The sequence below is a fragment of the Phycisphaeraceae bacterium genome (assembly GCA_020851465.1).
GTDB lineage: Bacteria > Planctomycetota > Phycisphaerae > Phycisphaerales > Phycisphaeraceae > JADZCR01.
Genome location: JADZCR010000003.1, coordinates 1 through 114,124, shown reverse-complemented (window position 1 = coordinate 114,124; position 114,124 = coordinate 1). Strand labels below are relative to the sequence as shown.

Genomic DNA, 114,124 nt, shown 5'->3' with positions numbered 1-114,124 from the left:
AGAAGTTTGCGGACACGCTTGGGCTCGTGGCCGTTGGCACCGGCAGCCTGTGCGTAGTTTGCGATGTCCACGTCGTAGAGATAAAGGCCCATGTCCCGCGGTTCGACACGGGCAAAGCCTTCCGCCAGCGAGACTTTGCCGTTGCGGATGCTCTTGACCTCACTGCCCTGAAGGATGATGCCCACCTCCAGCTTTTCGTGGATGTGGTAGTCGTGGAACGCCTTGCGATTGGCAATCCGCGGACTGAGTGCCTCGGCTTTATCCTCCTTCTTCGACATGGCGGAGATTGTAGGCGAGTTGGGGATGCGTGCGACTGGGTACACTCTGTATCCATGCAACTGGGAAAAAAACCTCTCCACCCTCATTTGACCATTCGTCCCAACCTTTTTCGCTGGTTGGAAGAATCTCCTCCGCATCATGCGTTTCGTGCGCGCACCCGGCGTGACGCGAAGTTATGGCAACCCGGTGCCCGCAAGGCTTTTCTCAAATGTCTCGGTGACGCTCCGCCGCCGTCGGCCTCGCCGCTTCAGGTTCACGTGCTTGAGACGAAAAAACTTCGCGGGTACACGCGAACGCTCTTGACGCTTGATACCGCCCGTCATCTCAAAGCCGTCTGCTGGCTCTGTGTGCCCGATGGGATTTCCGCCAGCCGGGGAAGACACGCCGCAATGATTGCGACTCCGGGTCATGGCATCGGTGCCAAGGATCTCGTAGCACTCGATGCAACCGGCAAAGCGCGACAGGAGGGCGTCGGTTATCAGAAAGACTACGCGCTCCAGGCGGTGCGGCTGGGGTATCCGACGCTGGTTATTGAACCGATGGGTTTTGGTGAACGGCGTGACGCGGACCACATGTCGGGCAAAACGTCAGAGTCGCCATGCCAGGCCGCGTCTGTGGTGGCGATGATGCTCGGCACGACGCTGGCGCGGATTCGCATCAACGATCTTCAGCGGGGCGTGGACTATCTCGAAACATTGCCGTTCATCGATCCCAAACGCATAGGCCTCATGGGTATCAGCGGCGGGGGGCAGATGACGCTCTGGACTTCAGCCATCGAGACACGGATTCGCGTTGCCATCGTCAGCGGATACCTCAACACGTTCCGTGATTCGGTGATGGCCATGTTTCACTGCATCTGTAATTTCGTCCCTGGTCTGGCGCGAGAGTTAGACATGGCTGATCTGGCGGCTCTGATCGCGCCGCGGCCTATACTCGTGGAGTCGGGATCGACGGACCCGATTTTCCCGATCGCCGCGACCCGGTCCGCCGTTCGTCGAGTACGCGAGATTTACAGCGTTTTTAATGCTGAGGATCACGTGGAAGCGGATTTGTTCGAGGGCGACCATCAGTGGTCGGGAGTAAAGGTAGAAGCGTTTTTGAAGAAGTGGCTTTAGAAATGATCACCGAGTGTCGATGGCCGGCGGATGAGGGCCTGATCGTCCGCGACTTTCCATCGGCCATCGGTTAGTGGAAGTTCGATTAAACATGAGTTCAAGCTCGACCAACGGCATCCCGCGCGATACTTCGCGCTGGCCCAACGGCATTCGTGCGCTGTCCTACCGTGATTACCGCCTGATGTGGATCGGTTCAGTTGTCAGCAACATCGGCACGTGGATGCAGATCATGGCCCAGCAATGGGTCGTGTATGAGCTTTCCAACAAAAATCCTTTCTGGCTAGGAGCTGATGCGTTTGCGGCCGGCTTGCCGGTGCTGCTGACTCCGTTGGCGGGTGTTCTGGCCGATCGTGTCAATCGGCGGCGACTCATGGGGATCGTGACGATTCTTCAAGCCGTCGTGTCGGTCTGGCTCTCGGTGCGCTACGGAATGAGGCGTCTGACTGTCGGCGAGATCATCGCCTGTTCTTTCGTCAGCGGCACGCTCTCCGCTCTGCTGATTCCCGCTTTTGTCTCACTCATGCCTGATCTGGTGGCCCGCAAAGATTTACCCAATGCGGTCGCCCTTAACTCGATGGGTTTTAACTGCGCACGTGTCGTGGGACCGATGATCGGCGGCATCGTCCTGCACCAATTCGGGGCGACGTGGAGTTTTGCGCTTAATGCCGTGAGTTTTATCGCCGTTATCGCGGCTTTGATCACCATTCGTAACAGCTCGGATCAGAGTCAGGCCAAACACGCTCACCCGTGGCAGAGCCTGCTGGATGGATTGCGTTATCTCCGAGGCCGACCGGATATCCGTGCGATCCTGGCGATCGTTTTTAGTGCGGGGATTTGCATCGCGCCCATCGTGACGATGTTGCCGGCTTACGCGAGGGATGCGCTGGGTCGCGGCGAGGAAAAGGACTTTGCGCTGCTGCTCAGCGCGTTTGGCACTGGCGCGGTGATAGGTTCGCTGCTGCTGGCGCTTTCGAGTCAACGCATCCCCTCGCCGTGGCGGGGAATTCCGTTGCTGATCACGCTGGGGATGGTCGAAATCGCAGCCGGTAGCGTTGCGCATTTTCAGATCGCCGTGGTGCTCATCGGTATCGCTGGATCATTACAGATCGGCACGCTCGCGCGGTTAAACACCGCGATGATCGCATCGATTCCCAATTCGGTGCGCGGACGGCTCACGAGCTTTTTCTTTCTCGCCATCGCGGGTGGAATACCGATCGGCGGACTGCTGGCGGGCACCATCGCCAAATGGGCTGATGTGCGGTCCGCTTATTGGATTTTCGGGGCGATTCTGATCTCCGCCATCGCCACGATCGGCATGGTGGTCAAACGTAAAGGCATCCAATTTCAGGTGGACGAGTCGGTCCGAGCCGAGATGACAGCGGAAGAAAAACTCGCCGATTCAATGGTCTAGCAACCGATCACAAACAATCGAGTCGAGATGAGTCTAAAGAGACTTGCACAGCGCAGCGAAGATTTCTTCCGGCTCGGCCATGCGACCGCTTCCGGATGTTCGACAGGCTTGCCAACCTGTACCGGGTCCGATAAATCGGTAGCCGAGTAAATCGTTGATCGTGGAGATGTTTCGCTGGGTGACGGGATTTTCCCACATCTGCGTATTCATCGATGGCGCGATGAATACTGGTGTGGGCTGTGGATGGCGAGGCAGGGCGGAAACCGTCAGGCTCACGAGGTCATCCGTCAGACCGCAGGCGATCTTTGCGAGGATGTCAGCGGTGGCGGGGGCGATCACCATCAGATCGCACCATCTCGCCAGACCGATGTGCTGCGAGTCGGGGCGATCATCCGCCTGCCAGATACTGGTGAGCACGCTTTGGCCGGATAGAGCCTGGAAGGTGAGCGGTGCGACGAACTGCGTGGCTGATTCGGTCATGATGACGCGCACCGTGGCACCAGACTGGACGAGCCGGCTGACCAGTGTTGCCGCCTTGTAGCAGGCGATTCCGCCAGTGACCGCCACAATGATTTTTCGATTCGCCAGGAAAGCTCCGCTGGTGGATTCCACCGACGGGGACCGGCTGGAGTTGGCGCGAGGGCGTTTACTCATGGCGAATGGTGCGATGAGATGAACAAGCTGAGCATCCGATCAATTGCAAATCCGGACTCGACCGACACCCGTCAGTTGCAATCGACGCGATCATCAAATCAGTCGTTATCCGCGTCTTCGTTGTCTTTGCGAAGCTCGAAAATGATCTTGCCTTCAACGATTTCCTCAACGGCAATTTCAAAATCGCTGCGGCCTTTACGCTCGACGAGCGGGCGCGCGCCATCCATCAGTTCGCGGACGCGGTGCTGAACCAGAGCGGTGAACTTGAAGCGGCCGCCGAGCTTGTTGATAACCGAGTCGTCCTTGAGGGCTTCGAGCATGGGATTATTCGCTCCGTTTACGCGGGGAACCGCAGGTGAGTGTGAGGAGTTTTGAGCCAAGTATCTTACCAGACTCGTGCAGCAAATGCCAAGCAGGTCACGATTTATTATGCGTTTCGAGTTCAGGAATTCGATACCGCACAGTTGCCTGGTAATCAAATAGCAGTTGATGTAACTCTTTTAACCCCGGTACCTTGTCGTCGGTTGCGTGGATTGCGTGAGACAACATTCGGCCGTCGTTGAGCGTCAGATCGTAGGTGGCGGTTTCTCCCTTACCCAAGAAAGAACCCTTTGCGTTCATCAAATCATAGCGGTCGATGATCGCCCAGATCGCGTCGAGTTGTTCGGTGGATAGCTGTAAAACCGGGGCTGCCTCCATCTGTGCTCCGTCGCGCCCCCCGCCGTACTTGAGCGTGCCTCGCTTAATCTCAAAATAGGTGTACCGATGGTCAGTCATCTGAGTTTTAAATTCAAGATCGAGGCGGCGTCCTTTGGAATCGGCAGGACCTGCGCTTTGCGAGGCGCAGCCGACGAGCATCTGCAAGAGCAGCACGAATAACGTCGCAGGAAGAAAGACGGTTTTCAGCTTGTGATGCCCTGTTATCGCCGTCCTGGAGAGCAACTGGCGATAAGGTTGAAGCGTGATGATTGGTGTCGTGCTCATTATTTTTCCTCATTCGATGTCTGGGTTTCCGCCGGGCGCGAGGTGGGGGGACGAATGGAACCTGGTCCGACGGCTAACTCCGCGAGGCGGGCGTGCAGTTGTATCGTTGGTGGTGACTCCACTGGAGTAGTCGCGTAATGGTGAGCCTTACCTTTGGCGTGGATACGTACTTGATAAAGAGTCGGTGAATCCGCTGGCTTGCCGGCTTTGAGTAGCTCCGCACCGGGACTCGTCGGTTCGACGAATAGATGCGCCTCATCGATCAGATGGTAGATCGCCTCGTAGTCGGCTGGGGTCAGCATCCGCACGATCCGTGGGAAGGACCGCGTTTCCGCAAGCTCTCCCACCAGTGCCCGCAACCGACGGTTGGGTTCGAGCACATACCGCGCAGGCTGAAGCATGGGGTCCGCAGTATCTAGCTTGCCATGTACGGTCAGCTCAAGACCGAAGTCGGCGGGCATCTCGATCTTCGCCAGTGCCGGATCACGATGCGGCTCGACACAACCGGATACGAGCGCGAGTAATCCAAAAAGGCAGTACGTCAATAGCACCTTGCTCATGGCAAGAGTTTAACCTGTTCGCATCGATCTCAAATTTCCTGCTAATCTCTACAGCCTATGAAGGTCAGTCTCGCATGGCTTAACGAGTATCTCGATCCGCACGTCTCGGCTGATGAGGTCGAGCGACGCTTAACCGCGCAGGGTTTACCCATTGAGACACGCGAGAAGCGATCCGATGGTGATGAGATGCTCGATGTGGAGGTGACGAGCAATCGCGCGGATTGCCTGTCACACGTCGGTGTAGCTCGTGAAGTCGCGGCTGGTTCTGGTCGCGCACTGAAACTTCCGGATATTGCACTGCTGGAGAAGTCTGTTGCCGCGGTCGAATCCATAACCAGCGTGGCCAATGATCGCTTCGACCTCTGTCCGCTTTACACCGCCCGTGTGATTCGCGGCATCAAGATTGGGCCAAGCCCTGCCTGGTTGGTCAAACGACTCGAGACAATTGGCCAACGCAGCGTAAATAATGTCGTTGATATCACGAACTACGTGCTTTTTGCGTCCGGGCAGCCGCTGCATGCTTTCGATTTGTCCCGGCTGGCGGGCAGAAAAATTGTGATTCGTACAGCTCGAAATGCTGAGCAGTTCGATGCGATAGACGGCACGAAGCATAAGCTCACCGATCAGATGCTTGTCATCGCAGACGCAGATAAACCTGTCGCACTGGCGGGTGTCATGGGAGGAGTCAACAGCGAAGTAACATCGAGCACGACCGAGATCCTGCTCGAATCAGCGATCTTCGATCCGTTGGCTGTGCGTCGTGCAAGTCGTGCGCTGAAGCTGGCGAGTGATTCGAGTTATCGCTTTGAGCGCGGCATCGATCCGCATGGCGTGGAGGAAGCGAGCAGGTGGGCGGCTGCTCTGATCCTTGAGCTTGCAGGCGGAGAAGCAGCACGAGGAATCATTCGCGTCGGTTCAGACTTGCCGCCTGCTCGGACTGTATCGATGCGTGTTTCCAGAGCACGTGAAATTACCGGGCTAAACCTCGATGCCAGCCAGATGGTTGATCTGCTGGCTACACTCGGCCTGGCTCCTCGTCTGGACGCTGCTCAGCAGACGATTGCGTGCGTTGTGCCGAGTTTTCGTCTCGATCTTGCCCGTGAAATTGATCTCATCGAAGAACTCGCAAGGCTGCACGGGCTGGATGATGTTCCGGTGCGACAGAAGATTGAGATTGTCGCACGGCCGGTGCAACCCGCTATCCGAGCAAGACGGGTGCTTGGTGATGTTCTCGTCGCGCACGGCTACCACGAGACGATTAATTTCAGCTTCATTGCGCCCAGGTTGGGTGAGTCGTTCGCAGCCAGTGGTGAACAGCCGCTGTTGATCGAAGACGAGCGGCGAAAGAACGATCCCATGCTCCGTCCGTCACTGTTACCCAGTCTCTTGTCCTGCCGAAAGTCGAATCAGGACGTGGGTAACACACACGTGCGGATCTTTGAGACCGCCAGTGTCTGGTCAAAGAGCGGCCGGAAAACCATTGAGCGTCGTCGGCTGGGGCTGCTTGCCGACGCAGCGGATGCGCAGCAGGCGGTTCGTGATTTACGCGGCACGATCGAAGAGCTGGTTTCATCGCTTGGCGGGTCGATGGGTATGACCTGCAAACCAACTACAAGTACGGTGTTTACTTCGGCGGCTGAAGTGTGCGTGGGGGATCAGGTCATCGGTGTCATGGGAGCGATCTCCTCTGCGACGCAGAAACTTTTTGACCTGCAGACGCCGCTCGTTGCTGCAGAATTAGAACTCGACCTGCTCCTGGCGTCGTATCCGCCCAAACATCAGGTGTCATCGCTGACGCGATTTCCCGGTATCGAGCGGGATATATCGATCGTCCTAGACGAAGCGGTTACATGGGAACAAGTCAGCAGGGAAGTCATCGCAGCGCAGCCGGCCTTGTTGGAGGATTTGCGGTTCCTCGTGACATATCGCGGCAAGCCAATACCGGCGGGCAAAAAAAGCGTGAGTCTGCGAATGTTTTTCCGCGATCCGACCGCGACGCTTCGTCATGAGCAGGTGGATCCGCAGGTCGGCGCAGTGGTGGAAAGATTGAAAGCCACGCTTGGTGCGGAGTTGCGTGCCTGAGGTGATGGCGACTCGAAATACATGGAGAATGGGCAGCTTTCGCCCGCTCGAAAATCATGCCTACTCAGGAAATCAAAGCGGTTCTCGTTGGTTGCGGCGGAATGGCTCAGACCTGGATGGAATCCGCCGCGAAAACTCCGGGCTTGAAAATCGTCGGCCTGACGGACTTGAATCGCAGTGCGGCTGAAAAGTATGCGGAAAAATATCATCTGGAACCTTCAGTCGTCTTCAATTCACTTGCGGATGCGCTGAAGGCTGCAAAACCTGATGTTGTGTTTGATGTCACGATTCCTGCTGCGCACGAGTCAGTCACAATCGAGGCGTTGCATGCCGGCGTCCATGTGCTGGGGGAAAAGCCGCTATCCGATTCGTTGGAAAAGGCTTGCAGAATGGTCGCCACCGCTCGTGCGTCTGGTCGGATATATGCGGTCATCCAGAATCGCCGCTACGAGCCGAATATTCAGCGTGTCGCACGAACGCTGCGCAGCGATGCGATCGGTGCGGTTGAGGAAGTTCATGCGGATTTTTTCATCGGCGCGCACTTCGGCGGATTCCGTGATGCGATGGATGACCCGCTGATCGTTGACATGGCGATCCATACTTTTGATGCGGCACGTTACATCGCCGAAGCCGATCCGGTGTCTGTCTATTGCCACTCATTCAATGCATCGCGCTCGTGGTACCGGGGTGACGCCTCGGCTGTGGTAATTTTCGAGATGAAAGGGCCGCGTGGTGAACCGATCGTTTTTTCATACCGCGGCTCGTGGTGCTCGGAAGGCCAGCCGACGAGTTGGAACAGTTCCTGGCGCGTCGTTGGTCGGCGAGGCACGCTGCTCTGGGATGGTGAGGCAGGGATCAAGGCATCAGCGATTAAAGAGGGCGGCAAACACGGATTTCACAGCGAGATGAGTGATGTGGAAATTCCGAATGTCACGGTCGAGCACTTAGGACATACCGGATTGATCCGTGAGTTTGTCGAGTGTGTCCGAACGGGTTCCAGGCCGCAGACCCACTGCGAGGACAATATTAAAAGTCTGGCCATGGTTCTCGCCGCGGTTGAAAGCCGTAAATGCGGCAAAAAAGTCAAGGTGGAGTGGTAAAGCGTGTCTGCGCAGTGGGCAATTGATTGCTCATTGGTGAAGGGCGTCACCGCTGCCTTTTCGCAGTATAAGCCGGGGATTTTTATTTCCGTTGAAAGTCGGTGCCTTTGGGGTCACCTACCGCCATGACCGCGAGACTGACGCTCCGGGCACCAGCCTTTTTTAGAAGTCGGGTACAGATCCGCGCGGTGGCACCTGATGTCTTGACATCATCCACAAGCCAGAGATTCCAGCCGGACAGGTCGATGTTGCGCACGGTGAAAGACCCACGGATATTGTCAGCACGCGATGAGGGAGCAACTCTGGTTTGTGGTTTGGTGTGTTTCACTCGGCGCAAAAGCGAGGCCATCGGCCAGCCGCGAGCCTTTGCCAGCGTGCCTGCGATGATTTCCGACTGGTTATAGCCACGATGCATCCGTCGATAGAGGTGCATGGGCACGGGAACGACTGCGGTGCGGGTCGAATGGACTTCGCCAATGGCCTCAGCCAGGGAGAGACCAGCCCAGTCAGCCCACGTCCATTCCTGGCTGAACTTCATAAGACGAATCCACCTGTCCATCGGCTCTACGTATGCACTGAGCCTGACGACGCGATCCCATGCGATCGGTTTGTTCACACAAAACGGGCAACCTCGCTCCGTGACAGCCTGCGGCGAGCAGGTCGCGCCACAACGTGAGCAATAGGCATCTGGGCAATCCGGCTGCCAACCCTTGGCAGCAGCGAGTTGCAGTTCGACATCGCGATGCTGCGGAAAAAGTTCAGCCAGCCCAGCGAATAGAACGCGAAAGGGCAGTGCGGTGGCGCGCAGAACCGTGGTTGTGATTCGAGGCGGTGATAGGGGTGAGGAGCAGTTCATGGGTCGCTGAGGAAGGCCCGTTCGTTGTGTGTCCTTTGAGGTGAGTTCGGGTGACGATCCAGCCAGTGACTCCGTTATACTTCCACCGATGTTAGCGAGCCAGACTATTTCACCGCAACCATTCCCAGTGCCCGGCAGCCGTGGCCGATTTGATGCTGTCGTCGAGTTCAATCAGCCGGTTTGCCGCGAGCATTTCCGCTTGAGGCTTCGGATTTCCAAAACTGGCGGCAATGTGGCGTTTCCACCCACACGCCCCGGCCAGTTTATCCAGCTGGGTTGCCGTCCTCCTCGGTTGGAGCAGTTACCCGATTTAACTGGCGGTGAGGTCGAATGGTCAGCAGAACGTCCCCCCAGACTGTGCCAGCCTGAGCTTTGTGGACCGACGGCGCTGCTCCGGCGGCCGTTCAGCTTGGCTGGACGTGGCGATGATGCGCAAGGTTCATGGGTTGAGGTGGTTCATCGAGTCGTCGGTGTCGGGACTTCCTGGCTTGCTGCGTTGAAATCCGGTGATCCGGTCGATTTTATCGGCCCGCTGGGTAACTACTTCGTGTTACCAGAAGGCAAGACCAACGGTTTGTTGGTCGGCGGCGGTGTCGGTCTGCCGCCTATGTTTTATCTGGCGGAAAAATTACAGACTGAGGGCTGGAGCGCAACAGCCTTTGTCGGGGCACTTTCCCACGACCTGTTGGCGGTTTCATTCCGCGAGGGCAGCGAGCCTTGCGATACGACCGGCAATCCGACACTCTCAGCTTACGAGTTTTCACGGGTCGGTTACCGCACGGTGATCACGACTGATGATGGATCAATTGGGTTGAAAGGTCGTATTACCCTCGGCCTTGAGCGCACACTTTCTCGCCTCTCTCCCGCGGAGATCCGGGCTACGGTCATCTTCGTCTGCGGTCCCGAACCGATGATGCACGCAGTGGCGAAGCTGGCTGCGAAGGTCGGCGTCGATTGCCAGGTTTGTCTGGAGCAGGCGATGGCTTGCGGGATGAGCACCTGTCAATCCTGCGTTGTGAAAATCGAAGATTCCAAACACCCACAGGCGTTTACACCTTCGCCTGAAAACCGCCCCTGGCGCTTTAAACTCGCCTGCACCGACGGGCCGGTATTCGATTCACGGAAGGTCGTCTGGTAACCGCATCAAAATCCGTGTGCATGACTCGATACTGCTCAAGTGTTCCTGTTGTTACAGGAATTTCTGGGCACACCCACTCAAAAATTGATCGACGCACAGCGGTATCCGCACTGCGACCGATTTAGTCGTATATTGGTTACTGATGAAGCTGTCGATGAAATCCGACTATGCGTTTCGCGTGCTTTTCTCGCTCGTTGAGCACTATGGTCGAGGCCCGGTTTCCATCCGGGCACTGGCTGAACGTAATTCGATTCCCAAGGCTTTTCTCGAACACATCATGCTGGAGCTAAAGGGCAAGGGTTGGGTTAAAAGTATCGCGGGTAAACATGGCGGGTATGAGCTGGCGCGGAATCCGGAAAAAATCATGATGGGTGAAATCGTTCGTTACTTCGAGGGTACCGCCAGCCATGAAGAAGAACCCAAGTCACGCGGGCGGAAAAAAAAGACCAAGAGCACTAAGGCACCGGAAGCCTCGACACGGTTTCGCCGTGTTATGCGTGAGGTGCGCGAGCATGCTGCGGGAATGATGGATAAGGCATCACTGGCTGCGGTCTTTGCCGGCCGGCCGGTCGGGAAAGATGACGTTCTCGCTCAGGAGTTCGGCGGGGGAGCGGGGATTTAAACCCGTCGAAGCGTCCTGCCCTTGATAGCACAGTCACCAAATTGCGCAACGAAGCGCAGGTCCTCATTTACGAAGAATAATGGCGTCAGCCTGGTCCACGTCGAGTGTGAAAACTCTGGTACTGGCACCTGAACGCTCATCCGCGATGACGCTGCTTTCAACCTTTCTGCCGGAAGCGAGTGTTGCATGTGTGCCGGTAACGTTTTTGGTCAAGAAGACGCGCAAGCCATTGACTGGCATGTTGGACCAGTTAACGATGACGATTGCCGTGCCTTCGGGTGATTCGATCATGATCGCTTCAGCGGTAGGACTCGAAGTTTTCACCACGGGTGCAATTTTCGCTACCGCAGTGTGTATGACGGCGTTAGCTCCTGCATCGAACTGCGTCGGCAGCAGATGTGCCATCGCTTCGTCCGTGGCTCCACGGTCCACCGGGCGTTTGGGAATGCCTGGCTTGAGATAGCTCAGACCCGGCAGAAATGCACAATAATTCGCCTCCCCTTTGCCTACTGAAACGCGGGTCAGAGCGGGAGTGCCATCGGGAAAAACAGCGATTATTGCAACGTCTCCGCGGATTGGCGAGATTCGGCTTACCGCGCCAAATGCGGGAATAACCGCGCTTTGATCTGTTGATCCCAGCTTCACCGAATCCATCGGTACCGCGAAAGGCAGGTCCTGTTTTTCCAGTCGGATCACCGGCTCCGGAGCGAGTTTCAGATCCTGCTGCTTGATTCCCAGCAACTGCTGCATCGCGGAATTAGGCTCGTTGAACTCATCCAACATTGCACCTCCAGCCGTCACGAAAAGATGTCCGCCGTCTTTGACCCAATCAACGATGGCGTTTGTTGCGGTCCGGCTGACATTCTGGTCCGTGATGTAGAGGGCTTTATAGTTTTTCAGAGTTCCGCGCAGCGCATCATCTTCGTCAACTATGTCGAGGCCGACCTGCTGGTGACGGATGGCGAGATAGAGCGATCGTTTCTCCGCGCCGAACGGCGAGCGGTGGTTGTCCCATGCATCACCTGCTTCGGAATACCAGAGTGCGGCCTCACCCGGTCCCGTAACGACGTGGCCATCCTGCACGATATCTTCAAAACGCGCCAATTCAGCAAGGCTCTTGCGTACCTCCTGATACATCTCGGGCAGCGAAGTGTGATTCTCCGTGTACGCCGCCTGCACAGGTCGGAACTCAAAGAGATTGAGGATCGTCGCACCGTGACCGACTGCGCCGTAAAAGTTACGTCTCCAGCTATTGGGCGTATTCCCCGGCCAGTGAGGCATCACATAGAAAAGAATTTCTCGCTCCGGGTGATAGCGGTTGCCAGCCCGTGCCAGGTCGAGCAGATTCATCGTCACCTGCGGACTGCCGATAGGCACCTGCCAGGTGTAGTCCTCTGACCAGGGCAGCACCATACCGCCTTGACGGAAGAGTGTGATCCACTGGTATGTTTCACCCAGGTACGGTGCGCCGGCATGAGGCGTGAAGTTCGCGCCTGGCTGCGCGAAGGGGAGGTAACGCTGGACTAGTTCTGTGTGTCGTTTGAGCTGGTCGATTCCGTATTGATGCAGAAAGAGCCGCGAGTAGTAATAGGTATGCGGATTTTTCTGCGCTGATGTCTTCGCGGGATCGTACTTTACGTTGGCCCAATCCGTTCCCGCGGTTGGATTGATGTCTGCGGGCTGAAGTTTTTTCGATTTCGCCCAGGCGCGAAATAAATCATCCGCGCCTTCTTTGGGGCTTGCCAGACCGATCTCGTCACCAAAGCTGACGACACGATAGTTGTCCGCATTTCCTTCCGCCACGATTTTTTTGAGCGCTTCTTCCAGTTTGGCGTCATCGAGTGATCGAACGTCGATGTACCCAGCGGGCAGGTTGTTCCACTTTTTCCCGCCATCCAACCTCACCTGCAGGCTGTACATCTTGATGAACTCATCGAGGGCTGCGTTGTATTTAGGGTTGTCAGCTTGAGGTGAGAACGTGTAGCCGTAGAGGAGCGTCCGCTGGAGCGGCGGGCCGGGATTGAGCTGCGTTTTGAGGTAATGAAGCAGGTCGTACAGTACGCTGTCGAAGTCACGAATACGCTGTGAATAGCGGGTATTGGCATCGTAAGCGAGGTGAAGTTTATCTCCGGTAACCTCGAAACTGGCGATCGTATGGAGATTCCCCGCGGCATTCTTGACCGCAAACTCTGCGGTCCACGGTTGGTTTTTGGCGTTCGACTTTACGACCCAGTCGCCGTCATTCAGTGAATCAAGCAGGCCGCCTACATCCATCCAGTCTGTAGTCGCAGCTGGGGCGACATTGGCTGAGATGGGCTTCCAATTCCGTTTATGGACCCAGTAGGGGGAATGCTCGGTGCCATTCGCAGCACTGATTGTGATCGCTTCGGTTCCTTTGTTGGTGACACGCATGAACACGTCGCCCGCCTGCGTGAGCAGGCCGTCCAGAGGCAGATAGTTTTCTTTGGCGATGCGTTCTTTTACGTCAGCCTCGTCGGTAGTCAGAAGGACGAGATCAACGTTACGCTTGGCGGCGGGATCAGGTTGCTTGTCCGCAATCAGCGTAATGGTGGCGGGGCCAGGCGCAAGATCGACGCCGGCATTGTGGCCTTCCCACACCATGTTTTCAACAGCACCCCAACCCCAGGCAATTTCTTTCTGAAGATTGCCCTGGTTGGGAACGGCACCGATTCCGCCGCCACGAAATGCCCAGATTTTGGTGTTATCACGAGCACCGTAGAGGCGATCGAGTTTTACCGAGCCATGTTGTTCGACCTTTACTTTGAATTGTGTTTCAAAGCGATAGGCCGCTTCATAACGGACGAGTACGAGATATCGGCCGGCTTTGGGAATCTCGACGTTGATCGAAGCAGATACGGGGGAGTTGAGATGTGCGGGTGCGCTGAGAAACGCTTTACGGCTCAGAAAGGTATTGGCAAAGGTTGCGGCGTAATAGTTCTCCCCCCAGTTACCGGCTTTCCACGCCGGGGTATTTGCATCGGTTGCGGGAAGGGGCTGAAACTCCTCAGCCTCCGCGACGAGTTGGCCGTTCGGCTCAGCCTTTACAGGTTGCACACCCCGGTAGTCGTGTGCTTTTTGTGCGAGTTGTTCAAATTCACCGCCAAAGACGGTTGCGGTGATGAGTCCTGCCAGTGCCAGCGATATGAGTTTGCAGGGCATGAGAAGGTTTCCGTTGTGTTGCCCTTGAAGGGTGGATGTTCGATGGTCCATCCTGTCATAATAGCGGTAAATGATGTGTGATCGTACTGCGAATAAAAAACCCTCGCTCGTTGGTGCGAGGGTTTTTGGGATTGTTATGAAGTTGTCTGGATTCAGCCGAGGAAATCACCTTCCAGAGAGAGGCGGATTTTTTCAAGAGCCTTATTCTGGATCTGGCGAACCCGCTCTTTCGTGACGCCGATGATTTTTCCGACCTGTTCAAGTGTTAACGGCGACGCATCGCTGGTGACGGGTTTGCGACCCAGCGCGAAGCGATGGACGATCACTTCCTGCTCGATGTCGGATAACTCAGCTCGGTTGTCCTTGATGATCTGGCGGATTTCGTCCACGCAATCGTCCTCGTGGCCTTCCCGCTTCTTTTCCATGTAATCACTCTTTTCGAGCTTGGGATCGAAGTCGGTCGGGAAGATCGAACGGTACTTGCTGTGCTTCACACCTGCACGGCTGAAGGCCTTGAGGATCGCTCGGCAGGCGTAGGTCGAAAACTTAAACCCACGGGCTGCATCGAACTTGTCCACTGCGCGAAGCAGAGCCATGTTGCCTTCACTCACAAGGTCGCTGAAGTCCACCTCACTCATCCGGGTGCGCTTGGCCATGGCCAGCACCAAGGCGAGATTGGTTTGTGCGATCTGATCGCGATAGGCTTCCGCCTTTGCGTACCAGTCGAGAATCTGTCGCGCCAGATCGGTAGTAGCAGGACCGTCCCCGATCTGTTTGCGAAGCTCGGCAACTTTGAAACGGCAATAGTTGAACTGGAGAAAGAGAGCGCGCTCTTCGGCTGCGGTCAGCAACACGTTCCCCGAATGATTAACGGAACGAGAGTCAACCGCATTCTCCATGACCGGGTGATACCAGCTCGTATCAGGACGGCGAATAGCCGGAGCCTCGTCAAAAATGGCACGTTGAGCCTTGGGCTTGGTGAACAAGGGATTCGGCACAAAGTCGCACTTGTTCGTCAGGATCCGCTTGAGCGTCATTTGATCACGATCGCTCAGTTGTCGCTGGGTATCGTCGATGGCGACGACGTGTTGACGTCGCGACTGAGCCAGCGGAGAGAGTGGATGATTGAGAGAAGCGGGCATGGAAGACCTCCTTTTCTCGGTTGTTCAGCGTTCCTGGCTGGCGTGCGTGAGAATCCGATTCATCGCACGACTTTTGAAAACTTGTTCCCCCTCTTACTTGGTGGGTTTGACTCGCAGGCATCAGCCTGCCACATAATCCTCTTATACGACTCTACTCATCAACGCCCTGTTTGGTTCCAATATTTTTAGAACAATTCCAAAAAGACTAAAAATCTCAATAACTAACCGATGTCATTCCATGTAAATACACATAAGTGTATTATTTATCAATGGTTGAGTGTAAAAATCCTCTGTAATTCATATCGGTTTCTACCTGAGTTTTGCTACACAGAAATCAAAACCGAGTCTCATCTGCACTATAGAACGTACCTCGCCAATCGTTTCTTGCAAGGTATTTACCCGACAAAGTGCATAAAAAGTCCATTTTCTCAGAAATTGATTTTCAACGGATGAATTGGCGTATTGGGCCGCGTGTGAGGCGATCGTGCGTGTGTGAAGTTTTATGTAGAGAGTTTGACCCTGTGTTGAGAGACCCATAGCATGCAATGTTCTGGCTGTAAATGTCAGCCAGAAGGGGACTCTGGGGAACCAGTCACGCGCGGTCGTGTGGTCGATGGGCTTCGGTCCTCGCGGTATGTCACTTTCATTTTTTTAGGAGACTTTTATGTCCTTTGCACTTCCGAATCTCCCGTATGCTTTTGAGGCACTTGAGCCGGTGATCGACACTCAGACGATGCAGATTCACCACGGCAAGCATCACAATGCCTATGTCACCAACTTGAACAACGCCATCGCCGGAAAGGGCAACCTGGAAAGCAAGAGCATTGAGGATCTGATTGGTAACCTGACAGCTGTGCCGGACGATATCCGCGGAGCAGTGCGGAATAACGGTGGCGGCCACTACAACCACTCTCTTTTCTGGCAACTCATGGCTCCGAAGGGCAAAGGTGGCGGCGGTGAGCCGAGCGGACCACTGGCCGATGCTATCAAGAACGAGCTTGGCGGGTTCGCCAAGTTCAAGGAAGATTTTCAAAAGGCTGGCGCGACTCGTTTCGGATCAGGTTGGGCTTGGCTTTATGTCAAGAACGGCAAGCTGGCGGTGGGTTCGACAGCCAATCAGGACAATCCCATCATGGGTGAAGGCGTGGCGGGGATTTCCGGCAAGCCGGTGCTTGGCGTCGATGTGTGGGAGCACGCGTACTACTTGAAATATCAGAATCGCCGCCCTGACTATCTGGCTGCGTGGTGGGATGTTGTGAATTGGACGAAGGCAGGCGAACTCTACGCGGCCGCAAAGAAGTAACGAGCCAATTTAATTTCAAACTCGATGCCGCTGGTTGGTGCTCTCACTGACCAGCGGTTTTTTATTGCGCTACCAGCTTTGTTTTGTATCGGTGTGGCGGGTTGTCGGTAAGAAGTCGCACCGTCGCGATGATCGACTACTTTTGTTTATCCGATTTTTGTTTCAGGTACGCTTCCAGCTCGTTGGCCCGCCATCGCCAAACCACGATGAACATATAGACATCGAGAACCGGGTGCAGAGTTTTTTCATTTCGACACAAGTAATCCAGGGCTTTGTTCAGATGCTGTCTCGTATCGGAGCGCCCGTGGAGATAGGCCTCCAGCATCGGCAGGAGGAGGTCGAGTAATTTCAGGTAATGATTCAGATACTTCCATGACCAGAGTCGTGCCCCGGACGTCTGCACGCGATTTCGTCGGACAAGTTGACGCAGGTCGGCGACGACTGACTCAATTTTCGGAAGATTGGCTTTACCTTTAGCGATACGTTTTTCATCCGCAGCAGGAATGTAAACCGCTTCATAGAAGGGCTTCCAGTAATCTGCGATTTTTGTGAGTGCTGCGGCAATTTTTGCTCCGTCTCTGCCGAAAGCATCGTTGAAGGATTCCGTGACGATATCGCTGAACTTTCGCTTTTTATTCCAAAGGGTCTGAGCCATCACATCCATGAGTAAGTTATGCGGGAACGACATACGCTGGTTCTGCACGCTGTTTAACCCGTGCAGGCCGATACTGCCGAGCCCCTGGATATCTTTATGCAGCACCTTGGAAATGGTGATCATGCTTGGGTCGTAGTAGCAGGCCCAGATGGCGTGATAGTCGAAGTCAAACCCGTCACCTCTGAACATCTCCTGCCATTGCCTCAGGTAGTGGAGATTGACTGATGGACTCTTGGGCATTTCCAATTTGTTTCGGACGTAGGGTTGCGGCATTTCGTCGGTTTCAACCGCATCCATGAATGATGTGAGATACGATCGCGTAATCGGTGCGAACATCAGAACAAACCGCCCCTGATGTTCGATCTTCGCCCGTTCGGGCGGCCAGAGCAGATCGACATAAACCAGAAAGACAATGCGCGTCGTCAGACCCGCAGCAGTGAGCTTGCGATCCAATTCATTGAGCATGTCCACGAAAAAGTCAGATGGACGGGCAGCTTGGCTTTCCGGCCGCTCATCGTGATTATTCATCCCGTCCGCCAGCCAGAAGTGCAGAAGGTTTACCTCCGCGTGTTTCCCGGCATAGTCCACAATCGCATCGGTCATGGCTGCGCGGACCGCGGGGTTGCCGTAGTTGAGGTTAGTGTTCAGCGCGATACCGCCCCAGAGTTCTCGTTTTTCGTTGACCTCTGCAAGCCAGTCAACCTTGTCTTGAGGAATCGGTTCCTGCTCATTTTTATCCCAGCCGCCTTCGCCGGAGATCCCTAGTGCAGCGCAGGTCCATCCATGCCCCATTCGCTCAAAGCTCATACCGCGTTTCTGAATCTCATCCACCAGCTGCGTTACTCGTGTATCAACTATGCGATCGTCGAGCGGTTCAGGCTTGAGGTACTTGTTTTCGCGGTGTTCATACCATCGCCGGAAGAAATACATGCCGTAGTGGAACTGGATGAAGTAACCATTCATTCCATGCTTGGCCATCCAGTCGATCAAATCCCGAACGTGTTCAAACGAGCAAGCTCCCTCGATGCAGATGGTGCGATAGCGGTAAGACGGTGCTTCGGAGACGCGGATTCCCTTTTTAAGAGGCGAGCGCAAACGGGGGATCATCTCGCCGCGTGAACCGGGTCTGATCCAGCGGATACCCATCTCACGCAGGTAACGATAAACCGCGAAAAGCACGCTGCGTGGATTGGAGCCGGCCAGCACATAGCCGGTAGCGGTGGGGCGGATCGTTATCCAGTCATCACCCGGAGGAGAACTTAGTTTGGGAGTCTTGATACCAAGATCCGCTGCAAGCCCGATTGTGAAGGTCGCCTTGTCATCGCTGTGTGATCTCCGTAGCGATTTCCCTGTGGCTTTTTTGAGGTATCGCGCTAGTTCACTGGCAGCGAATTTAAGGGTGCGATCGTTTCCGTGAATCCGAATTAAAGCCATGCCAAGACCTCCCGCTGGTATCGCGGGATCGTAGCAGAAGTTGATTGGCGTACCATAGAAATCAGCGCGCCAGGCGGAGTCGAGATGAGTTGCCGCAGTCAGTGTTGCGAGCGGTCCATGAAATCGCTGACATGCGCCCAAATCCACCGGCTGGGCAGAAGACAAACAACAGGAAGGATGACAGCCAGTGCGATGGCGACCCCTAGATGAACGGTACTGCTGACATCCAGCAACGGTCCAATTACGATCGCCCACAACATGACCAGAGGCATACAGATCATCATGTTGATCGTGATGGCTCCGGTCATTTCGCCATGACGATCTTCCTGGCCGGGCTTAGCGCGATATTCAGCCATGCGGAAAGGTTACTTTGTTTCGAGCAACTCAGCAGCGAGCGTGATGAGTCGTTCGAGGCGTACGGGTTTGAGAAGATAGCCATCGACGCCGAGTGTTTCAGCGTACTGCTGGTGTCGTTTGCCTTCGTTGGCGGTGACCATGATGACGCGAGGTGCCTGCGGCAGTCTCTTGATGCGTTCCAAGACGAGGAAGCCGCTCCGTTTGGGTAGCATCATGTCCAGCACGACCAGTTCAGGCGGATCGACTTCACAGATGCGGACAGCCGTATTGCCGTCAGAGCATGTCTGCGTCAATGCTCCCTCGACCTGTAGAGCCTGATTGATGCTCTCCAGCACTTCCGGGTCATCATCAACAATCAGAACTTTTTTTTCCTTCAGACGGGCTTCGGCTGCTTGATCAATCACGGCTGGCTCCTGTTTCATGCCTGCATTGTTCAGGTCTAAACTGGACAGGTCAAGCGTCAATTTTGAGGAAAAATGAACATCTGCGTCCAGCGATTTGGAATGGTGGGGTAATCTGACGGGGGAACCGTCGAGTCGGATTGATGTTACACACGATCCTTGAGCGTGTAAGGCCGTAAAACCTTAAAAGCACGGTTCCCTTTGAATTGGCCGATGTGGCCGATGTGCTTCTTTTTTCCCTCGATCATCATGACTAATGGGGCTGATGCCGACTTTTCCGTGACGATCAGATCACCCACCGACAGGCTCATTAAGTCGCTGAGTTTAATCGTGGTATTTGCCAGGATGCCGGTTACGGTAAGCCGAGCATCGTCAAGCTGGGTGGCGATCCGATTACGCAGTTGATTATCACGGCGGCTGCGTTTGTACGCTGCCCAACTTTGATTGCTCAACTTCTCTATGACCGGCTCGATGACGTTATAAGGGATGCAAAGACTCATCGTGCCTGCGCGGCCACCCATTTTTAATTCGAATCCGACAACGACCACGACTTCATTAGGCGGCACGATTTGTACGAGTTGCGGATTGCTCTCCGACTCCTGAGCCTTGAACTTCAGCGGAAGGATATTCGACCATGATTCCTCCAGTGCCCGCAAAGCACGGTCGAGAATCTTTTGCACGAGTCGTAATTCAATGGCGGTGAGAGGTCGCTGCGGGATGAACAGGTCCGCGTTGGACCCGCCCAGCAAGCGGTCAATAACGGGGTAGATAATCAACGGGCTGATTTCGAGGCACATATTGCCTTCGAGCGGTTCCGCTGACAGCAGATTAAAGCAGGTCGGATTAGGTAACGAATGGGTGAACTCGCTGAAGGTCATCTGTTCGATGTTGGCGACCTTGACCTCCATGATCGTGCGGAGAAATCCTGAAAGGGCTGCGCCGAAATTTCGGCTGAACCCTTCGTGGAGATTTTCCAATGCCCGCATCTGATCTTTGCTGACACGTTCGGGACGTTTGAAGTCGTATGGCCGGATTTCAATTTCACGAACCGGAGTAGTCCCGGTACCAGTCGCACGCTTCTTGTTGGAGAAAACCTTGGTTGCATCCGCAGTTGATGCGATATCGCCGTTATCCACTGCGGCCAGCAGAGCATCGACTTCAGATTGGTTGAGGACTTCAGCCATGGATCAGTTATTCGCCGGGAAAGCGAGCAGAGCAATGCGTCTGTTATCGGGCGAGTCATGGATTAGGCTTCAATACAGGGGTTACATCCGCGTTGAGATGAGGATTTACGGGAAAGCGAGGAGGACGGGTCGAGCATTCATACGATCTTCTATCCGGCTTCTGCGTAGGATGATGAGCAATGATCGCTATCCGTCATATCCTGATTCTCGGCGCGTGTCTGATGGCCTTTTGCGGCACGTTGCCCGCGCGAGGTCAGCTTGAAGATTTCGCCACACCACAAAAAAAAGAAGTGGTTCAGGTCAAGACCTATGTGACCAGCAACGGGAAAGTGCGCCCCGGCGACGACGCCGTGATAGCCGTAGTGCTTGATATTGACCCGCCGTTCCACATAAACCCAGCCGGAGAACCACCTGAGCCTAATCTCATCCCCACCACGCTGTCGGTGCTGGAGGTCCCTTCTGGCTTGACACTGGGTACGTCGCAGTTCCCCGAAGCGCAATCAGTTGAGGTGCGGTTTGGTGGTACTCCGAGGAATATTCAGGCACTGGCCGGCCACGTCAAGATTTATGTGCCGGTCAAAGTTTCTCCGGACATCACGCTGGGCGTGCATCGGGTGAAGTTAAAGCTCAATTACCAGGCCTGTAACGAAACGAATTGTCTCTTTCCCGTCAAACAGGAAATTTCAGTAGCTATTGACGTGACACGAGAAGCCAGCACCGCCTCAGCCGACGAGGTGGAGATATTCCGCGATTTTCATCAAGCTACCGGAACTCAGCCACAGGAGGTGAAGCTCGACTTTTTCGGCTGGGAAGTTCGTGTAAGCGCGTCAACCGGTTGGGGATTCGCCGCATTACTCGGATTGGCTGGCTTGGGTGGGCTGCTGCTTAATTTTACTCCCTGTGTATTGCCGGTGATTCCAATCAAAATCATGGGGTTGAGTAAGGCCGCCGAGAGCCGTTCGCGGACATTGCTTCTTGGCGCAGTGATGTCGTTTGGCGTGGTTCTTTTCTGGCTGGTACTCGCGGGGATCGTAGCCGGCACATCCAAGGCGATTGAGCAATGGGGCACCAAGCCGACGTGGGGGCTTTCATCTTCTAACGAACTCTTTCAACATCCATGGTTCACCATCACCATCGGTCTGATCATCACGCTCATGTCGATTGGTATGTGCGGTCTCTTCTCGATTCGCCTGCCTCAGTTCGTCTATTTGATTACGCCGAAGCGTGAAAGTCTTACCGGATCGCTGCTGTTTGGGGTGATGACAGCCATCCTCTCAACCCCGTGCACGGCACCGTTCATGGGAGGAGCTGCTGCGTGGTCGATAAAACAGCCACCAAGCGTCGTATTGTTAATCTTCGCAACGATCGGCGTAGGCATGGCTTTGCCCTACATGATCCTCTCCGCTTTCCCCTCGCTTGTGGACCGCATGCCGCGTACCGGGCCGGCCAGTGAACTCATCAAACAGATCATGGGGCTGCTCATGCTGGCTGCCGGAGTGTATTTCGTCGGCAGCGGCATCAGCGGGCTGCTCGCATCACCTGTTGATCCGCCGTCGCGGTTGTTCTGGTGGGCGGTTGGGGTCGTCGTCGCCGCTGCGGGTCTTTGGCTTGCGTATCGCACGGTTTGCTTATCGCGTCGTCCGATCTTCCGGGCGGTGTTCGTATCTCTTGGCTTAGTGATGTGTGCAGCCGGATTGGTTGGCGCAAAACGTCTCGCTGATCAGGGGCCGATCAATTGGATCTACTACACCCCCGAGCGTCTGGCGCAAGCACAGGCCGAAGGCAACGCGGTTTTACTCGACTTTACCGCCGAATGGTGTGCTAACTGCAAGTTTCTCGAACACACTGTGCTGTACCGCGACGAAGTCGTGGCAGCACTTCAACAGCCGGGTATTGTGCCTATGAAGGTCGATCTGACTGCGCCGAATCGAGCTGGGAATGAAAAGCTTAATGCGGTCGGTCGGGTGATGATTCCAGCATTAGTAGTCGTGACTCCGGACGGCCGCGAGATTCTCAACAGCGATGCCTACACGGTCGATCAGGTACTCGAAGCCATAAAAAAAGCCCGTCGGCAATGACTTGGTTATCTCCGGCGCGTCCCGCTTTTACAGGCAGTACTCCACGGGGGAAGCGCCGCTTGACGAAACCATCGCGCCAGACGAAACTTCTGATCGTAGGCGACACGCCCTTAAGGAGCTACGCATGGCCCGAAAGCGAGCTGGAGGCACGACGGGTTACGCCGTTGCGCTGATTATCTTCGTCATTCTCTTTGTTTTCAGCCTCATCCTGAGCATCATCTTCTATACACAGGTGAGCAAGGCTCAGAATGATGTCTCCGTGGCAAGGAACACGCTCGACAAGCTTGCGAAGCGCGATCAGATCGCCCGGCTTGAGCAGGAAATGGCCAACCGCGAGGGTGACACACTCGTCGGCCTGCTCCAGAAAGATGTTTCAGATCTCAAGAATCTGATTATCAATGATCCAAGCGTCACTTCGGATACGCTGCGTGGTCGAGTGCTTGAGCTTAAGCCCAAGACGGGGTTGATTCAGGAAATTGAGAGTCTCCGCGCCACGGTGCAGGACAACGACAAGCGTGTGAAGTCAATGGAGAAGGCAGTCGCCGACGCCCGCGCGGATGCAACACGATCCGAGCAGGAAAAATCCACGAATGCCAAAAACTTCAAGGAAACGCTTGATTCGATCCAGGATCGTCTGGCCACGATGAAGAACGAGTTCACCGGCTATCAGGCCACCATCGATCAGCAGCGTAAAGCACTCGAAGAGGCGCTCAGCCAGGCACGAACCAGCAGCGAAGGCCGCGTGAAGAAACTGGAAAACGAGCTTTCTGCCAAGAACAAAGAAATCAGCGACAAGGATGCCCGGATCAAGGACCTCGAAATCAGTCTCGGCAAGAATCCTGACGCTCCCGCGGTGGATAACTCGACCAATCCAGACGGGTCGATCGTCTCGGTTCGTTCTGAGCAGGGTGTGGTTTACATCAATCTTGGTATGGCCCAACATGTGACGCCCGGGCTGACATTTGAAGTATTCGACAAGGGAGCCGCAATCACCAAGGACGGTGCTGGCGTTACACGAGGTAAAGCCACAATCGAAGTAACAAATGTCTCCAACGACTCATCCACAGCTCGAATCGTCCGTCTTTCCCGCAATAAGTCGGTGATCGAGGGCGATACGATCATCAATGCGGTTTACGATCCCAACACGCGATTCAAGTTTGTCGTGTTTGGTGAGTTTGATATTGACAACACCGGACAGCCATCGGTAGCGGATCGTCGCCGAATCGAAACCCTGATCACGCAGTTCAACGGCATCCTCGCCGAAGAAATGACATACGACACGGACTTTCTCGTTCTTGGTCAGGAGCCCAAGGTTCCTGAGGCTCTGCCTCGTGATGAAATGGATCCCGCCAAGATCGCCCGTGCTGAGGCACAGGCGCGACGGTACAAGCAATACCAGGATTTGATCGTCGCTGCTAAGACGCTCTCGATTCCGGTGTTGAACCAGAATCGGTTTCTGAATCTGGTCGGCTACTATCGTCGGTGATAGTCGCTCATAGTGTATGCCGCATAACCAGTTCCTCCGTATGAATCAGATCGGTGAGCTGGTTCTCGTGGTATATGCTTGAGTACACGACTCCGAATTACCCCTCAAAGGCCTCAGAGTTCTGATAGCACATGGCTCGTGACGCATCACCAGCCGTTCATTGGGGGCAATACCTCGCGACTCGTGTTGCCGCGATGGCACTCCAGGCATTTGACGTGTCTTCAAATCTGCGCACAGCCGGTGCCATCGGCAGAGGGATTTACCGTTTCGATCGTCGCCATCGCGAGAGGGCGCTCCAGCATTTGCGCGTAGCCTTTCCGGAAAAGTCCGAATTACAGCTTGAGACCATTGCCCGTGATTCGTTTGAGCACTTCGTCAAACTTGTGATCGAAGTTTGCCATACACCGCAACTCCTCCACCGTGATAGCTGGTCGCATCGCGTTAAGCTCGCCGATCTGGGGCCATGTATTGAACTGCTCAATGCGGGTAAACCGGTCATCATGCTCACAGGTCATGTTGGTAATTGGGAAGTTCTGGGATTTCTGATGGCCGTGCTGGGCTATCGTGTGGATGCCATCGCTCGGCCGATTGACAATCCTTACATCAGCGATTGGCTGTTCGGTATTCGTCAACGACGAGGATTGGGGATTATCACCAAATGGGATGCCACCGACCGCATGGTCGAAGTGCTGCGGAATGGCGGGGCGTTAGGGTTTATCGCCGACCAGAACGCAGGTGACAAAGGATTGTTTGTTCCCTTTTTCGGAAAACTTGCGAGCACGTACAAATCAATCGGCCTGCTGGCGATCAGCCAGAATGTCCCGATTCTCTGCGGCTATGCTCGACGAATCGGTCCAGGTTATCGCTACGAGATGAGAAATATCGACGTCATTCGTCCGGAAGATTGGGCCTCTCGCCGCGATCCGCTTTATTACATCACCGCCCGTTACATGAGAGCAATCGAGACGATGGTCCGGTTGGCGCCGGAGCAATATCTTTGGATGCACCGTCGATGGAAAAGTCGGCCGCGTTTTGAGCGAGACGGTAAACCGATGCCTGATAGTTTGCGACAGAACCTCCAAGAGCTGCCCTGGATGGACGATGAGACGATGAAGCAGTTGACGCAGCAGAGGTAGGGCTACAAAGCTCGCTAACTCTTTCGACCGCCTGCGGGCAAGCGGAGTTCGCAGCCGACATCATCACTACACGGTAAAGCCGAGCCTATCCCGAATGAGTTGGCGAGCCAGACGGATCCACTGAAAGAGCAGCGGTCGTTTGTCCTGAAGAGTAAAGCGGACGTAAACACGTTCCCCAGGCTCGCCGGATCGGACCTGTTTACCATCCACGTTGACCGTGGTCGGGAAATTGAGCCACGCGGTGAATTGAGGTCGGAGGGCAGTCTGTCCTTGCCGATCTTCTGGCTTGGTGGCGATCTTACCGCCTCCTTGAAACCCCATCGAGGGATGAGGCAGCTCTGTTTGGCCCGCGTCGATGATAAGGGCGATCTTGCTGGGGATTACCGTCCTGATACGACCTGCGGTCCGTAGTTCGACATAAGGCTTCTTGTCGCTGGAGACCATGTCGTTCTGCGCTTGGTCGATCAGCGAGGTGACACGAAGGTTTTCCGTATTTTCGATGGATGCGATAGCTTCGCCGCGTTGCAGGTACCTGCCTTCCCATTGTTTGAGGATACCGCCGACCAATACCCCAGCCTGCGGCGCGCGGAGCGTGAGGTCGTTGATACGACGTTTGACGTCTGCGAGTTGATCTTCAACCGTCTTGATCTTGGCGTTGGCGATTTGGATTTCGAGCGGGTCCTTGGTGAGGGCCATCCGCGTTTCAACTTGCAACCCTTTGAGTTTGGCTTCCAGTTCACGTTTGCTGGCTTCGAGGTCACGGTTTTCCATGACCAGAATGATCTGATTCTGCGACACGCGGTCGCCGCTTTCGACGAAGACTTTTTTAACGAACCCATCAGCCTGGACCGAGACACGTGTGCGTTCTTGACTTTCCACCACGCCGTCCACCATGCGATCTTCCGTGACGGGGATCATGCCGATAGGGACCACTATCAATAAGAAGATTGCGACAGTCACGGTGATAGCCCGTGTGCGATTGTCGTGAAGGCTGGGTGAAGTGACGAGCCAATGCAGGAACTTCCCGGTAGGAATGGCTGCCCAGGAAATAATCGACCACGCGGCAATCGCCAGGCCGAGTGTCGGTATCGCCTGCGCGATGAAAAGTGCAATACTAATCATGACCAGCACGCGATAAATCTGACTCAGGACACCATAAAGCCCCAGAAAAAATCGTTCACCGGACAGGCTGCTGACCGGCTGCACGTTATTCATGCCGAAGCCATAGCACTGAAAGAGCCATCGAAGCTGTCTGCCTGAACGCTCATAAAGATTAGGAATCTCGAGCAGATCGCTGAGCATGTAGTAGCCGTCGAAACGCAGCAGCGGGTTGGCGTTGAAGAGCAAGGTAGTGACGGATGCGAGAAAAACGACGTTGTAAGACAACTGCTGGGTAAGTGAACCGGGGTTGATTTCTTTTTCATGCAACCACACCAGCGCAGCAATGCCTGCGACGACAAGCTCGAACATCATTCCAGCTGCGCCGACGAGGAGCCGCTTCCATTTGTCGGGAAAGTTCCACGAACTAGTCGCATCCACATAGGGCGCAGGGAAAAGCACGAGAAGCATGATGCCGACTTCCGGCACCGCACCTCCGAAACGTCTGCACACCAGGCCGTGCCCCAGTTCGTGCCAGCTTTTAACGAGGATGAAGACGACGATCATCCACGCCCAGTTTGACGGAGCAAGAACGCTACTGGAGTCACCAGCGAAAGTTCGGACTTCCGGGAGAAATCGGTACAGGACATAGATGATCCAACCGAACCACGCGATAAGCCCCCATTTGGAAAGAAAGGGTCGTGCGATCGGTGAGAGCCATTTGAGCATGCGGTCGGGATTAAAAAGCGGAAACCGCAGCGAGAAAATGCTCATGAGCTGCCCGCTCCACTGCTGAAATACGCGGCGTCGCTGTCGTTCAAGCAGTGGGGCGGCATCGGCGGGTAAATCAACGCGAAGCAGGTTGGACTGGTTGAGTTGTCCGAGCAGGCCGATCACTTCATTTTGCGTCGGTGCTGCATCCCCATATCGTTCGAGGGTGAGCTTCCAGGCGTCCTCGACGCTCCTGCGTCCGTCGAGCAAGCCGACAAAGTGATAAGCGACGGGATTGAGCCGGAAAAAATTGTTGCTTACCGCATCGTGAACCACATGCCACGGCTCGCCCCGATAAAGCTGGCGGTGAATCTGCACCTGTGGGCGGAGCCCCGGTGTAAGCCGGCTCACACGGGACCAGGATTGACTGAAAGTAGGGCGATCCATAACTCGTTATTTGTCTTACTGTATTCAAATCACCGCAATGAAATTCACTTCACGCAAAATGGCGACTTCATTTCCAATGGATGATTAATTGATCCATCCCCAGGTCCACAGACGAACCGTATCACTGATGCGGTGGAAGAGAACCCAGTAAAGCGGTCGGCGGCCGGCATCAATTTTGGCAAGCCCCTTCATACCCGGTCGCAGCAGATGGAGATCATTCCTTTCCTCATCATTCAGAGGGTTGAGTTTGGCGCGGACCTCGAAGGAGTTGACACCATCAATGGGGCCAGCAGCGGGGACCACACGCTGGGTAACGAACTCAAAGACGGTGCCCGGCTTACTTTGGGTCGTTAGCCGCCCAGTCTGGCCGGCATTGGACATGATCTGGGTAATATCCGTGTCGGGTACATGGATCAGCGCGATCAACTCATCCTTGGGCGCGATATCAAAAAGCTCCTCGCCCTGTTTGATACGGCCGCCGACTTTGTCGTGCCAACCGCTCTTGATCACCGCGCCGTCCACAGGTGCGATCACCGTTGCATTTTGAATCTGGTAATCGAGCAGTTCCATGCGAGCGCGGGCGGCCTGTTCTTTTGATTCCGCCTGTAAAGCTTCCGCTTCCTTGTACTCGCTCTTTTTTTGACTTCGTTCCAAGGCGGCGAGCGTTGCTTCCTTTTGCGCTTCGAGATAGCGGAGCTTCAGTTCATTCGTGTCGAGTCGTGCCAACTCCTGCCCCTTGGTCACATGATCCCCATCGCGAACAAACACCGCCTCGACACGACCTTCAAAAGGTGCTGGTACGGTTCGCCGTGTGGGAGCTTCAAATACAAACGGGGCAGTGACCTTGTAATCCCACTTGGCGAACACGATCACAGCGATGACGGCGATCGCAGCTAACGCGCCGAGTTTCCACGCGACATGCTTGGGGCCGACGAGGTAGCCAGCGGTCTTCTCGACGGACCGCCAGACATGTCCAACCAGCCAGCGGTCGCTTTCACGGCGATCGTCAAGATGCGGAGCGATTACATCGGCAATGAGTTGGAGAAACTGCACGAGGCTGGGATCGAAAAATACATCCGACCGTTCGAGCGTCAGCACGCCGATCCACTCGTCACGACGACGGAGCGGTAAGGAGAGAACGTGCCGACCGGGCTGGGCATTGGTGACCTGTTTATGAGCGTGAACAACAGCCTGTTGGAGCAGCGGCTCCGCGGTATCGGGGATCGGGAAAACGATCGGCTGTTGCTGGTCGAGACACTCCGCCATCGCCAGCTCAATGGCTGAGACATCCTGGCTGTGGCGTTTAAGGTGTTCGGTATCGCTCATGGCGATGAGGCGGATATCCCGACCTTTGATCCAGCCGAGACTCACCCGTGAGCATTTGAGCTGACGGGCTAATTCGTTGACTAGATTCAAAGCTGAACCATCGAAGCCTTCGGCCTCCTGGCTCACCGCAAGCAGTGCCAGTGCCTGACGAATCCGCTGGGTGTCGATCTCTTTCTGGATTGCTTCCTGTCGTGCGGCGAATCCCTCATATAGACCAGCTGCCAACTCACGCAGCGGTGCGGTCGATTGCAGCACGCCGGCATCTCTCAACTCGGCTGCGACGGTTGTAAGTCCGACGACCTTATTCTTAACTCGCAGCACGGTGACAAAAACATGCGCTCCGACTTCCGTGCCGCCGTCAACACCCTCGGCTTCAAGTTTCAACACATGGCTGACGTTTTTTTCAAAACCCTGTTTTGCAGCCTGCCGGAGCACACCCATGAGCGGGCTGTCCGGTGGAGCTTTGGCGAACTGGTCCGGCCATGCTTCAACCGCTCTTGGTTCACCGCCCTGGTCGAGCATCCACAGCGCGCCATATTCCGCAGCAACGATCTTGCACTGAAGATCAAGCATTCCGCGGTGGAATTCGCCGATGTCTGACACCGCATTGAGCTGTGTCACCAGGCGGTCCCAGCCGCGCGGGCCGCGGTTGGTTGTTGTGGTCTGCTGCGACATCAGCGAGCTCCTCCGCTGTTATCCGCAGTGGATTGATCGGGCTGGCTGAACGTGACAACAACCGGTTCCCCGGCAGGGAGCCCCTGCTTGTTGGGCACTTCAATCTGCACCGTTCGCGTGCCGCTGGCGGCTTCGGCGACATCAGCGATAAAAATGATTTCGCCCTTGAGGTACTGATTACCACCCGCCAATTTCGTCTGGATCCATGCGGGGTCGCCGGTCTTCATCTTGTTCTTGACGGTATCTTCGATGGGGACGGGGGCGTCGATCCAAAGCGGATCAGTGGCGACCAGCCGAAGGACGGGTTTTCCGGTTTCGACGGCTTCGCCTTCGGCTACGAGGATTGCCTCCACACGACCATCAATCGGCGCACGCATGGTGAATCGCTCATGTCGAGCTTCAGCCTGTTCAAGCTGGAGTCTGGTTTCCGTATGCTGCTGACGGGCCAGGTCCCATTCGAGCTTGGCAACCAATGCGCTGACACGAGCTTTCTCCGCTTCGTAAGAAGTTGCAGAACCCTTCTGAAGTAAATCCTTCACACGCTTTTCTTCGACCTGTGACAACTCGTATTTAGCGGCGGCGGATTGGACTTCTACATCGCTTTCAGCGCGGAGCTTGTAGAGTGCGACGAGCGATTCTCCTTCGCGATCCTCCAGTTGAATAAGGATGTCGCCTTTTTTAACGACAGAGCCTCGTTTTACAGGTAAGGAAAATACGGTGCCGCTCTCCTTGAACGCCAGCTTGCGATCGTAGCGAGCGGTGGTGACTGCGGTGACAGCACTGACCTCTGCCAGTGATTGACCAGCGAGTGTCAAAATACAAGTGACGATAATGACCCAGCAGACGGAACTTCTGATGGATTGCACGGTTATCTCCGGGAGACGCCGGGAATCATTCCCGCGACACCGATAACTGAAAAGTGGATTGAGAACCCCCACCCGTGATCTTTATCGGGGATTGACGGGGTAGCGCTAACCTATCAATTTTAATCGGACTATCGGACCTCTTCTATGTAGGAAACGACGAATCTACGTGATAAATACCCCAATCAAAGCCTTGAGAGAAGCCGGGAGCCGCTATACTTTTGACCCTTCAGAAAGGACGGGTTTTCTATGTCTGATGCTGCCCGTGAAACAGGGTTGAAGCTCGATATCAAGTTTAACGAACAAGGGCTTGTCCCGGCCATTGTGCAGGATCTGCATACCAGGCAGATACTCATGATGGGCTGGATGAATGACGCTGCCCTGCGACAGACTCTGGCAACTCGTAAGGCCACCTTCTATTCCCGCAGCCGGAACAAGATGTGGGTAAAAGGCGAGGAGTCCGGCCACATCCAGGAGGTTGTCGAAGCTCGTGTCGATTGCGATCAGGATGTGATCCTGCTCCTCTGCAAGTCGCATGGGCCGGCTTGTCACGTCGGCTACCACACCTGTTTCTATCGTGTCAGCGAAGGCGGCGACACATTGAAGGTTGTTGAGAGCCGCGTATTTGATCCAAAGAGCGTTTACAAAAAGTAGGTAGGTATCATTGCCAGCATCAACCGATTGATTCCCGCGATGTTTTGGGAATCGGGTTTACTCAGATCATGCAAATAGACTTCACGCTCCGAGCTTCTGACCTGCGCCACGCCATTAACAGGTTGTTCAACCTCGCTGCTGCGAAAGTAATCTCGCTCAATCGGAGTTGGGATACATCCAGAGGAACCCCGGTATTTACGATTGAAGGCAAATACACCAGTCGCGGCTGGACAGAATGGACGCAGGGGTTTCAGTACGGTTGCGCAATTCTGATTTTTGATGCCACGGACGACAGAAAGTTTTTCAATCTGGGGCGACAGCGCACGATCGATCACATGCTGAAGCACGTGACGCACACGGGGGTGCATGATCATGGCTTCAACAACCTCTCAACATATGGCAACCTTCTGCGATTGCTGAAGGAAAAGCGCAGTCCTGAAAAAAACAACGAATGGGAAGAGCTGGTTTACGCCAATGCGATTCGGGCCAGCGGAGCTGTACAGGCAGCAAGGTGGGCTGGCACACCTCCAAAACCCGAAAGCAAACACTCCGCGTACTCCAACTCACTGGGGTACATCTACTCGTTCAACGGTCCTCACTCACTGTTCGTGGACACGATGCGCACGATACGTATCCTCGGTCGGGCGTGGCAGCTTGGTCATATGCTCATGCATGAAAACGATCGTGCAGCCAATCTGCTCAAACGCGCCGTGCTGCACGGCTTGACCACGAGTCAGTACATCGTGTTCCATGGCGATACGGATCACACTTATGACGTGGCAGGTCGCACATCTCACGAGGCAGTGTTTAACCGTAACGACGGGGCATTCCGTTGCCGTGGTACCCAGCAGGGTTATTCGCCTTTCTCAACATGGACGCGCGGTCTGGCGTGGGCGATGCTCGGCTACGCTGAAGAACTCGAGTTTTTCAAAACGATCCCGACTGCGAAGTTCCACGCTGCGGTTGGTCTCACAAAGTCGGCAGTTATGAAAGTATTTGAACGCTGCGCGGTTGAAACCTGTGACCACTATCTCAACGGATGCTCAGCTTCTGACGGCATTGCCTACTGGGACGACGGTGCCCCCGGTCTGGCAAAGTTAGGCGACTGGCTGGGCAAGCCGGCTGACCCGTTCAATGACTACGAACCCGTTGATTCTTCGGCCTCCGCAATCGCGGCTCAAGGCCTGATCCGACTCGGCAACTACCTCGGCGGAACACGCGGTAAGCGTTATCTGCAAGCGGGTCTCACGGTTGCCCAAACGCTGATGAGCGAGCCGTACCTTTCCACCAGCACGAAGCATCAGGGGCTGCTCCTGCATTCGGTGTACCATCGTCCGAACGGCTGGGATCATATTCCTCGCGGCCGAAAGGTGCCGTGCAGCGAAGCGAGCATGTGGGGTGATTATCACCTGCTGGAGTTGGCAATTTTGATTAAGCGGATGGCGGGTGGTGATACATACCCTACATTTTTTGACCGGAATTAACTCATGCCAACACGCAAGCCCACCGCCATTGTCACCGGTGCATCACGCGGAATCGGTCGCGCGATTGCAGTGGGGCTTGGTACGGCTGGGTATCGCGTAGCGATCAACTACAACTCTAACGCCGATGCAGCGCGAGAATGCGCGGAGTTAGTGAAAAAAAGCGGCGGAGAAGCGATTGTCATTCAGGCCGATATCGCCAAACCTGATGATCATCGTCGGCTGGTCGAAACGACCGTCGAGAAGTTTGGTGACATCGACTTGCTCGTTAATAACGCCGGGATCGCCCCGAAGGTACGTGCTGATCTGCTTGAGATGCACGATACGAAAAGTTTCGATGAACTGATCCACACCAATCTGCGCGGGCCGTACCTTCTCACTGTGTTGGTTGCAAATCGGATGGTGGCGCAGGTCAAGAAGGCTGTGAGTGCGGAAACGCCGAAGCCGAAGATCGTCAACATCACCTCGATCAGCGCGTACACCGCCAGCGTGAATCGCGGCGACTACTGCATCTCGAAGGCCGGCCTTGCGATGATGACGCAGCTTTTCGCCGCACGGCTCGCCGAATTTGGCATCAATGTTTACGAAATCCGCCCCGGCGTTATCGCCACCGACATGACAGGCCCGGTGAAGGCGAAATACGACAAGCTCATCCTCGAAGACTCTCCCGGACTGCTGCCAATCCGCCGCTGGGGCCAGCCGGACGACGTCGCCCGTGCGGTTGTCGCCATTGCGCAAAATTATTTGCCCTATTCCACCGGCGAAGTCATCAATGTGGACGGCGGATTTCATCTACGGCTGCTGTGACGTCGTATGTTGACCACCTCGGTTATAAATACGTAGATGAAGTCAAGACGCCAAAAATCTTCTCGATCTGCGCCAGCGCACCTCGTATCGCGCGTGGCTGCGCTCCAAAGTCGCATCAGGAAACATCATGCTGACGCTTTGCTGATCACAAACCCAAAGGACATTCGCTACCTCACGGGCTTCGTGGGTGACGATAGCTGGGCTGTTGTACCTGCGAAGGGGGCAGGCGTACGAGTCATCAGTGATTTCCGCTTTGAGGAGCAGATTCAACGTGAAGCCCCGCATGTCAGCGTAACGATGCGAGCAGGGCCTATCAGTGATGCAACGGCAAAACTCTGCGCTGATCTGGGGTTCAAGCATCTTGCGGTACAGAACGATTACTTGACGCTTGCCCAATTCCACCAGCTCGGAAAAAAACTCGGTAGAAAAAAACTCGACCCGATGGATGACGGCCTGCTGAAGCAGCGTGCCATCAAAGATAAAAAGGAAATCAAGGCGATCCGTGAGGCTCTGGTCATTCAGCAGGATGCGTTTAAGGCGACACTCAAACTGCTCACGGGATCGAAGCCGGTGACGGAATCCTACGTTGCTGCCCATCTTGAAATGACTATGCGGGTTGCTGGAGCGGATGGGCCGAGCTTTCCGACGATCATTGCCGCCGACGCCAATGCAAGTCTGCCTCATGCCATCCCCGGCCAGTCGAAAATTAAAAAGGGAGGCATTGTGCTCGTGGACTGGGGAGCGCGGTCGGGTGGTTATTGCTCTGATCTGACCCGTGTCGTGGCGATCGGCAAAATGCCTGCCAAGATCAGGGAGATCTACAAGATCACGCTAGACGCCCAGATGGCTGCCATCGACGCGATCAGGCCGGGCAGGACGTTTAAGGAAATCGACGCCATCGCCCGTGATCTCATCACTAGTGCTGGGTATGGCAGCCGCTTTGGCCACTCGCTTGGACACGGTATCGGTCTGGATATTCACGAACAACCGACCTTATCGTCACGCTCCGAGGGTGTTTTGGAGCCGGGGCACATCGTTACGGTTGAGCCTGGTATTTATCTTCCGGGAGTCGGCGGGGTGCGCATTGAAGACGATGTACTGGTGACCGCAACGGGTCACGAAGTACTCAGCAATTTGCCGAAAGACCTTGAATCAGCAATCATTTAATCGTTCGGTAGGCAGTGGCCGGAAGTCGGAAGCTACGTGCTAAAGAGTCTGAGACACGTTTTTCCGCCCGGCACTGATATTCGCCTGCTGGCTTCTTCGAGGAACTCGCATGACCGACCTGAAAACGCTCAAAGAGCTTATCAAGCTCATGGCTGCAAACGACCTGACGGAACTCGACCTCCAGGATCCCAAAGGAGAGCGGGTCACACTAAAGCGAGGCAGTGGTTCGGGACCGATTCAGTACGTGAATGTTCCTGCTCCGGCAGTTGTCGCGCCGCCGGCGTCAACGTCCGTTGCCGCTTCCGGAGGTTCAGGAACGAGTGACGCCAGTGACGCTGGCCTGACACCGATTCCCAGTCCGATGGTAGGTACGTTCTATGCTGCATCCGCACCGGATGCGAAGCCATTCGCCTCGGCTGGTGACCGTATTACTCCCGACAAAGTCGTGTGCATTATTGAAGCGATGAAGGTATTCAACGAGATTAAAGCTGAGATCAGCGGCACCATCGTCAAAGTGATGGTATCAAACGGTGAAGCTGTCGAGTTTGGCCAAACGCTATTCCTGGTAAAACCTAACTGAAAGGGCTGTGGACCAAGGGTCTGAACCAACGGGTAAGCCGCGGCAATTATTGCCACTCGCTTAACCCCGAGCGCACTTCCCTTGGCCTGTCTTCCCATGTTTTCTCGAATCCTCATTGCCAACCGTGGAGAAATCGCCGTGCGGATCATCCGTGCGGCTCGTGAACTGGGTATTGAGACCGTAGCGGTCTATTCCACAGCCGACAAAGACTCCAAGCACGTCGCAATCGCCGATCACGCGATCTGCATCGGTAATCCGCCATCGAGTGAAAGCTATCTCAACATTCCGCGGATCATCAGTGCTGCGGAGGTCGCCAATGTTGACGCCATCCATCCCGGCTATGGCTTCCTTGCGGAAAATTCACACTTCGCGGATGTCTGCCGATCCTGCAAGATCGAGTTCATCGGCCCCAGCGTCGAATCCATGGCGATGCTTGGTGGCAAAGTCTCCTGTAAACAGATCGCCATTAAAAATAAGGTACCTGTTGCACCGGGAAGCAAGGGCAAGATCGAAAACGAAGAGGATGCGATCAAGATCGCACGAGATATCGGCTACCCCGTGATCGTCAAGGCATCTGCGGGTGGCGGTGGTCGCGGCATGCGCGTCGCGCACAATGACATCGCGCTGAGATCCGGCCTGAAAAGCGCGATGGCAGAGGCTCAGGGCGCGTTTGGTGACGCGACGGTGTACATCGAAAAGTTCATCGAAAAAGCCCGCCATGTCGAAGTGCAGGTCCTCGGCGATCAGCACGGAAATCTGGTTCATCTCTTTGAGCGTGACTGCACGATGCAGCGCCGCCACCAGAAACTCATTGAGGAAGCTCCTTGCCCGATTCTGAAGGAAAAAGAACGCGAAGCCGTGTGCAATGCTGCTGTGCGGCTATGTAAAGCTGCGAAGTATTACTCCGCGGGAACGGTTGAGTTCCTGATGGACGCCCACTCACGGCAGTTTTATCTCATGGAGGTCAACACCCGTGTTCAGGTGGAGCATCCGGTCACCGAGTTGATCACCGGTATTGATATCGTCAAGACTCAGATTCGCGTGGCGGCAGGAGAAAAGCTGGGTTTTTCTCAAAAGGACATCACCCGCAATGGTCACGCAATCGAGGTGCGGATCAATGCGGAGGATCCAGCTCGCAACTTTGCTCCTTCGCCGGGTCTGATTGCGCAATTTGATCCTCCCGGCGGGTTGGGCGTGCGCATGGATACCCACTGTTACAGCGGCTACCGTGTGCCGCCGAATTATGATTCGATGATCGCCAAGCTGATTGTGTACAAAAAGACACGCAGTGAGGCGATTGCAACGCTCAAACGGGCACTGGCGGAATTCCGGGTCGATCCAATCAAGACGACAATTCCTCTGCACGCTCAACTGATGAACAACGGCAACTTCATCAAGAGTGATGTGGACATTCACTTCGTTGAGCGGTTGCTTGAGCAGAAGCAGCCATCACCTAAGGAGTAGCGGACGAACCCCGCTCTCTCCGTGAACTTGCCGGCATGACGCCTGTGTGTCACAGGTGAGCGTTCGCATTAGAGAGGAATCTCTCCGGTAAAGACTTCTGTCGCCGGACCTGTCATCAGGACGTGGTTGTCGGATTCCTTCCATTCGAGTGTGAGATCCCCGCCGGGCAAGTGTGCGAGGATCGTTCGCCCGGTTTTACGGGTGAGCACACCAGCGACACAGACTGACGAGGCTCCGGTTCCGCAGGCAAGCGTGATACCGCTGCCGCGCTCCCAGGTGCGCATCGTCACTTCGCTGGATGAATGCACCTGCACGAAGTGGACGTTGATACGGCGGGGGAACCAGGAGTGTTTTTCCAGGATTGGGCCGATCGTCTCCAGCGGCACATGGTTTACATCTTTAACGTAAATCGTGATGTGCGGGTTTCCCATGGAGACAGCGGTTAGGTTTGCTTCCAGTCCACAGGCCGCAGCCCAGCCACGAGGCACGCCGGGGAGTAATAACGATGCGGGATCAATCGGAATATTGATAACGCGATCACCGTCCTTGATGCCAGGAATGCTGACAGGGATTCGACCTGCTTCCAGGATCGGCTCACCCATATCCACGGTGATCTGCGATACCTTCCCATGAGTATCGGTCTGGTAGCGGAGCGTCAGTACCCCGCGACCGGTTTCGACTTTCATGGGATTAGCGCGGGTAATAGTTCGATCATGGGCTAGTTTGCAGACACACCGGACGCCATTACCGCACATTTCCGATTCGGACCCGTCAGCATTGAACATGCGCATGCGTACATCCGCATTGCTTCCGGGTGATGGAGGCGCAACGATAATCAAGCCGTCCCCCCCGATGCCGAAGTGTCGATCCGCCAGCTTCACCGCCAAGGCGGAGGGATCCGTGATTCGCTCTTCAAAACCGTTGATATAGACATAGTCGTTGCCTATGCCGTGCATCTTTGTGAAGCGCATGGTTCACCTCGTGGGGCGAAGATTATAGACCGATCTGAAAGAGGAGGTGATAGGCGGGAGTGATTGCTTGTCAGATTCCTTAACTCTCAAAACTTCATGAAGTCGCGGAGGTCCACCTCCATCAGCACAAGTCCGACGACGATGGCTGCGGAGATGGCTTTGATCCAGAAGACCTCGCGGTCGATCCGCAGCTTGTCGGTGCGCTGGCCGGCGAGGCTTTGTAAATAGGACTGTCGCCAAGCGATGGATCCGTGCCGCCAGCTTCGCCGCTGGGTGTTGATGTGGTTAAGGTCCGCTACCGCTTGCAATGCTCCAGCCATTGTCTCGATGGCTGGCTGGGTGATGACCGGCTGTGAAGCCTCAGCCGATGAATCGTGTATCGACAAATGCTGAACCGCGAAAGTGTCAGCCTGTCGTTCAAATCGACGTGAGATCCAGCCGAAGATTGCGACGCCGGTTGCAAGGGTGCCCATCGCGGCGCAGGCGGACATGACATCTTGCTGACTGGTCAGCCATTGGCCGTAGCCAGCCAACTGCGGGGAGGCGGAATGTTCGAGCCATTCCGCGCCGCCAAATAACACGAACTCCCACAGGGTCATCACAGATCCTGCAACGGCAAGCAGCACCACGAGCAGCCAGGGAAGGTGATGTTTTCGCACGTGGGCGACCTCGTGTGCCATTACGGCTTCTACCTGAGCTACCGGGACCTGCTCGAGGAGCGCGTCAGTGAGCAGGATGTATCGCACCGGAGCCATCAGGCCCATGACCGCGGCGTTGATCATTCCGCCGAATGTGCGCCAGAGGAGTAATTGCCGGACACCCACGCGATGAGTCTTACACAGAAGCAGCAGCCGATGGCGTAGTTCTCCGTCGGGCAGGGGTGTGGTGTCCCAGAGGTGTCGAATCATGACGGGAGCGAAAAAGAGCAGGCCGCCGGACCCTGCCACGAGGAGGATGGTTTTTGTGTCAATTCCACTGGCAATGTCGCCACCATAGCGATCGACAATCTCTCTCCAAGCGACCAGAACCAGAAGCGGTGCGAGCATAATCACCATCTGGTGGCGAAACTGTGCGAGCAGATATTGCCCTCGCGTCCAGATGGGATTGATTGGCTGGCCTGAGTCCAGACGGGCGATCAGTGCAGCTTCACGCATTCGCCGATCAATCGGGTAATACGCCCACCAACTGAATGCAGCAAGCACCAGCGTGGGAAGAATGACGAGCAGTTCATCAATAATGATCGGATTACCACCCGGCCCGGCGAGCAGATAGCGGATATGGTCGAGTGTGCCGACGTAAAGATCGAGGCCGAATAACATCAGTGCGAGGAAACGGAAGCTCGTGGTGAGCCACTCGAGCCGCTTGAGTGTTTTGCGTCCGTCGGGCTTGGCGATTCGCTCCCGTGTGTAACGGCAGGCGAGCCAATACAGGCTCCCAAGTGCGAGCTTGGGAAAAACGACGATAACCGTAACCAGCCATCCGTCGATGGCCGCGGCTGAGTGGAATAAGCCCGGCCGGGCATCGTGGGCGAATACCCCAAGCATCAGAGCCAGTACGAAGATCTGCATCCACGAATCTTATCGCCCAGACGATAATGAATCGTGAAATCGATGGTGAAAGCCAGCCCCGTTACAGCTTTCGCATTTCTTCCTTGGTAAAGGCTTCCGCAGCGTTTCCCGCAGCAGAGATAGCCGGGTCTTCCGATGCCTTGGCGTCTTCGATGGCACTGGTGATCGCTTTGAGATTGCCGCGCGTCTTGGGGTTGAACTTCACGACACCCAGTTGAAGTGTTGCCTCGACACGGAAGGTGAGGTCTTTGTCATTCCGAGCGATGTTGATCAGATCTCCGATTTGCGGTCGGAGTGATTTGAGGATTTTCCCGACTTTTGGAACCCAGGCATCGGCGACCTTTTTGAGGGCGGGATCCCATGCCTTGAGTTTTTCCATCAACTCTGGGTCTTCCTCTGCCCACATCGCCATCTGGCTGCCCGCATCGGTCATGGCGACGATTCCGCTCCAGCGGTTGTAGTACCGCGTGCTATTTTCAAACGCGCGCTGGCCCATCGCAAAGACAGCCTTGGTTGCGTCCATCGCATAGCCTGCATTTCCGCTTTCACGGTTGCGGGCTGCAAGCCCCAGGACGACCTGTTGAATCACCGTAATTGCGTCATGCGGCATCTCTCCGCCGGGTTTGAGCGGAACCAGATTGTCAAGAAACGGCTTGGACAATTTGCCTGCCCGCGAAGCCTTGATCAAGAGGTCAGTGAGCTGTGTTGCCGACCTGTCATCAGGCTCTTTAATTACCTGACGGTTTTTGACGAAATCTTCGAAGTTTTCCTGGAAGTATGCGAAGACGGCGGCATAAGCTGCGTTAGCGTCCTCATTCACCTCGGTCGGCTCAAACATTGCAGGTAAGTCGGCAGCGAGTGTGGCAGCTACCAGTTTGGATTCCGACGTAGCGGACGTGGGAGGATCAGGCGGGCTGTACGTCGCTATGAAATAGAAGCCACCCAACACAACGACGAGAATGACCGAGAGAATGATGCCAATTTTCATCAGAGAAACTCCGCAATGGAATGTCTCATGATCATAACGAATAAGGGCCGGTTACTCTCTCCTCGATGCCTGCCGAAACAGCCAATGGTTATTTGCAGAGCAGGGGGATATCAGGGACTGAATACCCAGACTCGCGGCCTCGACAGATACAGGTAACATGGATGATCCGACGGATAACCTGTGAATAAACTCGCAGGCTATGACGAGTCCTCGAAGGAACCTGACCTATGGCTGAAAATAATGATCGTCCTGCCAGTCCGCCGCCGCACACGCTGCCCCCGCCTCCGCCGGGATACCCACCCATGATGTTCAGCCAGCCGCCGCGGCGGGCGTCGTTCTGGGGGCGCATCGGCACGGGATTGCTCACGAGCCTTTTCTTTCTGTCGATACTCCTGAATATCTATCTTGGAGCCTATTTTGCGTCATCGATCTCCGGGCCGACCGAGAAACCCTACCTCGCCGGTGATACCGATCACCGCTTCGTCATCCTGGATGTCACAGGCTTGATCGATGAATCGACGGCTGCCTACGTTCGTGATTCGCTCAAAGAGTTGCGCAACAACAAGCCGGCGGCGGTTATTCTGCGTGTGGATTCCGGAGGCGGTACGGTCGCTGCGTCAGATATCATCGCGCATGACATCGAGCAGTTTCGCCGCGACACGGGTGTGCCGGTCGTCGCCAGCTTTGGTGGTATTGCAGCCAGCGGTGGTTACTACATCTCCGCTCAATGCGACAAGATCGTCGCCGAGCCGACCTGCATCACCGGAAGTATCGGCGTGATCGCACAGATTGTGACCGTGGACAAGCTACTCGAAAAAGTAGGAGTCACGCCTGAAGTGATCGTGGCCACCGACTCAAAGAAAAAGGACGTGGCCAACAACATCATGAGACATTGGGATGATCAGGATCGTGACAAAGTACGGATGATCCTCGACAACGCGCATGCGCGGTTTGTCGATGTGGTTTACAACGGGCGACAAAAGTATTTTGGCTCACGTGATGAAGTCAAAGCACTGGCTACAGGTGAAGTGTTCACATCAGACCAGGCCAAGCAGAACAAGCTGATCGACCAGGTCGGATACCTTGATGACGCAATCAATGAAGCCAAGACACTGGCCAAGCTCGATGTGACCAAAACTTACGCGGTGACACGAATGAGTGCCAGACAGGGACTCAGCATCAGTTTTTCATCGGCCAAGCAGATGACTCTGGATACCAGCGAGCTTCGTCGCATGCTGGGTGATCTAGCCTCTCCTCGGATCGAGTATCGCTGGAGCTATTGGGGGGGCCAATAGAGTGCGACGCTCCGTGCCCTCAAAGAGCTGCTGCCTCCGGCAAGGCAGCGAGGCGGGGTTAGTCGGGGTGACAGACGAAAAGTCTTTACTGGCGTTTGGTTTTTGTTGCCGATACAATCCGAGTACCTATCGCTGTCCGTTATCCGTACACTGGCAGGATGTATAAACGTGTCGGCTCCTAACGAATCAGAAAGGAATCTCGCATGAAGCTCCGCGACTGGGTTAACAAGAACTCAGCAGTCGTCACCATTCTTGCTGTTCTGATATTGATTCTTTCACTTGCGGCCATTGTCTGGAACAGCACACCGACCTCGTATAAACCTGTTGACATGTGGTATTACGACATGGGATCGGAAGCGCCGGATCACCTCGACCGACTATTTGCCGGTAAGGGCAATGAACTGCCGCCAATCGCTTCTCCATCGGGCAAGCTCAATGAGAACGGCGAACCAATGGGTGCCCGTGCGTGGGTTTATTCCTGCGGCGACTGCGCGGATAAAAAGTCACGGTTTATTGCTTACATCGAAGTCTATTCGAAGGAAGCAAAAGAATTATTTACTAATCCAGCCAAGGTCAGCACCAGTGCCATGCCTCCGCCATTACGTCCTGAAGATATGTTGAAGCAGGAAGAGGGGCACTACATCAAGGAGCCTGACAGCGATAAGTGGTATCAGTTTCAGAGCCCTGAAGGTAATAACATCCGCATGAAAGTTCTGGAGAAATGCGGCGATATCAAGACTCCGCCGAAGATGTGCTATCCCGGAGAAAATTAATACAACCTCAGTGTTCCGCGGAGTATTCAAGCAGTGGAGAGAAAGTCAGTTCTCCAGAACCTATTTTGTGGAACCTGAAAATACGAACGGCGGTCGGCATCAACCGACCGTCGTTTTCTTTTGTCCTTATCTCAGGTCATACTTTTCAGGCATTAATCCCGGAGTCCACCCATGAAATATCCATCTGCTCTGTCGGTCGCTCTCATGTCTGCGATGGTGCTGGCATCTTGCCAGATGAAAAGCCATTTTGAAGATCCGGTGGGCATGATGACCAACCGAACGATCGACCCGCAGGAGCGGATGAACGCCGCCAAGCAAGCTGAGCGGGAAAAACGCGATGACCCTGGTCGAATCGCTGCGCTCGAAATCCTGCTCTATGAGAGAGGCTATCCGTTTGAACAACGTCGCTATGCCGTTGATCAACTGGTCTCGTATGATGAAGCCGCATTCAAAGCAACGCTCGCCAAGCGGATATCGCTCATCGTGAACTGGGACACGATGAAGTACATTTTCAAAGTCGCCCAGGAGCGGCAGTGGACCGATATGACGCCGACATTTGTCCGTCAGTATGCAAGGACGGACAAACTGACTCCGGATGCAGAAAGACCGGAGCGTGATCTGCTGGTGAAACTCAATCCGGGAAAGAGCGTCGAGCAGGTTGTGTTTGACGTTTTCGCCGACCGAAATAACGAAGTTCCGCTGCCGCAGCAGGTGTCTGCATGGGAACTACTCAACCGCCTGGCTCCACCGCAGCGGCTGATGGATTTGCTGTCTCAAGCTCCTGAGCAGACCGCTCTAGTGGCGGATCTCAAAGCATGCGCTGCGGACCTGCGAACGGTGCCGACGAATCGTGAGGGGGTTCTGTGGTTGTCCTATTTGCGTGACCCTGCCCGTCGTGACTTGTGGGAGTCGTATAAGACGGAAGTAGCAAGGCTAAACGAAGAACAACGACGCGGGCTGGAGCTGCGCCATCTGCCGATCTTGCTCAACGCATCCCGCACGCCGGGAGTAACTGCAATGTCACGCAGCCAGCTCTACAAGGAATTGGTCAGCGATCTGGCTGCCGTCGAACACTCGGTCAAGAACCCGACGTTTGACGGTGCGGACAAAGACACGCCTCAGAATCTTCAGGCGTGGGATTCAAAACTTGTTTGGGGGGACCTGCTGACGATCCGTGTGCTTGAAAATGCTATGAGGCGAGGGTTGGCAAGCAACCTCTTTGGGCAGGCGGATGCCGATCACAAGGACCAAAGCACAGAACACGGCGGAGTTATTCTCTATGCCAACGGCGATAAGGGGTACTACGGCAAGTCATTCCCCCCGGAAATCCGACGACACGACTTGAAGTTTCTGTCATCACAGGATCTGATCGAGGCCGCTTACACCGGCCTGGCGCACTATCACTTTCACGCACAGAGTCATCAAAACTCAGCGTATGCCGGGCCGGGCCGCGGAGATTTGGACTTTGCGAGAAAGCTGAACTTCAACTGTCTGGTGTTTACGTTCACAGATAAGGATCACCTGAACGTAGATTACTACCAGCCCAATGGCGTGGTAGTGGATCTGGGGACATTCAAGCGGATGATGCCGTAATTGACGACGACAACCAGGAGCAAAGGTGTCCGCCTCTGTCTGTTGCGCATGCGCTTCTGATACCGTCGTAGTGCTACAGCGATCAGCCTTTCAATCGCTCAATCACCGCGTGGGTGAATTGCTCGGTGGATAGTTCGCCACCCAGGTCGCGTGTCTTTTTCCCGTCTGACAGCGCGAGGTTGTATGCGTCCTTAAGCTTCGTTGCGACCTTGCGGCTGTTCTCATCGTGTTTGATGTCGGCGAGGTAGTTGAGCATCATCGCAGCTGACATCAGGATCGCCAGCGGATTGGCGATACCTTTGCCGGCAATATCCGGCGCGGAGCCATGAACTGCCTCGAACACAGCTCCGTCGTCACCGATATTTGCTCCGGGTACGACACCTAGTCCGCCGACAAGTCCAGCTGCCAGATCACTCACCACGTCGCCGTAGAGATTTTCCATCAGCAGCACATCGAACTGTGAGGGATCCTGGACGAGTTTCATGCAGCCGGCATCGATAATCAGGGATTGATACTCGATATTCGGATACTCGTCCTCGTTGATGCGCTGAGCGCAACGCAGGAGCAGTCCGTCCGTCATCTTCATGATGTTCGCCTTGTGGAAGACGGTGACTTTTTTCCGCTTGCGTTTGGTGGCGTAACGAAACGCCCAATGTGCGATGCGGAGACACGCCGCCTCGGACGCGACCTTCATGCTCATGACGATCCCCGGCGCGATTTCATTTTCGACGCCGCTGTACAGCCCCTCGGTGTTCTCCCGTACGATGACGAGGTCCACGTTTTCGTATCGGGTCTTGATCCCCGGCAAGCTGCGCACCGGCCTTACCGCAGCGTAGAGGTTGAGTTTTTTTCGGAGTGAGACGTTAATGGACGTGAAGCCTTCGCCGACAGGCGTGGTCACCGGCCCTTTGAGCGCAACCTTGTGATGCGCGATGGCCTCGATGGTTTCTTCGGGCAGCACAGCCTTGCCCAGCTTCAATGCGGTGATGCCTGCGTGGTGCTCGACCCACTCCACCGGTGCCTGGGCCGCGGTGAAGATTTTTTTGACAGCCGTCGTGACCTCAGGCCCGATCCCGTCTCCGGGAATGAGAACTATGTGATGCGTTGGCATGGTCGAAGTATATCGACCGAATCTGTCCGGTGGTCGCGTCAAACCTGATTGTGGAAGGCAGTTGATTTATTTGACCGCTTCTCTGGGCCGCGCCGCCTGCTCTCCGGCAGCTCTTTCGCGCAATAGGTCGATCAGCCCGCGAACCTCGTCAGCCATTTTAGTGTTCGGAAATTCACGGATGATCTGTTCGCCGACACGAACCGCCTGAATCCATTCCTTGTCGTGTACCGCCAGCTTGAATTGCACACCCAGATTCTGGCGTTTCTTGCCGATGACGCCGCGTGCGGTTTCTCGGAAGGGTTCAGCCTCTGATTCGGTGAGGTATTTATCAAGCTCTTTGAGCAACTCGATCGCGCGTTCAACATCATCACGCTCCGCAGCCTGGAGGAAGTCGCGTTCGAGTTCATGTTTGTGGGTCTCGCGTGCTTCTCGTACACGCCGACCGAGCTCACGAACCTGTGTGTGCTCCGGATAGAGCCGCTGAATGCGCTGGGCTTCCTGTGCGGCCAGCTCCCATTCCTGATGCGAGAGCATGTCCTCAAATCGGCCGATGGCCTGTTTGACTCGCTCGGCCATCTCGGCGGCTCGGGCATGGATGATTTCATCGCGGAAATCTTCGGCCTCCTGCCGGTAGCCGAAGGACTGGTTCATCTGGTTCACCAGCACCATCGCAGTGTCAAAATCTTTTCTGGCGATGTCCTCACGGATCGCTCGGCGGAGAGTCTCGCGATCCTGATCACGCGACAGGATCCGCCTCGCGGTGTCACTGACCGCCAGTCGATCATTGATGGCACGCAACACGCGGATAGTCTCTTCCGTCGCCTCGTCCGGACCGTGAACAGGCAGCCCTGTACGGCCATAGACCGCCCAGCGGATGACCCCGATCAAGAAAAACACACTCGCAAGAATGCTGATCGCAAAGACCGGCAGGGTCCAGATGATCTGCGCAAACGTAACATCGAGGTTAGGAAACTTTTTCAGCGTCAGCGTCACGCCTGACCTGATGAGAAGACTGGCAGTCGCGGCGAGTGCCCAGAGAATAAATGCCGCAAGGATCAAACCCAGAGGTGAATGAAAGAACGGCTGCTTCTGCGGATCTCGTTCGGCCATGGAAACCCCTTTTCGAAAGGTGACGCAACCTTGGATCATTCTAGCACGCATGATGAAAAATCGGAAAGAGATGCGAAAGAGACCCGCTTATGTCGATTCGATCATGCCGTCTGAGACTTTTATAGTCGGTTACGATTTGCCGTATGGCACTGGTGAAAAGGCCGTTGTGGATGCGGTTTGCCGGACTGGCTCTCGGTATGGTACTGGTGGCAGCTGCGGCTTGGTTTGCGTTGAGACATGTCGATCTTTCGCTGCTCAAGAGTGCTGCGCCGTGGCAGGTTACGGCCATTCTCACAGCGGTGGTCGCCAACATTCTGGTGACGGCGACGCTGTTCTGGGTGGTGACAAAATCTTTCGACACTCATCCGCCGGTGACATGGACACAGATGCGGGCATTGGTCGCCGCAAGCGGATTGTTGAATTATCTCGGAATTCAAGCCGGTTCTATCAGCAGAGCTGCTTATCTCAAAGCCCGCAACAATCTGCCGGTGATGCAATCGGTTGCCATCCAATTGGTGGTGGTATCGGTGAGCACCGTGGTTTCGGGTGTCGTTGCCTTGACGCTGGTCGGTCTGAGCGGACATTTCAGCCAAGGGTTTGCATTGACGGCAACTATCGTCGGCGTGGTAGGGTGCGCCCTGGTGACATCTCCAATCGCAAAAGGAATGCTTCGCCGCCCACTCGTATCAGCCTGGTCATGGGCCCCGTTAAAAGCACTCGATCTGGCGTTGACTGCGTTACGGGTATGGGTGTCGTTTCAGATCGTCGGCCGGGAAATTTCACCATCCGCTGCCTTAGCAATGGCGGGGGGAATAGCCGTGGTGAATCTGCTTAGCGTCACACCCAACGGACTGGGCTTGCGTGAATGGGCGGTCGCAGTGATGGCGTCCGTCATCGATCCATCACTATGGGCGGTTGCGATGGTGGCGACACTGGTTGACCGCGCACTCGAAGCAATCGTACTCATTGTGACAGGGCTGGCATCAGTGGTGGTTTTGCGACGGCCGTAAATAAATCGATTTTCAGTACATGATTTACGTGAGGGCAGACGTGGTGTTGTAATATCTGCTAATTCAAGAGGTTACCGAATAATGTCTGAGCAGGATTGCTAAAATATTTCCTCCACGTCGAATTTTGTCTGGTTTTCATTTCGGGCAAAGTTGATCCTCTCTGCGGTCTCCTGATAATGACGGGTTCGATTTTCAATCTAACTTCAGATGAAGGATTTAAACCATGAGTAGTGAACCGATTCGTTATGCCGTCGTGGGGCTTGGCCGGGCGGGATGGGACATTCACGTCAAGTCGCTGCGTGATCGTGCGGACGCCAAAATCGTGGCAGTGGTCGATCCCGTCCAGGAACGGCGAGACGAAGCCGCGGTTGCTTTCGGGTGCAAGACCTACACGAGTCTTTCCCGTGTGCTGAAGCAATCGGATATCGAGGTCGTGGTGATTGCGACGCCTTCGGTCATGCACTGCAGTGACACGAAAAAATCACTCAAGGCAGGCAAGCATGTCGTCGTTGAAAAACCGATGGCGATGAGTGTGGCCGAGGCGGACAGCATGATCCGTGTCGCCAACGAAACGGGCAAGAAGCTGTTTGTTCACCAGAACTATCGATTTTTCCCGGAGTTTCACCATCTCAAAGGCGTGATTGAGTCCGGTATTCTCGGCCGCTTGTATCACATCCGATACAGCTTGATCAATTTTTCCCGTCGCAACGATTGGCAGACACTGGTACGCAATGGCGGCGGTGTCTTGAACAACACCTGCCCACACTCGATTGATCAGGCGATCCAGTTTGCAGGTGCTCCGATCAAGGATTGCCTGGGGGACCTCCAGCAGATTGCGTCGGCAGGAGATGTCGAAGACCACGTTAAGGCACTCATGCGTGCGGAAAACGGCGTGACCATCGATATGGAAGTGTCATCAGCGCAGAACCTCGGAACTGCCCCTTATAAGTGGGTGCTCAGCGGCACTTGCGGCACCTTGGTGATGGATGGCGCAAAATCGACGATTCGCTGGTTCGATCCCCAGGCTGCACCTCCTCTGGAAGTAGTCGATGGTCCGGCTGCGGATCGCAAATACGGCAATGCGGACAAACTCCCCTGGCAGGAAAAAACGGTCGATGCAACCGCGCCAGTGTCGTGCAATTTTTATGACAACGTGTTTGGCGTGATCCGACGCGGCGAGCCGCAGGTAATCACCAGCGAGTCGGTGCGCGAGGTCATCCGCGTCATAGCCTTGATCCGCAAAGGCACACGGTTTCCGGGGAAAGTGACGACCAATGCTCCCGCAGCCAGCGTCTGAGTTGTCGCTGACTGACTTCGTGAGCAGATCGCCTGTATCGTTTGTCATGCGACGGCTTATCAGGCCGTTGCAGGATAGGGTTGAGAAATGGAAACACTCAGCCGCGAACAGGTTCGGTTGCTGGATCGAATCGCCATCGATGAGTTGGGGATTCCCGGTGCTGTGCTGATGGAGAATGCTGGCAGCGCAGTTGCTCAGGTCGTGTTGAATCAGCTCAAGCGATTGCCTTCCGATGCGATTACTCAAAATCGTGTCGCGGTGGTGTGCGGCGCGGGTAATAACGGCGGCGATGGGTACGTCGTAGCCCGTTATCTGCATAACGCGGGAATAACCGTTGAGATTTTTCCCGCTCGTGATCCGGGGGAGCTGCGAGGCGATGCCCTGATATTCGCCACCGTTGCTGCACGAATGGGTTTGCCGTTACGGATGATTCGAGACGAGCAGGAGCGGAAGGCCGCTCCGAACTGGGAAACGTACGCAGTAGTCGTCGATGCCCTGTTGGGAACAGGTTTCACCGGCTCACTCCGCCCGCATTTTCGTGCGGTGATCGAGAGTATGAATATCGATCGTAGATGGACCACCATCGCTGTGGATGTGCCGTCAGGTCTGGATTGTGATACGGGCATGCCGGCGGAAGTGACAGTGGAGGCGGACACCACCGTGACCTTTGTTTCAGCCAAGCGAGGTTTTGGTAACAAAGCGGCGTCACAATATGTGGGACAGATCGTCGTGGCTGATATTGGTACGCCGCCAGAGCTGGTTTTCCGGGTTCGTAAAGCCCTGCCGTAAGCTTCTGCGAGCCGCGCGTTGACGGAGAAGTCATTTTCCGCGATACTTTAGGGCTCGCCCGATAGGGCACATTATGCAAACGGCGGAATCGGATCGCACTGAAGCCGCCAAGGAAATCAGCCATGCTCGATAAGATTGCCCCCGGTAGCAAAGTCCAGGTCAAGGTCGTCAAGAGGCCGACAAACGCAGCGGCCAGCAAGACCATCGTCCGGCTGCTTAGCAAAGACAAGTCGGTAAAGAAGGATAACGAGCGGCTGCGCAAGGCGAGGCAGACGCACTTCCGTCAAAACCGTCGCGGCGGTCGCTTCTGGGATGTCAACGTGGTCAAGCAGCATCCCGTGGCTGCTGAGCCTGGCACGAGCAAGACCATCGTGGCTACGCTTGATGTGCTAACCGATCTCAAGAGCGTCAGCCGCTTTGTGGAAGTCACCAAGGCTTGAGTTAGCTGCGGGCTTGGTTTTCCCAAGTTGTGAAATAGCGAAAAGAAAAAGGGCCTGCGTATGCAGGCCCTTTTTTATGCGCGGAAAGAGGTCAAACAAAAGTCGGTCAGCGGGAGCTGCGTCGTGTTGCGCCAAAGCCGGCGGCGAGTAGTGCCAAGCCGCCAAGCATCGCTGTTACAGGCTCAGGAATGGCGGGTGGGTTGGGCGGCGTGCCCGTCCCCGGACCAGTACTGGGGGCGCTTTCCGCATCGTGAGAGAACGGAGCAAAATCGTCACGATCGATATCTCCACCGGTACGGACGACTTCGTTATAAAGATCAAAGTGAACGATACTACCCGGATCTAACCCTGAAACATCCACGACCCAGGAGTAATACAGAGCACCCAATCCAGGATGAACGAGCGGACCGTCGCCGGTGTCATCTTCGCTGTTGTAGGGTGCATTGGTCTGGCCGGGCACAAAGTTAAACTGAAACTCCTTGAAAAACGTCGGGAATACGCCGTGCTTGGACAAGTCATTGGCGTCGAACGCAATATTTGCCTCACTCGGCGGAGTGCCATAGACCATGTCGGCGGTGGCGTTCACCACCGTGCCGCCAAAGTTAAAGCTGCCCAGAGTGGCACCGCTTGAATCCGGCGGGGGAAAAACCGCGGCGGAAACGAAATAGTCCCGTGTGAAGTTGAACGTGGAAGGATCACCTTTGACCAAGGCCGTCAGGATGAACGGATTGGACGAAGCGACCACCGTTTCAGACACGGGATCGTACACCCCGCCGGTGATATCAAGTTGAAGCGTCGGTACGGCCATCGCGGCTGTGCTGCATGAAAGCGCACAACCCGCGACCAACGTCGCAATGCGTGAATGCAATGTCATATGAATCCCTCTCTTTGTTATTTCAAGACGATCAGAAGATGTGTTTCAGGGAAACAATTCCCTGCCCCCAGCTTCCTAATTTACAAGTGTCGAGATTAGTATCCCGACAGGTCAAGAATAATGCAAGAAATGCAAAAAGCAAGTAAATTAGTAAAAAATACGCAAGTATTTTAATAACAAATTGTTATATCAACAATTTTTATCCAATGGCCTATAATACCTCGTTGGGTAAGTCCTCAATACATATCAAAATCCCAGCTCTGAATATCTACGACGGTAGGAAAGCAGCTTTTCTCGGACGGTAACCCGAACCGTATCTGGCGCGAATGCGGCTTGTTCGGAGGGCTGGAAATGTCGTTATGGAGCCGAAGGTTGGTTTTCGGTATAGCTTGATAGGGATCACGTCCAGCCGAGCTTGTAGAAAACGATCGTGAACAGCATGTCCGTGAAGATGATCGACACAATCGAATGGACGACGGTGTTGGTCGTAGCTCGTCCGACACCAGCCGCGCCGCCCTCGACTTTGAGGCCGTTGTAGCAGGCGATCCCGCCGATGATGCCTCCGAAGACGCCGGCCTTCCATAACCCGGTCAGGAAGTCAGCAAGGTCGAGTTGCTCGATCGTATTGCTGATATACACCTTTGATGGGATATCGAGGACCATGACCCCGGTGATCCATCCGCTGATGACAGCCACCATATCCCCCAGCACGCAGAGGACGAGCAGAGCGACGATCGTAGCCAGCACACGAGGCACGACGAGAAAGCGGATGGGATTCAGGGCGTGAGCTTGTAGGGCCTCGACTTCTTCTCCGACGACCATCGTGCCGATCTCCGCAGCGACAGAAGCACCCGCGAAACCGGTGAGGACAATCGCGCTGATGAGCGGCCCCAATTCTCGAAATACGGCAATACCGACGATGTTGGCGACCTTTTCCGTCTGGCCGTACTCCGCCAGCGGTGGTGCCATCTGAAAGGCGAGGATGAGGCCGATGCACGCGCTGACGAGGCAGATGACGCCGACGGATCGCACGCCAAGCCGGACCATTTGTGAGTAAATCGCCGGTCGTCCGACGCGGACCTGACGGAGAATCATGCTCCGGTAGATCCACCCGCCCGTCTGCGAAAGCAACGTCGCCAAACCCCCGATGTACGCGATCCCATTGACCACCGGCCTGCCAAGCGCGTTGAGCCCGCGAATGATCGCGCCGGAACGATGAGGCGCATGAGCTGCATCGTGTACGTCAGCTTGGGACATGGTTTCCGTTCAGCGAAGGCGATTGGAACAATCAGGCTTTGGCTGCGGTGTCGCAGTTATCCACGATCGTAAAGACCAGATTAAGGCGGGCGATCTCGAAGATTCCTCGCACCTTGGGCTGGAGACCGCAGAGGACGAGCTTACTGCTGGCTTTGCGCTGGATTTGCAGTACCTCGACGAGTGTCGCCACACCTGAGCTGTCCATGTAGGGGACGCCGGAAAGATCGAGCACCATCCGACCGGGCTTATTGCCCAGCAGAGTCAGAAGTTCGCTGCGCAGATCGGGTGATCGACTGAAATCAATTTCGCCGTGGATGCTGACCATCATGCCGTCATCCAGCGGTTGCTGCTTGGTGATGATTACGTCCGACTTCGCCATTGCACACTGCCTTTATCGCACACTTCGGAAGATGCTGAAAGATCATGCTACATCAGATTTGCTTTTTCCGCATTCAGATTTTCGTCATGGCTGTGACGGCTGGTTTAGCCAGCTTGAGCATTCTCAGGCGGATTCCCTTGCCGCCGGGTCGCGCCAGGTATTCCACTTCATCCATGACCCCCGTGATGATGTGAACACCCAGTCCGCCCGGACGAACCTCCTCCAATGCGCGTCCCTTGATTCTCGTTAGGTCCACACCTGTGCATTCGTCGTCAATGATGATTTCCATACCCGACGCACCGTCGCGCGTTACAGGCGTGATCCGCACCCAGATCGGCCGGTTCTTCTCTCCTTTGTAGCCGTGTCGGATGACATTGGTCATCGCTTCGTCGGCAGCCAGGGTCACTTTGCCTGCCTGTTCTTCATCCAACCCCATGCGCAATGCAGCAGCCTCTATCGCTGCCCGGACGACCGAGAGATACCGAGCCTGGCTCAATATGCAGATCGTGATATCAGCGGATTCTGGCATGGGGGTGTCACATCAGGGGGCGTGGCCACTCCATACACAATAGCCGGGCAGTCTGAAATATCGACCGAACAGGCGTTTTCGCTTGCGACCAAAAGAAACGGGCAAGTCCTATGACGACGGCTTGCTTTGAGCGGACGGCTGAGAAACGGCGGGGTTCAGCCCGAAACGGCCGTCACGGACAGCCTGTTCCCACGCATCCACGCACTCACGGCGTTCGTTCACGCTGCCGTAGGGATTGAATCCCAGCCGTTCTCCTGTGATTTTTTCTAGGGCATGGATTGCCATCATGCGGACGGCGGGATCATCGTTGTCGAGGGCTTCTACTAATTTGGGGATGGCGGACTTGTCACCTGCTTCACCCGCTTTGCGCACGGCGTAGAGTTTGGCGGCAGGGTTGTCGGAATCGAGTGTGCCCTGGCTGGCGGGTGGTGCGCAGCCGTTGATGGCGAGCAACGTCACTGTGAGGGCGGCCAAGCCACGCAGCATGGAGGCCATGCTAGAAAGACTCGTCAGCCACGGCAAGCTAAACTCTAGGAAATGCCCGTATCACTTTCACACCTGATTATTGATAACGCAGGCCGCGACTACATTCGCCGCCGCAAACCGGACTGGCTGCGCGCCCGACTTCCCGGCGGCGCGGGTTACCAACGATTACGCTCGATCATTGATGAGCATCGGTTGCACACCGTCTGCGAATCAGCCAAGTGTCCGAATATGGGCGAGTGCTGGTCGCGTGGTACCGCCACGATCATGATCCTCGGTGACGTGTGTACGAGGTCGTGCGGATTCTGCCATATCGCGACCGGTAAGCCTCCCGAATATGACACGGATGAGCCTCGCCGCGTTGCCAAGACGGTTGCCCTCATGCGGCTGCGACACATCGTGATCACCAGCGTGAATCGTGACGAGCTTCCTGACGGCGGGGCGGCCCTGTGGGCGGAGACGATCCGTCGCACACGGGAGGCGTCGCCCGGTACCAGCATCGAAGTGCTGATTCCCGACTTCTGCGGAAACTGGGACGCACTTCAACTGGTGATTGACGAAAAGCCGGAAATACTCAACCACAACATGGAAACGGTTCGCCGCCTCTACCGCGTTGTTCGCCCGCAGGCGAAATACGATCGCTCGATCGAATTACTTCGCCGGGGGAAAGAACAGGGGCTGACCACTAAGACGGGAATCATGGTTGGTATCGGCGAGACCGACGACGAGGTGGAAGAGGTCATGCGCGATATCGTTGAGCGATCAAGCTGCGACATTCTGAGCGTGGGGCAGTACCTCCAGCCGACCCGCGATCATCTACCCATCACCCGCTGGGTGACGCCCGCCCAGTTTGCCCATTACAAGGAATACGGCGAGGCGCTTGGTTTTCGTCATGTCGAGTCCGGCCCGCTGGTTCGATCAAGCTACCACGCTGAGGACCAGGCTCTGCATTTGAATGACGTGTGATTACCGCTGGGACTCAGGCAAAACAGCGGGAAGACGGTCTTGCCGTCTTCCCGCGCTTGCGATGAGTTGGTTTTCTCAGCTCTCGCTCAGGCGCTTCGGCGAGTCCGGCGAAGCATGAGCATGCCGCCCAGTCCGATCAGGGTGAGCGAAGCAGGTTCCGGCGTGAGCGAGAGATTCTGCACTTCAAACACGGCGTTGTTGATGGCGTCATGGACCACCGTGAGGCTCAGCACATTGTAGTTTGTATAGGCAGCTTTGATCGCGGAGTAGGTGTAGTTACCCGAGGTCAACGGAGCACCGGGGGCCAGCCCGGAGCCATATGCTACGTACCATGCGTCGGTGTCGGAGTTCGGCGTATTGAGCAGGTTGCCGGTGGAATAGGTTCCAGGGGCCGGATAGCCGATGGTGTCAACCAGATAGGGCGTCACCATGAGAATGTCATCACCCATGGCATTGGGGTTTCCCGCGCCGTTGGCACCGATTTCTTCGATGCCATTGTTGTTGATGTCAACAACCAGAAACGCGCGAAGTGAACCGCCGCCAAATCCGCCGGAGACGATCTCATAGTCGAAAGAGAGCGATTGCAGGACGCCGAATTTGACCAGCTCACTTGGGTTGAACCGCAGGTTTGTGAAGTAGCCGTATGACGGCGGAGTGGCATCGACGATCGGCGGGCCGGGAGGTGAAGATTCCATGTGGGCACCGGCTGGACCTACAAATGAGGCGTTAGGATGAACCTCAACGCCATAGGCGGTGATATCGCCTTCAAGAGCGTAGCTTCCGGGAATGTTTGGTGCAGCTGACGCTGCGGTCGCTGTCAGCAGAAGATAGGCAGCACTCAGGGCCAGCGCGAACTGTGCGATTGTCTGGTTCCAACGAGTCATTTTCTCCTCCTTCTTTGAATGACGTGTAAAACTTTTACGGTCCCAAGCCATCTACCCACGGAAGGTTGAAGTGAACCCGTGAGTCAGACAGCCGACGTGTAGGAGACAAACCCCGTGCCAGATAACCGGGGTCAATCACGTTGTGGTTTAAACCCGTGGAAAAACAGCAAATTCAAAATGAGAAAATATTGAAAGCTCAGTTCATGGGTGTGATGTTGAAACCATCGAGCGATTGCTATTCTCAATAAGCATTCGGTCGTCAATGGGTTAGAGAGATATGTTTTATTTTGGAACAGGGGTGTGATTTTAATACCACTACTCAACCTGAATCTTGAGACTTTGAATTAACCTGGCTATCTTTCGATTTCAAACAATAGCCAACTCAAAATCACAACAGGTTCCGCATTATTTACAAGATTTTGCCGTCTTTTGGGGTGTTTTATGTCTCCAATTTCTTTGTCTTCTGCTGTTCGCGCAAGGCGCATAACTGCCTAAGACCAAAAAAGTCATACGCAACAGCTATGCCAACACGTGAGTTTTTCGATACACACAGCGGGTATCGAGTGAACTTGGGCAAAAGGTATTGGTGCGGGATGACCAGAGTGTGCGATTACGCCGATTCTTCGACGCCGATGTGCATGCAGTGAACTGCGAGGATGACGTATTCCATTCGTGTTTCACCAAATTGATCAATGGCGTCCACGGCATCGGCTAGAACGATTTTGACCGCGGAGCGGAACACCCCATTTTCTACCGCTCCGGCCAGAACACGAAGCTCCGAAACGCCTCGCTGCATATCGCCATTCCCGAAGTAATTGGCGGTTCGCACGATGACGTGTTCGAGAGTGGGATTATGCGTCTGTGCGTTACTCACGAGGCGGGAAAGCTGCCGCCGAAGTCCCAGTACGACGCCCGCCAGAGCATCACCGGGATCTTCGGTCATTCGACGCCAAAGGCGAACCGCTCGTTCGTCATCGCCGAGGATCGTCGCGACCGCCAGTGCCGCCTCACGCCGATACCGCTCGATTTCAAGTCCGCGGAGAAAAGCCAGGAGATCGGGCAGAGCTTCGGTGCGATCAAGCGATCCGAGTGCCGCAGCAAAGCTCAGTCGCGCATGAATGTCCTGCTCATCACGGAAAAGTTGAAATATTCGCGGGCCGGAGTCTTGATCCCTCAGCATCGCCAGTGCGCGTGCAGCCCGAGCGCGGAGCAATCGCGAGTTGCCGTCGAGTGCTTTGCGCAGGGAGTTGATCGCCGCCGGATCACCCATTCGTCCCAGCCCCCATGCAGCCATCAGCGATAAGTCGGTGTCAGTACCCTCCATGACCTCGATGAGCGATTCGGTGAGCCTATGGTGCGGCGCGGTACGGGCGATGGAGATGACAGCCTCATAGCGCACGTTGAAGCTCGGATCGCGCAGACCTTCAACGAGTTCGTTGACGGAGAAGGGGCTGCGTGATTGGCCGAGACGCTCGATCGTTGCGACACGTTGTGGTTCCTGCCCGGTGAATTGGTGGTAGGCGATCATCGCCTGCAGCGCGGTCAAGGGACTTCCCTGGAAGAACATGGATACGAATCGCGATGTCTCGATTCCGCCTGATACGGGCATGCGGCTCAGCGTCCAGACCCCAAGTCCTAGTCCGCTCAGACATACGAAGAACAGAGGCGTCCAGGCATGAATATGAATCGGCCCCAGAGTTCCCATGAGATTTTTTACCGAATCGAGATCGAGGACGGCACCGGTGGCCAAGGGCACGATACCGCTGCTCAGGCCGACGATCGCGGAGTGAATGGCGATGTAGCCGGTACGGTTTTCCTGGGGCACGAGGTTGACGTAAAAGTATCGACCGTAGCCGATTGTCCAGCCTGGTGTAACCAGACCGACAACAAAAATCAGAATGACTGCAAGTGTAAATGTGAGATTGCTGTTGAGCGGCAGCAGGAGCAGCCCTATCGGGTAAATCGACATCAACATGAGGTTCAGGATCATCACCGGCTTGCCGCCGTAACGATCCGCTGCCCAGCCCCAGAGGAAGCACGACAGCAACCCCGCAGCCAGATAGATTGAGTCAAGGAAAAAAATCTGGTTGGCTTTGAGGTTGGCTTGCTGCCTGTAGAACAACGGGAGGAACGACGCCATCGCCAGCCAGCCGAACGTCACCCACATGGTTCCGATCTCGAACGTCCACAGGCGACGGTCTTTCGAGGCACTGAGGATTTGTCCCCAGCGGCCATGCTCTTTTTCCAGGTTTGGTTGGGGTTCGCCGTCGGGGACGCGGCTGTAAAACAGCGTGGAGGCGAAGCCAAAGAAAGCTGCAATGGTGAAAAGAATCTGAAACCGAGTCAGTGGTGCGTCGCTGGCCAGCATCCAGCCGACCGCCGCAGTCGTGGCGGTGCCGGCCAACACGGTCAGAATACTCTGCACCGCGGTGTACTTGCCTCGTATCGTGGCAGGGATGAACTCATGCGACCAGGAACTCTGCGCACTGACCGCGGTCGATCGACAGATGGAAAAAAGCACGATGATCGTGATGGCGAAAATAAAAGTGACCTGCGTACCGTAGTGGGCCTTAATCCACGGTGCCGCGATTAAGCTCGCGAGAATGACCTTTCGCCCACCCCAAAACCAGAGAAAGACACGCTTGTAACCGACTCTTGCGGCCCATGGCAGAACGAAGAGCGCAAGAATATCGATAAAAGGAAAAATCGAGATCACGACGCCGATCTGTTTTTTATCCAGTCCGAGCTTATCGAGAAATAGCAGCAGAATCGTGCCGGAAAGGGCTAGATAAAAGTGGACGATGTTGGCAGTATCGCCCGCCAGTGCCCATGGCAACTTCTGCACTCGTTCCGCGTTGGATAGTCCGGTCTTCATCCGTGGGGCGATAGGTCTAATCGAGCGGAGCGATAATTGCCAGTTCCCCCTAGCCGATGAGTGACACTGTTGCCCGGTACGCGGTGATCGCCTCAGCGAGGTACTCGCTGAGATTGCTGATCGTCTTGATCGGTTGAAGCATGATCGGTCCAGCAAAACCGCCGCGTATCAGTTTACTGAATAAGTCATGGTAAATGCGGTCGGTTGGATCGCTGATGGCGACTGAGCATAAACGAGGCAAAGCCAGTTGTAACCGGGATTCGAGTTCTTCATCGCTGAGGTTGGGTTCATCGACCAAACTGAACACCAGACCAAGATCAGCTTGGTTGACACGCATTCCAAGTCTGACTGCATGCTCAATGGACTCCAGCCATGATCCAGCCTGTGGACGAAGCACTACACGCAGACCGTTGGAAGTTGCGAGGTCGAGTACGCGACGAATCAAGTCGATAGCCCGGCCATCCGCACGAGCCGCAGAGGTGCGATCGTGGATTGACGAACTCATCAGTGTGAGCTCGATCAGCGTGTCTCGGTCGGCCAGAAGTCGAGTGACTTCGACCAACGGAGCAGAAAACTTCCCCGTTGCCACATCACCGGAAATCTGAACGGAGAGCAAATGGAGATTATGGGCATCCATTTGATCCAGCAGGATTTTTGCTGTCTCTACGTCATTCGGGTGCTTCATGCGGGTGCCAAGCCCCGCATACCCTAATTGGCGCAGAAGAGAAACACGTTGCGTTGTCGTAACGGTGGATGGAAAAAGCGTGTCAGAGACAAAGAAACCGCTAGGCATGACAACAAGTTAGAGCGTCCATTCCTCCCCGCCAAACGTCGCCATGCGTGGCGTTCGCTATTATGTGCCCTAATGTAAAACCGCCGGGTAATCTGCCGGGCAAGTTACCGAGCAAATTACCGATCTATGTGTCACGTCGATGGCACGAGGTCGGTTCAAGGGTTCTTCATGTCGGAACGTCAGGTCAACCCGTACCGAGTGCAATTGGAAGGCATCGATTGGGTGTCGCTGTTGCCGTTCTTACGGCTCTTCCGCTCCTTTCGCATGGCGATCCATCCTGCGAAGATTTTTACCGCGCTTTTTCTGGTGGTCCTTCTCTACCTGAGCGGGCGATTACTGGATGCGATCTGGGGGCGTGTGGTTTATCGCGGCGAGATCGTCCAGCACAGTACCGAGCCTCGTGAACAGTTCAACGAGTGGCTCAAGGCCCGCGAGCTTGATTCCCGCAGCGATCTGCTCGTGGCGGTGTACGGCATTGATATGGGGAGCGTGACACGCGATCAATTCATCACCTCGCCCGACCGATTCGCAATGGCGATTCAGTTTATCAATGCTCATTACAACACCCAGCGTTCCAATGCGACCAAGGCTTTAACGAATGATTCCGCGACTCGGGAGTTTCTTGATCGTGAGCTGGCGCAAATCGAAACAAAACGTCGAGCGAGAATCGCTACCGTTCTGGAGATCGAACCGGATGGCATCTTTGACGCCGCGTTACGGTTTGAGGTTGATGCGTTCGAGCGGCTGCTGACCGCAGCAGTTTCGCTGAATCTGGGATACAGCGAATTATTGCAACGGCCAATGCTTCAAAATTCCAACCACCTTGAATCGCATGGCAATGCGAGCGTCATCGGGGCGCTGAAAGATATGTTCATCACGGTCCCCGGTTGGCTGTTCGACGTGCACCCGGGTTTTTTTGCGGCTTTCTGCACCATCGGATTTATTCTGTGGACCATCCTGGGTGGGGCGATCGCTCGAATGGCTGCGCTTCACGCTACACGGGATGAGCGAATTGATCCCAATGAGGCGATTCGGTTTTCCGTCAGGCGTTGGCCTTCGCTGGTTTTTGCGCCTGTTATCCCTCTGGTCGTCGCAGCGAGCATTGGTCTGGTGTTGTTTCTCTTTGGGTTGATTCTTTTTGGTATTCCAGGAGTTCATCTCGTCACGGATATCCTTGGCGGTCTGCTGTTTGTAGTTGTTATCGTGTTGAGCTTCGCGGTGGTGTTACTGCTCATCGGGTTGATGCTCGGGGCGAACCTTCTGTATCCGGCTGTGGCGGTGGATGGTGCTGACGGGTTCGATGCCAACAGCCGTGCGTTTAACTATGTCACCGGCCGACCGTGGCAACTCCTTTTCTATACGCTGGCGGCACTGGTGTATGGTGCGATTACCTATCTATTCGTCGCTGTGGTGGTTTTTCTGACCCTGCTTTTGGCGCATCAGATTGTGGGCTGGGGGGCGGGTGTTTTCATGAATTCGCCCGAAGGGATCGACCGATTTGATCAGCTTTTCCGTGAGCCGAACTTCGGCCGCCTCGCATATAACCCCGAATGGTCATCGCTGCGAACCACGGGCCGGGTGGCCGCGGTCCTCATCATGGTCTGGACCTATCTTTTTGTCGGTCTCCTTGGCGCGTACGCCATCAGTTATTACTTCACCGCACAGACGTGGATTTATTTATTGCTGCGACGCTCGGCTGACGGAACGGAGTTTGACGATGTGTATGTCGGTTCCAAGTCAACTTCACAAGCGCAGTCGCCCTCTTTACCCGATAAGGTTGAGCGTGGTACGACCTCCCCAGGCGGTGGAGCGTCTGCCTGAGCGGCTTTGACGCTACCCTCGCTGGATTTAGGATGACGACTATGTTGATGCGATTCCGGGCACTTACTCTGCTTCTGCCGTTGATCGGCATCCTGATGCTGGCTGGCTGCGATCAGCCGCCTGATGAAGTGATGACGGAGGATATGGAGATCACGCCGACTGTCGAGCCGGTGCGGATCATCAGCCTTGCGCCGGCACTGACGCAAATGTTGATTGATCTTGGTGAGAAAGCAGCCATCGTCGGAGTAGCGGAGAACGACAATGTCGCGCCTGCCGACATACCCAAGGTCGGCAATTTTCTGGATATCGACTCCGAGGCGGTCATTCGACTCCGACCGACAGTCGTAGTGATGATGACGGGCAAGGATGGCGTGCCGCCTCGTCTGCGCGAACTGGCGGACAAGGAGAAGTTCGATCTTCTCTCCTATCCCTCTCCGAATAACACCAGCGAGGTTGCCAACATTCTTTACCGAGAGGAAGTAATACCGACCACGCAGCCGGATGAGCCGAGCCTTGGTTATCACTTCCAGATCACGGAAACGGCTCAGAACGTCAAATATAAGTTGCTCATGGATCTCGCCAAGCTGAGTGACTTTACCTCAGGGGTTGAACCCAAGCCTCGCGTGCTCGCACTGATCAGCACAACAGAGCTTGGAGGCAGCGGACCTCACACCATCCTTGATGAACTCATCAAGCGGGCTGGCGGTATCAATGTGCTCAAAGACGAAAAACTTGGTTACGTCACGCTCGACCGTGAGATGGTGCTGGGGCTTAAGCCGGACGTGATTCTCATCGTTTCTCCCGGCGCGTCGGCTCTAGGCTCCATTGATACCGACAGTCGGCTTTCCAACCTGAAAGGGCTCGATGTACCGGCTGTAACTCACGGTCGAATTCATCTGATCAACGATCCCGCTGCGATGTTGCCCAGCACAACCATTGGTCGTGTATCGGTGGCGATCGCCAAAGCCATTCACCCTGAGCTTGCAGCTCAGATTGACCATGCGATGGCGGCCAATGCCGCAACCGCGCCGTCTGAAAAGCAGCCACACCATGACGTCACCCGGCCTGCTCCCTGACACAAAGTCCGACGGGCTGGCGCGCACCGCGGCGATTCTTCTGGTGCTGCTGCTGATACTGGCAGCCATCTCCCTCCTGCGCCTCTGTGTGGGTACTCAGGATTTCGGCTGGCCGGGAGATGATTCCGTCCTGGAGCTGCGCCGCCTCCGGATGTTTTCGGCCATCGTTGTTGGATCGTCGCTGGCGGTGAGCGGCGTTGCCCTTCAGGCGTTGTTGCGCAATCCACTGGCGGAGCCATTCATCCTCGGTCTTTCCACGGGAGCTGGTGTGGGGGTCATGGCGCAGCTTGCGCTGGGGTATTACATTCATCGTCATATGGGGGCCACACAGATCGGCGCCACGCTAGGGGCCGGCGTCACCATGCTTGTCGTCTTTATCGCAAGTCGCAGACGCGGCACGATTGATCCAATCGGTTTGTTACTCGTGGGTGTCGTGCTCAGCACGATCAGCGGCGCGTTCATCATGATCCTCCAGCAACTCGTCCCCGGTGGGGCGGTGCAGGATGTGGCGCGATGGATGCTGGGATATATCGAGGAAGGACTCGACCGTTGGGTGTACCTGGCGGTCACTGGAGTTGCGGGGCTATCCATCATCACCATGCTGATCTGGGGGCAGGCGATGGATGCTGCAACCTTTTCCGAGGTTGAGGCGGAGAGCCTCGGTGTTCCGCTGCGGGCGTTGCGCGTCATTCTGTTTGTCGTTTCCACAGTGCTTGCCGCGGGAGCCGTGGTGCTGGCCGGCCCCATTTCGTTTGTCGGGCTTATCGCCCCGCATGTCGCCAGACTGCTGCTTGGGCCGTCGCATCGCGCGTTGATCGTAGCTGCGGCCATGATCGGTGCCGTGTTAATTCTCGGAGCGGATATGGCCAGCTCGATTCTTGCGTATAAACTTCACATTGGACGCCTGCCTATGGGTATCTTTACTGCTCTGATTGGTGGGCCAGCCTTTTTGTGGATGCTTCGACCGCAACTCGGTCGTGGTGTCGAAAGTTAATCGCAGGAGATTTACCATCGAATCATTCGCCGACCGTCTGACGGCCAAGTGTCGCGAGAAGGGATCGCCGGTCTGTGTCGGCATCGACCCCGTCTGGGAACGTCTGCCTTCATCTGTTCGCGCCAAACATCGGGATGCGGATGACTCACCTCATGCGGGCATCCGACTTGCCGCCATTCATGAGTATTGTTCCGGCGTTCTCCATGCCGTCGCTCCTCATGCGGCCTGCATCAAACTCCAGTCCGCCTGTTTTGAGCGTTATCTTTGGCCGGGAGTCCAGCTTTACCATACGCTCGTCAACGAAGCCGCCAACCTTGGTCTGCTCATCATCGGAGATGCGAAACGCGGGGACATCGGCATCAGCGCGGAGCATTATGCCGCGGGCTGCCTCACCGATGCGCCGTTTGCCGATCTGGATGAACCTGCTGCGCCCGACGCGTTGACGATCAACGCATACCTGGGTGATGACAGCATTCAGCCATTCATTGATGCTGCTCGCGCTCATCAGAAGGGTCTCTTTGCCCTCGTGCGCACCAGTAATCCCGGCGGTGATGCGATACAGACGCTGCAACTCGCCGATGGTCGCAGTGTCGCTGATGCTGTCGCGGCATTGATCGCCAGGCTTGGAGATCAGCCGGGAAACATCGGGCAGAGTGGTTTCAGCCTGCTTGGTGCAGTGGTCGGCGCAACCAAAGCCGAAGACGCCAGACGACTGCGCGAGCTGATGCCGCATCAGATTTTTCTGGTTCCCGGATTCGGTGCCCAGGGCGGCAAAGCTGATGATGTGCGGGCGTGCTTCAATGCTGATGGCCATGGCGCGATTATCACCGCGAGCCGTTCTGTTCTTTACGCTTACGAAAAGCCGGCGACTGATGACTGGATGGGAGCAATTGAAGCCGCCGCGGTCAAGATGAAAGCCGAAATCAGCGCACTTCTGTAGTCGTGGGATTCGACTTCAATGCCGGAAGTGTCGCCGGCCGGTAAATAACATCGTGATGCCTGCTTCATTGCATGCAGCAATGGTGTCGGCGTCTTTGACGCTGCCGCCGGGCTGTACGATCGACTTGACCCCTGCCTTGATGAGAATGTCCGGTCCATCTCGGAAGGGGAAAAATGCGTCACTCGCAGCAGCCGCACCTTGAATCCGGTGGCCGGCTTTCTCGACCGCCAAGCGACAACTCGCCAGTCGGTCCATCTGCCCCGCGCCGGCACCGATCAACATCTGATCCTTCACCAGGCACACCGCGTTTGACTTGAGATGCTTGACCGCAATGGCTGCCAACCGCAGGTCAGCCAGTGTGGCATCACTCGGCGCTGGGCCGGCGACATGTTTCCATTCGGTTGGATCGAACGGGGCAAGGTCCTTGTCCTGAGCAAGCAGTCCCCCGGCAATTTGCTTCAACGCCATTTCCGTCGTGCGGCGGGCTGGATCGGGCAATGGACCCACAGCCAGAAGACGCGTGTTCTTCCAGCGGTCCTGGAGTAGTTTTAAGGCGTCCGCATCAAACGAAGGGGCGAGGATCACATCGAGTTTGTGCTTCACCGCGGTGATTTTTTCAGCGGTGACAAGATCGACCGGACGATTCAACGCGATGATGCCGCCAAATGCCGCGACCGGATCCCCTTCATAGGCCTTCTGAAAGGCAGTCGGTAGATCGGACGCCACCGCGAAACCGCATGGATTCGCGTGTTTGATGACCGCAGCTCCAGCGTGTCTGGAGGAGTCGATTTCCTTTACCAGTTCCAAGGCTCCGTCGGCATCGTAAAGATTGCAGAACGATAACGGGATACCGTGAAGCTGCCTGGCCCGGACGATGTTGGCCTCGTCCCAGTTCGGATCAGCGTACACCGCACCGTTCTGATGGGGATTTTCGCCGTAGCGCAGTTGGTAGGGCACGCGGTTATATCGCGGCGCGAGAATATCCGGGAACCGTCCACCGCTGGGGCCGCCAAACTCGCGCTGTCTCATCCATGCGGCAATTGCTGCGTCATAGGCTGCGGTGCGGGCGAATGCCGAGTTCGCCAGCCTGCGACGCAGGTCCAGCGTTGTTGCGCCTTGATGATCGTCAATATCACGGCAGACAAAGTCATACTGAGAGGGGTCGGTGACGACGGCTACAAAGCGATGATTTTTCGCTGCCGATCGGATCATGCTTGGCCCGCCGATGTCGATATTTTCGATGGCGTGTTCGTCACTGACGCCGGGCTGTGCAATTGTTTTTTCAAAGGGGTACAGGTTCACGCAGACCAGGTCGATCGCTTCGATGCCGTGCTCATTCATCGAGCGGACATGCTCTGCGTTATCCCGCAGTGCGAGCAGTCCGCCGTGAACACGGGGGTGGAGCGTCTTGAGTCTGCCGCCCATCATCTCAGGAAACTGGGTGACCTGATCGATGGACATGACCACGACGCCAGCCTGTTCAAGAGTCTTAGCAGTTCCGCCGGTCGAGATGATCTGCACCCCATGTGCAGCCAACCGCTTGGCAAATGGGACCAGATCGGTCTTGTCGGAAACGGAAATCAAAGCACGCTTGATGCGAACGAGATCGGACATGGTGTGAAGCTCAAAAATAACAGGCGGGGGTGCCCAGACATGCCGAACGTCGGCTATCACTCGGAATGTACCGCATCGGCATGTCCAAGGCTGTCGGGGGTATCGGGTCTTGTCGCAGATGACGGATTTATTGTCCCTTATCAAGACGCTGAACTTGGCCATCCGCCGCGATGAGGATCAGGCTGTTGTCCGGGCCGACCATCACCTTCTGAACCGGGGCGATGGGCACTTGCATGAGTGTCTTGCTCGACTGGTTATCCACCAGCAGGAGGCTCGCGGAGGTATAGAGTAGAAGTTTCTGGTCATTGAGCAGCAGGGGGGTCGGTTTGCCGGGTAACTTCCAGAGCTCTGCTCCGTTGAGAGGGTCGATCGCAGCCAGTTCACCGGTGGGCAGAGGCAGGTAGAGAGTGCCGCCCAGTGCGGTCGGCGATCCCCGTAGAGCAGCCGTTGCGCGGTATGTCCAGCGGTCTTTACCATTGATCCGATTCAAAGCTCGGAACGTCTGATCGTCGCTGGCGACAAAAACACCATTGGCGTTGAGGATCGGTTTGGCTGATATCTGCGCCAACGCCCGTCCGTACCAGAGCAGTTCTCCCGTGGTCGAGAGCATCTTGTAATTACCAGCACGATCCGCGACGAAGACGTCGTTCCCATCCACCACCGGTCGGACCAGAATGCCTTCCGGCGTGCTCATCACCCACGCGCTGTGTCCGGTGACGGTGCTATGCGCGAAAATCTTTCCTGTGAGGCTGCCGAAAATGAGATTCAAACCACTGACCGCGGGACCATCGGCTACGGAAGATTGCAGATCGCCGATGCTCAGCTTCGTTCCTGTGTCAGCGGCAATGGCGTAAACACGATGGCCGGTGTTGATGTAAATCCGGTTGCCAATGCGAACCGGTTCATATAACTCATCCGTCGCTTCACCCACGACGTTACGCCACAAGGTTGAGCCATCACGCACGCTGACGGCACGCACCAGGTTTGACGGTTGCTGGATGACGATCAACTGATCGTTGAGCAGCGTGATCTGACTGATCCATTCATTGGGACGGATCGTCAGATCAGTAACCCATCGCTGTGTGTAGCCCAGCTTTTGCAAGGTGTCCACCTGTACGGGCTGTACGGGCGGGGCTTCGACGGCACTTGTGCTGCTGGCGGTCGGGGTTGAGTGTTGGCAGCCGGTCAGAACGGCGGCGGCCAGCACCAGTGGTGTGGCCCAACGGAGAGTCGTCATGCGGTTGCTCCCATCGGCACGTCTTTCGACGGCCGGACTGTCAGTATCGAACCCGTGCGGGAAGTGGTCAAGCTCGCTATGTCCGGAATGGCGGAGTTGAACTTCCTGTCGGCTCGGCTTAAGTAAACCCTATCTAGGCGAAAGCCGCTGATTTGCCGCGGAAAGAGCAGCCAATGCCCGCGGTTTCCCATGGAGTATTCAGCATCCGTCCACTTTCTCAGGAATGACGGCATCCGCATCAAAATCATTACACGGGGGATGCGTTATACATCCGGGTTTTCCGTGGAATGATTTTTTTGTCGCGGTTAATTCTGACTCGGAACAGCCTGTGGGAATGCCTTAGCCACAGCATCGGACTCGTTCACGAGTGACCATCCGGTCTTGAGACCGACGACGAACCAGCCCATGCCGAGGATACCAGCTACAAAGATGGTGTCACCGATGACACGCATCCATCGCAGGTAGCTCATGACCGGCGTCTGCATGAACTCTGCCGACCGTGCGTACCACATACCGTGCTCCACGCTGGCCTGTGTTTGCAGTAAGCCCACTGGCAGGAGGGACAGGATGATCATCAGAGCCAGACCGATGTTGATGGTCCAGAAAGAAAACGAAAGCGCGCCGGTGCGCCACTGACGGTGGACAGTCAGTCCCTTAAGGCAGAAGAGCATGAGGCCCAGGCCGAGCATGCCGTACACACCAAAAAGTGCCGCGTGTCCGTGAACCGGAGTCGTGTTGAGTCCCTGCATGTAGTACAGCGCAATCGGTGGGTTGATGAGGAAGCCGAACAAACCCGCACCGATGAGGTTCCATACGGAAACCGCGACGAAGAAGTAGATCGGCCACTTATACGCGGTCACCCACGGCTTGACACGGGTCAGCGAGAGGTTTTCAAAAGCCTCAAAACCGATGAGCGTCAGAGGCACGACCTCCAGAGCACTGAAGACGGCGCCCAGTGCCAGCACCGCTGTGGGAGTGCCGGAGAAGTAAAGGTGGTGAAACGTGCCGATGATGCCGCCTGCCAGGAACACACTCGTGGCAGCCAGAACAGACGCGGTTGCGGTGAGGGTACGCAGCAATCCCATGCGTGTGAACAGGAATGCGATGACCACGGTTGCAAAGACTTCGAAGAAACCCTCGACCCAGAGATGCACCACCCACCACCGCCAGTATTCCGCGATGGCGAGATTGGTTTGTCGCTGCCAGACAAGGCCGGCACCGTAAAACGCGGCGATGGCGAGCGAGGAGATGAGGAACAACGCCAGCAGGTGTTTGTGCTCACCGGGATGGCTGAACGCCGGCCACATCGCCCGCACCATCAAACCCAGCCAGATGAACAAGCCGGCAGCCAGGAAGATCTGCCAGAATCGTCCCAGATCGACATACTCATAACCTTGATGTCCAAACCAGAAGTTGGATATGTTGCCGAGTTTTTGCTGAATACCCAGCCACTGTCCAATCATGGATCCTGCCACGATGATGAGCAGGCAGACGAAGAGAATGTTGACGCCAGCTCGCTGGAACTTGGGTTCGTAACCTGAAACGGCCGGAGCCATGAACAGTCCGGTCGCCAGCCACGCGGTGGCGATCCAGAAGATGCCCAATTGCGTGTGCCAGGTACGGGTGACGGAATACGGCAGCCAGGTATCCAAAGGCAGGCCGTAGAAACCGTTGCCCTCGACGCCGTAATGCGCTGATACTGCGCCCAGAGCTGCCTGGAGCACGACCAGTGCCCCGACAATCCAGAAATACTTCAGAGTCGCCTTCATCGAAGGAGTGGGTTTGAGGGCCAGCAGAGGGTCTTCCTCAGGCAGGCCGTTTTCATCGAGTGTCTCGTGCCTCTTGAGCGAAGCGTGGTACCACACCATCGCGCCGATGCCGGCCAGCAGTACTACGAAGCTCAGCACCGACCAGACCACGATCGCGCCGGTGGGCCGGTTGGCGATCAACTCCTCGGCTGGCCAGTTGCTGCTGTAGGTGACTTCTTGTCCCGGACGATTGGTCGAGCAGGCCCACGAAGTCCAGAAAAAGAACGCTGCAAGCTGACGCAGCCGTTCGGGATCCTTGACCACGTTGACGGGCATGGCATACGCATCGCGCAGGTGGTCGAGCGTAGGATCATTTCCATACAGCCCGATGTAATGCAACCCGACGAACTCGATGGCACTGGCTCGCAGGGGCGAAACAACCAAATCGCCCGTTTTCGGGTCGTAGGTGTTCTCCCGAATTTCTGTCGCCAGTCGTGCGCGGAGTTTTGCCTGAGATTCCGCATCGAGAGCGGAGTAGGGCACCTTGCTCTGTTCACGTGCCCAGGTGTCCAGCATCCACACCGACTGTCGATGCAGGTAATCCGCGGACCAGTCGGGCGCGACGTATGCGCCGTGCCCCCAAATACTGCCAAGCTCCTGACCGCCGGTGGACTGCCAGACGTTCTGGCCGTCTTTGATATCCTGGCCTGTGAACAGCACACGCACGGAGTCGCCGTCTTTGACAACCACACGTTCAGGAACGGGTGGAGCTTGTCGGTAAATTTCTCCGCCGTAGTAAACCAGCACTCCGAATGATGCGACGATGACCAGAGCCAGAATGAACCAAAGACGTTTGAACTGCATCGAACACTTCCTTTGCAATGAATCGGGCCAAATATTATGGCAGTACAAGCGCGCAGGTCAACGCACTGGAACTCTTTGATCACGCAGTTGGACGGAGAAAATCAACGCCGACCGGTTCTTTGCAACGAAGTCGGCGGAGAGGTCAATCGATTTGAAATGTTGTACGCGCTTACTTTGCGACGGACGAGATTTTTTTCTCGCTGATCAATTTGATCAAAGCTTTCTGCGGGTCAGCGAATTTGGCCAGCCCCTCCTCCATCAGCACATCTTCTAACTTCTGCATGTCCACTTTTGCTGCGATTTCTTGAAGCACGGATTGAGCCGGGAGGTTGGCAATCTGACTCACGTAAGTCTTACCCATTGCCTGAACTTTCTCATTCGTCGCAGGCGGATTGGTTTCAATATCGCTGCCTGTGAATGCTGCTACGTACTTGTCCGCGGGATCTTCAGGTTTCTTGGTGCCCGTACTGGCGAAAATCATTTCCTGCTGAAGCTTGAGCTTTTTGTCGCTCCAGAACTTTTTGTTTTCCGCCCAGATTTGTTTGGCGTTGACGATGCCGACCATGCCTTGTGCGGCGGGTGAAAGTGTCGGCACATGCTTTTCCGTGTAAACATCCACACGTGAAACGAAAATACTGTAAACGCTCTTGAACCCGGCAAGCCCGTCTTTGCGGCGTTGCGCTCCCTTCCAAATCGCCTCACGAGATTCGCGGTATTGCCTCGGACTGAAGATCAGCGTGACGTTGAGCGTGACGCCGGAAGCCGCAAGCTCCTCCAGCGCCGCCAGCCCAGCAGGTGTTGCGGGTACTTTGATCATGCGATTCGTGTGGCCTTTCGACCATTGGCGACCAAGCTCGATGTAGCGTGACACACGCTCTGCGTGTGGCGGGGCGGTCTTGTCTTCCAGGAGAGGATCAAGCTCGAAGCTCACATATCCGTCGTTCCCCTGAGTCTGCTCCCAGACCGGCGCGAAAGTCTTCTGTGCATTGCGCACAAGCCAATCGGTCAGGCCCCACGCGATATCTGCGTCCTTTAATCCCTCGCTGCGCAGTTTAGTGATCTGTTCATCGAATCGGCCGGTCTTGACCAGGTCCGCCACGATGATCGGATTCGACGTTGCTCCGGTGGCACCGAGCTTACGGTTTTTTACAACCAGATCGGGGTCGATTGAGTCGAGCCAGATTTTGGTGCCGGCGGCAATAATCGATTCAAGTGGTGAAGGCATGAGAAACTCCAGATTCGTTTTGTGGCTTTGATCGTTGTGAGGTTGACGAGTTGGTTCCGATCAGACGGGTAGTCCCCCGAATGTTGAAGGAGGATGGCCTTCCATCTGTTATCGACCAACGCAAACCCGTGCTTGCGTGATTCATCCTATGGCGCGCTGCAGGCGTGGTCGATCAAAATCGTGAAACGAGAAAAAAGAAATGCTTGTCAGCTTCAAGCCAAGCGCTCAGCCGAACGGTGCGGTTCAGCTCCGTCCCGCCATCAGTACCACCACGATCAGCAGGATGAGCGCAATACCCCAGCCGGCGACGGCGATCCAGAAGATCGGCTGTGAAAAAAGGTCCTCCGCCCGCTGTTTGGAGCTGGCTTTGGACTTGGGCTTTTGCATCTCCACGTTCGATTCGAGCGTGGCGAGTGAAGAAAGATCGAACTTCCGTCGCGCCTGTACCGGCGGCTCGCCCCGCGCGACCGCTTCGAGGTCTGCCAGCAATGCGGATGTCGAGGTGTAGCGACGCGAGCGATCCTTGGCCATACACACTTCGATGATCTCACCGATGCCAGCCGAGAGTGTCGGATTGATATGGTCAGGCGGAGTGAGTTCAGCTTTGAGGTGCTTGTGCATGACCGATGACGGATTGGGTCCGTCAAAAGGCACCTGCCCTGTGACCATCTGATAAAAGGTCGCGCCGAGGCCGTAGATATCAGCGCGGAAGTCCACGTCCATTTCACCGCGGATTTGTTCCGGTGAGATGTAGTAGGGCGTGCCGAACGCTTTGCCTTGCTCCGCTTCGGCAGCTTCACGGTCGCTCACCGCCCGCGCCAGACCCATGTCAGCAAGTTTCACCTCGCCTGACTTGGTGATCATGATGTTTTTGGGTTTGACATCACGATGGATAAATCCCTGGTTGTGCGCGTGTTCCAAGGCACGCGCCAGCGGGATGATGATGTCCAGTGCTTCCTTTTCCGTGTATCGCTTGCGTTCGGTCAGGTCGTCGAAAACAGTCTTGCCTTCCACATACTCCATGACGAAGTAGTGGAACTCGCCTGCTTTACCGACATCGAGCGCGCCGACGATGTTCGGATGGCTGAGCTTGGCAGCAGCTTTCCCTTCCGCGTAAAAGCGCTGGACGAACTGCTGATTGTTGGTGTGTTTTTTGGGAAGGATTTTGATGGCGACGAGACGGTCGAGACTGATCTGACGAGCTTTGTAAACCGTCGCCATTGCGCCGGCACCGAGCTTGCTCAGGATCTGGTATCCGGGAATCTGTTGCTGATCGGTGCGTGATTCTTCTTGCGGCTTGATGCGATCGATCTGCCGCTGGGTGACGATGCCTTTGTTGACAAGCAATTGCGCCAATGAAGGTACCGGTGTACCCGACCCGCTGGCGGAAGAGGAACTTTCCAATTCCCGTCGGCAGGAATCAACCTCCTCGGCTGTGGCGAAACCCTGCTCAACAACCAGACGACCGATGAGCGTATCGAGATTGTTCGGAGCCACTTCGGGCATGAATCAAAACCATCCACAAGACAACGTGATACCGCGGAATGATGAATAGTCGCTTACCTTGAAGGCTATGGATTCCATAGCACGGTGTCAATAGTTCACCTTTGTTGCGATAAGAGAATATTTTTTCGAAATACGTTCGTGCGGATCAGGCATGGATTGGTAACCTTCATTCTTCGATAATCCATACGGCGTGTTGTTGCGCTGGCTTTATCAGCCTTCCTTCGCATAAGATATCTTGCGGTATGTATGTCCCGGCTTACATAGTCGGGCGGAACTGGGTTTTTCCTGCTGAGGTTTGTCCCCATGCGGATGGTGGCTGCGGTTGATCCTGAGATTGGCGAGAAACTGGCCGATGAGATGGCCGGAATCGAAGAGCGTTTCGCCGCAGAGTTGCTCAGCGATCTGCCCTGTGTCAACAGCCTCGTAACCCACGTCGAACGCTACCGGGGAAAAATGCTCCGGCCGATGCTGGTGCTCGTCAGCGGCATGGCGAGCGCCCCCGATCGTGAATTGACTGATCCTCATCGTGTGATCGCGACGGTTGTTGAGATGGTTCACATGGCCACGCTGGTGCATGATGACATCCTTGACGATGCGCAGGTGCGCCGTCGCGGCGCGACGATCAATCATCTTCGCGGCAACGAAGCGGCTGTCATGCTCGGCGATTACCTCATCAGTCACGCGTACCATCTTTGTTCGAGCCTGCCGACACCGATGGCCAGCCGAGTCATCGCCGATGCAACCAACACCGTCTGCGAAGGTGAATTGCTTCAACTGGCAAACCGTGAAAATTGGTCGCTCGATGAGCCGACCTATTTCGAAATCATCCGCCGCAAGACCGCAAGCCTCTGTGGTGTCTGCTGTCGGCTCGGAGCTGTTCTCCACGAGGCGAATCCTGCTGTCGCCGACGGTCTTTACGATTACGGTGAAAAGCTCGGCATCGCGTTCCAGATAGTGGATGACCTGCTCGATCTTGTCGGTACGCAGGATACCGTCGGCAAGACGTTGGGCAGGGATTTGGAAAAGGGCAAGTTGACCCTGCCCGTGATCCATTATTTGAGCTCACGCGGTGCCCGGCGAAACGACCTTTTCGACCTCATCGACCGAAAAAATAGCGGAAGCGGTGGTGTTGGCGGAAACGGCACCGCGGCTGAGCCGGCGGAGGTACGGAGTGATTTGAGCGATAAAATCACGCAAATATTGAATGCGACAGGTTCCATTGAATACGCCAACCGCAAGGCGGCACAACTGGTTAAATCCGCGAAAGATTCACTCGTATCGCTCCCCGATTCCGCGCCACGCCAGCTTTTATTGGAAATGGCCGACGCAGTCCTCACCCGTAAGTCGTAAATGATCGGTTCCGAGTGACGTTCACCGGGTCAAATTTCCGATGGACTCATATATGAATGAGCGACCCCGCATTCTGATCCTCGGCGGGAAAGTCACCTCTGAGCATGCCGTCGCCCAGGCGCTGTCGGGCATGTTCGACGTGGACACGTTCGACCGCATGGATGATGCGATGAACGCGCTGCGTCAACGGACTTATCACGCTGTCTTTTCCGATGTGGGGGACTTTCTTCCACTGGAACGCGGACTGGTCGGCCAGCAGTCAAGCCTGGTGCTCAACACGATCGGTGAAGGCGTCTGTATTGTCGATGCTGACGGCATGTGCGCCTGGTCGAACAACCGCATGCGTGGTTACCCGCCCGCGGTCATTGAGAAGGTTAAGCAGACCTGCGCAGAAGCCCGCAAAGTTTTCGCGCATCAGATGAGCCCTGGCGATGCGGATAAACCGCGCAGCCGCAAGTTCACTTTTAAGGATGACAACGACCGCTATTTTGAAATGATCACTTCCCCTGTCACGGATGAGCAGGGGGCGGTGAGGCAGGTCGTCGCAGTGGTATGGGAAGCCACCAGCGGTAAACGGCTCCAGCAGAAGATCAACGCGATCGACTCTGCCGGCCGCGAGTTGGCGAAGATCGATACGGAGATGATTTCCAAACTGTCACCGGGTGATCGGCTGAAACTGCTACAGGACAAAATCATCCGCTACAGCCGCGATCTGATGCACTTTGATCATTTCGCCATTCGCTTGCTCGACAAGGTGACGAACAAACTCGAGGTAGTCATCTCCCAGGGCCTGCCCCGTGAGGCATTGCAGATTGATCTGTACGCCCAGCCAGAGGGCAACGGCATCTCCGGCTACGTCGCGGCTATCGGACAAAGCTATATCTGTCACGACACAGAGAAAGATCCCCGCTATGTCATGGGGATTCAGCACTGTAAGAGTTCGTTGACGGTACCGCTGATGCTCTATGACAAGGTCATTGGTGTCTTCAATATCGAGTCGGAGAAAGTCGGCGCATTTGACGAAGAAGACCGTAGGTTCGCGGAAATCTTTGGCCGTAACGTTGCGCTGGCACTGAACATCCTCAATCTGCTGGTCGTGGAGCGTTACACGACGACCGGTCAACTCGCCGGGAGCGTGGTGCAGGAGATGGCCCAGCCGCTCAATGACATCATCACCGAAGCGCAGACACTGATCGAGGAATACATCGGCGACGACACGATGCGCAACCGTCTGAATAAAATCGTCGGCCATGTCGAGTCGCTGAGGCATACGCTGCGCGATGTGGTGGCGGGACCTAATGCTGTTCTGGGTGCCAATCAGGCCAAGGTGCAGACCGATCCGTTGCTGGGGAACAAGCGCGTGCTCATCGCGGATGACGAGGTAAATATCCGCCAGACGATCAATGACGTGCTCAAAAAATACGGCTGCGTCTGTACGGTTTGCAAGGATGGCTACGAAGCGATCAATCTGCTCGAGCAGCAGGACTTTGATCTGATCATTTCTGACATCAAGATGCCGCATCGTACGGGATATGAAATTTTCGCCGCAGCCCGTCGTCGGCGTGAGGACTTGCCGGTGATCCTGATGACCGGCTTTGGATATGACCCCCATCACTCGATCGTCCGCGCCAGCCAGGAAGGCTTGTCGAGTGTCATGTTCAAGCCGTTCAAAGTGGAGCAACTACTCGAGGAAGTACGTAAAGCACTGGTGCCTCCGCCGCCAAGCCAGACTCATTCAGGGGTGACCGCCTAGCGTCGTCCTCTGACATCTACAGGCTTTGCAAATCAAATAGTGGATAGATGCCGCGGATGGGATCCAACCGTCGCCTTGCCCTACGATGTTCGCATGTCTCGTATAGCTGTCATGGGTCAAACCGCACGTGGGCTTGCCGCAGCCGCCATCGCGCATGCTGCGGCTCAGTTTCCTTTCATCGAACCGACAACGATCAACACCGATCGTCTTGCGGCGCGAGACGCAGCTTTGGCGGTGGCGATCCATCGCACGGTTTTACAACGGTGGCTGACGCTGGAATATCTGCTTGATCTTCATTTGCACAAACCACTGGCCTCAATGCAGCCGGAGATGGCGGGGGTGTTGCTCAGCGGGGCGGCTCAGCTTGTCTTTTTCGAGCGATTACCCGCCCATGCCGTCGTGGATGAATCTGTAAAACTGGCCCATGAGATGGTGCGGCCACAGGCAGCGGGAATGGTAAACGCGGTATTGCGCCGGGTCAGCGAAAGCGTCGTCGATACGAGCCGCGATCCGTGGATTCCAGCTGTTGACGCTCTGCCCGTTGATACCGGTCAAGTGCGATTGAGACACTCACTGCCGCCACTGTCATCACTGCCGGACTATCTGGCGGTTGCAACGAGTCATCCGCGAGCACTTGTTGAGTCGTGGCTGGCGCAGTTCGGCGAGGCGCTAACCGTAGTGTTGACTGCACATGGTGTGGCGACACCACCCGTCGTAGTGGTGCTGGAGCCTGACTTTGATTTCACAGCAGCCCAAGAACTGGTCATACCGCATGTGATGGCAGGGTTTGGAGTGTGGACTGGGACTGCGAGGGAACTGAGTACGTTCGTGAAATCGCATCCCTGCCGTCGTGTGCAGGATTCCGCATCGACGCAGGCGGTTGCATCAACTGCCGCGATCAAGTCTCGATTGATTCTCGACCTATGTGCCGGCCGTGGAACGAAGACTCGACAACTGGCGGTGCTGCATCCTTCATCTCGCGTGCTTGCGACGGATATTGACCCCTCGCGATTTCAAACCCTGCGGGAAGCAGCAAGTAATCAGCCCAATGTGGCTGTGGTGCAGTCGTCGAGCATTGAGAGTGAAACCCGACGGGCGGGCGGGGCAGATCTCGTACTGCTCGATGTGCCTTGTTCGAATACGGCAGTTTTAGCGCGACGACCTGAAGCACGATATCGCTATTCACCCGAATCGCTGGCATCGCTTCGTCGTACGCAGCGGCGAATACTTGAGCAGTCACGATCTATGCTTCGCGCGGGTGCGCATGTCCTGTACAGCACGTGCAGTCTTGATCGCGGTGAAAATCAGGATCAGGCGCAATGGTTCTGCGACAGGTTTGGTGCAACGATGGTTAGTGAATCGCTGACTCTGCCGTCGGGACGCGGGCCGTCTTATCAGGATGGCAGCTATTACGCGCTGTTGCGCATGCCTTGAGCTGGAATGCAGAGACGGCTGCCTGTCGGCCAAAGGCGGCGTTCGTCTCAAACAACCTGTCACAACCTCGGTTTTTCGTATGGCTTTTCACGTTGCATGAGCAGGGCATTCACTAGCGCATCACGATGATAGGGAACCATCTGTTCGAGAACCTGTTGAAATGATCGCCAGCTGTTACCGACAAAGCTCCGCTGTGTCGAGCCGCACGCACGGAGCAGACGTCCCCGTCGGTATCCGGCATCCGCGAGGATGGCTGCGAAAAGCCCGCGCAATCGCAGGCGGCGGAGATTTCTGCGGATGAAGTTCAGATCAGCAAGTTCCACCGTGAGCCGCTCAGCCAGAAATGCGATATGGGTTGCCCGGTCGTGACGGATCGCCTCGCACGTATTCCGAATGACAGAGTCAGTCGTCGATAGTTGAAGGAGTTTCAATGTGGAAAGGTCGATGATGTCCGCCAGGAGAAAGATGGACATTTCAAAACGCGGGCCAGCAGCGCCGAAGATCCCAGCGATTGTTCTGGTCCTTATGCTGCGTGCGCGGGTGGCGATATCGGATCTGCTGCGCAATTGATCGATCAACAGCGCGTGAGCCTGACGCTCCTTAATCATGAGTCGTAAACACTGCACAAAAGCGGGATCATCCGCATAACGAGTGGCGGCACGTCCTACGAATTGGGCTTCATTGATAGGCGGAGCGACGTTGTCAGTTGCCAGCCATCGGTACAGTTCCGCATCGACGGTTGATTCACCGTTGCTTGCCGTGGCAAAATCGACTTCCAGCCTTTCATGTCGGCTCTGAAGAAAGTGGCAAAGCCAGAATCGGCTGCGGCTCCATTCTCGATCCATGCCTACCTCACCGAGTCTCGTTTCTGTTACCGTCTCCATCGGCTCCATCAGCGGCCATACGTTAGAATACTCCCCACGGGTTTTTAGTAGCGAGTCGTTTTTAAAATATCTTTCATTAACGAGACACACATGGCTACAAACTATCGCTTCTCGTTCGGTCCCTGGAACATCCATGAAGGCGCGGACCCGTTCGGTCCGACGGTGCGCCCGTCCGTCGAGTTCGCCCGGAAACTTTCGTTTTACAAAAAGCTCGGCTTCGACGGTGTTCAGTTTCACGATGACGACGCTGTGCCGAATATCGAGGAAAAGTCAGCGGCGGAGTTGAAGAAACAGGCAAAGGAAATGAAGCGAGCCATCGCGGGTGAAGGTCTGGTGGCGGAGATTGTCGCGCCGCGACTGTGGGAAAATTCCAAGGGGATCGATGGCGGCTACACCGCCAATGATCCCGCGGTGCGGAAGTGGGCGATCGAGCGGTCAAAGCGATGTGTGGATGTCGGCCGCGAACTCGGTTGCAATCTCATGGTTCTCTGGCTGGCGCGGGAGGGCACCTACATCCGCGAAGCCAAGCGGGCGATCGATGCCCATCGCTGGCTCGTGGAAGCCATTGATGCGATCCTCGCGTATGACAAGAAGATTCGCATCGCCATCGAACCCAAGCCCAACGAACCGATGGACCATGCTTACATTCCCACCATCGGTCACGCACTCGCTTTAGCGGAACGCACGCGCGATCCCCGGCGGGTCGGCGGGCTGATCGAAACTGCGCACGCGATTCTCGCAGGGCTGGATCCGTCCGATGAAATGGCCTTTGCACTGGCGGCAAACAAACTCTGGAGCGTTCACCTCAACGATCAAAACGGCCTGAAGTATGACCAGGACAAGGCATTTGGCGCAGCGAATCTGAGAGTGGCGTTTAACCAGGTGCGCGTGCTTGAAGCGGCAGGCTACGCCAAGACCGGCTTTGTCGGTCTTGATGTCAAGGCTATGCGGACACAGCGTGCAGAGGTCGCGACGACACATCTGTCCAACAGTCGTCGGATTTTCCTGGCATTGGTGGAAAAAGCCCGCACGTTTGATACCAAGGCGGAGAAGCAGATGATCGCCGCGAGGGACTATGAAGCATTGGAGATGGCGGTCATCAAACACCTGATGAGAATCTGAAATTTCATTCGTCCGAGGCCGGAGGATAGGGATAAAATTATCCGGTTCGGATACTTGAACGTGAGGAAGCCCATGGATGTGAGAATGGAAGTTTCCCGTGTTCTGATCCGTGAAACCAGCGATATCCATGTCGTCGAGTTACGGGAGGTGGATGGCGAGCGGATTCTCCCAATCTTGATTGGTATTCACGAGGCGATGGCGATTGAACGCCGCATTATGGGGCAGGCTCCGCCCCGGCCGCAGACCCATGAGTTGCTGGCGGCAGTGATCGAATCACTCGGCGGGACGATGGAAAAAGTCATCATCAGCGATCTTCAGGAGAGTACATTTTTCGCACGGCTGTATCTTCGTCGCGGAGGTGAGGTGATTGACATAGACTCCCGCCCCAGCGATGCGATTGCGCTGGGTGTGGCCACCGATGTGCCTATTTTCGTGAACGAAGAAGTCCTGGCCGCGGTCAAGCGGGCGGACGAAAGGGAGTCACAGAAATAGCGGCTGATGGAAAACGTGATCGCAGGTTGACAGCGGCAGAGGTTTGGTTATCCTATTCGACTCGCCCGATTGCGGGTGCCGGTATCGGTACCCGCCCGATCAGCGGAAATGGCTGGTAATGCAGCATTTTTGTGTGATCGGACCTTGAAATGACTCGCAGCTTGTTGAGCTGCGAACGGGGCGGATTCAGGGACTACAAGCTTTTACGGGTTCGACCGGAATGACCGCAGGCAAGATTCGCATCAGAATGGAAGCGTACGACCACCAGGCTCTTGATGCCTCGGCTCGGGAGATTGTGGACCACGCCAAGCGGACCAATGCCAAGGTCGCCGGGCCGGTACCGCTGCCGACACGCATTGAGCGATATACGGTTCTTCGCAGCCCGCATATTGACAAGAAGTCGCGTGAACAGTTTGAGATTCGCACGCATAAGCGCATCATTGACATTAAAGATCCCAATGCCCGCACGGTCGAAGCACTCAACCGTCTGGTTGTTCCGGCTGGTGTGTTCGTGAAGATCAAGGCGTAAATGAGAGGCCCCGCTGTAATAGCGAGGCCTTATTTGTTTGGATGAAATCAAGCAGGGGACGTGATCCTCTGTCGCACCGCGACACGATCCTCCGAAATGGACCCCTTGGAGATTTGAACGATGGCTACCACGCTGCTGGGTCGAAAAATCGGCATGACCCGTCTGTATAACGCCGCTGGCCAGAACGTGCCTGTGACGGTGATCCAGACCGGTCCGTGCTTCGTCAGTCAGATCAAGACCGAGGAAAAAGACGGCTACACAGCCGTGCAACTCGCTTTTGATGAGATTAAACCGCGCAACTCGACGATCCCGATGATCGGGCACGACGGGAAGGCGGGGTTGGCTCCGCGTCGCTTCCACCGGGAGTTTCGTGCGACTGCGAAAGAATTGGAAAATTACCAGCTCGGGCAGGAAGTCGGAGCTGCGTCTTTTGAAAATATCAAGTTTGTGGACGTGACCGGACAGAGCAAAGGCAAGGGTTTCGCTGGTGTTATGAAGCGATGGAACTTCGGCGGACAGCCGGCCTCGCACGGCACCGAGCGAAAGCACCGGTCCGGCGGCTCGATCGCCAGTCATGCCACGAACCGTGGATACAGCGGTCGCCCCAAGAAGGGCAAACGCATGGCCGGTCACCTCGGCGACGAGAAGACGACCGTGCGCAGCCTGGAAGTGGTGGCCATTGATAAAGATCGAAACCTGGTGATGGTCAAGGGCCCGGTGCCCGGTGCTAACCAGGGTTTTGTAGTGATTCGGGAGGCCGTTCGCCTCTACAAGGGCAAGGCTAAGGTAGCCAAGGCGTCGTAGGTCTGGTGCAAAAGATGGAGTGTCCGTTCAGAGTCGAGAATCGTCTTCTTGCTTTGAACGAAACACTTTGAGGTTTGCACGCCGGCAAAGCCGGATGATACCGCGACGCCGCGACATCGAGTGCAGGTTTGGGCGGTGATAACCAGCCGCTCCAATCTTTCCCCGCTGCGGGATTGTCCCGTCGCCGGATGCAGGTGAGAGCCATGATTGATATTCCAGTATTCGACATCAAGGGAAAACAGGTTGACAGCCTGAAGCTCGATGAGGCACTACTCGGCGGCGAGATCAATCTCGACCTGCTCAAGCAGGCATACGTCCGCTATCACGCCAATCAGCGTCAGGGAACCTCGGCGACAAAAGGCCGTGGTCAGGTCGAAGGTTCAACCCGTAAACTCTACAAACAGAAGCACACGGGTAACGCCCGCCGTGGTTCGATTCGTGCGAACATCATGAAGGGCGGCGGTCGCGGTCACAGTAAAAAGCCGCATTCTTTCCGCCGTGACATGCCCGACAAGATGCGCCGCCTCGCCAATCGCAACGCTCTGCTCGCCAAGGCCAGGGACGGCGAGATCAAGCTCCTCGATAAGCTCGCCTTTGAAAAGCCCAGCACGAAACAGTTTGCCGGCCTGCTCGAAACCCTCAAGATCGACCGCTCCTGCCTGCTCGCGCTTTCCGACACCCGCACTCATCAGGCCCGTTCTGCGAGCAATCTGAATCAGGTCAGCGTTTCCCGTGTTGATCAGATCAATGTGTTCAGCCTGTTGAGCCATCGCTTCCTCCTCGCGGAGAAGGCTGCACTCCAGAGCTGGATCGATCAGGCAAAAGCTGGTTCGGGTTCCAACGGTCACTCTGACACCAAGGCATCCGAGGCTGGAAACGGTCGTGCGGCCAAGACGACTCGCAAGTCTCCCGCACCGAAGAAGAAGGAGGCCAGGTAAATGGCAACCGCGACCGACATCGTTAAACACCCGCTCATCACGGAAAAAAGTTCGTGGGAGGGGACCGCGCGTAATCGTTACAGCTTCGTCGTTGATCCTCGTGCGACGAAAGATCAGATTAAGCGTGCGATCGCTGAGATCTACAACGTTCGCGTGCAGAAGATCAGCACCCAGATCCGTAAGGGCAAGAGCTTCCGCACTCGCTACGGGCTGAGTAATACCGGGGACTTCAAAAAGGCGGTCGTGCAGTTGCACCCCGATGACAAGATTGAGGTGATCTAAAGGTTCGGCGCAGCGTCGTGGCTCGTGGAGTCACCGGCCTGCGAAAACAATGACGCAAGGGTTGTCAGCCCACAGCATCCCAAGAGAAAACCATGGCCATCCGAATTTATAAACGAACCAGTGCCGGACGCCGCAATGCGTCGGTCAACCTCTTTTCCGAGGTCACGAAGTTTGAGCCGGAGAAGCGGCTGCTCGCGCCCAAGCCTAAGTCGGGCGGACGCAATCACCACGGATTCATCACGCAGCGTCACATCGGTGGCGGTGCCAAACAGCGCTATCGCATCATCGACTTCAAGCGTTGCAAGCTCGACCAGCCCGCAAAAGTCGTCGGTATCGAGTATGACCCGAATCGTTCATGCAATATCGCACTCGTTGAGTATCCCGATGGCGAACGCCGTTACATCCTCGCGGCGATCGGCATGAAGGACGGCGACGTGTTCGTTTCGAGCGACAAGGCCGCTGAACCCAAGACGGGGAACGCGATGCCTCTCCAGTTCATTCCAGCCGGTCTTAACGTACACAACATTGAGCTGGTTCCGGGCAAGGGCGGCCAGATGTGCCGCTCAGCCGGTATGTACGCACGGTTGACAAACAAAGAAGGCGGCTGGGCGACCCTGGTTTTCCCCTCTGGTGAAATCCGTCAGGTCTCGACAAACTGCCGTGCAACGATTGGACAGATCGGCAACACCGATCATCAGAACGTGAAACTTGGAAAGGCCGGCCGCAAGCGACACATGGGCATTCGCCCGACGACGCGCGGTATGGCGATGACGCATGAAAAGCATCCGATGGGTGGCGGCTCAGGACGCAGCAAGGGCAACCGTCCGCCGGCTTCTCCGACGGGCGTTCTCGCCAAGGGCGGTAAAACCCGTAACCCCCGCAAAGCATCGAACAAACGCATCATTCGCCGTCGCTTCAGCAAGCGATACGGACAACTGGTGCTCTGAAATGGATGAGTCACGCAGATCCGGGTCAAAAACTATCCGGCTCGCTGAAGGAAAGACTTTATGCCACGTTCATTGAAAAAAGGCCCATATGTCGAGGAGCGGCTCTACCGCAAGGTCGAGAAGCTCACCCAGATGAACCGCAAGGAGCCGATCAAGACATGGGCACGCAACTGCACGATCGTGCCTGAGTTTGTCGGACACACCTTCCTGGTTCACAACGGCAAGCTGTTCCAGAACGTCTTCGTCACTGAGGACATGGTGGGGCACAAGCTCGGCGAGTTCAGCCCGACACGTGTGTTCCGTGGCCATACGACCGGAACGAAGGCACAGCGGACAGTCGGAGCGATCTGAGTTCAAGTGAGTCGGGGCTTTCACGCCACCGGCCATCAAGACGGAATTGAATCATGGCTTTTACTAATACTCATCGCGGCGTCCGGATCAGCCCCAAGAAGGTTATGCCGCTGATTCCCCTGATCCGCGGCATGCGTATCGACGAGGCGGTGACAATGCTGACCTTCTCGAAGCGCCGTGCAGCGATTTATATCAAGCAGGCACTGTTGGCTGCCAAAGCCAACGCCGATCAGGCCGAGGCCGATGTTCGCAGGCTTGTCGTAACCGAAGCCCGTGTTGACTCCGGACCGACCATGAAGCGATTTCAACCAAAGGACCGTGGCCGTTCGCACCGCATCCTGAAGCGCACCAGCCACATTACTGTTTCGGTGGATGTGAAATAACGTGTGAAGCTGCGGTCAATGACCGCGGTCTTCGATTTCGAGAAAAACCATGGGACAGAAAGTTCATCCATTCGGGTTCCGCGTCGGTATCACCGAGGCCCACCGCAGCCGCTGGTACGCCCCCAAGGCGCTCTATGGCGAGCTGCTCGTGGAGGATCAGAAGATCCGCAAGTTCCTTGATGACCGACTCAACCGCAAGCCGCCGTTCGCAGCGGTCAGCGATGTGCATATCGAGCGCACACGCGAGGAGCTGAAGATCATCATCAAGACCGCGCGACCAGGCCTGGTGATCGGCCCCAAGGGTGCGGAAATCGATCGTCTCACGCAGGATCTTCAGGGGCTGACCGGACGAAATGTGTCGATCTCCTGCATCGAGATCGGCAATCCTGACGCCGATGCCCAGCTCATCGGTGAGGGCATCGCCGAGCAGCTCGCCAAGCGCGCCAGCTTTCGCCGCGTGATGAAGATGAAAGGCGAAGCCGCCATCGCCGCAGGTGCTAAGGGTGTGAAAATTCAGCTCGCCGGTCGTCTGGGTGGTCATGAGATGAGCCGCACCGAGGATCTGCGTCTGGGTTCAATTCCGCTCCAGACCTTGCAGGCCAACGTGACCTATGGCTTCGCGCAGTCCTACACGACGTACGGCGTCATCGGTGTGAAGGTGTGGATTTATAAGGGCATGTACAGCGAGGTGAAGGAAGCTGAGCTTGAGTCGAAAGCAGCCGGTGCCCGCCCCCGCGCACGAGGTCGTCACTAAACAGCATTCGCCGGATATTAGATGCCCGGCGGTGGCAGATACGAAGGATTGAAGCATGCCGTTAATGCCTAAGAGAGTGAAGTTCCGCAAGCAGCAGCGCGGGAAAATGCGCGGCGTCGCTACGCGCGGCAACTATGTCGCGTTCGGCGATTTCGGGTTGCAGTGTCTGGCGATCGGCTGGCTCAGCGGCCGGCAGATCGAGGCGGGGCGCGTTGCCGCGACTCACTTCCTTCGCCGTGAAGGCAAGATTTACGTACGAGTGTTTCCCGACAAGCCGATTTCGAAGAAACCGCTCGAAACCCGAATGGGAACGGGCAAGGCCGAGCCTGAGTATTGGGTGGCACGAGTGAAACCCGGCACGGTGCTTTTCGAGATCGCCGGCGTGCCGTCGGATGTGGCGAAGCAGGCACTGGTGCGTGTGGCGCACAAGATGCCGTTCCGCTGCCGGTTTATTGAACGGAGGCACGCGTAACACTCCGGTGAGATCGGAGTCAGTGTCTTTACGAGAACAATCATGAAAGCCAGTGAAGCACACAAACTGAATGCGGAAGAGATCGCCAGTGAGGAGAAGCGTCTCCGTCGTGAGTTGTACGACCTGAGGACCAAGGCTTTGACTGAAAAGCTCGAAAATCCCCGTCAGGCTCGCAACATCCGCCGTGATATCGCCCGAATCCTCACGGAGAAGAAACTCCGCATCGCCAAGGAGGCCAAGTAATGGCTACCGCGACACAGGAATCCCAGTCCAGCCGCGTCCTCACGAGCACGAAGGTCGGCATCGTCACCAGTGCCAAGCGTGACAAGACGCGCACGGTCGCCATCGACTTTCAAGTACGCCATCCCAAATATGGCAAGTACCTGAAGAAACAGACCAAGTTCCAGGTGCATGACGAAAAGAACGTAAGCAAGCTCGGCGACCGCGTGGAGATCGCCAATTGCCGCCCGATCAGCAGGACCAAGAGTTGGCGGCTGGTCCGAGTCGTCGAAGCGTCGGCTGGTCAGCTCGAACACAAGACGGAAATTGAATAACGAGTCCGCGTGAAGTCGGCGAAAACCTCGCCGGTCAGGAAATGAGTCATGATTCAAACCGAAGCAAGAGTGGATGTGGCGGATAACACCGGCGCGAAAGTCGTCGGCATCATCCACGTGATGGGCGGCACGACCCGCAAGGGCAAGTTTATCCGTCGCACCGCGACTGTCGGCGACCAGGTCGTCTGCAGCGTCAAGAAGGCACTGGCCGGCGGCGATATGAAGGCGGGCACCGTGGTCAAGGCTGTGGTGGTTCGCACAAGCTACCCGATCCGCCGCGACGACGGCAGCTATGTGCGGTTCGACCGCAACGCAGTGGTGCTCATCGACGACGAAGGTAATCCACGCGGCACCCGCATCTTCGGAGCCGTTGCTCGTGAACTGCGTGACAAGTACATGAAGATCGTCTCCCTGGCTTCGGAGGTTGTGTAAGTGAATCATCGCAGTTGGATGCGAGGGTTTGCTTCGAGAAAAATCAGCAGCGGTAGTGAAGGTGAACTATGGCACGACATGTAAGAAAAGGCGATCTGGTGGTGGTGATCTCCGGCGCGGGCAGCAAGCGTCGCGTGGGTGAGCGTCAGGTGCGTGACACGACGCCGCGCAAAGTTCTTCGCGTGATCGTTGGCAGTTGCGCCAATACATCGCGTGTTGTCGTTGAAGGCGTCAATATCCGCAAGAAAAACGTCCGACCGACACAGAGCCAGCCGCGAGGCGGAGTGATCGAAAAGGAAATGCCCATCCACATTTCCAACGTCATGCCGGTATCCGAGGGCAAGGCTACTCGTATCCGGTTCGAGACGCGCAAAGATGGCGCGAAAGTTCGTGTGGGTGTCAAAAGCGGTCAGCCCATCGGCCAGGAACTTCGGAAGGCGTCACGCTGACGGAAATTAAATGTGCATGATGCCCCGCAGTCGGGGCTGAAATGGAAGAACGTATGGCAACTGCAACCGCAAAACTCAATCCCCGAATGAAGCAACGCTTCACCGGCCCGGTGGCTGAGCGTGTCAGGAAAGACTTCGGCATCACCAATCCGATGGCCCTCCCGCGACTCGATAAGGTCATCGTCAATGTCGGTCTGGGCAAGTCGCTCGAAGGGTCGAAGCTCAACGCCAAGGCCAAGGAGCAGACACTCTCTGATCTTTCGGTCATCACCGGCCAGAAGGCGATCATGAAGACCGCCAAAAAATCAGTGTCGAACTTCAAGCTCCGCGAGGGCTACGAAGTCGGTGCGATGGTTACGCTTCGTGGTGCGCGGATGTGGGAGTTCATCGATCGGCTCGTTACGCTGGCAATCCCGCGCATCAAAGACTTCCGCGGCCTCAACCCCAAGAGTTTTGACGGCCGGGGTAACTACTCCTTCGGCGTGACGGAACAGGGTATTTTCCCTGAAGTCAACATGGCCGAAGCCCAGTTTACACACGGCATGCACATTACGTTTGTATTCAAGAACAGCACGGATGAAAAATCACGACTGGTGCTCCAGGAGTTGGGAATTCCCTTCCAGCGTCCTGAGGATCGTCAGTCAAAGCGAGCATCCTGAACGAATTGAGATTTAAGAATCGGCCGTGACCGGATGAAGTCACACGGCCTGGGAGCACGACATGGCCTGCAAGTCAACACTGGAAAGAATGAAACGGATCGAAAAGACCGTGGCCAAGCATCGCCAGAAACGTCTGGAGATGAAAAAGGCGGGAGACTACGCGGGATTGGCCAAACTTCCGCGTGATGCAAGCCCGACCCGTATCAAGAGCATGTGTGCTCTGACAGGTCGTAGCCGCGCTGTGTATCGAAAGTTCAAGATCTCGCGACTGATGCTTCGTAAGCTCGCACTGGAAGGCAAGATTCCGGGGATGAGGAAAGCGTCCTGGTGAGTCGGTAATCAGATGACAGGTGCCCGGTGCGGCCCCTGATGCCGGACCCCTGCATGGCTGCCGGCCAAATGGAGATTGATGAATGGCTCTTAGTGACACGATCGCCGATATGCTCACCCGCATCCGTAACGCAGCCCGCAACAAGGCTGCGAAGGTGGATTGCCGTAACAGCAAGGTATGCCAGGGCATCGCCAAGGTGCTCAAGGAAGAAGGCTACATCACGGATTTCGCCGTGATTGACGATGGCCGTCAGGGCATCCTCCGTGTTGAACTGCGCTACGGACCCAAGGGTGAGGATCTGATCCACAGCCTCCAGCGCACGAGCAAGCCCGGTCGTCGGGTGTATGCGAAGTTCGCTGATCTTCCGCGTCCGCTGGAAGGCCTGGGTATTGCGATTCTGACCACACCCAAGGGCGTGCTGAGCGACCGTCAGGCGCGGGCACAGCATGTCGGTGGGGAGCTTATTTGCACCGTCGAGTAAATGATTCACGCTTGCGGTTTCGCAGGAGATAGCAATGTCCCGCATTGGAAAAAAACCCGTTCCGCTTCCCGACAACGTGAAGGTGGCTGTCAATGGCCACGACGTTGTCGTCGAGAGCGGCAAGAACAAACTCACCTTCACCACCACGCCGGAAGTGAAGGTCAAGGTTGACCAGACCGGCAAAGCGGTCGTGATCGAGCGTCAGGGAGAAACACGATTTGCCCGCGCGATGCACGGTACGACCCGTGCTCGCATCGCCAACATGATCGAAGGCGTAACCAAAGGCTTCGCCAAAGAGCTTGAGCTTAACGGCGTAGGTTGGACGGCTAAGGTTCAGGGCACGACGATCCAGTTGGCAGTGGGCTACGCGGATGTTCGCGTGGTCACAATACCTGCCGGTGTGAAGGTCGAGGTCAACCAAAACCGAATCAAGGTCAGCGGCGCGGATAAGCAGGCGGTCGGCCAGATCGCGGCGGAGATTCGTTCACAGCGTCCTCCCGAACCCTACAACGGCAAGGGAATCAAGTACGTGGACGAGACAATTATCCGCAAACAGGGCAAGGCCTTCGCCGGCGGCGCAGCCTGATAACCGTTCAGCGGTCGCTGCTTAAGCGACACGCTTCGAGGATTGAATTATGCAAGCCAACGTACTCAAACAAGTTCGCCGTCAGCGCCGCAAGACGGGTATCCGCAAACGCATCATCGGCACCGCCGAGCGTCCGCGCCTCACCGTGTATCGCAGCCTGAATCACATATACGCGCAGATCATTGATGACGTCATCAGCAAGACTCTCGCTTCCGCCAGCTCCGTGCAGGAGAAACTCGAAAAAGGCGGCGGTAACGCGGAGGCAGCCAAACGAGTCGGTAAAGCATTGGCAGAACGCGCAAAGGCAGCCGGTGTTACACAGGTCGCGATGGATCGCAATGGTTTCAAGTATCACGGTCGGATCAAAGCTCTGGCCGATGCCGCCCGTGAGGCGGGGCTGAAGTTTTAAGAAGTCACGGAGAGTAGTGGTCGCGGGATACGAAAAAGTCCCGCAGTGTTTGAGAGGGAATGACGAACGATATTGCTTGCGTCTGCATGGTCGCTGGCTGACAGCTCTCGACCCTGCGTTTCCAGGAATGAAACAATGGCAGAAATGCTCGAAGAATCACAGGGTTTGGAATCGACAACCGTCGGCATCTATCGCACCGCCACGGTGGTGAAAGGCGGTCGCCGTTTCAGCTTTGCGGCGATGGTAGTCGTGGGAGACCGACGAGGCAGCGTCGGCATCGGCTACGGCAAGGCGGGCGGAGTTCCTACCGCAATTGAAAAAGCGCAGAAAGACGCAAAGAAAAACCTCACCCGTGTCACGCTTCAGGCCGGCACGCTGCCGCACCAGGTGACGGGTAAGTTCGGCGCATCGAGTGTACGACTCCTGCCCGCAGCTCCCGGCACGGGAATCTCGGCGGGCGGCACCGTCCGCGCAGTACTCGAAATGGTCGGCGTTCGTGACTGTCTGAGCAAGGCGTTCGGATCAACCAATCAGAAGAACCTCTGCAAGGCCACGATGGAAGGCCTCGCCAAACTGCGAACCAAGGATCAAGTCGCCGAGTTGCGCAGTACAACCATTGAATCTACTCGCGTCGAGGAAATTCTCGCCGCCGGCCAGCGGTATGTCCCGCAGCAAGCCAGCACGGAAGCTCGTGCGAAAGGTCCGGTGAACACGGTTGGTCAGAAGACCGGTGGCCGAGGTGGTCGTGGCGGTCCGCGAGGTCGTCGTGGTCGCGGCGGTGAGGGAGATGCCGGAAGCGAAACCGCAGCGGCGTCAGAAACCACACCGTCACCCGAAGCATCCAGGTAATTCCAACTTCGGGTGAAATACGCCCGGTCAGTCAGGAGTGATATCCGTCATGATGATTCATGAGATCACAGAAAAAGTCGGCGCTCACAAGAAGCGTAAACGCATCGGCCGCGGCGTCGGCAGCGGACACGGAAAGACATCAGGTCGCGGCGTCAAAGGCGCGGGGTCACGCTCCGGCTGGACCGGGTCGATCCGAGCCAGCCGCGAGGGCGGCCAGATGCCGTTGTTCCGGCGCGTTCCCAAGCGTGGATTTTCCAACGTCATCTTCCGTGTCGAGTATGCGGTAGTGAATCTCAAGACGCTTGAAGCCCGCTTTGCTGATAACGCTGAGATCACTCCCAAGGCTCTTGTGGAGGCAGGTTTGCTCTCAAGCACCAAGAAGCCGGTAAAAATTCTCGGTGACGGCGAACTGAAGAAAAAACTCAGGATCACTGCCGCGAAATTCACCAAGACAGCGGAAGAAAAGATCACCAAAGCCGGGGGATCGATCACTGTCGCGCAGTAGCTTGATGAACAGTCGAAAGACCAATGGCTGATCGTCAACCGTTGACGGAAGCCGTGTTGGTCAAAGCCCGGTCAAGATCGGCTGGGGGGATCGGCACTCGGTCGTTTTATAGCGGGGCCCCAACTTCCAGGCTAAGACTAGCGGATCAACATGCTCCAAGCGTTCCTCAATATCTGGCGAATTCCCGAACTGCGGAACAAGATGCTGTTTACGCTGGGGATGCTCGTCATCTACCGCATCGGATTTTTTATCCCGCTGCCGGCTGTCGATCAGGCGGAACTTGCGGAATGGGCTAAAAACGCGGGCGGTGGTGCGGGTACTCTGCTGAACTTCGTGGGTATGTTTACCGGCGGATCGCTTCACCAATCGACCATCTTCGGTTTGGGGATCGCTCCGTATATCTCCGCTGCGATTATTTTCCAACTGTTAGGTACGGTTGTTCCGAGTTTTCAGGCTTTGCAGAAAGAAGGGCCTGCCGGTCAACAGAAACTCACCGAGTGGACCCGCTACGCCACCGTTGGGCTGTGCATCGTGCAGGCGGTTGTTTGGCTTGGATTTCTTCAGAGCGGCGATCGGCCATTGGTTTACCCGGATTATCTGCAAACGCCTACGTTCTGGATATGTGGTCTGGTCGGATTGACTGCCGGCACTATCTTCCTGATGTGGATTGGCGAGCAAATTGATAAATACGGCATAGGCAATGGCGTATCACTCATCATCACGGCAGGTATCGTTGCGCGAATGCCGCAGGCAGTCTTGAGTGTGATCCAGGACAGCAATCTGCCGTATTTCTTCTACGACCATTTCACCAAGCTCTATCTGTTGCTGTTTAAGATCGCACCAGAGCGGCAGGACGACCCGCGTTACGGTTTGGACACAGCTATCTTTCTCATGGTCGCGTTCGTGGTCGTTGTGGCTGGATCGATCCTTATCACCCAGGGGCAGAGACGCATTCCGATTCAGCAGGCCAAGCACACCCGCGGCAGGAGAGTGTACGGCGGCCAGAAGACCTATCTACCGCTGCGCGTGAATCATGGCGGCGTGATGCCGATCATCTTCGCCAGCACGTTGATGGTCTTCCCTTCCATGATTTTTAACTTCCTGGCGAATCACTGGCGTAATCCGGTCACCACCTTCTTGCAACGTAATTTTGCTGAGCAGGGCTATCTCCACGTCCTGTCCTATATCGCGCTGATTTACTTTTTCGCCTACTTCTGGACGACGGTGCAATTCCAACCCAAGGAGATGGCGACGCAGTTGCGCGATCACGGCAGCTTCATCCCTGGCATGAGGCCTGGGCCACGCACCGCCGAGTACCTTGAAGTTGTCATGGAACGGATCACCTACGTCGGCGCGGGATTTCTTGCGATCATCGCGGTGATCCCCACCGTGGTTTCGTCAAAGTTCAACGTGGACCCGCAGGTGGCGTCGTTCCTCGGAGGGACCGGCCTGCTGATCGTGGTAAGCGTCATGCTGGATTTTGTCAATCGCATCGAGGCAAGTCTGGCTATGAGGAACTACCAGGGCTTCCTCGGAGGCGGGGGCGGTGGCAAGGGGCCGCGCATTCGTGGTGCGGGGCCGATGTGATGATGACGCGAGCGAGAGGATCGATAGTCGCCGGGTAACTGGCGAAAATCGAGAAACTTTGCTAAAATCAAGGATTCCCCGGCCCTTGACGAGGTTGGGTCAATGGTGCGGACGGGATGGCGATACGGTTAAAGTCCAAGGCGGAAATCGAAAAGATGCGGGCCGCGGGTCGAGTGGTCCGCAAAGTATTGAATCGTTGCCAGGAGGTGTGCAAGCCGGGTGTGACAACCCGTGAGATTGATGAAGAGGCCTACCGGGTCTATACAGCCGAAGGGGCACGCGGGTTGTTCAAGAACTACCCGACTTACCGCTCAGGCGAAGGTTTCCCGGCGAACCTCTGTATCAGTGTCAATGAAGAGGTCGTTCACGGCATCGCAAGCGACCGAAAAATCCGCGATGGTGATATCGTCGGTGTCGATTGCGGTGTGCAACTCGACGGCTGGTGCGGAGATGCAGCGACTACCATCTTGGTCGGTAATGTACGACCTGAGGTAAAAAAACTTTGTGAAGTGACCCAGCATGTGCTGGACATTGCGATTGAAAATATCCGGCCGGGACGTAGGTGGAGTCAGATCGCCCGGTTGATGCAGGGATATGCGGAGGAAGCTGGTCTGAGTGTGGTAAGGGACTTTGTGGGACACGGCATCGGGCAGCAGATGCATGAGGATCCTAAAGTGCCCAATTTTGTGAGCAGGGATTTGCTTCGGAGCGACATCGTGCTGCGTGAGGGCGTGGTTCTGGCGATCGAGCCGATGTGCAACCTCGGCACGAAAGACGTGATCACGCTGCCGGACGGGTGGACGGTCCTGACCGTGGACCGTAAGCCTTCAGCCCATTATGAGCACACGGTCGCGGTGACCGCCAACGGGGCGGACGTCCTTACCGACGGTCGGTAAGGAGATGAGGGTGACGACTCAACGAGTCGCGCTTCGGTGCGAGATTGAGATAGAGCGAGCCGTGGCGCGTGGCTGCGGTGTAACGAATGCCCAAAGAAGAAAAAATCCAGGTCGAAGGTGAAGTGATCGACGCTCTGCCCAACGCGATGTTCCGCGTGCGGCTGGAGACGGCCAACAAGCCTGAGATCGTAGCTCATATTTCCGGCAAGATGCGGATGAACTACATCCGTATCCTTCCGGGAGACAAGGTGACCGTGGACATCAGTCCGTACGACCTGACCAAAGGCCGCATCACGTATCGACACTGAACATTACACAAGGCAAGGCCGCGACCCGTGGTCGCGATCGTGAAGGTGAAACCATGAAAGTCCGAAGCAGCATCCGTCGCATCTGTGAAAACTGCAAGATCGTTCGCCGTAAAAACGTCGTGCGCGTCATCTGCATTAACCCCAAACACAAGCAAAGGCAGGGATAACCCCTTCGGATCAGAAGCACAAGGCTCGTCATCAGCATCTAGCCGACCGGCTCATGAATGTGAATCTTGATCCAGACATTTGAACTTCTCAGGAGTATCGCATGCCCCGTATCGCAGGTATGGACATCCCGGACAACAAGCCTATTCGTATCGCTCTGCGATACATCTACGGCATCGGTCCGACCAACGCGGAAATCATCCTTAAAGAGGCTGGCATTGAAGGCCACGTCCGCGCGAATAAGCTTACCGAAGATCAGCTCGCGCAGATTGCGGGGCTGATCGAGGCAAACTACGTCGTTGAAGGCGCACTTCGCCGCCAGGTTTCACAGAATATCGCGCGTCTGCGTGATATTCGCTGCTATCGCGGCGATCGTCATCGCCGTGGTTTGCCTGTTCGCGGTCAGCGCACCCGTACTAATGCACGTACCCGCAAGGGCAAGCGGAAGACGGTCGCCGGCAAGAAGGGCGTCAAGGCATTGAAATAATGCGGGGATAACCCGTTGGATCGTGAAATCGCCGCGACAGGTTGTCGTGACGATCAGAACCTCAAACCGAAGCGAGATTCCCAGAGGAATCGTCTGCAACTTCGAGGAATACTATGGCCAAGAAACAGAAAAAGGTCCGCAAGAACGTCAGCCGAGGCATCGCGTATGTCAAGGCTTCGTTCAACAACACCCAGGTCACCATTACCGATGTCAACGGCGAGACGCTCTGCTGGCAATCAGCGGGCACCGTTGGTTTCAAGGGCTCGCGCAAGAGCACGCCTTTCGCCGCGACTCGCGCTGCCGAAGAAGCCGCCATCGCCGCCAAGAAGTTCGGCATGTCGGAAATCGAAGTCCGCGTCAACGGTGCCGGTGCCGGCCGCGAATCGGCTGTAACGGCTCTTCAGGCAGCGGGACTCAAAATCACCGCGGTTGAAGACCACACTCCGATCCCGCACAACGGCTGTCGGCCGCGAAAGCGTCGCCGCGTCTAAGTTTTGATGTTTTGGATATCAGAAGCTCCCAATCGAGTTTCTGATTTTGACTACTGATTATTTTCTTCAGGAACAGAAGTCCTCGGCGTGGCCCAGCAGCGCACCGCCGGACGTGAATCCTGAAGTCCACTATGGAATCTGCTGGCTTTGGAGATTGCTATGAGAATGCGATGGCGAGGTCTTGAGCTTCCGAGCCGGGTGACCCCTGACTTGAATCTCAACACGAACACTTACGGTAAGTTTTCCGTCGAGCCTTTCGAGCGAGGCTTCGGTACAACGGTCGGCAACTCTCTGCGCCGCATCCTGCTCTCATCACTTGAGGGAGCTGCGGTTACCGCGGTCAAAATCAAGGGAGCGCAGCACGAGTTCACCAGTCTCGAAGGCGTGATGGAGGATGTGACTGATATCATCCTCAATATCAAGAACATGATCGTCAGCCTCGACGGCGAGGAATCCAAAACCATGCGCCTTCAGGCGGAAGGCCCCGGCGAAGTGAGCTGCGATCTGATCGAGGCCGACACTTCCGTCACTATCCACAACAAAGAAATGGTGCTCGCGACGTTGACCAAGCAGGTCGATTTTGACATGGAATTCACGGTTAAAAAGGGCCGTGGTTATGTCCCGGCCAGCGAACAGTACAACGCCAATGAAGACCAGGAAGTCGGCATCATTCCGGTAGATGCGATCTTCTCCCCCGTGACCCGTGTGCGCTACAAAGTCGAAGATACCCGCGTCGGTCAGAAGACCAACTACGACCGTCTGACCCTCGAAATCTGGACCAACGGCACGATCAGCCCGGAAATGGCATTGGTCGAGGCTGCGAAGATCCTCCGCAAGCACCTCAACCCGTTCGTTCAGTATTTCGAGCTTGGTTCCGCTACCGCCAGCGAAAGTGCTTCGGCTGCGGCCCGCGTGGATGAGGAGCTTCTCCGCAAGCTCCGCATGCCCGTCAGCGAGCTGGATCTCTCAGTCCGCGCGAGTAACTGCCTTGAGTCAGCTAAGCTGGCAACGGTCGGTGAGCTCGTGCAACACGCCGAGAACGATCTTCTCAAGGTTCGCTCGTTCGGCAAAACTTCGTTGCGCGAAGTGAAGCGTAAACTTACCGACATGGGTTTGTCACTGGGTATGAATGTGCCTGAGGAGTTCAAGAAGTCCACGACGGCGTCGGCGTAAAGCCGCCGGTGCCGGGATGGCGAGGCTCCCATCGAGCCGCATACGCTGATCCTCCCGCAAGTTGTTCTAACGTATTCTGTCTGGAAGGTAACTTATGAGACACGCAGTAGCCGGTTACAAACTCAGCCGTGACGCAGAAGATCGTCGCGCCCTGCGACGCAATCTCGCGATCGCGCTATTTACGCACGGCCAAATCACCACGACCCGACCCAAGGCCAAGAGTGTCCAATCGTTTATCGAGAAGATCATCTCGGCAGCTCGTAAGGGCGACCTCGCCTCCCGTCGGCGCGTTACCAGCGCGCTGGGGCGGGATCAGATCATCGTTAAAAACGATCGTGATGAGACAGTGAAGCGGAATAAGTACGGCGAGCTTAAGGGCGGCCCGCGTATCGTGAAGAAGCTGTTTGATGAAATCGCTCCGCAATATGCCAATAAGCCCGGCGGATACACACGGATCGTCAAACTCGCGCGTCATCGCATTGGTGACGGCAGCGATCTTGTCGTGCTGCAACTGATACCTCAGAATGAAACCGGTCCGACGGTTTCGGGTCAATATTCGCGTCGGCGTGATAAGGCGAATCACCGGATGGAGGTCGCCGCCAAGCTCCGTAAGAGCCGTAGCGAGTCCGCTCCGGCAGCCGCCGAGACCAAGGCCGAGGAAAAGGCCGCAGAGGGGACGTGAGTTCTCTCTTGGTATGCCGCAGTTTTCTCAAGGGCCGGTTTAACGACCGGCCTTTTCCTTGGCTGGATCAGGTATAAGCAGGCCTATGCGCATCCTCCTGACCAATGACGACGGCATCACCGCTCCGGGAATTGCTGCGCTTTATGAGGCAGCGAGCCATCTTGGTGAGGTCTTCGTCGTTGCTCCCTCCACGGTGCAGTCCGCGATGAGTCACGGGGTGACACTTCACCGCCCGATCCTTACCCACACGCAGGCAGGCCATTCCCCCAAAGGCAACCCGCTATTCGAGGGGATCGCGGTTGATGGACGGCCGGCGGACTGCGTGAAGCTGGCGATTTCAAATCTGATTCCCGGGCCGGTGGATCTCGTACTCAGCGGGATTAACTCCGGTGCGAATATCGGCATCAACGTGATCTACTCCGGTACGGTCGCCGCAGCAATGGAAGCGGGATTCATGGGCATACCCGCTGTCGCCATGAGTCTGCATATCGGCCACCCGCAAAAAACCGACTGGTCCCGCGCGACGGAAATATCACGGCGCGTAATCGAACAGATCATCGAACACCAGCTCGAAAAGCACACGGTTCTCAATGTCAATATTCCCGTACTCGATGATGGTGCCGAACCGATCGGTACTCGTGTGGTTCCCGCATCGACCAGTCCCATCGTGGACGAATATCATCATGAGCTGCGGATGGGTGGGGACCGAATGTTTACTGCCGTGCCGGACTTGAAGTTCCATCACACACCAGCCGACAGCGACGTGGACGCCATTTACAAAAAATACATTACGATCACCCCGCTTCGGTTCGACCTGACCAGGCACGATCACCTCGATACATGGTCGGAGCGATTGACCGGCGGCCGCAATGATCAGGGTGCTGGATAATTTGCTCGTGATCCATTGACACGTGTTACCATTTCTTCATGGCTCGTAAAGCTGCTACCAGCGATGGCCCGTCAGCCGATACTCGCATCGCGATCCTTTATGGCTCTGAGGAGATGCGCAAGCGTGAAGCCATCGAGGCTCTCCGTGCGACATTGGAGGCTGTACACGGATCGCTCGAAATCCTCACCTACGATGGCAAGTCAGCCGCTTTGTCGGATGTGCTTGATGAATTACGTACGTTTTCACTGATGCAGACGTTCAAGATCGTTATCGTGGATGATGCGGATCAATTTGTGATGAATCATCGTGAGGCGATGGAGCGTTACGCTGCCGCTCCGGTGGATACCGCTACGCTGGTGCTTCGAAGCATCAAGTGGAATAAAGGCAATCTCGATAAGCTTGTTGCGAAGGTTGGCTTCGTCGAAAAATGTGAACCGATGCAGCATGGCGAAGTGAAAGATTGGATATTTCGCCGAGCGAAGACTCATCATCAGACCACGCTGGAATTACAAGCAGCCGACCTGTTGATCGAGCGCATGGGTACCGAGATCGCGCTGATCGATGGGGAGCTTGGCAAACTCGCTGTCCTTGCAGGCGAGGGTAATCCGATCACCGCTAAGCTGGTTGAGCAGGTTGTTGGTCGCAGCAGTGAGGAGGAGGCGTGGTCAATCCAGGAAGCCATCCTTAACACAATCAGTGGTGGTGGGGCGAAACCGTCGATCGAAATGCTGCACGAGCTGGTGGATCTCTCCGGCCAGCCGGACGTGCTTGTCGCCTATTTCACGGCTGACATCATTCGTAAACTCTACCTTGGAATGCGGCTTAAACAACAGGGGATGAATGATTTTGCGATCGGTCGGGAACTGCGGATTTGGCCGCAGGAACGGCAGCAGGTGTTTACAAAAGCTCTCCGGGCAGTATCACCATCAAAGCTGTCGGAATTATTCGATCGCATTGTGGAGTTAGATGTCCGCGCAAAGTCCGGGCAAGGCGACGCGGTACGAAATCTTGAAGGTTTTTGCGCTTTGGTAGGCGATAAATAATCAAAGTAGATCTACTTTTCTTGTTACATGTGGAGAAAGTGGATCGAACGGTCGGCGGAGCCGGTCGTTGGGCAATCTAAAAGTGCATGGAGGCACAAATGCGGAAAGCATCGTGGCGTTGGTGTCTATCAGGTAGCTTGATCAGCGTCTCTGCTCTGATCGCCTTTGGTTGTTCCTCAACACCTGTGCCATCCCGCGATCTTGCGAAGCGGCTTCCTGCGGCTCAATCTGCCGAAGCTAAATCCGCCGAAAAGAAAAGATCCGTACCTCAGCCCGCTGGTCTTGAATCCGAGGTCGATTCCGCAAATGTAGGAGACCTGACCGCGCAGGTTGAAGCACAGGCGCAGCGACTCGCGGAGGCGATGAAAAAAAACCGTGACGGACGTGATGAGTCTGCTTCGACAACCGAAACGGTGTCTGCGACTGAGACGACACCACCTCCATATATGCAACGTGTGGAATGGATCGAGAAATCTCGATCACGCGCAGCCGTGGCTCCGCCATCCGCATTAAGCGATACCACTCCCACGGAAGCCACCCATGCTGACAGCACGACAATCACAGATACAGCAGCGCAGCCTGCCGCGATTCAGCCGGTGTTGGATCGTCAGGCATTGCTTGAAAATTTACTCAAGGATATTCGCACGAGTCAGGATCCAGCGATGGCCAAGGCGGTCAGTGCCGCCGCACTGGCGCTGGTTGATTCTGACCACAAGCTTGATGAAGCCGACCTTGCACCGCTTTCACCGGCGCAGCGCGATCAGGTGCTGCGTTATCATCGCACCATCATGCTTTTGGGGAAGAAGCTCGCATCAGGTGACCAATCGTTGTCACCCAGTGAGGTATCCGACCAGCTCACAGCCATCCTGGGGGAGGCGTCGCTGCACATGAGTAATATTCAGCTGTGTCGAAAGGTGAGTGGCTTTGGCGTGTATGACACGTTTGAGTCCAACACGTTTCTTGCCGGCAGAGAGCAGCCGATGATCGTCTATGCCGAACTGGAAAATTTCCGCTCCACACAGGACGCACGAGGGCAGTATCAGGTCAAGCTGACGCAGGAGATTGTCCTGTACAACGAATCCGACGGTCTGGCGGTCTGGAAGCAACCGACAGCCGAGATCGTGGATCGCTCGCGGAACCGACGCCGAGATTTCTTCGTTGTTCAATTGATCAGGCTACCTGCGAGGTTGAGCGTAGGGAAATATCGACTGAAGATTCGTGTAAACGACGTGGTTGGCGGCAGCATCGACGAAAGCTCAGTGCAAATACAAATCGTTGCCGGTGAGTCGCTGGTATCGAATAATTCCCGGTAAGGGCGGGGCGGGCTTTCGCGTGGTCTGTTCCTCCGGTAACATTCCTTCGATGCAAGTGTTGGCGGATCAGCAAAAGGTAGGTTCACTCATCAGTCGATTGGCCGATCTGATCCGCGCGGATATCGAAAAATCCAGCGAGCCGGAATCATGGGCGTTAATTGGCATCCGCAGTCGAGGTGATGTGTTGGCCGGTCGGATTGCCGAACGCCTGCGCGACCAGTTCGGAGATCGAGTTGGATCGCTCGACATCACTCTTTACCGTGACGACTTGTCCGAAATCGGTTCCTCAGCGGTCGTTCGCACGACGGAGATTCCCTTCAGCATCGACGGTCTCAATGTGGTGCTGGTCGATGACGTGCTGATGACCGGGCGGTCTGTGAGGGCGGCGCTGCAATCGCTGATGGACATCGGTCGTCCACGTCGTGTATGGTTGAGCGTCCTCGTGGATCGTGGTGGTCGAGAATTGCCTATCGCCCCGGATCATGTGGCGATGGATCTCACTCGCGGCCCCGAAGCTAAGCTCGTCAAAGCCGGCGATGTGGTCGCCGTACAGGTTAAACCCACCGACGCGAACGACGAAATCATCGTCCGTTCACGACAGCCCGCAGTGGCAGGAAAGGCATGACGGAGCAGGCGAACTACCGCTGGCCTCATAAGCACCTGCTCGGCCTCGAGCATCTCTCGGCCGCGGACATTCGATTTCTTCTGACGACTGCGCGAGGTTTTGAGGATGTAAGCACACGAAGCATCAAAAAGGTGCCCGCTTTGCGAGGCCGAGTGGTGGTCAACCTGTTCTTCGAGGACTCGACACGCACCCGTGCAAGTTTCAATCTTGCAGCCAGCCGACTTTCCGCTGACGTACTCGACTTCACCGCAAAAACTTCAAGCGTCAATAAGGGTGAAACGCTGCGTGACACCGCACGAAACATCGAGGCGATGGGAGTCGATGCGATCGTCGTCAGGCACCACCTCAGCGGCGCAGCTCATCAACTTTCAGGAAGCGTGGGTTGCTCGGTGATCAATGCTGGCGACGGTCAGCACGAGCATCCGACGCAGGGTTTGCTTGATATCTACACGATCGCTCGACGGCTTAGTCGGGACAAGGATTTTAATCTTGAAGGGCTGACCGTTGCGATCGTCGGTGACATCGCGCACAGCCGTGTAGCGCGGTCCAATATTCATGGTCTGCGCAAGCTCGGAGCCAGGGTCATTCTTGTCGGCCCAGCTACGCTGCTGCCGCGAGGTTTTGCGGACCTGGGGTGTGAGCTGTCCAATGATCTCGATGCGGTTCTTCCTCGCGTTGATGTGATTAACACTTTGCGGGTGCAGTTTGAGAGGTTGACCAGCCAGGCATTTCCGAGTGTACGGGAGTATGCGACCTTTTACGGGCTGACGGCACGACGGCTGGCGAAAGCGAAGCCGGGAGTCATTGTGATGCACCCCGGACCGATTAATCGCGGTATCGAACTTGATTCCGCAGTCGCGGATGGTGCCAGCAGCACCGTGCTTCAGCAGGTAACCAATGGGCTGGCGGTACGAATGGCGACGCTGTTCCTGACCGCCGGTGCCGAACGATAACGGAAATCCGTGACGAGTCTCGACGGAAGATCAGGGAATTTCTCAACCGTGACGATTCAAGTGGCTTGCGAAAAAAAAACATCTATCAGCGATCAACAGTCGGCAGCGGGCACTCCTCCCGGAATGCTCCTGATTATTTCCGGACCATCAGGTGTCGGCAAAACGACGATCACGCACCGTGTCGAGAGCGAGCTGGGCGGTGACTTCAGCGTATCCATGACCACACGACCGCAAAGCCTGGGCGATAAACCCGGAGTGGACTACCACTTTGTCTCCGTTGAGGAATTCAAGCGAGCTCGTGATGCGGGAGAATTGCTCGAGTCGGCGGAGGTCTTTGGAAACTTCTATGGCACGCCGCGTAAAGCGGTTGAGGACGCACTCCGTGCCGGCCGCCTGATGATTCTTGAGATCGATGTGCAGGGCGCGATCCTGGTTAAAGAAAAAATGCCGGACGCATTTTCAATCTTCGTCCTTCCACCCAGCGAGAATGTACTTATCGAACGACTCCGCAAGCGTCAGCGTGAAGATGAGGCAGTCATACAGAGGCGATTCAAAAAAGCGAAAGAGGAAATCGCCCGGGCTCGTTCATGCGGCGTTTACGATCGATTCATTGTCAATGACCAGCTCGATATCGCGGTCAGCGAAGCTGTGGCGGAAATACGTGAAGAATTAAAGCGACGGACCAAACAGCAGCAGGTCCGTTGATCAATTCGGGTATTACCGGACGCATCCTGATTCATCTCAGGAAGTAATCGTCCAAAGCTGGTTCGTGGTAATCTGATAGCCAATGAATGCTGCGGTTTTCCTCGATCGAGATAACACGCTGATCCACAACGACGGCGACTTGGGCGATCCCGACCTGGTCAGGCTTGTCCAGGGGGCATCATCCGCTGTCGCGTCGTTGCGTGGGCTTGGCTACAAAATCGTCGTGATCACCAATCAAGGCGGTGTCGCACGGGGAAAGTATTCCGAGAGTGATGTCGAAGCGGTTAATCAACGACTTGCTGACCAGATCAAGTCAACCAGCGGCTCGATCATCGATCGCTTTTACTATTGCCCGTACCATCCAGAAGGAACAGTTGAGCGTTACCGTCGTGAGCACCCGTGGCGAAAGCCTGACTGTGGAATGATTCTTCAGGCAGCAAAAGATCTCCAGCTCGACCTGGCGCAGAGCTGGACGATTGGCGATCAGATGCGCGATGTTGAAGCCGGTGCGAAGGCTGGAACTCGCACCATCCTTCTGCGAGAAGACGCGGAGGAGATGACCCCGCTGCGTGTTGCGGAAATCAGCGAGCGGCAAATCTTGTCGGGTAACACCATACCCAATTATGCAGCAAAAAATCTGATCGAAGCTGTCCGCATCATCGCCCAGCAGCGCAAACCTGAATCACCGGAGGAACTTCACGCGAGGCAACAGGCAGCGCGGAGAAAAGAAGCCGCCGCTCGTGCGGCGGAAGTCACAATTACCCCGCCTCCCGTCCCGACGCCATACCGACCATGGAGTGCAAGTCCGCCCGCCAGCCGCGAGGCATTGCAGCCATCGACTGGAAATGTCTCAGCAGCCGAATCCTTGGATTCCCGCGAATCCACTGCTGACGCAACGATTCCATCACAAAGCGAAGCGTCCATTGCTGAGTCATCGCGTGACAGCGAGACGCTGCGCCAGATCCTTCAGGAATTGCGCCATCAGCGGCCGGGTCAGCAGGATTTTTCCTATATCAAAGCCTTCGCCGTGTTGCTTCAGATGATCGCGTTAGTCTGTTTTCTCGGGGCACTGGTCATGGGTCGGGCGGAGGATGGCGTGTTCATGAGGTGGATGTTTGCATCGATCCTGATGCAACTGGCGACGATCGCCACGCTGATGTTCAGCCGTTGACGCGATTGCGAACTGTCAGCGGGTTATACTTTGCACAATGAGTGAACTTCCGCAGCACAGGCAGGCTGATCGCTTGCTCGTGGTTATGCCGACGTGGCTGGGCGATGCCATCATGGCCATGCCCACTTTGCGATCACTGCGCCAGCTCTACCCCAAAGCACAGATCACCATTCTCGCCCGCAGCGTCATTCGGCCGGCCATTGATCCGTGCCCGTGGGTGGACCGCATCATTACGATCCGTCCAGCACGAAAGGGTAAGGGCGACCTCCGACGCATCGGCATGTTTAATCTTGCTCGACGACTGGCGGCAGGAAAATTCGATACCGCTGTCCTGCTTCCCAATAGCTTCAAAACCGCGCTGTTGGTTCGTATGGCCGGTATTCAGCGTCGAGTCGGTTACGACCGCGACGGCCGGGGATTTCTCCTCAGTGATCGCCTGCTTCCACGGCGTGAGATGGGGAAATTTGTCCCTGTTCCCACGCGCGATTATTACCTTGGTCTGACACGGTATCTCGGCGCAACTGATCCCGATTTATCGATGCAGATTTTCACTCGACCTGAGGATGACGTTGCTGCCGAACGACTGTTGCGGTCAGTCGGATTTGATTCTGAGCGTGGCCGACTAGTTTTGGTCAATCCCGGAGCGAACTACGGGGATGCCAAGATGTGGGAACCCGCGCGATTTGCTCAGGTCGCTGATCGCTGCCACCGCGAATTAGGTGCGACCGTCGCGCTGACCGGTGCTCCGAAGGAACGAGCGATTCTGGATCAGGTCGCCAAGGCCGCTACCGTTCCGTTACTTGATCTGCCAAAACTCGGCGTCAATCTTCGTGTGCTCAAGGCGGTCATACGCCGTTCGAGTCTGATGATTACCAATGACACCGGCGCCCGTCATCTCGCTGCTGCTCTTAGTGTGCCGGTGGTAACGATCTTTGGGCCGACCGATCCCGCGTGGACACAGATCGGCTTTGAACACGAGCGGCAAGTGATGGTCAAAGTTTTCTGTGGGCCGTGTCAGAAAAAAGTCTGTCCGTTGCAAGGTACTGCCGATGAATTGGCGTGTATGCGACGGATTACGCCGGACATGGTTTTTGAACAGGCAGCCGCGTTGCTGCGACTTGCGCCCGTACACACTTGAATCGAGCTCTGCTCTCCGATTAAACACAAGGAGAGGACAGGTGAGGGTCCCTCGGTGAATTCCCAATTCGCGGTTGACCGATCACCTGTCTTCGCCCCTGTCTCGCAAGAGGCACGGACGCCAATCAGGTCACCCATTGAGCCGATGCATCTAGCCCTTATCGTCGAACACTTTGGAGCCTCGCACGCAGGCGCGACCGGAACCGGTGAAAGGATCGCTGAGGAACTGCTTGGCCGAGGTCATCACGTAACCGTCTTTTCGGGTTATTCAGATGATCGTCCTTTTTGCGAACGTCTGACGGTTCACCGATGCGGTCCGAAACATGCATCACGACGATTTCTCCGCCTAGCTCGCTGGTCGCGGTCAGAGATCTTGCGAGGAAACTTTGATGCGAGCCTTTCACTGACCACTTTGGCACCGGCAGCAGTTTTGTCACCACGGAGCGGACTGGTCGTTGAGTATCACGAACGGCTGGTCGATTCTCAGCAATCGAGTCGATTACGTATTGCATTGTCGCCGCGTGAGAGAGTGCGGCGTTACCTGGAGCGTCGCACGATGAGCGACCCGATGGTCCGTCGTATCATCACTCACAGCCTTCATGTCGAAAAACAAATTGCCCGGCATTATGAGATCCCGCCTGATCGCATCATTCTGCGACAAGGAGGCTTTGACTTTCCTCCAGCCAATGAAGCATTGGAACGCAGTTGGCGTACCACGATCCGTAGCCGATTGAAGATTTCCATTGATGCGAAAGTGTTTCTTTTTCTTTCCGAAACCCCCGCTCTTGAAGGCGGAAGCTCGCTGCTCGAGGCAATGAGCCGAGTGGTTCAGAGGAACTCAAAGGCTGTTCTACTGATCGCTGGAAATCTGCCGTATGCCCTGCAAAGGGCCGCCACCGAGCTTGGGGTGCGTCAAGCGATACGGATGCTTGGTCCAAGCCCCGCCCCGCAGCCGCTGCTGGCTGCTGCTGACGTCGTGGTACATCCGACGCCAAGTCATCCGGCTAGTTCGAGTGTGTTGATGGGTTTGAGTGCTGGATTGCCGGTGGTCACGAGCATCTTTGACGGTGCTAGTGACTGGGTGGACAAAACAGGATTACCCGGACGGGTGGTGAAAGAGATTCAAGATCCTACCGCAGTCACAGAGGCGATGATTGCCATGTCGAATATGCCGCGTGGTGATCCGAATTCACCCGCTTGTTGTTCCATGCGTAACGAACTATCGCTAGCGCGGCATGTTGACGCTTTGGAGGACGAACTCCGCAAGGCAAAGCTCATGACTTGCTCCCACGAGAAAACTCCGCAAGCGTGAGTGAAACTAACTTGTTGTTGAGTTGTTCATTGATCGGTGTCCGCGGCGAGGCAGGAGATTAATGCAACCGTATCAGGTCATGGCGTTATACTCCGTCGAAGAAGTAGTCTTGTTCATTCCGAGTTGGTTCAGCGTCAAATCGAGCACATAAGCGGACGGATGGTAATCACGTTATGAATGAGGCGCAAGGTCAAGCGATGTCCCTTGCGGTTGTGATCGAACGATTCGATCCCGGTGGTGGGGGGGCGGAGCGTTCAACCGCCCAGATCGTTCGCGAATTATCAGCACGTGGTCACCGAGTCACCGTGCTATGTGCCTGGGCTGCGAATGCTGTGCACGACGGCTTGCAAATCAAGCGGTTTTCCAGCCGCCGCTCGTTAGGCGCATTCAAGCTCATCCGGTTTTCTCGCTGGGTTGAGCGACAACTCGATAGTGGGACGTTTGACGCCAGCCTTTCCGTAACCACAACAGCACCAGCCACGGTGCTTCAGCCTCGCAGCGGTATGACTTGCGAGACGATTTCCCGTAATGTCGCAATGCGACCGACCTTTGCAGGTCGGTTGTGCAAACGGTTGCTGCTGGCGACGTCGATCAAACAGCAATCGCTGTTGATGCTGGAACGGCGCACACTCAAAAGTTCACGGGTGAAACATATCGCAGCAATCAGTTCATACGTGACCGATCAGCTTCGAGGTCATTATGGGTTCGATACTTCACGAGTGACAGTAATTCCAAACGCAGCCGAGATGCCCGTGGTAGATGCGGCGCAGCGATTGCAATGGCGGCAACAAATCCGCGTGAGCCATAATCTTGCCGATGATGTTACGGTCTATCTGTTTGCTGCATTGAATCCGCGACTTAAGGGTGTCAACGAACTTCTCCAAGCAATACAACGGCTCCGACAACGAAAAGTACGTGCCCACCTCTTACTGGCAGGTCGAAATGAGCACGTTCAGGAGCGTCTGGTGGCACAGCTTGGAATCAAGGAGCAAGTCACCATGATCGGCACATCCAGCCGAATGCCCGCGTTGTATTGTGCCGCTGACGTAACCGTCCACCCGACTTTTTATGACCCGTCAAGCAAAGTCGTCATCGAATCGCTCATGATGGGTACTCCTGTGGTAACGACATCGTTTAATGGAGCGCGTGATCTAGTCCTGCCTTCAAATGGTTCACGCCGTGGGCGAGTGGTGGATGATCCGCGTAATGTTGAGGCTCTGGCGACAGCCATGGCAGAGCTATCAGACCCGGCAGAACGAGACCGCTGCCGTGAAGTCATGCAGGGTCTGTCGGAGTCTCTGACCATGAAGAAGCATGTCGATCACTTGGAAAAACTTCTCCGTGAAAGTCGCTGAAAATCCGGCTGTCACATCGTGGGACAGGGAAGCCCTGCGATAAAAGTCTTGCTGCTTGTCATCCTTGCATCAACGCTGGACAATACGAAGGCTTGAGGACAAACCCATGCCGTCGAAGACGCCGATATCTGTCGCGATCTGCACATGTAATAACGAAGCGACAATAGAGGCAGCACTCACCAGCGCAAAATGGGCGGATGAAGTCGTGGTGGTGGACAGCGGGTCGGCGGATCGAACTCTGGAAATTATTCAGCGATTTGCTGTCCAAGTTCATCGGGAACCTTGGCGGGGTTACTCCGCGCAAAAGCAATTCGCCGCATCGCTTTGTCGGAATGATTGGGTCCTCATCCTCGACAGTGATGAGGAAGTGTCCGCAGATCTGGCGGACGCCATTGGTGATCTTTCACCCGAATTACTCGCGGGTATGGATGTTGTATCCATGCGGCGACGTCATTTTGTGATGGGTAAAAAGGTACGAGCGTGGAGTCCGGATTGGCAGTCGCGACTGATTCATCGCGCCCGCGTGCGATGGACAAATCACGCTTTGCACGAAGACCGACTGCCTTCGACACCCAGTCGTTCCATGCGTATCAAGCACGGTTGGCTGGAACATAAACGAGTCGGTTCACCAGGATGGCCTGATTATTTTTCAGGTAAGCGGATTGACGCGAGGATGCTGGAAGTGGCGGAGCAGATGTTCGCGAAGGGAAAGCGATGCCGGTGGTGGGATCTGTTGTTCCGCCCCCAATTTGCGTTCTGCAAAATGTTCTGGCTTAAAGCTGGTTTTATAGACGGAACCTTTGGCCTGCTCATCGCCCAAAAGGCAGCGTTGGGAGTTCAGTTAAAATATGCTGCGTTATGGGCGGTGCAAAACGGGCTTCATCGGCGGCCATCGGTTCCTGACAATGACCCCGCGAAACAAGATTGAATCGGTCCTTGTTGGACTGCCGGGCAGCGGATAGTGCCAATTTGCGTTTCAAGGTGACTTTACGCTAAACTATTGGGCTCAATTGCGACTGGAGAGTTTGCGAATGCCGACGATTAACCAACTGATCCGCAGCCCGCGCCGATCGACTTTATCCAAAAGTAAGGTTAAAGACCTTGAAGCAAGCCCGCAGAAGCGAGGCGTGTGCCTGCAGGTCAAAACCGTAACTCCCAAGAAGCCCAACTCCGCGCTGCGGAAAGTCTGTCGTGTTCGCTTGTCTAACGGCAAGGAAGTCACGGCATACATCGGCGGTGAAGGGCACAACCTCCAGGAGCACTCGATCGTGCTCGTGCGCGGCGGTCGTGTGCGAGACCTCCCCGGTGTGCGTTATCACGTCGTCCGCGGTTCGCTCGATTGCCTTGGCGTCGAGGGTCGAAAGAAGGGCCGCTCCAAGTACGGCGTTAAGCAGTCGAGCAAGTAAGTATTCAGGTTTGTTTCCGATTGGCAGCCGATTGTTCGGCTCCAATTTTATTCATCAGACGGCGAGTAATCGTGAGGTCTTCCATCTCGCGGTGAACAGAGGATTCCGACGAATCGGAATGGATGAGCCGTCAAATCCGAGAGGATGTTTCATATGGCAGGTCGCATCACTTCCGCGGACGCACAACTCCGCCCCGATCCAAAGTACGGCAGCAAGACGCTATCCCGTTTCATCAACTGCCTCATGTACGACGGTAAGAAATCCGTCGCGCTCCGTGTCGTGTATATGGCAATGGATGAGATCGAAAAACGCACCAAGGGCAACCCGACCGCGCTTGAAGTTTTTGAAAAGGCGGTCCAGAACGTGAAGCCTGAAGTCGAAGTACGGTCTAAGCGGGTTGGTGGTGCCAATTATCAGGTGCCAATGCAGGTTAATCGCAAGCGTCAGCAGAGTCTGGCATTCCGCTGGATTCTCGAGGCTGCCCGCAGCGAAAAAGGCAAGCCGATGTACATCCGCCTAAGCAAAGAGCTCATGGATGCGTCGAAGAACGAAGGTAAAGCCGTCGCAACCCGTGAAACGACGCACCGTATGGCCGATGCCAACAAGGCATTTGCCCACTTTGCGTGGTGAGCGGATTCATTGACTTTGACGACTTTTGAACGTACACTTGTATTCTGAAAATCTGGTTCGCGTCTTATCGAGAGTGGCTGAGGGACAGGCCCGTTGAAGCCACCGCAACCGCCTCCGTCGTGCCTTTCAGGGCATTTAAGGGAGGGAAATGGTGCGAACTCCTGCTTCTCCATGCTGGGTGAAAGCCCTCGTGAGGGAGGAAAGATAAGAGGCGGCAAAAGCTCCACCCTTGGAACCGATGCCCCTTCTTATCTCTGGATGAGAAGGGGCTTTTGTTTACAGGCAGTATGGTCGCACCAGTGACCAGCCTAAACGACAGGTTCGAGGAACGGGATTGCCATGAGCTACGTTAAAGCACTCCGCTGTAAAGAATGCGAAGCGCTCTATCCGATTGAGCCTCGCACCGTATGCGACCACGACTTTGGTCCGGTTGAGGTGGCTTTCGATTATGAGAAAGCGCGTGGTCGGGTGACGCGAGCATCGATTGAGGGTGGACCGCGCTCGTTGTGGCGGTACAAAGATCTACTGCCGATCGAAGGGCAGCCGCGTGCGGGGCTGCGTTCCGGCTTCACGCCATTAATCCGCGCTGACAAGCTCGCTGCGGAATTGGGAGTCAAAGAACTTTACATTAAGGACGACTCGACAAACTATCCGACCTTTTCCTACAAGGATCGTGTCGTTGCGGTCGCACTGACCAAAGCAATTGAGTTCGGTTTCGATACGGTTGGTTGTGCTTCGACGGGAAATCTTGCGCACAGCGTCGCGGCGCACGCCGCTGCCGCAGGATTGCGTGCTTTTGTCATGATTCCGCATGATCTGGAAGAAGGGAAGATGGTCGGCATGTCGGTGTTTGGTCCACGGGTTGTAAAAATCCGTGGAAACTACGACGACGTGAACCGTCTTTGTTCGCAGATTGCCGACAAATACAACTGGGCGATTGTGAACGTCAACCTGCGACCGTTTTATACCGAAGGGGCCAAGACGCACGGATTTGAGATTGCTGAGCAGATGGGCTGGAAACTCCCGCGTCACACGGTGGTCCCCGTAGCCGGCGGAACGATCCTGCCGAAAGTCTGGAAGGCTTATCAGGAGTTTATTACGCTCGGCCTGGTTGAGGATAACAAGCCTGCGATGTACGCCGCGCAAGCAGCCGGGTGCAACCCGGTAGTGCAGGCCATCGAGCAGGGACTTGATCTTTTTAAACCGCAGAAACCGCAGACGATCGCCAAAAGTATTGCGATCGGGAATCCCGCTGACGGCTATTATGTGATCAAGGTCGTCCGTGAATCCGGCGGTCACGGTGCGTCATCGAGTGATGCGGAAATCATCGATGCGATCAAGCTGCTCGCCCGCACGGAGGGCATCTTTACCGAGCCGGCAGGTGGGACGACACTTGCCTGCGCGATCAAGCTGATCCAGTCGGGACGAATCCCGCGTGATGAATCAATCTGCGTCTGCATCACGGGTAACGGATTGAAAACCGTGGAAGTCATGGCGGGTCAATTTACCGCGACACCGGTGATCAACGCGAAGATGACCGAGTTTGAGCAACTTGTGAACGAGATTAATGAAACCGCTAAAACTTCCACGCAGAGCGTAAACTCCTGAATCAGGATCATCCGCAGCCTTTGATTACCGTTGCAGTCCGCAACAGAAGCGAGAACCCAACATGCCCACCACAGCCAATACCGTAACAATCCGCATCCCCACCGCACTGCGTCCGCAGGCAGGCGGAAACGACGTGGTCTCATTCTCCGGCGCAAGCATTCGTGAAGTGCTCGGCGGGCTGACGACGCAGTACCCCGAACTAGGCAAGCGGCTCTTCAAAACGCAGGACGAACTGAACCGCTTCATAAACGTGTACGTCAACGATGAGGATATCCGTTTCCTCGATAATCTCGACACGGCTGTGAAACCCGGCGATGAGGTGTCGATCGTTCCCGCGATTGCAGGTGGCTGATTGATTGTCGCGGCCCGGTTCGGTTCGTCTTTACACTCCCAACTAGCAGGTCTTTCATGGCAACATCAATCCGTAAATGCTGGCTCACCTTCGAGGGCGGCCACCAGAACGAGCCGTGCCTCTGGAAAATGTCCCGCGCTTTTCCCGATGTGATGTTCGATATCCGCCAGGCCAGCGTGCAAAAGGACATTGGCATCATGGCAGTGCTGTTCACCGGAGATGAAAAACAGATTGAAGGTGCTCTCGAATACCTCATGAAAGTGGGGGTGAAAGTGGACCCTGTCGAAGGCGGCAGTAATGTTGCCGGTTAACGCAGCGCATCATGCCGGAGTAGTTTTCACCTTCTCTGGTTTTCAGCTAAAGAACGAATAATGACCATGACGCAAGATCTAGCTCGCTATCATCGTCAGATCCTCCTGCCCGGCTTTGGTGAAGATGGTCAGAAGAAGCTGCTTGGTTCCTCTGCGCTGGTCGTCGGCTGCGGTGCTCTGGGTACCGTGATCGCCAACATGCTCGCTCGCGCAGGTGTTGGCCACCTTATCATCGTTGACCGCGACTTCATCGAGATAACCAATCTCCAGAGGCAGGTTCTTTTTGATGAGATCGACGTACGGGACGCAATACCCAAGGCCGAAGCCGCCAAGCGGAAAATCTCACAGATTAACTCGCAGGTTGAAGTGACCGCGATTGTCGATGATGTGAATCACACCAACATCGAAAAACTAATCCATCTTGGTCGTTCTCGAAACCACGGCAAGGTGGATGTCATTGTTGACGGAGTGGATAACTTCGAGACGCGCTACCTCGTCAATGATGCGGCGGTCAAGCACAGCGTTCCGTATATCTACGGAGGTGCTGTCGGCACTATCGGCGCAACCTACGCCATTCTTCCGCACACTCCGTTGGGAGATTCCGTGTGGGAAAAAGCGGGGATGGCTACTCCGTGCCTGCGCTGTATTTTCGAACAGGCACCGCCGCCGGGATTGAATCCGACCTGTGATACCGCTGGCGTACTCGGACCGGTAGTCTCGATTGTCTCGAATTATCAGAGCATCGAAGCGATCAAAGTGCTGACAGGTAACTGGAAGCAAATCAGTCAAACGATGCTGAATATCGACGTGTGGGACAACACGGTTCGCCAGTTCAAGGTTGCCAAGGCCTACGATGTCGGGGAGTGCGAGTGCTGCAAAAAGCGAAACTTCGATTTTCTCGAAGGTAAATTCGGCAGCTCGACAACGACTCTCTGCGGCCGAAATGCTGTGCAGTTAACCCAGAAAGCAACAGCTGGAAAGTTAAATTTTGAGGAGATTGCTTCGCGCCTGCGCCCGCACGGCACGGTGAATGTCAATAAGTTCATGCTCCGCGCTGACATCAAGGACAACGGTGAGCCGTATGAACTGACGCTCTTTACCGATGGTCGCGCGATCGTGAAGGGAACCAAAGAAGCCAATACAGCCAAAAGTATTTACGCCAAATACGTCGGTGCGTGAGCTAAGACTTGAAAAAGAATTAACCCGTCAGGGAGCGCTAACGATGAAAGAACACATCCTTCACCTTCACCGGTTCAACCTGAACTATGCGCGTCTGCTCATCAAAGATATTCCCGACGACCGTATGGCTGCTCAGCCAGTGGCGGGGCGTGTGATGAACCATGCAGCCTGGGTGATTGGACACCTGGCGTGTTCAAATAATTATGTGGTCAAGCTTCTTGGCGGTCCTGAAGTTCCCACGCCGTCGGGCTGGGACGAGCTTTTTGGCATCAAGTCTTCGCCGCTGGCGGATGGATCGCGGTATCCGAAGAAGGACGTGCTGATCAAAGCCTACGAAGAAGCGAATGCCCGCGCTGCGGAAGCCTATTCCAAGGCATCTGCGGCAAAGCTCGATGAGCCGATGCCCGAACAAATGCGCGCGCGATTCCCCAAGGTCGGCGACTTTGCGACGCTTCTGGTGACTTCACATGACGGCATTCATCTGGGGCAGTTGTCCGCATGGCGTCGCGCGCTGGGTTATCCCTCTGTAATGTGAGGCTTTGCTCTCAGTTGCTCGTGTTTGCTAAGAATCCAGATAAATAACGCTTACTTAACGAGACCAGAATATGTCAGTATGGATTGACGGATTACTCCTGGGCTGGAATCGCAATCTTGACTACGCCAAGCGGCTGCTTGCCGACCTGCCGCAGGATCGCATGACTTATCAACCTGCAGTCAACATGAATCATCCCGCGTGGATATTCAGTCATATGAATATCTACCATCCGGTTATCACTGCGATTCTCACAGGTCGGGAAGTGATTGATCCCAGGGGCCACATATTCGGCATGAAAAGCAAACCGCAGAGCGATGCATCTCTCTACGCAAGCAAGGATGAACTCATCGGCGCGTATGAGCGAGGACACAACGAAGTGGCCGACGCACTGCGCACCGGCGGCGAAAGTGCCCTGAATCGCACGACACCGCTCGAACGCTGGCGCGAGGCAATGCCGCAGATCGGCGTGGCGTTGCCTTACCTGATGCTCGTACATGAATCGACCCACCTGGGACAAATCAGCGTCTGGCGTCGCGTGCAGGGGATGCCGAGCGTATGAAATTTACAGAGAGCCGCCGGCTATGTCGGCGGATCGGATTTGCTTCATGATTTACTTTGACAATGCTGCTACCTCATTTCCCAAGGCTCCCGGCGTCACCGACGCCATTGGGAAATTCCTCGCTGAAGCGGCTGCCAATCCTGGTCGCGCCGGGCATCGCATGGCCGTTGCCGCAGAGCACATGCTCGATGACGTTCGTCTGAAGCTGACAAGACTGTTCGACGGTGAAGATTTTCATCGCATGGTCTTCGCCATGAACTGTACCGATGCGCTCAACATGGCGATCAAAGGAGTTTTGTCAGGAGATGGCCATTCTGATGATCACGTCATTACCACTGTGCTGGAGCACAACTCCGTTAGCCGTCCGCTGCAGGCCATGGCCGATGCCGGGCGCATTACGCTAACCCGTGTCACATGCGATGACGATGGATTTGTTGATCCCGATGAGATTCGAAAAGCTATTCGACCAAGTACTCGGTTGATTGTCGTGACTCACGCATCGAACGTGCTGGGTACGATTCAGGATGCAAAAGCGATTGGTCGTATAGCACGGGAACATGATGTGCTGTTCTGTCTCGATGGCGCACAGACTGCGGGCGTCGTTCCGATTTCGATCAAGGAAATGTCGGTTGACCTGCTGGCGTTCCCCGGCCATAAGTCGCTGCTGGGGCCAACCGGAACGGGCGGCTTGTACGTGGGAACCCGATGTCCGGAGCCTGCGGAGGCCGTCGCCGCGACGCATGAAGCGGGACATCTAGATCGTGCAGTTGCTCGAAAAAATCGGTTGCGCGCCTGGCGAGAGGGCGGCACAGGCGGAGATTCATCCACACCGACACAACCGGCGCTTTATCCCTATTACCTCGAAGGCGGCACGCCGAATACCGTCGGCATTGCCGGTCTCGCAGCGGGTATCGACTATGTGATGAGTCATTCGATGGTCGAGACGCTTAAACATGAGCAGGCGATGGTTCGTGCGATCATCGAGCGATTCGCTAATGACTCGCGGTTTACGATTTATGGTACGCGCGACGCATCACGCCGAGTCGGTACTGTATCGCTGAATATCGCGGGTTATGAAGCCCCGGATGTTGGTTCGATACTCGACGATAGCTTTGAAATTGCGGTTCGACCTGGGCTTCACTGTTCGCCTTATATGCACCGCCGCATCGGTACATTTCCATCAGGAGCGGTGCGCATCAGTCCGGGACCGTTTAATACGAATGAGGAATTACAGACATTGTTAACTGCACTCGATCAGATTGCCGGCTGATCTCAAGTAATCTCGCATCTGGTTGCCTTGATGACAACCATGTCCGAAATGCGGTTTTGCATCTTGCCATTCGAGTCCTTCACGTCGAGAAACCGACCTTCGGCTACTAGGTCGCCCGCGAGTTTCGTCTCGTCTATGTGATGTTGGCAGGGGGACGGCATCTCCTCCGAAAGTGACGCAGCTTTGCAGGGCTCCGCCTATCGATGGATGTAGCCGCGGAGGTGGAGATCAGGCTGCGTGGTCCGCGTCTCTTTGGATTTTGGATGTCCGAAGTTCGGCACAATCGCCGCCGACAGCGTAAAGGTGCGTGGTATTAACTGGCACCGAAATTAGATGCAGAAATCAAAAGGGCCTCGACCGGGGAGGCAAACCGGTGCGAGGCCCGATCCAGGGTGATGTATTCCACACCGGCTACGCAGCCGATGGGGTCCGAACGTAAGCATCCGTTCCGATCTCGCGCCCCATGCTCTGCCGTCGCCTGACCGCGTTACCTATCGCGGTTTTGTACGGTTCGTGCGGAGCTGATGGTGTGGATTCATGGGTGCCTCGTCGAGATTCGTCCGAGCGACGTGCTCGGCGGACACATAAGAATTCAATTTGGCGCAAGCTGCGGCCAGTGGTTATTGAAGAAAATTTTGTGTCCAATTTCTCGGACGTCCTCACTAGTCCTCCTGAGCAAGGGTAAAATCCCTTATACTCGCCTTGTTATGGCCTCCAAGCCCAAGATCGCAGTTTTCCCCGGGACGTTTGACCCATTCACAAACGGTCACCTCGACGTGATTCGCCGCGGTG

116 protein-coding genes and 1 riboswitch (1 of these 117 cut by a window edge) are annotated in these 114,124 nt (G+C 55.7%); of the genes, 82 read left to right on the top strand and 34 right to left on the bottom strand.

The window, feature by feature from the left end; all coding sequences use genetic code 11:
- Positions 1-278, bottom strand: partial view of an SsrA-binding protein SmpB gene (smpB, locus tag IT444_03870; GenBank protein MCC7191901.1) — the 5' portion only. The gene continues 211 nt to the left of window position 1, outside the view; the window shows 278 of its 489 coding nt (coding positions 1-278); it begins with the start codon at positions 276-278; the stop codon falls past the left edge of the window.
- Positions 279-332: 54 nt separating this feature from the next.
- Here smpB and IT444_03865 point away from each other — a divergent pair, with 54 nt between their 5' ends.
- On the top strand, positions 333-1,394 hold the full coding sequence (locus tag IT444_03865) for a prolyl oligopeptidase family serine peptidase (GenBank protein ID MCC7191900.1): 1,062 nt from the start codon (positions 333-335) through the stop codon (positions 1,392-1,394).
- 91 nt (positions 1,395-1,485) lie between these two features.
- Positions 1,486-2,805 carry an MFS transporter gene (locus IT444_03860; protein ID MCC7191899.1) on the top strand — a complete coding sequence of 440 codons (1,320 nt, stop codon included), beginning with the start codon at positions 1,486-1,488 and terminating at the stop codon, positions 2,803-2,805.
- Positions 2,806-2,838: 33 nt separating this feature from the next.
- Here the strand turns inward: IT444_03860 and IT444_03855 are convergent, their stop codons facing one another.
- The 4 genes from IT444_03855 to IT444_03840 form a co-directional block, all read right to left on the bottom strand.
- The gene (locus IT444_03855; GenBank protein MCC7191898.1) at positions 2,839-3,459 is read right to left on the bottom strand and encodes a phosphopantothenoylcysteine decarboxylase; all 621 of its coding nucleotides are present in this window, start codon (positions 3,457-3,459) and stop codon (positions 2,839-2,841) included.
- Positions 3,460-3,557: 98 nt separating this feature from the next.
- Positions 3,558-3,779, bottom strand: coding sequence for a DNA-directed RNA polymerase subunit omega (locus IT444_03850; protein MCC7191897.1), 222 nt, complete (start codon positions 3,777-3,779; stop codon positions 3,558-3,560).
- A 97-nt stretch (positions 3,780-3,876) separates the two neighbouring features.
- Positions 3,877-4,443: a hypothetical protein gene (locus tag IT444_03845; protein MCC7191896.1), complete on the bottom strand. Its 567-nt coding sequence runs from the start codon at positions 4,441-4,443 to the stop codon at positions 3,877-3,879.
- Positions 4,443-5,003 (bottom strand): hypothetical protein, encoded by a 561-nt coding sequence (locus IT444_03840; protein ID MCC7191895.1) that lies wholly within the window; start codon positions 5,001-5,003, stop codon positions 4,443-4,445. The genes IT444_03845 and IT444_03840 overlap by 1 nt, the downstream gene beginning before the upstream one ends.
- Positions 5,004-5,060: 57 nt before the next feature.
- On the opposite strand from IT444_03840, the gene pheT reads away from it, so the two are divergent.
- Both pheT and IT444_03830 read left to right on the top strand, forming a co-directional pair.
- Positions 5,061-7,085, top strand: coding sequence for a phenylalanine--tRNA ligase subunit beta (gene pheT / locus IT444_03835; protein ID MCC7191894.1), 2,025 nt, complete (start codon positions 5,061-5,063; stop codon positions 7,083-7,085).
- A 56-nt stretch (positions 7,086-7,141) separates the two neighbouring features.
- Positions 7,142-8,185: a Gfo/Idh/MocA family oxidoreductase gene (locus IT444_03830; GenBank protein MCC7191893.1), complete on the top strand. Its 1,044-nt coding sequence runs from the start codon at positions 7,142-7,144 to the stop codon at positions 8,183-8,185.
- 82 nt (positions 8,186-8,267) lie between these two features.
- Here IT444_03830 and IT444_03825 read toward each other — a convergent pair whose 3' ends face one another.
- On the bottom strand, positions 8,268-9,041 hold the full coding sequence (locus tag IT444_03825; protein MCC7191892.1) for a ComF family protein: 774 nt from the start codon (positions 9,039-9,041) through the stop codon (positions 8,268-8,270).
- A 409-nt stretch (positions 9,042-9,450) separates the two neighbouring features.
- Between IT444_03825 and IT444_03820 the strand changes: the two genes are divergently transcribed.
- Positions 9,451-10,179: a hypothetical protein gene (locus IT444_03820; GenBank protein ID MCC7191891.1), complete on the top strand. Its 729-nt coding sequence runs from the start codon at positions 9,451-9,453 to the stop codon at positions 10,177-10,179.
- Between the two features lie 154 nt (positions 10,180-10,333).
- Positions 10,334-10,801 (top strand): Rrf2 family transcriptional regulator, encoded by a 468-nt coding sequence (locus IT444_03815; GenBank protein ID MCC7191890.1) that lies wholly within the window; start codon positions 10,334-10,336, stop codon positions 10,799-10,801.
- Between the two features lie 63 nt (positions 10,802-10,864).
- On the opposite strand, the gene IT444_03810 is transcribed toward IT444_03815, so the two are convergent.
- Both IT444_03810 and IT444_03805 read right to left on the bottom strand, forming a co-directional pair.
- Positions 10,865-13,981, bottom strand: coding sequence for a hypothetical protein (locus tag IT444_03810; protein MCC7191889.1), 3,117 nt, complete (start codon positions 13,979-13,981; stop codon positions 10,865-10,867).
- Positions 13,982-14,133: 152 nt separating this feature from the next.
- Entirely contained in the window at positions 14,134-15,123 is a 990-nt protein-coding gene (locus tag IT444_03805) for a sigma-70 family RNA polymerase sigma factor (protein MCC7191888.1), read from the bottom strand.
- Positions 15,124-15,787: 664 nt separating this feature from the next.
- On the opposite strand from IT444_03805, the gene IT444_03800 reads away from it, so the two are divergent.
- Positions 15,788-16,426 carry a superoxide dismutase gene (locus IT444_03800; GenBank protein ID MCC7191887.1) on the top strand — a complete coding sequence of 213 codons (639 nt, stop codon included), beginning with the start codon at positions 15,788-15,790 and terminating at the stop codon, positions 16,424-16,426.
- A gap of 136 nt (positions 16,427-16,562) precedes the next feature.
- Here the strand turns inward: IT444_03800 and IT444_03795 are convergent, their stop codons facing one another.
- The 4 genes from IT444_03795 to fliM form a co-directional block, all read right to left on the bottom strand.
- Complete coding sequence (locus IT444_03795; protein ID MCC7191886.1) at positions 16,563-18,515, bottom strand: hypothetical protein; 1,953 nt, start codon at positions 18,513-18,515, stop codon at positions 16,563-16,565.
- Between the two features lie 98 nt (positions 18,516-18,613).
- Positions 18,614-18,871, bottom strand: a complete 258-nt coding sequence (locus IT444_03790) for a hypothetical protein (protein MCC7191885.1) — start codon at positions 18,869-18,871, stop codon at positions 18,614-18,616.
- Positions 18,872-18,880: 9 nt separating this feature from the next.
- A complete protein-coding gene (locus tag IT444_03785) occupies positions 18,881-19,276 on the bottom strand; it encodes a response regulator (GenBank protein MCC7191884.1) in 396 nt (131 codons plus the stop codon).
- A 143-nt stretch (positions 19,277-19,419) separates the two neighbouring features.
- Positions 19,420-20,457 (bottom strand): flagellar motor switch protein FliM, encoded by a 1,038-nt coding sequence (gene fliM / locus IT444_03780; GenBank protein ID MCC7191883.1) that lies wholly within the window; start codon positions 20,455-20,457, stop codon positions 19,420-19,422.
- Between the two features lie 179 nt (positions 20,458-20,636).
- Here fliM and IT444_03775 point away from each other — a divergent pair, with 179 nt between their 5' ends.
- The 3 genes from IT444_03775 (at position 20,637) to IT444_03765 (ending at position 25,157) form a co-directional block, all read left to right on the top strand.
- The gene (locus IT444_03775) at positions 20,637-22,535 is read left to right on the top strand and encodes a thioredoxin family protein (protein MCC7191882.1); all 1,899 of its coding nucleotides are present in this window, start codon (positions 20,637-20,639) and stop codon (positions 22,533-22,535) included.
- Between the two features lie 124 nt (positions 22,536-22,659).
- Positions 22,660-24,021 carry a hypothetical protein gene (locus IT444_03770; protein MCC7191881.1) on the top strand — a complete coding sequence of 454 codons (1,362 nt, stop codon included), beginning with the start codon at positions 22,660-22,662 and terminating at the stop codon, positions 24,019-24,021.
- A 131-nt stretch (positions 24,022-24,152) separates the two neighbouring features.
- A complete protein-coding gene (locus tag IT444_03765) occupies positions 24,153-25,157 on the top strand; it encodes a lysophospholipid acyltransferase family protein (GenBank protein ID MCC7191880.1) in 1,005 nt (334 codons plus the stop codon).
- 66 nt (positions 25,158-25,223) lie between these two features.
- Here IT444_03765 and IT444_03760 read toward each other — a convergent pair whose 3' ends face one another.
- The 3 genes from IT444_03760 to IT444_03750 all read right to left on the bottom strand — a co-directional run bounded on the left by IT444_03760 (position 25,224) and on the right by IT444_03750 (position 30,280).
- Entirely contained in the window at positions 25,224-27,413 is a 2,190-nt protein-coding gene (locus IT444_03760; protein MCC7191879.1) for a PqqD family peptide modification chaperone, read from the bottom strand.
- Positions 27,414-27,497: 84 nt separating this feature from the next.
- A complete protein-coding gene (locus IT444_03755; protein MCC7191878.1) occupies positions 27,498-29,414 on the bottom strand; it encodes an HlyD family efflux transporter periplasmic adaptor subunit in 1,917 nt (638 codons plus the stop codon).
- A complete protein-coding gene (locus IT444_03750) occupies positions 29,414-30,280 on the bottom strand; it encodes an efflux RND transporter periplasmic adaptor subunit (protein ID MCC7191877.1) in 867 nt (288 codons plus the stop codon). Before IT444_03750 ends, IT444_03755 begins: the two co-directional genes overlap by 1 nt.
- 246 nt (positions 30,281-30,526) lie before the next feature.
- Here IT444_03750 and hisI point away from each other — a divergent pair, with 246 nt between their 5' ends.
- The 6 genes from hisI (at position 30,527) to accC (ending at position 36,430) form a co-directional block, all read left to right on the top strand.
- The gene (gene hisI / locus IT444_03745) at positions 30,527-30,931 is read left to right on the top strand and encodes a phosphoribosyl-AMP cyclohydrolase (GenBank protein MCC7191876.1); all 405 of its coding nucleotides are present in this window, start codon (positions 30,527-30,529) and stop codon (positions 30,929-30,931) included.
- Between the two features lie 68 nt (positions 30,932-30,999).
- Positions 31,000-32,415: a glycoside hydrolase family 88 protein gene (locus tag IT444_03740; protein MCC7191875.1), complete on the top strand. Its 1,416-nt coding sequence runs from the start codon at positions 31,000-31,002 to the stop codon at positions 32,413-32,415.
- A gap of 3 nt (positions 32,416-32,418) precedes the next feature.
- Positions 32,419-33,219, top strand: a complete 801-nt coding sequence (locus IT444_03735; GenBank protein MCC7191874.1) for a 3-ketoacyl-ACP reductase — start codon at positions 32,419-32,421, stop codon at positions 33,217-33,219.
- A 36-nt stretch (positions 33,220-33,255) separates the two neighbouring features.
- Positions 33,256-34,386, top strand: a complete 1,131-nt coding sequence (locus IT444_03730; GenBank protein MCC7191873.1) for an aminopeptidase P family protein — start codon at positions 33,256-33,258, stop codon at positions 34,384-34,386.
- Between the two features lie 109 nt (positions 34,387-34,495).
- Entirely contained in the window at positions 34,496-34,966 is a 471-nt protein-coding gene (gene accB / locus IT444_03725; protein ID MCC7191872.1) for an acetyl-CoA carboxylase biotin carboxyl carrier protein, read from the top strand.
- 96 nt (positions 34,967-35,062) lie between these two features.
- The gene (gene accC, locus IT444_03720) at positions 35,063-36,430 is read left to right on the top strand and encodes an acetyl-CoA carboxylase biotin carboxylase subunit (GenBank protein MCC7191871.1); all 1,368 of its coding nucleotides are present in this window, start codon (positions 35,063-35,065) and stop codon (positions 36,428-36,430) included.
- A 68-nt stretch (positions 36,431-36,498) separates the two neighbouring features.
- Here accC and IT444_03715 read toward each other — a convergent pair whose 3' ends face one another.
- From IT444_03715 to IT444_03705, 3 genes are all read right to left on the bottom strand, one after another.
- Positions 36,499-37,401 (bottom strand): diaminopimelate epimerase, encoded by a 903-nt coding sequence (locus IT444_03715; GenBank protein ID MCC7191870.1) that lies wholly within the window; start codon positions 37,399-37,401, stop codon positions 36,499-36,501.
- Positions 37,402-37,487: 86 nt separating this feature from the next.
- Positions 37,488-38,969, bottom strand: coding sequence for a M48 family metalloprotease (locus tag IT444_03710; protein MCC7191869.1), 1,482 nt, complete (start codon positions 38,967-38,969; stop codon positions 37,488-37,490).
- Positions 38,970-39,030: 61 nt separating this feature from the next.
- Complete coding sequence (locus IT444_03705; protein MCC7191868.1) at positions 39,031-39,957, bottom strand: hypothetical protein; 927 nt, start codon at positions 39,955-39,957, stop codon at positions 39,031-39,033.
- A gap of 227 nt (positions 39,958-40,184) precedes the next feature.
- On the opposite strand from IT444_03705, the gene sppA reads away from it, so the two are divergent.
- The 3 genes from sppA to IT444_03690 all read left to right on the top strand — a co-directional run bounded on the left by sppA (position 40,185) and on the right by IT444_03690 (position 43,618).
- The gene (gene sppA, locus IT444_03700) at positions 40,185-41,252 is read left to right on the top strand and encodes a signal peptide peptidase SppA (GenBank protein ID MCC7191867.1); all 1,068 of its coding nucleotides are present in this window, start codon (positions 40,185-40,187) and stop codon (positions 41,250-41,252) included.
- Positions 41,253-41,455: 203 nt separating this feature from the next.
- On the top strand, positions 41,456-42,025 hold the full coding sequence (locus tag IT444_03695; protein MCC7191866.1) for a hypothetical protein: 570 nt from the start codon (positions 41,456-41,458) through the stop codon (positions 42,023-42,025).
- A gap of 171 nt (positions 42,026-42,196) precedes the next feature.
- Positions 42,197-43,618 (top strand): hypothetical protein, encoded by a 1,422-nt coding sequence (locus tag IT444_03690; protein ID MCC7191865.1) that lies wholly within the window; start codon positions 42,197-42,199, stop codon positions 43,616-43,618.
- Positions 43,619-43,700: 82 nt separating this feature from the next.
- On the opposite strand, the gene IT444_03685 is transcribed toward IT444_03690, so the two are convergent.
- Both IT444_03685 and IT444_03680 read right to left on the bottom strand, forming a co-directional pair.
- On the bottom strand, positions 43,701-44,729 hold the full coding sequence (locus IT444_03685) for an isocitrate/isopropylmalate dehydrogenase family protein (GenBank protein ID MCC7191864.1): 1,029 nt from the start codon (positions 44,727-44,729) through the stop codon (positions 43,701-43,703).
- A gap of 66 nt (positions 44,730-44,795) precedes the next feature.
- Positions 44,796-45,839 (bottom strand): hypothetical protein, encoded by a 1,044-nt coding sequence (locus IT444_03680; protein ID MCC7191863.1) that lies wholly within the window; start codon positions 45,837-45,839, stop codon positions 44,796-44,798.
- A gap of 143 nt (positions 45,840-45,982) precedes the next feature.
- Here IT444_03680 and IT444_03675 point away from each other — a divergent pair, with 143 nt between their 5' ends.
- The 4 genes from IT444_03675 to IT444_03660 all read left to right on the top strand — a co-directional run bounded on the left by IT444_03675 (position 45,983) and on the right by IT444_03660 (position 49,375).
- On the top strand, positions 45,983-46,849 hold the full coding sequence (locus IT444_03675; GenBank protein ID MCC7191862.1) for a flippase-like domain-containing protein: 867 nt from the start codon (positions 45,983-45,985) through the stop codon (positions 46,847-46,849).
- A 223-nt stretch (positions 46,850-47,072) separates the two neighbouring features.
- Positions 47,073-48,146 (top strand): Gfo/Idh/MocA family oxidoreductase, encoded by a 1,074-nt coding sequence (locus IT444_03670; protein MCC7191861.1) that lies wholly within the window; start codon positions 47,073-47,075, stop codon positions 48,144-48,146.
- Positions 48,147-48,233: 87 nt separating this feature from the next.
- Positions 48,234-48,935, top strand: a complete 702-nt coding sequence (locus IT444_03665; GenBank protein ID MCC7191860.1) for an NAD(P)H-hydrate epimerase — start codon at positions 48,234-48,236, stop codon at positions 48,933-48,935.
- 122 nt (positions 48,936-49,057) lie between these two features.
- A complete protein-coding gene (locus tag IT444_03660) occupies positions 49,058-49,375 on the top strand; it encodes a hypothetical protein (GenBank protein ID MCC7191859.1) in 318 nt (105 codons plus the stop codon).
- A 106-nt stretch (positions 49,376-49,481) separates the two neighbouring features.
- On the opposite strand, the gene IT444_03655 is transcribed toward IT444_03660, so the two are convergent.
- The 5 genes from IT444_03655 to IT444_03635 all read right to left on the bottom strand — a co-directional run bounded on the left by IT444_03655 (position 49,482) and on the right by IT444_03635 (position 52,900).
- Positions 49,482-50,249, bottom strand: coding sequence for a choice-of-anchor N protein (locus IT444_03655; protein ID MCC7191858.1), 768 nt, complete (start codon positions 50,247-50,249; stop codon positions 49,482-49,484).
- A 399-nt stretch (positions 50,250-50,648) separates the two neighbouring features.
- Positions 50,649-51,506 (bottom strand): ABC transporter permease, encoded by an 858-nt coding sequence (locus IT444_03650; protein MCC7191857.1) that lies wholly within the window; start codon positions 51,504-51,506, stop codon positions 50,649-50,651.
- Between the two features lie 31 nt (positions 51,507-51,537).
- Positions 51,538-51,885: an STAS domain-containing protein gene (locus IT444_03645; GenBank protein MCC7191856.1), complete on the bottom strand. Its 348-nt coding sequence runs from the start codon at positions 51,883-51,885 to the stop codon at positions 51,538-51,540.
- 73 nt (positions 51,886-51,958) lie between these two features.
- On the bottom strand, positions 51,959-52,414 hold the full coding sequence (locus tag IT444_03640) for an ATP-binding protein (GenBank protein ID MCC7191855.1): 456 nt from the start codon (positions 52,412-52,414) through the stop codon (positions 51,959-51,961).
- 108 nt (positions 52,415-52,522) lie between these two features.
- Positions 52,523-52,900, bottom strand: a complete 378-nt coding sequence (locus IT444_03635) for a HEAT repeat domain-containing protein (protein ID MCC7191854.1) — start codon at positions 52,898-52,900, stop codon at positions 52,523-52,525.
- Between the two features lie 51 nt (positions 52,901-52,951).
- On the opposite strand from IT444_03635, the gene lipA reads away from it, so the two are divergent.
- Positions 52,952-53,863 carry a lipoyl synthase gene (lipA, locus tag IT444_03630; protein MCC7191853.1) on the top strand — a complete coding sequence of 304 codons (912 nt, stop codon included), beginning with the start codon at positions 52,952-52,954 and terminating at the stop codon, positions 53,861-53,863.
- An 86-nt stretch (positions 53,864-53,949) separates the two neighbouring features.
- Here the strand turns inward: lipA and IT444_03625 are convergent, their stop codons facing one another.
- The 3 genes from IT444_03625 to IT444_03615 all read right to left on the bottom strand — a co-directional run bounded on the left by IT444_03625 (position 53,950) and on the right by IT444_03615 (position 58,415).
- On the bottom strand, positions 53,950-54,747 hold the full coding sequence (locus IT444_03625) for a hypothetical protein (protein MCC7191852.1): 798 nt from the start codon (positions 54,745-54,747) through the stop codon (positions 53,950-53,952).
- 610 nt (positions 54,748-55,357) lie between these two features.
- A complete protein-coding gene (locus tag IT444_03620; GenBank protein MCC7191851.1) occupies positions 55,358-57,622 on the bottom strand; it encodes an MFS transporter in 2,265 nt (754 codons plus the stop codon).
- Positions 57,623-57,671: 49 nt separating this feature from the next.
- Complete coding sequence (locus IT444_03615; protein MCC7191850.1) at positions 57,672-58,415, bottom strand: hypothetical protein; 744 nt, start codon at positions 58,413-58,415, stop codon at positions 57,672-57,674.
- A 168-nt stretch (positions 58,416-58,583) separates the two neighbouring features.
- Between IT444_03615 and IT444_03610 the strand changes: the two genes are divergently transcribed.
- From IT444_03610 to pyrF, 4 genes are read left to right on the top strand one after another with little or no spacing between them, the layout of a single operon-like run.
- Entirely contained in the window at positions 58,584-60,236 is a 1,653-nt protein-coding gene (locus IT444_03610) for a hypothetical protein (protein MCC7191849.1), read from the top strand.
- A gap of 32 nt (positions 60,237-60,268) precedes the next feature.
- On the top strand, positions 60,269-61,312 hold the full coding sequence (locus IT444_03605) for an ABC transporter substrate-binding protein (GenBank protein ID MCC7191848.1): 1,044 nt from the start codon (positions 60,269-60,271) through the stop codon (positions 61,310-61,312).
- Positions 61,287-62,306 carry an iron ABC transporter permease gene (locus IT444_03600; protein ID MCC7191847.1) on the top strand — a complete coding sequence of 340 codons (1,020 nt, stop codon included), beginning with the start codon at positions 61,287-61,289 and terminating at the stop codon, positions 62,304-62,306. The genes IT444_03605 and IT444_03600 overlap by 26 nt, the downstream gene beginning before the upstream one ends.
- Positions 62,293-63,246 (top strand): orotidine-5'-phosphate decarboxylase, encoded by a 954-nt coding sequence (gene pyrF, locus IT444_03595; GenBank protein MCC7191846.1) that lies wholly within the window; start codon positions 62,293-62,295, stop codon positions 63,244-63,246. Before IT444_03600 ends, pyrF begins: the two co-directional genes overlap by 14 nt.
- Positions 63,247-63,261: 15 nt before the next feature.
- Here pyrF and purH read toward each other — a convergent pair whose 3' ends face one another.
- The 5 genes from purH to IT444_03570 all read right to left on the bottom strand — a co-directional run bounded on the left by purH (position 63,262) and on the right by IT444_03570 (position 71,440).
- Positions 63,262-64,842, bottom strand: a complete 1,581-nt coding sequence (gene purH, locus IT444_03590; GenBank protein ID MCC7191845.1) for a bifunctional phosphoribosylaminoimidazolecarboxamide formyltransferase/IMP cyclohydrolase — start codon at positions 64,840-64,842, stop codon at positions 63,262-63,264.
- Positions 64,843-64,987: 145 nt separating this feature from the next.
- Complete coding sequence (locus IT444_03585; GenBank protein MCC7191844.1) at positions 64,988-66,097, bottom strand: PQQ-like beta-propeller repeat protein; 1,110 nt, start codon at positions 66,095-66,097, stop codon at positions 64,988-64,990.
- A 305-nt stretch (positions 66,098-66,402) separates the two neighbouring features.
- The gene (locus tag IT444_03580; GenBank protein MCC7191843.1) at positions 66,403-68,709 is read right to left on the bottom strand and encodes a nitric-oxide reductase large subunit; all 2,307 of its coding nucleotides are present in this window, start codon (positions 68,707-68,709) and stop codon (positions 66,403-66,405) included.
- A 169-nt stretch (positions 68,710-68,878) separates the two neighbouring features.
- The gene (locus IT444_03575) at positions 68,879-69,934 is read right to left on the bottom strand and encodes a transaldolase (GenBank protein ID MCC7191842.1); all 1,056 of its coding nucleotides are present in this window, start codon (positions 69,932-69,934) and stop codon (positions 68,879-68,881) included.
- A 243-nt stretch (positions 69,935-70,177) separates the two neighbouring features.
- Positions 70,178-71,440 carry a serine/threonine protein kinase gene (locus IT444_03570; GenBank protein MCC7191841.1) on the bottom strand — a complete coding sequence of 421 codons (1,263 nt, stop codon included), beginning with the start codon at positions 71,438-71,440 and terminating at the stop codon, positions 70,178-70,180.
- Positions 71,441-71,743: 303 nt separating this feature from the next.
- Between IT444_03570 and IT444_03565 the strand changes: the two genes are divergently transcribed.
- The 3 genes from IT444_03565 (at position 71,744) to IT444_03555 (ending at position 75,977) form a co-directional block, all read left to right on the top strand.
- Complete coding sequence (locus tag IT444_03565) at positions 71,744-72,790, top strand: polyprenyl synthetase family protein (GenBank protein ID MCC7191840.1); 1,047 nt, start codon at positions 71,744-71,746, stop codon at positions 72,788-72,790.
- A 52-nt stretch (positions 72,791-72,842) separates the two neighbouring features.
- Entirely contained in the window at positions 72,843-74,543 is a 1,701-nt protein-coding gene (locus tag IT444_03560) for a response regulator (GenBank protein ID MCC7191839.1), read from the top strand.
- Between the two features lie 93 nt (positions 74,544-74,636).
- Positions 74,637-75,977, top strand: a complete 1,341-nt coding sequence (locus IT444_03555) for a hypothetical protein (GenBank protein MCC7191838.1) — start codon at positions 74,637-74,639, stop codon at positions 75,975-75,977.
- A gap of 59 nt (positions 75,978-76,036) precedes the next feature.
- On the opposite strand, the gene IT444_03550 is transcribed toward IT444_03555, so the two are convergent.
- On the bottom strand, positions 76,037-76,822 hold the full coding sequence (locus IT444_03550; protein MCC7191837.1) for a hypothetical protein: 786 nt from the start codon (positions 76,820-76,822) through the stop codon (positions 76,037-76,039).
- A gap of 129 nt (positions 76,823-76,951) precedes the next feature.
- Here IT444_03550 and IT444_03545 point away from each other — a divergent pair, with 129 nt between their 5' ends.
- The 51 genes from IT444_03545 to IT444_03295 form a co-directional block, all read left to right on the top strand.
- Complete coding sequence (locus tag IT444_03545) at positions 76,952-77,983, top strand: TIM barrel protein (protein ID MCC7191836.1); 1,032 nt, start codon at positions 76,952-76,954, stop codon at positions 77,981-77,983.
- Between the two features lie 84 nt (positions 77,984-78,067).
- Complete coding sequence (locus tag IT444_03540) at positions 78,068-78,475, top strand: bifunctional nuclease family protein (GenBank protein MCC7191835.1); 408 nt, start codon at positions 78,068-78,070, stop codon at positions 78,473-78,475.
- Positions 78,476-78,695: 220 nt separating this feature from the next.
- Positions 78,696-79,004, top strand: a complete 309-nt coding sequence (gene rpsJ / locus IT444_03535; GenBank protein ID MCC7191834.1) for a 30S ribosomal protein S10 — start codon at positions 78,696-78,698, stop codon at positions 79,002-79,004.
- A gap of 120 nt (positions 79,005-79,124) precedes the next feature.
- Entirely contained in the window at positions 79,125-79,808 is a 684-nt protein-coding gene (gene rplC / locus IT444_03530) for a 50S ribosomal protein L3 (protein MCC7191833.1), read from the top strand.
- Between the two features lie 203 nt (positions 79,809-80,011).
- A complete protein-coding gene (gene rplD, locus IT444_03525; GenBank protein MCC7191832.1) occupies positions 80,012-80,746 on the top strand; it encodes a 50S ribosomal protein L4 in 735 nt (244 codons plus the stop codon).
- Positions 80,747-81,028: a 50S ribosomal protein L23 gene (rplW, locus tag IT444_03520; GenBank protein ID MCC7191831.1), complete on the top strand. Its 282-nt coding sequence runs from the start codon at positions 80,747-80,749 to the stop codon at positions 81,026-81,028. It abuts the gene before it with no gap.
- A 92-nt stretch (positions 81,029-81,120) separates the two neighbouring features.
- Positions 81,121-81,975 (top strand): 50S ribosomal protein L2, encoded by an 855-nt coding sequence (gene rplB / locus IT444_03515; protein MCC7191830.1) that lies wholly within the window; start codon positions 81,121-81,123, stop codon positions 81,973-81,975.
- A 60-nt stretch (positions 81,976-82,035) separates the two neighbouring features.
- A complete protein-coding gene (gene rpsS, locus IT444_03510; GenBank protein MCC7191829.1) occupies positions 82,036-82,326 on the top strand; it encodes a 30S ribosomal protein S19 in 291 nt (96 codons plus the stop codon).
- A gap of 53 nt (positions 82,327-82,379) precedes the next feature.
- On the top strand, positions 82,380-82,709 hold the full coding sequence (gene rplV, locus IT444_03505; protein MCC7191828.1) for a 50S ribosomal protein L22: 330 nt from the start codon (positions 82,380-82,382) through the stop codon (positions 82,707-82,709).
- A 49-nt stretch (positions 82,710-82,758) separates the two neighbouring features.
- Complete coding sequence (rpsC, locus tag IT444_03500) at positions 82,759-83,463, top strand: 30S ribosomal protein S3 (GenBank protein MCC7191827.1); 705 nt, start codon at positions 82,759-82,761, stop codon at positions 83,461-83,463.
- 55 nt (positions 83,464-83,518) lie between these two features.
- Positions 83,519-83,935, top strand: a complete 417-nt coding sequence (rplP, locus tag IT444_03495; protein MCC7191826.1) for a 50S ribosomal protein L16 — start codon at positions 83,519-83,521, stop codon at positions 83,933-83,935.
- A gap of 42 nt (positions 83,936-83,977) precedes the next feature.
- Complete coding sequence (gene rpmC / locus IT444_03490) at positions 83,978-84,178, top strand: 50S ribosomal protein L29 (GenBank protein ID MCC7191825.1); 201 nt, start codon at positions 83,978-83,980, stop codon at positions 84,176-84,178.
- Positions 84,178-84,489 (top strand): 30S ribosomal protein S17, encoded by a 312-nt coding sequence (gene rpsQ, locus IT444_03485; protein MCC7191824.1) that lies wholly within the window; start codon positions 84,178-84,180, stop codon positions 84,487-84,489. The genes rpmC and rpsQ overlap by 1 nt, the downstream gene beginning before the upstream one ends.
- A 48-nt stretch (positions 84,490-84,537) precedes the next feature.
- Positions 84,538-84,921, top strand: a complete 384-nt coding sequence (gene rplN, locus IT444_03480; GenBank protein ID MCC7191823.1) for a 50S ribosomal protein L14 — start codon at positions 84,538-84,540, stop codon at positions 84,919-84,921.
- A gap of 68 nt (positions 84,922-84,989) precedes the next feature.
- A complete protein-coding gene (gene rplX, locus IT444_03475; protein ID MCC7191822.1) occupies positions 84,990-85,370 on the top strand; it encodes a 50S ribosomal protein L24 in 381 nt (126 codons plus the stop codon).
- Positions 85,371-85,423: 53 nt separating this feature from the next.
- Complete coding sequence (gene rplE / locus IT444_03470) at positions 85,424-86,029, top strand: 50S ribosomal protein L5 (GenBank protein ID MCC7191821.1); 606 nt, start codon at positions 85,424-85,426, stop codon at positions 86,027-86,029.
- A 61-nt stretch (positions 86,030-86,090) separates the two neighbouring features.
- Positions 86,091-86,360 (top strand): 30S ribosomal protein S14, encoded by a 270-nt coding sequence (gene rpsN, locus IT444_03465; GenBank protein MCC7191820.1) that lies wholly within the window; start codon positions 86,091-86,093, stop codon positions 86,358-86,360.
- A gap of 82 nt (positions 86,361-86,442) precedes the next feature.
- Complete coding sequence (rpsH, locus tag IT444_03460; protein MCC7191819.1) at positions 86,443-86,841, top strand: 30S ribosomal protein S8; 399 nt, start codon at positions 86,443-86,445, stop codon at positions 86,839-86,841.
- Positions 86,842-86,875: 34 nt separating this feature from the next.
- Positions 86,876-87,427 (top strand): 50S ribosomal protein L6, encoded by a 552-nt coding sequence (gene rplF, locus IT444_03455; GenBank protein MCC7191818.1) that lies wholly within the window; start codon positions 86,876-86,878, stop codon positions 87,425-87,427.
- Positions 87,428-87,476: 49 nt separating this feature from the next.
- A complete protein-coding gene (locus tag IT444_03450; protein ID MCC7191817.1) occupies positions 87,477-87,836 on the top strand; it encodes a 50S ribosomal protein L18 in 360 nt (119 codons plus the stop codon).
- A 135-nt stretch (positions 87,837-87,971) separates the two neighbouring features.
- On the top strand, positions 87,972-88,685 hold the full coding sequence (gene rpsE, locus IT444_03445; protein MCC7191816.1) for a 30S ribosomal protein S5: 714 nt from the start codon (positions 87,972-87,974) through the stop codon (positions 88,683-88,685).
- A gap of 49 nt (positions 88,686-88,734) precedes the next feature.
- On the top strand, positions 88,735-89,190 hold the full coding sequence (rplO, locus tag IT444_03440; GenBank protein MCC7191815.1) for a 50S ribosomal protein L15: 456 nt from the start codon (positions 88,735-88,737) through the stop codon (positions 89,188-89,190).
- A 150-nt stretch (positions 89,191-89,340) separates the two neighbouring features.
- Positions 89,341-90,777: a preprotein translocase subunit SecY gene (gene secY / locus IT444_03435; GenBank protein ID MCC7191814.1), complete on the top strand. Its 1,437-nt coding sequence runs from the start codon at positions 89,341-89,343 to the stop codon at positions 90,775-90,777.
- A 116-nt stretch (positions 90,778-90,893) separates the two neighbouring features.
- On the top strand, positions 90,894-91,673 hold the full coding sequence (gene map, locus IT444_03430) for a type I methionyl aminopeptidase (GenBank protein ID MCC7191813.1): 780 nt from the start codon (positions 90,894-90,896) through the stop codon (positions 91,671-91,673).
- 86 nt (positions 91,674-91,759) lie between these two features.
- The gene (gene infA, locus IT444_03425) at positions 91,760-91,981 is read left to right on the top strand and encodes a translation initiation factor IF-1 (protein ID MCC7191812.1); all 222 of its coding nucleotides are present in this window, start codon (positions 91,760-91,762) and stop codon (positions 91,979-91,981) included.
- 53 nt (positions 91,982-92,034) lie between these two features.
- Positions 92,035-92,148: a 50S ribosomal protein L36 gene (gene rpmJ, locus IT444_03420; GenBank protein MCC7191811.1), complete on the top strand. Its 114-nt coding sequence runs from the start codon at positions 92,035-92,037 to the stop codon at positions 92,146-92,148.
- Between the two features lie 101 nt (positions 92,149-92,249).
- Positions 92,250-92,633: a 30S ribosomal protein S13 gene (gene rpsM, locus IT444_03415; GenBank protein ID MCC7191810.1), complete on the top strand. Its 384-nt coding sequence runs from the start codon at positions 92,250-92,252 to the stop codon at positions 92,631-92,633.
- Positions 92,634-92,746: 113 nt separating this feature from the next.
- Entirely contained in the window at positions 92,747-93,124 is a 378-nt protein-coding gene (gene rpsK / locus IT444_03410; protein ID MCC7191809.1) for a 30S ribosomal protein S11, read from the top strand.
- Between the two features lie 159 nt (positions 93,125-93,283).
- Entirely contained in the window at positions 93,284-94,297 is a 1,014-nt protein-coding gene (locus IT444_03405; protein ID MCC7191808.1) for a DNA-directed RNA polymerase subunit alpha, read from the top strand.
- A 94-nt stretch (positions 94,298-94,391) separates the two neighbouring features.
- Positions 94,392-94,979, top strand: coding sequence for a 50S ribosomal protein L17 (gene rplQ, locus IT444_03400; GenBank protein ID MCC7191807.1), 588 nt, complete (start codon positions 94,392-94,394; stop codon positions 94,977-94,979).
- Positions 94,980-95,064: 85 nt separating this feature from the next.
- The gene (surE, locus tag IT444_03395) at positions 95,065-95,868 is read left to right on the top strand and encodes a 5'/3'-nucleotidase SurE (GenBank protein MCC7191806.1); all 804 of its coding nucleotides are present in this window, start codon (positions 95,065-95,067) and stop codon (positions 95,866-95,868) included.
- A 38-nt stretch (positions 95,869-95,906) separates the two neighbouring features.
- Positions 95,907-96,911 (top strand): DNA polymerase III subunit delta, encoded by a 1,005-nt coding sequence (gene holA, locus IT444_03390; protein ID MCC7191805.1) that lies wholly within the window; start codon positions 95,907-95,909, stop codon positions 96,909-96,911.
- Positions 96,912-97,009: 98 nt separating this feature from the next.
- Positions 97,010-98,224, top strand: a complete 1,215-nt coding sequence (locus IT444_03385) for a hypothetical protein (GenBank protein MCC7191804.1) — start codon at positions 97,010-97,012, stop codon at positions 98,222-98,224.
- A gap of 49 nt (positions 98,225-98,273) precedes the next feature.
- Complete coding sequence (gene pyrR / locus IT444_03380) at positions 98,274-98,849, top strand: bifunctional pyr operon transcriptional regulator/uracil phosphoribosyltransferase PyrR (protein MCC7191803.1); 576 nt, start codon at positions 98,274-98,276, stop codon at positions 98,847-98,849.
- The gene (locus IT444_03375; protein ID MCC7191802.1) at positions 98,846-99,802 is read left to right on the top strand and encodes an aspartate carbamoyltransferase catalytic subunit; all 957 of its coding nucleotides are present in this window, start codon (positions 98,846-98,848) and stop codon (positions 99,800-99,802) included. Before pyrR ends, IT444_03375 begins: the two co-directional genes overlap by 4 nt.
- A 48-nt stretch (positions 99,803-99,850) precedes the next feature.
- Positions 99,851-100,507, top strand: coding sequence for a guanylate kinase (gene gmk / locus IT444_03370; protein ID MCC7191801.1), 657 nt, complete (start codon positions 99,851-99,853; stop codon positions 100,505-100,507).
- An 82-nt stretch (positions 100,508-100,589) separates the two neighbouring features.
- A complete protein-coding gene (locus IT444_03365; protein MCC7191800.1) occupies positions 100,590-101,678 on the top strand; it encodes an HAD family hydrolase in 1,089 nt (362 codons plus the stop codon).
- Positions 101,679-101,715: 37 nt separating this feature from the next.
- Positions 101,716-102,816 carry a lipopolysaccharide heptosyltransferase II gene (gene waaF / locus IT444_03360; GenBank protein MCC7191799.1) on the top strand — a complete coding sequence of 367 codons (1,101 nt, stop codon included), beginning with the start codon at positions 101,716-101,718 and terminating at the stop codon, positions 102,814-102,816.
- Positions 102,817-102,960: 144 nt separating this feature from the next.
- Complete coding sequence (locus IT444_03355) at positions 102,961-104,127, top strand: glycosyltransferase family 4 protein (protein MCC7191798.1); 1,167 nt, start codon at positions 102,961-102,963, stop codon at positions 104,125-104,127.
- Between the two features lie 173 nt (positions 104,128-104,300).
- Positions 104,301-105,482, top strand: coding sequence for a glycosyltransferase family 4 protein (locus IT444_03350; protein ID MCC7191797.1), 1,182 nt, complete (start codon positions 104,301-104,303; stop codon positions 105,480-105,482).
- A 106-nt stretch (positions 105,483-105,588) separates the two neighbouring features.
- A complete protein-coding gene (locus IT444_03345) occupies positions 105,589-106,410 on the top strand; it encodes a glycosyltransferase family 2 protein (protein MCC7191796.1) in 822 nt (273 codons plus the stop codon).
- Between the two features lie 103 nt (positions 106,411-106,513).
- Positions 106,514-106,888 carry a 30S ribosomal protein S12 gene (locus IT444_03340; GenBank protein MCC7191795.1) on the top strand — a complete coding sequence of 125 codons (375 nt, stop codon included), beginning with the start codon at positions 106,514-106,516 and terminating at the stop codon, positions 106,886-106,888.
- A 153-nt stretch (positions 106,889-107,041) separates the two neighbouring features.
- Complete coding sequence (gene rpsG / locus IT444_03335) at positions 107,042-107,518, top strand: 30S ribosomal protein S7 (protein MCC7191794.1); 477 nt, start codon at positions 107,042-107,044, stop codon at positions 107,516-107,518.
- A 61-nt stretch (positions 107,519-107,579) separates the two neighbouring features.
- Positions 107,580-107,729: riboswitch (SAM riboswitch) on the top strand.
- A gap of 128 nt (positions 107,730-107,857) precedes the next feature.
- On the top strand, positions 107,858-109,126 hold the full coding sequence (locus IT444_03330) for a threonine synthase (GenBank protein MCC7191793.1): 1,269 nt from the start codon (positions 107,858-107,860) through the stop codon (positions 109,124-109,126).
- 61 nt (positions 109,127-109,187) lie between these two features.
- Positions 109,188-109,478, top strand: a complete 291-nt coding sequence (locus IT444_03325) for a MoaD/ThiS family protein (protein MCC7191792.1) — start codon at positions 109,188-109,190, stop codon at positions 109,476-109,478.
- A 56-nt stretch (positions 109,479-109,534) separates the two neighbouring features.
- Entirely contained in the window at positions 109,535-109,789 is a 255-nt protein-coding gene (locus tag IT444_03320; protein ID MCC7191791.1) for an NIL domain-containing protein, read from the top strand.
- Positions 109,790-109,855: 66 nt separating this feature from the next.
- Positions 109,856-110,968: a ThiF family adenylyltransferase gene (locus tag IT444_03315; GenBank protein MCC7191790.1), complete on the top strand. Its 1,113-nt coding sequence runs from the start codon at positions 109,856-109,858 to the stop codon at positions 110,966-110,968.
- Positions 110,969-111,011: 43 nt separating this feature from the next.
- Complete coding sequence (locus tag IT444_03310) at positions 111,012-111,503, top strand: DinB family protein (GenBank protein ID MCC7191789.1); 492 nt, start codon at positions 111,012-111,014, stop codon at positions 111,501-111,503.
- Between the two features lie 70 nt (positions 111,504-111,573).
- A complete protein-coding gene (locus IT444_03305; protein ID MCC7191788.1) occupies positions 111,574-112,062 on the top strand; it encodes a DinB family protein in 489 nt (162 codons plus the stop codon).
- A gap of 46 nt (positions 112,063-112,108) precedes the next feature.
- Positions 112,109-113,332 carry an aminotransferase class V-fold PLP-dependent enzyme gene (locus IT444_03300; protein ID MCC7191787.1) on the top strand — a complete coding sequence of 408 codons (1,224 nt, stop codon included), beginning with the start codon at positions 112,109-112,111 and terminating at the stop codon, positions 113,330-113,332.
- A gap of 524 nt (positions 113,333-113,856) precedes the next feature.
- The coding region (locus IT444_03295) for an adenylyltransferase/cytidyltransferase family protein (GenBank protein ID MCC7191786.1) at positions 113,857-114,124 on the top strand (268 nt) is incomplete at its 3' end.

What these genes read in the sequence shown, in the direction of transcription:
- IT444_03865 (MCC7191900.1), top strand. Translation starts at nt 333, where the DNA reads ATGCAACTGGGAAAAAAACCTCTCCACCCTCATTTGACCATTCGTCCC.
- IT444_03860 (MCC7191899.1), top strand. Translation starts at nt 1,486, where the DNA reads ATGAGTTCAAGCTCGACCAACGGCATCCCGCGCGATACTTCGCGCTGG.
- IT444_03855 (MCC7191898.1), bottom strand. Translation starts at nt 3,459, where the DNA reads ATGAGTAAACGCCCTCGCGCCAACTCCAGCCGGTCCCCGTCGGTGGAA.
- IT444_03850 (MCC7191897.1), bottom strand. Translation starts at nt 3,779, where the DNA reads ATGCTCGAAGCCCTCAAGGACGACTCGGTTATCAACAAGCTCGGCGGC.
- IT444_03845 (MCC7191896.1), bottom strand. Translation starts at nt 4,443, where the DNA reads ATGAGCACGACACCAATCATCACGCTTCAACCTTATCGCCAGTTGCTC.
- IT444_03840 (MCC7191895.1), bottom strand. Translation starts at nt 5,003, where the DNA reads ATGAGCAAGGTGCTATTGACGTACTGCCTTTTTGGATTACTCGCGCTC.
- pheT (MCC7191894.1), top strand. Translation starts at nt 5,061, where the DNA reads ATGAAGGTCAGTCTCGCATGGCTTAACGAGTATCTCGATCCGCACGTC.
- IT444_03830 (MCC7191893.1), top strand. Translation starts at nt 7,142, where the DNA reads ATGCCTACTCAGGAAATCAAAGCGGTTCTCGTTGGTTGCGGCGGAATG.
- IT444_03825 (MCC7191892.1), bottom strand. Translation starts at nt 9,041, where the DNA reads ATGAACTGCTCCTCACCCCTATCACCGCCTCGAATCACAACCACGGTT.
- IT444_03815 (MCC7191890.1), top strand. Translation starts at nt 10,334, where the DNA reads ATGAAATCCGACTATGCGTTTCGCGTGCTTTTCTCGCTCGTTGAGCAC.
- IT444_03810 (MCC7191889.1), bottom strand. Translation starts at nt 13,981, where the DNA reads ATGCCCTGCAAACTCATATCGCTGGCACTGGCAGGACTCATCACCGCA.
- IT444_03805 (MCC7191888.1), bottom strand. Translation starts at nt 15,123, where the DNA reads ATGCCCGCTTCTCTCAATCATCCACTCTCTCCGCTGGCTCAGTCGCGA.
- IT444_03800 (MCC7191887.1), top strand. Translation starts at nt 15,788, where the DNA reads ATGTCCTTTGCACTTCCGAATCTCCCGTATGCTTTTGAGGCACTTGAG.
- IT444_03795 (MCC7191886.1), bottom strand. Translation starts at nt 18,515, where the DNA reads ATGGCTTTAATTCGGATTCACGGAAACGATCGCACCCTTAAATTCGCT.
- IT444_03790 (MCC7191885.1), bottom strand. Translation starts at nt 18,871, where the DNA reads ATGGCTGAATATCGCGCTAAGCCCGGCCAGGAAGATCGTCATGGCGAA.
- fliM (MCC7191883.1), bottom strand. Translation starts at nt 20,457, where the DNA reads ATGGCTGAAGTCCTCAACCAATCTGAAGTCGATGCTCTGCTGGCCGCA.
- IT444_03775 (MCC7191882.1), top strand. Translation starts at nt 20,637, where the DNA reads ATGATCGCTATCCGTCATATCCTGATTCTCGGCGCGTGTCTGATGGCC.
- IT444_03770 (MCC7191881.1), top strand. Translation starts at nt 22,660, where the DNA reads ATGGCCCGAAAGCGAGCTGGAGGCACGACGGGTTACGCCGTTGCGCTG.
- IT444_03765 (MCC7191880.1), top strand. Translation starts at nt 24,153, where the DNA reads ATGGCTCGTGACGCATCACCAGCCGTTCATTGGGGGCAATACCTCGCG.
- IT444_03760 (MCC7191879.1), bottom strand. Translation starts at nt 27,413, where the DNA reads ATGGATCGCCCTACTTTCAGTCAATCCTGGTCCCGTGTGAGCCGGCTT.
- IT444_03755 (MCC7191878.1), bottom strand. Translation starts at nt 29,414, where the DNA reads ATGTCGCAGCAGACCACAACAACCAACCGCGGCCCGCGCGGCTGGGAC.
- hisI (MCC7191876.1), top strand. Translation starts at nt 30,527, where the DNA reads ATGTCTGATGCTGCCCGTGAAACAGGGTTGAAGCTCGATATCAAGTTT.
- IT444_03740 (MCC7191875.1), top strand. Translation starts at nt 31,000, where the DNA reads ATGCAAATAGACTTCACGCTCCGAGCTTCTGACCTGCGCCACGCCATT.
- IT444_03735 (MCC7191874.1), top strand. Translation starts at nt 32,419, where the DNA reads ATGCCAACACGCAAGCCCACCGCCATTGTCACCGGTGCATCACGCGGA.
- IT444_03730 (MCC7191873.1), top strand. Translation starts at nt 33,256, where the DNA reads ATGAAGTCAAGACGCCAAAAATCTTCTCGATCTGCGCCAGCGCACCTC.
- accB (MCC7191872.1), top strand. Translation starts at nt 34,496, where the DNA reads ATGACCGACCTGAAAACGCTCAAAGAGCTTATCAAGCTCATGGCTGCA.
- accC (MCC7191871.1), top strand. Translation starts at nt 35,063, where the DNA reads ATGTTTTCTCGAATCCTCATTGCCAACCGTGGAGAAATCGCCGTGCGG.
- IT444_03715 (MCC7191870.1), bottom strand. Translation starts at nt 37,401, where the DNA reads ATGCGCTTCACAAAGATGCACGGCATAGGCAACGACTATGTCTATATC.
- IT444_03710 (MCC7191869.1), bottom strand. Translation starts at nt 38,969, where the DNA reads ATGCAGATCTTCGTACTGGCTCTGATGCTTGGGGTATTCGCCCACGAT.
- IT444_03705 (MCC7191868.1), bottom strand. Translation starts at nt 39,957, where the DNA reads ATGAAAATTGGCATCATTCTCTCGGTCATTCTCGTCGTTGTGTTGGGT.
- sppA (MCC7191867.1), top strand. Translation starts at nt 40,185, where the DNA reads ATGGCTGAAAATAATGATCGTCCTGCCAGTCCGCCGCCGCACACGCTG.
- IT444_03695 (MCC7191866.1), top strand. Translation starts at nt 41,456, where the DNA reads ATGAAGCTCCGCGACTGGGTTAACAAGAACTCAGCAGTCGTCACCATT.
- IT444_03690 (MCC7191865.1), top strand. Translation starts at nt 42,197, where the DNA reads ATGAAATATCCATCTGCTCTGTCGGTCGCTCTCATGTCTGCGATGGTG.
- IT444_03685 (MCC7191864.1), bottom strand. Translation starts at nt 44,729, where the DNA reads ATGCCAACGCATCACATAGTTCTCATTCCCGGAGACGGGATCGGGCCT.
- IT444_03680 (MCC7191863.1), bottom strand. Translation starts at nt 45,839, where the DNA reads ATGGCCGAACGAGATCCGCAGAAGCAGCCGTTCTTTCATTCACCTCTG.
- IT444_03675 (MCC7191862.1), top strand. Translation starts at nt 45,983, where the DNA reads ATGGCACTGGTGAAAAGGCCGTTGTGGATGCGGTTTGCCGGACTGGCT.
- IT444_03670 (MCC7191861.1), top strand. Translation starts at nt 47,073, where the DNA reads ATGAGTAGTGAACCGATTCGTTATGCCGTCGTGGGGCTTGGCCGGGCG.
- IT444_03665 (MCC7191860.1), top strand. Translation starts at nt 48,234, where the DNA reads ATGGAAACACTCAGCCGCGAACAGGTTCGGTTGCTGGATCGAATCGCC.
- IT444_03660 (MCC7191859.1), top strand. Translation starts at nt 49,058, where the DNA reads ATGCTCGATAAGATTGCCCCCGGTAGCAAAGTCCAGGTCAAGGTCGTC.
- IT444_03655 (MCC7191858.1), bottom strand. Translation starts at nt 50,249, where the DNA reads ATGACATTGCATTCACGCATTGCGACGTTGGTCGCGGGTTGTGCGCTT.
- IT444_03650 (MCC7191857.1), bottom strand. Translation starts at nt 51,506, where the DNA reads ATGTCCCAAGCTGACGTACACGATGCAGCTCATGCGCCTCATCGTTCC.
- IT444_03645 (MCC7191856.1), bottom strand. Translation starts at nt 51,885, where the DNA reads ATGGCGAAGTCGGACGTAATCATCACCAAGCAGCAACCGCTGGATGAC.
- IT444_03640 (MCC7191855.1), bottom strand. Translation starts at nt 52,414, where the DNA reads ATGCCAGAATCCGCTGATATCACGATCTGCATATTGAGCCAGGCTCGG.
- IT444_03635 (MCC7191854.1), bottom strand. Translation starts at nt 52,900, where the DNA reads ATGCTGCGTGGCTTGGCCGCCCTCACAGTGACGTTGCTCGCCATCAAC.
- lipA (MCC7191853.1), top strand. Translation starts at nt 52,952, where the DNA reads ATGCCCGTATCACTTTCACACCTGATTATTGATAACGCAGGCCGCGAC.
- IT444_03625 (MCC7191852.1), bottom strand. Translation starts at nt 54,747, where the DNA reads ATGACTCGTTGGAACCAGACAATCGCACAGTTCGCGCTGGCCCTGAGT.
- IT444_03620 (MCC7191851.1), bottom strand. Translation starts at nt 57,622, where the DNA reads ATGAAGACCGGACTATCCAACGCGGAACGAGTGCAGAAGTTGCCATGG.
- IT444_03615 (MCC7191850.1), bottom strand. Translation starts at nt 58,415, where the DNA reads ATGCCTAGCGGTTTCTTTGTCTCTGACACGCTTTTTCCATCCACCGTT.
- IT444_03610 (MCC7191849.1), top strand. Translation starts at nt 58,584, where the DNA reads ATGTCGGAACGTCAGGTCAACCCGTACCGAGTGCAATTGGAAGGCATC.
- IT444_03605 (MCC7191848.1), top strand. Translation starts at nt 60,269, where the DNA reads ATGACGACTATGTTGATGCGATTCCGGGCACTTACTCTGCTTCTGCCG.
- IT444_03600 (MCC7191847.1), top strand. Translation starts at nt 61,287, where the DNA reads ATGACGTCACCCGGCCTGCTCCCTGACACAAAGTCCGACGGGCTGGCG.
- IT444_03585 (MCC7191844.1), bottom strand. Translation starts at nt 66,097, where the DNA reads ATGACGACTCTCCGTTGGGCCACACCACTGGTGCTGGCCGCCGCCGTT.
- IT444_03580 (MCC7191843.1), bottom strand. Translation starts at nt 68,709, where the DNA reads ATGCAGTTCAAACGTCTTTGGTTCATTCTGGCTCTGGTCATCGTCGCA.
- IT444_03575 (MCC7191842.1), bottom strand. Translation starts at nt 69,934, where the DNA reads ATGCCTTCACCACTTGAATCGATTATTGCCGCCGGCACCAAAATCTGG.
- IT444_03570 (MCC7191841.1), bottom strand. Translation starts at nt 71,440, where the DNA reads ATGCCCGAAGTGGCTCCGAACAATCTCGATACGCTCATCGGTCGTCTG.
- IT444_03565 (MCC7191840.1), top strand. Translation starts at nt 71,744, where the DNA reads ATGCGGATGGTGGCTGCGGTTGATCCTGAGATTGGCGAGAAACTGGCC.
- IT444_03560 (MCC7191839.1), top strand. Translation starts at nt 72,843, where the DNA reads ATGAATGAGCGACCCCGCATTCTGATCCTCGGCGGGAAAGTCACCTCT.
- IT444_03555 (MCC7191838.1), top strand. Translation starts at nt 74,637, where the DNA reads ATGTCTCGTATAGCTGTCATGGGTCAAACCGCACGTGGGCTTGCCGCA.
- IT444_03550 (MCC7191837.1), bottom strand. Translation starts at nt 76,822, where the DNA reads ATGGATCGAGAATGGAGCCGCAGCCGATTCTGGCTTTGCCACTTTCTT.
- IT444_03545 (MCC7191836.1), top strand. Translation starts at nt 76,952, where the DNA reads ATGGCTACAAACTATCGCTTCTCGTTCGGTCCCTGGAACATCCATGAA.
- IT444_03540 (MCC7191835.1), top strand. Translation starts at nt 78,068, where the DNA reads ATGGAAGTTTCCCGTGTTCTGATCCGTGAAACCAGCGATATCCATGTC.
- rpsJ (MCC7191834.1), top strand. Translation starts at nt 78,696, where the DNA reads ATGACCGCAGGCAAGATTCGCATCAGAATGGAAGCGTACGACCACCAG.
- rplC (MCC7191833.1), top strand. Translation starts at nt 79,125, where the DNA reads ATGGCTACCACGCTGCTGGGTCGAAAAATCGGCATGACCCGTCTGTAT.
- rplD (MCC7191832.1), top strand. Translation starts at nt 80,012, where the DNA reads ATGATTGATATTCCAGTATTCGACATCAAGGGAAAACAGGTTGACAGC.
- rplW (MCC7191831.1), top strand. Translation starts at nt 80,747, where the DNA reads ATGGCAACCGCGACCGACATCGTTAAACACCCGCTCATCACGGAAAAA.
- rplB (MCC7191830.1), top strand. Translation starts at nt 81,121, where the DNA reads ATGGCCATCCGAATTTATAAACGAACCAGTGCCGGACGCCGCAATGCG.
- rpsS (MCC7191829.1), top strand. Translation starts at nt 82,036, where the DNA reads ATGCCACGTTCATTGAAAAAAGGCCCATATGTCGAGGAGCGGCTCTAC.
- rplV (MCC7191828.1), top strand. Translation starts at nt 82,380, where the DNA reads ATGGCTTTTACTAATACTCATCGCGGCGTCCGGATCAGCCCCAAGAAG.
- rpsC (MCC7191827.1), top strand. Translation starts at nt 82,759, where the DNA reads ATGGGACAGAAAGTTCATCCATTCGGGTTCCGCGTCGGTATCACCGAG.
- rplP (MCC7191826.1), top strand. Translation starts at nt 83,519, where the DNA reads ATGCCGTTAATGCCTAAGAGAGTGAAGTTCCGCAAGCAGCAGCGCGGG.
- rpmC (MCC7191825.1), top strand. Translation starts at nt 83,978, where the DNA reads ATGAAAGCCAGTGAAGCACACAAACTGAATGCGGAAGAGATCGCCAGT.
- rpsQ (MCC7191824.1), top strand. Translation starts at nt 84,178, where the DNA reads ATGGCTACCGCGACACAGGAATCCCAGTCCAGCCGCGTCCTCACGAGC.
- rplN (MCC7191823.1), top strand. Translation starts at nt 84,538, where the DNA reads ATGATTCAAACCGAAGCAAGAGTGGATGTGGCGGATAACACCGGCGCG.
- rplX (MCC7191822.1), top strand. Translation starts at nt 84,990, where the DNA reads ATGGCACGACATGTAAGAAAAGGCGATCTGGTGGTGGTGATCTCCGGC.
- rplE (MCC7191821.1), top strand. Translation starts at nt 85,424, where the DNA reads ATGGCAACTGCAACCGCAAAACTCAATCCCCGAATGAAGCAACGCTTC.
- rpsN (MCC7191820.1), top strand. Translation starts at nt 86,091, where the DNA reads ATGGCCTGCAAGTCAACACTGGAAAGAATGAAACGGATCGAAAAGACC.
- rpsH (MCC7191819.1), top strand. Translation starts at nt 86,443, where the DNA reads ATGGCTCTTAGTGACACGATCGCCGATATGCTCACCCGCATCCGTAAC.
- rplF (MCC7191818.1), top strand. Translation starts at nt 86,876, where the DNA reads ATGTCCCGCATTGGAAAAAAACCCGTTCCGCTTCCCGACAACGTGAAG.
- IT444_03450 (MCC7191817.1), top strand. Translation starts at nt 87,477, where the DNA reads ATGCAAGCCAACGTACTCAAACAAGTTCGCCGTCAGCGCCGCAAGACG.
- rpsE (MCC7191816.1), top strand. Translation starts at nt 87,972, where the DNA reads ATGGCAGAAATGCTCGAAGAATCACAGGGTTTGGAATCGACAACCGTC.
- rplO (MCC7191815.1), top strand. Translation starts at nt 88,735, where the DNA reads ATGATGATTCATGAGATCACAGAAAAAGTCGGCGCTCACAAGAAGCGT.
- secY (MCC7191814.1), top strand. Translation starts at nt 89,341, where the DNA reads ATGCTCCAAGCGTTCCTCAATATCTGGCGAATTCCCGAACTGCGGAAC.
- map (MCC7191813.1), top strand. Translation starts at nt 90,894, where the DNA reads ATGGCGATACGGTTAAAGTCCAAGGCGGAAATCGAAAAGATGCGGGCC.
- infA (MCC7191812.1), top strand. Translation starts at nt 91,760, where the DNA reads ATGCCCAAAGAAGAAAAAATCCAGGTCGAAGGTGAAGTGATCGACGCT.
- rpmJ (MCC7191811.1), top strand. Translation starts at nt 92,035, where the DNA reads ATGAAAGTCCGAAGCAGCATCCGTCGCATCTGTGAAAACTGCAAGATC.
- rpsM (MCC7191810.1), top strand. Translation starts at nt 92,250, where the DNA reads ATGCCCCGTATCGCAGGTATGGACATCCCGGACAACAAGCCTATTCGT.
- rpsK (MCC7191809.1), top strand. Translation starts at nt 92,747, where the DNA reads ATGGCCAAGAAACAGAAAAAGGTCCGCAAGAACGTCAGCCGAGGCATC.
- IT444_03405 (MCC7191808.1), top strand. Translation starts at nt 93,284, where the DNA reads ATGAGAATGCGATGGCGAGGTCTTGAGCTTCCGAGCCGGGTGACCCCT.
- rplQ (MCC7191807.1), top strand. Translation starts at nt 94,392, where the DNA reads ATGAGACACGCAGTAGCCGGTTACAAACTCAGCCGTGACGCAGAAGAT.
- surE (MCC7191806.1), top strand. Translation starts at nt 95,065, where the DNA reads ATGCGCATCCTCCTGACCAATGACGACGGCATCACCGCTCCGGGAATT.
- holA (MCC7191805.1), top strand. Translation starts at nt 95,907, where the DNA reads ATGGCTCGTAAAGCTGCTACCAGCGATGGCCCGTCAGCCGATACTCGC.
- IT444_03385 (MCC7191804.1), top strand. Translation starts at nt 97,010, where the DNA reads ATGCGGAAAGCATCGTGGCGTTGGTGTCTATCAGGTAGCTTGATCAGC.
- pyrR (MCC7191803.1), top strand. Translation starts at nt 98,274, where the DNA reads ATGCAAGTGTTGGCGGATCAGCAAAAGGTAGGTTCACTCATCAGTCGA.
- IT444_03375 (MCC7191802.1), top strand. Translation starts at nt 98,846, where the DNA reads ATGACGGAGCAGGCGAACTACCGCTGGCCTCATAAGCACCTGCTCGGC.
- IT444_03365 (MCC7191800.1), top strand. Translation starts at nt 100,590, where the DNA reads ATGAATGCTGCGGTTTTCCTCGATCGAGATAACACGCTGATCCACAAC.
- waaF (MCC7191799.1), top strand. Translation starts at nt 101,716, where the DNA reads ATGAGTGAACTTCCGCAGCACAGGCAGGCTGATCGCTTGCTCGTGGTT.
- IT444_03355 (MCC7191798.1), top strand. Translation starts at nt 102,961, where the DNA reads ATGCATCTAGCCCTTATCGTCGAACACTTTGGAGCCTCGCACGCAGGC.
- IT444_03350 (MCC7191797.1), top strand. Translation starts at nt 104,301, where the DNA reads ATGAATGAGGCGCAAGGTCAAGCGATGTCCCTTGCGGTTGTGATCGAA.
- IT444_03345 (MCC7191796.1), top strand. Translation starts at nt 105,589, where the DNA reads ATGCCGTCGAAGACGCCGATATCTGTCGCGATCTGCACATGTAATAAC.
- IT444_03340 (MCC7191795.1), top strand. Translation starts at nt 106,514, where the DNA reads ATGCCGACGATTAACCAACTGATCCGCAGCCCGCGCCGATCGACTTTA.
- rpsG (MCC7191794.1), top strand. Translation starts at nt 107,042, where the DNA reads ATGGCAGGTCGCATCACTTCCGCGGACGCACAACTCCGCCCCGATCCA.
- IT444_03330 (MCC7191793.1), top strand. Translation starts at nt 107,858, where the DNA reads ATGAGCTACGTTAAAGCACTCCGCTGTAAAGAATGCGAAGCGCTCTAT.
- IT444_03325 (MCC7191792.1), top strand. Translation starts at nt 109,188, where the DNA reads ATGCCCACCACAGCCAATACCGTAACAATCCGCATCCCCACCGCACTG.
- IT444_03320 (MCC7191791.1), top strand. Translation starts at nt 109,535, where the DNA reads ATGGCAACATCAATCCGTAAATGCTGGCTCACCTTCGAGGGCGGCCAC.
- IT444_03315 (MCC7191790.1), top strand. Translation starts at nt 109,856, where the DNA reads ATGACGCAAGATCTAGCTCGCTATCATCGTCAGATCCTCCTGCCCGGC.
- IT444_03310 (MCC7191789.1), top strand. Translation starts at nt 111,012, where the DNA reads ATGAAAGAACACATCCTTCACCTTCACCGGTTCAACCTGAACTATGCG.
- IT444_03305 (MCC7191788.1), top strand. Translation starts at nt 111,574, where the DNA reads ATGTCAGTATGGATTGACGGATTACTCCTGGGCTGGAATCGCAATCTT.
- IT444_03300 (MCC7191787.1), top strand. Translation starts at nt 112,109, where the DNA reads ATGATTTACTTTGACAATGCTGCTACCTCATTTCCCAAGGCTCCCGGC.